The sequence below is a fragment of the Actinoplanes sp. DH11 genome (assembly GCF_020873875.1).
In the GTDB taxonomy this organism is placed as follows: Bacteria; Actinomycetota; Actinomycetes; order Mycobacteriales; family Micromonosporaceae; genus Actinoplanes.
Genome location: NZ_JAHWGU010000027.1, coordinates 1 through 114,582, shown reverse-complemented (window position 1 = coordinate 114,582; position 114,582 = coordinate 1). Strand labels below are relative to the sequence as shown.

Genomic DNA, 114,582 nt, shown 5'->3' with positions numbered 1-114,582 from the left:
ACCAGCCCGCCCGCACCACCGGGGTCCGGCACGTGTTTGCCGGTGAAGTCGACGATGCAGACGTCCTCGTCGCGCATCTTGTCGTAGTCGTAGTTGCTCGGCGTGACCGCGTACAGCTCGTGGCCCGGGATGCGCACCGAGACGTTGCCCTCGGTCGCCTTGAGGTATCCGCGTTTGAGCATCGTCCGGCACATGTCGACCACGTGGCGGCGGGACAGCTGATGTTTCACGGCGGGTCCGATCGGAGGTGGGCGGTGTGACTGCTGTCATCGTCGTCGCGACCGGGGCGCACTTCACCGTTCCCGCACCAGCAAGAAGCGGCCGGACCTTTATCACCGGGTGACAAGATTGCACTGTGGACACCCCCTGGCAGCGCCTGCCCACCGACCTGGCGGCCGCGATGCGTCCCCGGCTGCCCCGCACGGTGGACGCGATCGCGGGTGCGGTGGGGCGGGCGGCGCACGAGTACACCGAGACCGGCGGGGCGAAGTTCGAGCGCGACGTGCGTACCGCGGTGCGGGTCGCGCTGGACCGGTTCCTCGACCTCGCCGGCACCGGCGAACCGGCGTTGCCGCCACCGATCCGGGAGGTGTTCGTGGCGCTCGGCGCCGCCGAGGCCCGGGAGAACCGGGGGCCGGAGATGTTGCTGGCCGCGCTGCGCACCGCGGCCCGGCAGATGCTGCGGACCGCCTCCGAGTCGCTGGCGGCGCAGCGGCCCGTCACTGTCGACGAGCTGATCGACCTGGCCGACGCGACAAGCGCGTACGCCGACGAACTCGCCGCGGCCTGCACCGACGGCCTGGCCCGGCAGCTGCGTGAACAGGCCGGCGAAGGCGACCGCCGGCGCCGGCAGGTGGCCGACCTGCTGCTGCGCGGCGGCGCGTCCCCGGACGTGGTGCGCGACGCGGTGGCCGGGATCGGCTGGCCGCGTCTGGACGTGGTGGTCCCGGTGCTGCTGCCGCCGGACCAGGCCCGGGACGCGCGGTTCCGGTTCGGCCCGGACGGGGTGGTCGCCGAACGCGGCCGGGACGCCGTCCTGCTGCTGCGGGCCGGGCCGCGCGCCGAGCGGGCCGCGCTCACCGAGGCCCTGCACGGCCGGGGCGCGGTGGTCGGACCGGCGCTGGGCTGGGCCGAGGTTCCGGAAGCGGTCCGCCTCGCCGAACGGACCGCCGACCTGCTCCGGTCCGGCAGCGACGCGCCGGCGGGGGCCGGCGCCGGGCGGGCGGCAGGTCCGGCGGGGGCAGGCGGTGCGGGGCCGGTCTTCGCCGCCGATCACTTGCCGGCGCTCGCGCTGCGCGGTGAGACGGGTGCGCTGGCGGTGCTGGCCGCGCACCGCCTGGCACCGCTGGCGAACCTGCGCAGCGGCCAGCGCGAGCAGCTGCTGGGCACTTTGGAGAGCTGGCTGCGGCACTGGGGTTCGCGGACGGCGGTGGCGGCCGAGCTGTTCGTGCACCCGCAAACGGTCAGTTACCGCCTGAACCGGCTCCGTGACCTGCTCGGTGACGACCTGGACGACCCGGCGGCCCGCTTCGAGCTGCTGCTGGTCCTCGCCCACCGCCGCTTGCCCTAGAATCTCCGAAATGGACGAATCTGTTCTCGTGGTGGGCGCCGGGATCGCCGGGCTGGCGCTGGCCCGGGCGTTGCGGGACCGCGGCGTGCCGGTGGAGATCGCCGAGCGCGGTGGCAGCGGCACCGGTGGGCTCGCGGTCAACCTGCCCGGCAACGCGATCACCGCGCTCACCGCCCTCGGCGTCGGTGACGGGCTGCGGCGCCTGGGGCGGCCCACGCGCCGCCGGGAGTACCGGTCGGTGCGGGACCGGCTGCTCTTCGAGGTGGACGAGGACGAGTTCTGGGGTGCGGGGGCGCAGCCGCGATGCGTACGCCGCAAAGATCTTCTGGCCCTCCTCGGCGACGGCCTGGACGTGCCGCTGCGCTCGCCCGCCGCCGTGCGCGAAGTGCGCCCGGCACCGGCGGGCGCGGAGGTGATCTTCGATTCCGGCGAGCGGCGGGAGTACGGGTTCGTCGTCGGCGCCGACGGCGTCCGGTCCGTCGTCCGGGCGAGCCTGCCCGGCGCCGCGAGCACCCGGCAGTCGCTGCTCAGCGCGGCGAGCTGGCGGTTCATGGCACCGAACCCGGGCGTCGCCTGCTGGACGGTGTGGTCCGGCGCGGGCGGCGCGTTCCTGCTGATCCCGGTGGACGAGCACGAGGTGTACGGGTACGCGTCCGGCCTCGGCGGCGGCACCGTCGGCGCGGATCCGGGCTGGCTGCACGCCACGTTCCGCGACTACCCGGCGCCGGTCCGGGCCGTCCTGGACAGCGTCGCCAAGGATCCCGCGTCGCTGCACCATTCGCCGATCGAGGAGGTGCGTGCCGGTTCCTGGGCGTCCGGCCGCCGCGTCCTGATCGGCGACGCCGCGCACGCGACCGCCCCGGTCTGGGCGCAGGGCGCGGCCCTCGCCGTCGAGGACGCGCTGGTGCTGGCGAACCTGCTGGCCGGCGGCGACCGGGATGCCGCCGGTGCCCGGTTCGAGGCGAAGCGGCGGGCCCGGGTCGCCCACGTGCAGACGGCCACCGACCGCTTCTCCCGGGCCGCCGGTCTGCCCACCTGGCTGCGCGACCCGCTGATGCCGATGATCGGGCCGCGCACCTACCACGGCGCCTACGCCTCGCTGCGCACCCTCGACCTGAGCTGACGCGCCCGGCCGGCGCGTGTCCTGGACCGCGCGTGTCCCGGACGGCGCGGGCACCCGCGGATTTCCGGCCCGGCGACGGCGGAACCTGACGTCGGGGATCAGTTTCGCCGGATAATGACCGACATGCGTTGAGGCGACGGAAGGGACTGCCTTGAGCGCCGGTCAGCGGGGGGAGCGCGGCGGTGTGCACCGCCTGTTCGGCGCGCCCGCCGACGACCGTGCCCGATCCGGCGACCGGGCCGCGATCCGCTGGATGCGGGGCGCGTTCGCGATGTTCTACGTGCTGGTCGGCATCACCAACTTCGTGACCCTCGACGGGTACGCCCGGGACGCCACCACCCTGCTCGCCCTGATCACCGCCGGCCTGCTCGGACTGGCCGCGCTCCCGTGGTGGGTCCGGGCCGACCGCGGTGATCACCTCGGGTACGTCCCGGTGCTGGTCAGCCTGGCCCAGATCACCCTCACCGAACAGATCCACTACACCAGCACGCTGATGCTCACGCTCGTCGGCATCGGGGCGGCGGTGCGTTTGCGGCGTACCCTCGTCGTGTCCTTGGTCCTGGGCTGCGCGGGCTGGGCCGCCGCCGTGGTCTGGTTGCCCGCGCTCCGCACCGGCGAGCTCGGTCATTACGCGGTGCAGCTCGCCATCTCGGCGATGGTCGCCGGGATCCTGCACGAGTCGCTGCGCCGGCGGCAACGGCAGCTGCGGATCGCCCGGGACCGGGTCGCCGAGGTCGCCGACCGGTTCGGCAGCCTCTTCCACGCCTCCCCGTCCGGGGTCGCCATCGCCGGCGGCGACCATGTGCTCGTCGCCGTGAACCAGGCCTTCTGCGATCTGGTCGGCCGCGGCGAACCGGAGCTGATCGGTTCCGGCAGCGCGGAGCTGGAGGCGCTGGCCGGCATCGAGACCCGGTACGTGCGCCCGGACGGCACCGCCCGCTGGGTGTGGCCGACCGTCGGCCGCAGCTCCCAGTGGATCCTGATCCAGCTCCAGGACGTCACCGACCGGCACCTGGCGCAGGAGGCGGCCCGCGACTCGGACCGGCTGCTGGCCGCGGTCTCGGCCACCGCCCGCCGGATCCGGACCGGCGAGGACGCCCGCAGCACGATCATCGGGGCGGTCCGTGAGCTGGCCGAGGCGGACAGTGTCAGCCTGATGGAACCGCTCAACGCGCAGGCCCTGGTGGTCACCGGTGCGAACGGCGCGCAGGTGGTGGGCACCCGGATACCGCTGGACGGCAGCTCGATGTCGGCCCGGGTCTACGGCGACGGGCAGCCGATCTTCCTGCCCGACGCGACCCAGGACCCGCGCGTCTCCCCGGCCCTGCTGAAACTGGTCCAGGGCCGGTCGATGCTGTGGCAGCCGGTGATCGCCGGCGGCGTCGTGGTGGCCGTGCTGGTGGTCGGCTGGACCCGGCTCGTCGCCTCGGTCGGCGACCATCGGGCCCGTGCCGTCGCGATGCTCGCCGACGAGACCGCGCTCGCCCTGGAGCACGAGCGGCTGCTGCGCCGCCTCGAGCAGATGGCGTTCACCGACACGCTGACCGGGCTGCCCAACCGGCGGGCCTGGCAGGAGCGGCTGGCCGCGCTGTTCACCCAGGCCGGCCGATCTCCCGATCGGCCCGCGCCGGACCGGACCGGGGCGCTCACCGTGGCGAGGCCCGAGCCGGGCCGGGCCTGGCCGCTCACCGTGGCGATCGCCGACCTGGACCGGTTCAAGCGCTACAACGACACCCACGGTCACCCGGCCGGCGACGAGCTGCTGCAGCGGGCGGCCCTGGCCTTCGCCGCCGAGCTCGGCGGCGACGACGTGATCGCCCGCTGGGGCGGTGAGGAGTTCGTGATCGCGCTGCCCGGGCGGTCCGGGCCGGCGGCCCGGGAGGTGCTGGACCGGGTGCGCCGGGCCACGCCGGACGCGGAGACGTGCAGCATCGGGTACGCCGTCTGGGACGGCGTGGAATCCGCGGAACGGCTGCTGGAGCGGGCCGATGCCGCGCTCTACGCCGCGAAGGACGGCGGCCGGGACGCGGTGCACGGCGCGCCGGAGTGTGCCTCTCTGCGTCCGTGAGCGATCGATGCGTTGTGCACCGGAGCGGGCCGCCATAGATTGACGGAAATCACTGTCTTGCGAGGGGGCCGTCATGGACGCCGACCTACCGGAGTACCCGTTCACGCAGCCCACCGCCCTGGAACCGCCCCCGGAGTGGGAGGACCTGCGCGACCGCTGCCCGGTCGCCGACATCCGGCTGGCGAGCGGCGACCGGGCGCTGCTGCTGACCCGGCACGCGGACGTGCGCCAGGTCCTCGGCGACCCCCGGTTCACCCGGCAGCTCGACGCCGACGGCGCGGCCCGGGTCACCGCCCAGGAGTCCGGCGGGGTGTTCGGCTCCGAGCAGTCCGCGATGACACCGACCGGCGAGGCGCACCAGCAGTGGCGGCGCCTGGTCGGCCGGTACTTCACCGCGCGCCGGATGACCGCGATGCAGCCCCGGATGGCCGCGATGGCGGGGTCGCTGATCGACGGCCTGGTCGCCGGGGGACCGCCCGCGGACCTGGTGAAAGGCTTCGCGTTCCCGCTGCCGGTCTGGGTGATCTGCGACCTGCTCGGGGTGCCGGACAGCGACCGGGACCGGTTCTCCCACTGGTCTGACACGATGCTCAGCCTCACCCGGTACACCCAGGACGAGATCGACGCCGCGCAGCTCGAGTTCGGCGAATACCTCTGGGCGCACATCGAGGCCAAGCGGGCGGGCCCCGGCGACGACCTGATAAGTGATCTCACCGCGGGTGGCGAACTCTCCCCGATCGAACTGATCGGCACCGCGCAGGGCCTGCTGATCGCCGGGCACGAGACCACCGCCAACATGATCGGCAAGATGGTGGCGATGCTGCTCGCCGACCGGTCCCGCTGGGAGCGGCTGCTCGCCGAACCGGCCCTGGTGCGTACCGCCGTGGAAGAGGTTCTGCGGTTCGACGCCAACCCGGGGTTCGGGATGCCGCGCTACATCACCGAGGACACCGTGGTCGGCGACGTGAAACTGACCGCCGGCAGCACCGTGATCAGCAGCATGGCGGCGGCTAACCGGGATGCCACCGCGTTCGAGCGGCCCGCCGAGATGGACCTGACCCGGACACCGAACCCGCACCTCGCGTTCGGTGCCGGACCGCACTCCTGCATCGGGCAGGCGCTGGCGCGCACCGAGCTGCAGACCGCGCTCACCGTCCTGCTGGACCGGCTGCCCGGCCTGCGCCTCGCCGGTCCCGCCGCGGACCTGCCGCGCCGCGAAGGACTGATCATCGGCGGCCTGGAGCGGGTCGTGGTGACCTGGTGAAGGTTGGCGTGGACCGGGAGAAGTGCTGCGGGGCCGGTCAGTGCGTGCTGCTCGCGCCGGCCGTCTTCGACCAGGGCGAGGACGACGGCATCGTGCTCCTGCTCCGGCCGGAACCCGGCGAACCCGACCGGGCGGCGGTGGCGGAGGCGGCCGCCGTCTGCCCGACCGGGGCCATCTCGATATCGCGTTGAGCGTCCCTCGCCCGTGAACCTGATCGCCGGGGCCGGTGGGCCGGGTGACAGACTTCCGGGCATGGGCTTGTTCACGGTGGCGCAGGCGCGGGTCGAGGTGGAGCGGCTGCGCCCGGTGCTCGACGAGATCGTGGTCGTCCGTGCCGACCTGGTCGAGCTCACCGCCGCGCTGACCCCCGGCGGTGCGCCGACCGGCCTGGGCGGGCTGCCGGAGCGCAAGGCCGCCGAGGCCCGCCTCAACGAGTTGATGACCGAGGTGCAGCAGACCGGCGCGGAGCTCAAGGGCGTCGCGCCGCTGCTCGTCGACTTCCCCGCCGACCTGGACGGCGTGCCGGTGCTGCTCTGCTGGCTGGAGGGCGACGCCGCGCTGACCTGGTACCACCGGGCCGACCTGGGCTTCGCCGGTCGCCGCCGGCTACCGGACTGACCCGCCCCAGCCCGGCCTCACCCACCCGGCCGCCTCACCCCGCCAGGCGCGCGATTTCCCGGGCCACCGCGTCCGGGTCGACCAGCTGGTGCAGGTGCCGGCCCGGCAGGTGCGAGACCTGCCAGCCGCGCTCGCGCGCGTCCTCGGCGACCCGGTCGTACGGTGCCCCGAACAGCAGATAGCCCAGGCGGATCCCGTCGTCCCACCCCGGCGGCACCGCGACCACCTGCTCGTAGTAGCTGAGCGGCAGCTCCGGCTCCTCCCCGGTGACGGCCTGCCGCGTCCGGGCGTCCGGGAACATCGGCGCCACCTCGCTCTCGTCGAACCACGTGGTCCACGGCGGGAGCCGCCCCGCGGTGGCCAGCCCCCGCAGGAACGCCAGCCGCTCGGGGGTGGCGACCGCGGTGGGCCCGTCGCGCGCCTCCGGCGCGAACGGGGGACCGGCGTCACCGATTCCCCGCAGCGACGGCGTGCTCGACCGGTCGAGGCGTTCCGCGACGGGCGCCCACGTGGCGGGGCCGGCGGCGGGGCTGTGCACGAGAACGTGGACGGTCACCCGCCGATCCTCCCAGCCCGGCCGCGCGTGACGTGTACAAGGCATTGACAGTCATCTTGTTATCGTTAACATGAACGAAACACGAGATCGAAGGGACCCCCCGATGCCCTGGAAACTCGTACGATTCGTTGCCGTGTTGGCGCTCGCCACCTTCGCCGGTCTGGTCGCCATGCACGCCCATCCCGCCTCGGCGGCCACCACCCTGGTCTACACCACCTTCAAGGGCGACGCCGCCGCCGACCAAGAACTCTGGGTCTACCAGTCGACCAACGGCGGCACCAGCTACAACGTCCTGTCCGACACCAATTTCCGCGGTCCGACAGGTGTGCTGCGCGACCCGAGCATCCTCAAGCACAACGGGCGCTACTACATCGCGTACACCGTGCGCTCCTGGACCACGAACTCCACCTACTTCAACATCGCGACGAGCACCAACCTGACCTCCTGGTCGAACGTCGCGAGCGTGAACGCCGGCATCGCGGGCGCCAACTACACCTGGGCGCCGGAGTTCTACGTCGAGAACGGTGTCGTCCGGATCATCGCGAGCGTCGCGTCCACGGCCTGCGCGTGGTGCTTCCGGCCGTACGTCTACACCGCCCAGAACAGCGCGCTGACCAGCTGGTCCGCCCCGGCGCAGATGTGGGGCCTGGGCACCAACCACATCGACACCTACGTGGTGAGGTCGGGCGGCACGTGGCACGCGTTCACCAAGAACGAGACCACGAAGTACATCGAGCACTGGACCACCACGGCCAACCTGTACGAGGGCTGGGTGAACCGGGGCACGCTCTGGGCCAGCGGGTACGAGGGCCCGTCGCTGGTCCGGCTCGACGACGGCCGCTGGCGGATCTACGTCGACAAGTACACCAACGGCGGCGTATGGACCGCGACCAGCTCCGACCTCAACACCTGGACCGGCCTCAGCGCCGTCGGCTGCGCCGGCTGCCGGCACGGCACCGCGATCATCCGCTGACCGCCGATCCCCTGACGGGCCTGCAGGGTGGCGCGGGTGCGTCACCCTGTAGAGGTGATCCGCTTGATCCTCAACGTGCTCTGGTTCATCTTCTTCGGGTGGGCGCTCGCCCTGGCGTACGCGCTGGCCGCCCTGATCAGCTTCCTGCTCGTCGTCACCATCCCGTTCGGCGTGGCCGCGCTGCGCCTGGCCGTCTACTCCGCCTGGCCGTTCGGCCGCACGATCGTCGACGACCCGCACGCCGGTGTCGCCTCCGGCCTCGCGAACATTCTCTGGCTGGTCCTGTTCGGCTGGTGGATCGCGCTCGGCCACATCGCGGCGGGCATCGCCCAGTGCGTGACGATCATCGGGATCCCGTTCGGCATCGCCAACTTCAAGCTGGTGCCGGCGGCGCTCTGGCCGCTCGGGCGGGACATCGTCACCCTGGACTGAGCTCACCCTGGACTGAGCGAGGTTGATCCGGAGCGGCGCTGCCGCTCCGGACAACTACCGCGAGGCCGGTTGCCCGGGCCGGCCGGCCGGCTCCGCGGCGCGGGCGGCCGGGGGCAGGTCGGCGGGGTCGCCCGCCGGCCACCGGGCGGGGTCGGCGCCGAGCCCGGTGAGCTCCTCGATCTGCAGCCGGCACCACGGGGAGAACGTGATGCCGTCGCCCGAGGCGGAGCCGACGAACTCGACCCACGGCACCCACCGGACGGCCTCGACCTCGTCCGGGTTGGGCGCGGGCTCGGAGCCGGCCGTCGCATAGAAGACCGGGCACATCTCGTTCTCCACGACGTCGTCCAGTTCGGCGCGGTAGCGGAACGCCGGCCGGACCAGTCGCACCTCGTCCAGCGTCATCCCGAGCTCGTGGGCGGCGCGCCGGCGGACCGCGTCGGCGATGGCCTCGCCCTGCGCCGGGTGGCCGCACACGCTGTTGGTCCAGATCCCCGGCCAGGTCTTCTTGCTCAGCGCCCGCTGCGAGACGAGAAAACGGCCTGCGGAATCGAATATGTAACAGGAGAACGCTAGGTGAAGCGGCGTGGAATCGGTGTGGACCGTTCCTTTGTCCGCCAGCCCGGTGGCGTTGCCGGATTCGTCGAGCAGAATGACATGTTCCACGGTGCTACCTGTTCCGGGCTCGCAGTTGCAGGAAAGGGTCGATGCCCAGAAACGCTCGGCCAGGAAAGGTTACCGAGCCGGCACAAGATCCGCCAGCAACGCAGAGTAATAGTCGGACACAGTAGAGCGTGACCGGTTCTGACCGTTGCGTCCCAACGCGTCACGGAACACCGGGCGCCTCTTCGAAGATCATCTATCGCGTACTCTCCGTGCATTCCGGCCCTTTATCGGGGCTGCCCCGGAAAGGCGACCTGACCATTGCGGACAGTGACGCAGGTCCATTGTGATCTTTGTCGCACTCGACTAAACGAGTTGATCCAAATAACTATTGGCGACAGAAAACAGGATGGTCGGCCGCGGGGGGGGGTCGGGCGACCGGGCGGCCGGCGGCTGCCGGAAAACAGGGGTCGTGATGCAGGGCTTGACCGTTTTAGATCGCCTTGGCAGCCAGTTGCGCCGTCTCTGTGACGTCGTCGGGATGGACCCCGAGGCACCGTTGCGACTGCTCACCGAACTGCTCGGGGAACACGGCTCGCGGCCGTTGACCGAGCCACCGGTCTGGCCCTCGGACGTCGCCGACGACCACACCCCGGTCGAGTTCTCGATCGCCTGGAACGAGGGCGAACCGCCGGCGCTGCGCATTCTCGCCGAGGCCTTCGCTCCGGTTCCGTCGGTGCGCGCGAACGCCCTCGCCACCGACGAGTTCCTGCGCGCCCAGGCCGCCCGGTACGGCCTGTCCACCCGGCGGCTCGACGCGATCCGGGACCTGTTCGACACCGCGACGCCGCACGGCGACTTCGTGCTCTGGATCTCCCTGGTCTTCCGCAACGGCCGGCCGCCGGAGTTCAAGGTGTACTTCAACCCCGAGGTGCACGGGCCGGAGCACTCACCCGCCGTGGTGGAACAGGCGCTCGACCGGCTCGGCCTCGCTGAGGCGTACACGAGGATGGTGAGCCACGCCGTCCGCCCGGGTGAGCTCGCCCGCGCGGACCGGCTGACGTTCTTCGCCCTCGACCTGCACGACGGGCCGCAGGCCCGGGTGAAGCTCTACCTCTCGCACCACGACGCGCAGGCCGGCGACGTGGCCCGGGCCGCCGCCGTCGTCGACGGCGTGGACCCGGAGCTGGTCACCGAGTTCTGTGAGCTGGCCGGCCGTGCCGAACGGTTCACCGGCCGCCCGCTGATCGGCAGCTACACCATCACGCAGGGCGCCGAGCGGCCCAACGGCTACAGCGTCTACGTGCCGATCCGCAGCTACGTCGGCGACGACCGGGAAGCCCGCGAACGGGTCCTGCCGATGCTCGCCCGCTACCGCTTCGACCCGGCCGTGCTGGACCGCGCGATCGACGCGGTGACCGACCGGCCGCTGGACGACGGCGTCGGACTGATCGCGCACGTGTCCCTGCGGCTCGGACCGCCCCGGCCCGGTATGACCGTCTATCTCTCCGCCGAGGCGTACCAGGTCCAGCCGCCGCGCCCCCTTCCGATGCTCGCTTAAGGAGCCCCGTTGTCCACCATCCCGCTGCCGCCGCCGTACCGGATCAAGGTGGTCGAGCCGATCCCGTTCCTCACTCCGGTTCAGCGCCGGGAAGCCATCGAGGCGGCCGGGTACAACCCGTTCAACCTGCGGTCCGACCAGATCACCGTGGATCTGCTCTCCGACTCCGGCACCGGTGCCACCTCGTCGGCGCAGGAGGCGGCGGCCGCGCAGGGCGACGAGTCGTACGCCGGGGCACGCTCCTGGTTCCGGTTCCGCGACGAGGCCGCCGACCTGACCGGGTACCCGCACCTGCTGCCGGTGCACCAGGGCCGTGCGGGTGAGCGGATCCTCTTCTCCAGCCTGCTGCAGCCCGGCCAGATCTGCGTCAGCAACACCCACTTCGACACCACCCACGCCAACGTCGAGATCGTCGGTGCCGAGCCCCGTGACCTGCCCTGCGCCGAGGCGCTGGACCTGGACAGCCAGGAGCCGTTCAAGGGCAACATCGACCTGGTGGCGCTGGCGGAGACGCTGGCCGGCCCGGACGGCGCGCGCGTCGGCCTGGTCCTCATGACGATCACCAACAACGGGCTCGGCGCGCAGCCGGTCTCGATGGCCAACCTGGAGGCCGTACAGGCCCTCTGCCGGCGCTACCGGGTCCCGTTCTTCCTGGACGCCGCCCGGTTCGCGGAGAACGCGTGGCTGGTCCAGCAGCGCGAGGCGGGGTACCAGGACTGGACGCCGCGGCAGATCGCGACCCGGGCCTTCCAGCTGGCCGACGGCTGCCTGATCAGCCTGAAGAAGGACGGGCTCACCGGGATCGGCGGGTTGATCGGCCTGCGCGACGACGCGCTGTTCGCCCGCTGCGAGGCCAACCTGATCGCCACCGAGGGCTTCTCCACCTACGGCGGGCTCTCCGGCCGGGACCTGGAACGGCTCGCCGTCGGCCTGCGCGAGGTCGTCGACCCCCTGTACCTGGCCGGCCGGGCCGCGCAGACCGCCCGGTTCGCCCAGATGATCAAGGATGGCGGGGTGGACGTCGTCGAACCCGCCGGCGTGCACGCCCTCTACCTGAACGCCGGCCGCCTGCTGCCGCACCTCACCCCGGCCGAGTTCCCCGGGCACTCACTGGGCTGCCAGATGTACCTCGACGGCGGCATCCGATCGGCCGAGCTGGGCTCGCTGTACCTCGGCACGCTCGACGAGTCGCACCGGCTGACCAGCCCGGCGCCGTTCGAGCTGGTGCGGCTGGCGATCCCGCGGCGGGTCTACACCGAGGAGCATTTCGCGTACGTGGCCGCGGTGCTCGCCGGCATCGCCAAGGACCCGGAGCGGATCCGCGGGTACCGGATCGTGTCCGCCCCGGCGTTGTTGCGGCACTTCAAGGTCCGGCTGGCGCCGCTCGGTTGAACGAAGGTCCGGCCGTCGCCGCTCGATTGAAGGAGGCGGTGAACGCTGCCGCCGGCCGGGCCGTCGAGGGGAGCAACCCCCTGACGCCCCGGCCCGGGGCCGTCAGGCCGCCTGTGGCAGCCGGGACATCGCGTGCCGGACCAGGGCGATCAGCGCGAGCTTGCTCGACAGCCGATCGCGGGCGTCCAGCCAGACCAGGGGGACGTCGGTGCCGAGTTCGAGGGCGGAGCGGATCTCGTCGTCGGTGTAGGCGCACTCGCCGAAGAAGCGGTTCACGGCGGCGACGAAGGGCAGGCCCCGGCGTTCGAAGTAGTCGATCGCCGGGAAGCTGCTGTCGAGGCGCCGGGTGTCGACGAGGACGATCGCGCCGACCGCGCCCTGGGCGAGTTCGTCCCACATGAACCAGAAGCGGTCCTGGCCGGGGGTGCCGAACAGGTACAGCACCACGTCCGGGCTTATCGTGATGCGGCCGAAGTCCAGCGCGACCGTCGTGTGGGTCTTGGATTCGACCCCGGTCACGTCGTCGATGCCCACGCTGGCCTCGGTGAGGAGTTCCTCGGTGGTCAGCGGCGGTATCTCGCTGACCGAGCTGACCAAGGTCGTCTTGCCGGTGCCGAAGCCACCCGCGACGACGATCTTGACCGATGTGCGATTCACGGTGAACCCCTATTTCACGAAAAGTCCGAAAATTTTAAGAAGCTCACAACCGCTCCAGCCCGGTCAGCACCGCGTTCAGCAACCGCATGTCCACGACCCGGTCCTGCGCCGGCGAGCCACTGTCCAGGTAGCCCTGCTCCAGCAGCACGTCCACCATCACCTTCACGATGGTCAGCGGGATGTGCAGGTAGGCGCCGAGCTCGGCGATCGAGATCCAGGTCTCGCACCGGCCGAGGATCTGCAGATATTCCGGCTCCAGCCGGCTCGTGTCGACCGGGACCGCGACGACCTGGGTGGCCAGGTCCAGCTTGCTGTCACGCGGGCTGGTCCGTCCGTTGACGAGGATGTACAACGGGACGAACCGGCCGGCCGCCGTCTCGTCGTCGCCGTCCCAGGCCTCACCCGTCATTACTGCGGGCCGGCGCGCTCAGGTAGTCGCCGATGCGGGTGACCAGGCGGCTCACCTCGTACGCGACCATTCCCATGTCGACGTCCTGCTCGCAGAGGACGGCGAGGCGCGCGTTCTGGCCGGCGGCCGCGATGAACAGCGTCTGCTCCTGGAACTCGATCACCACCTGCTGCACCGGCCCGCTCTTGAAGTGGCGGCCGGTGCCGGCGGCGACGCTGTACATCGAGGACGCGCCCGCCGCGAGGATCTCCGCGAGGTCCTGATGCATCGAGGTCGATTTCTGCACGATCAGGCCGTCGGTGGAGAGCACGACCACGGAGACGACCTGCGGCACCTCGACGAGGTCGTCCAGCATCCAGGGGAGGTCGATGGAAGAGGTCGGGTTCGTCATGCGTCCCTGCCTTGCTCGGAGCTGTTGTCGGTTTCGGTGGGGTGGGCCGGTGCCGGCGCGGTCTGCCCCTCGGCCCAGCCGCGCTGGTAACGCGCGAACCGGTTGCGGACCTCGTCGGGGGAGCGGGGCGCGGGCGCCGGGTCGTTCGTCTCGGCCGGGCCGGGCGGAGTCTCCCGCAGACCGGGCGCGAGATGCTGCTGCGGGCGGCGCTGCGGCAGCGGCGGCTTCCCGCCGGCTTGCGGCTTGCCACCGGCTTGCGGCTTGCCACCGGCCTGCGGCTTGCCGCCGGCTTGCGGCTTTGCCGGAGCAGAAGAAGCAGAGGTACGCGTTTCGGTGCTCGCCACCGGCGCGGAGGTTTCCGGGGCGGGCGTGGCGGCGGGCATCGCTGATACCGCCCGTGCCGGTGCGGCCGGGGCGGGCGCCACCGGCCCGGGCTCCGGGTCGAGGACCGCGACGGCGGCCCGTGCCGCCGCCAGCGGGTTCTTCTCCTCACGGGCCGGCGGGACCGCCGCGGTGACGTTCGCCTTGCCGACCGAGGCGCCCAGACCCGCGCTGGTGTCCTCCTCGTTGGCGACCAGCAGCCGGTCCGGCAGCAGCACGATGGCGAGCAGCCCGCCGTAGGCGGAGCGCCGCAGACTGACCTGCAGGCCCTCCCGCTTGGCCAGCTCGGCGACCACGTAGAGGCCGACCTGCGCGCCGTCCTTCAGCTCGGTCACCTCGGGCGTCGGCGCGGTGGCGAGCAGGGCGTTGGCCCGTTCGATGGTCTCGGCGCTCATGCCCACGCCGGCGTCCTCGATCTCCACGGCCACGCCGTGCTGGGCCCGGCTGGACGTCACCCAGACCGTGGTGCCGGGCGGCGAGAAGGCGAGGGCGTTGTCGAGCAGCTCCGCCATCAGGTGGATGACCTCGGCCACGGCGTAGCCGACCAGGGCCACGTCGGTGGCACCGCGCAGGTTGATCCGCTGGTAGTCGCGGGCCTCGGCGAACGAGGCCAGCAGCACCCGGCGCAGCGGCACCGGCTTGGAGAACCGGCGGCCGATCTGCCCACCGGCGAGGATGACCAGGTTCTCCAGGAAGCGGCGGGTCTGGTTGAGCTGGTGATGGATGTCGAAGAGCTGGGTGAGCAGCTTCTCGTCACCGGTCTGGCCCTGCAGGTCCTCGATCACCTTGAGGCCGCGCTGCAGCGGCCGCTGCGGCCGGCGGGCGACACCCATCAGCATCGCGGTACCGGCGGCGCGGGCCTTCGCCTCGTCGACGGCGGCCTCGGCGGCGACCGTCAGCGAGCGGTGGATGACGTCGGCGACCTGGCCGATCTCGTCGCTGCCGTAGTCGGTGGCGGCGAACTCGGTCTCCAGGTCCACGTTCTCGCGCCGGCGCAGCCGTTCCATGACGGCCGGCAGCCGCGTGTCGACGAGCGAGCCGGCGTCCGAGCCGAGGCGGGCCAGGCGGGTGGAGAGCGCGCGGTCGACCAGGACGGCGGAGGAGCGCAGCGCCCAGAAGATGACGCCGATCGCGATGGCGAGCGCCACCAGGCTGCCGACCAGCGCGGTGAGCAGCTGGTTGTTGCCGGTCCGCAGGGTACGGGCGGAGACCTGGTCGGCCTCGTCGATGGTGAGGTCGACAAGGCTCTGCGAGACCGTGCCGGTGACCATCGCCCAGCGGTCCCGGCTCATCGTCACCGACGCCGGTACGCCCTTCTTCCACGCACCGGCCGCGACGATCGAGTTCTCCGCGGCCGAGAGGTTCTGCCAGGCGCTGCTCGCCTCCATGGTCTGCAGCCGCTCGCGGACGGTCGGCTCCAGGTGCGTGCGGATGTTGCTCAGCTCGAACCGGTACGCGCCGACCAGGCGGACGAACTCCAGGTGGTCGGCGCGGCCGAGGCTGCGGGCCGCGAACGCGCCGTCCATCGTGGAGGCGGCCCGCGACATCAGGTCACTGGCCCGGAACATCTCGGTGGCGGTGATGCCGCCCATCGCCGCGGTCGCGTCCGGGGTGATCCGGGCCTGGATGTCGAACATCGTGGTGGCCGCGTCGAGCAGCTCGTTGTAGAAGTCGTACGCACGGGTCGCGGTGGTGGCCCGGGAGTCGATCGCGCTGCGGGTGGCGGGCATCTGGTCGAGGTACCCGGTGAGCGTCTGCCACTGCGCCTTGATCGAGTTCGGCGCGTTGCCGAGCGCGCTGTCGGCGACCCCGCGCAGCTCGGCCAGCTTCTGGTCGGTCAGCTGCCGCTGTTCGAGCAGCGCGTTCTGGTTCGTCGACGGCCTGGCCAGGTAGGCGACGCTGAGCCGCCGTTCCTGCTGGATGTAGGAGAGCGCGGACACGGCCGGGATCGACACGTCACGCACCGAGATGGCCACGGCACGGTTGTAGAAACCCTGGAAGATCAGGTAGCCGGAGGCGGCGAACCAGATCAGCAGGGCCACGACACTGGGGACTAGGACCAGGCGTACGACGCGTCGCTTGATCGACTGCTGACCTCGGGGGCGCCGGGGGGTTGCGGTCGACTGGTCGGCCGGTGTTGGCGCCAACGTTCATCCAATCTGGGCAGCAAGAAGCACCGACCGGCGGGCGTTCTGCTCCACTCCGCCGACGTGCGTGCAAACCCTAGCGGTGACACTTGATCTTCACCAGCGAGAGAACCTCCACTTTCGTACCATTGACCGCCCGTTTCGCCTGGTCAGGTTGGTTCCGGCGACACGTAAATTCTTCATGTACCGCCGGTCACTCCGATGTGGACCGACAGCTCCGGGCGCGGGCCGGGTGAACTGCCGATTGGCCCGCGCTTCCCGGGAGTAGGCTCAGGCCGGAAAATCGCATCTCGGGCAGGGGGCACAATGATCGAGACGGACGCACTCGACCGCCTGTGCCTGGGTGACCACGCCTGCGTCGTGATCGAGGACGACGAGACGCGCCGGCGCAGTCTGCTCACCTTCATCCGGGGTGGCCTGCGCGACGGGCAGCGCATCCTCTACTACGGTCCGGCCGAGCCGGCGCTCACCGCCGAACTGGCGCCCGCCCTGGCCGACGACCGGTTGCGGATGGCGACCCCGCAGGAGAGTTACCTCGCGGCCGGCCGGTTCGATCCGGAGGCCATGATGCGGGGTTGGCGGGACGCGGCCGCCGAGGCCCGCGCCGACGGGTTCCGCGGCCTGCGGGCCATCGGGGACATGTCCTGGGCGAGCCGCCCGGTGCCGGGCAGTGAGCGCCTCGCGTGGTACGAGGCGAACGTCAACCGGGTCTTCGCCGAGGGCGACGCGATGGCGATGTGTCTCTACGACAGGCGGCTCTTCAGCGACGTCGACCTGCGCCGCGTCACCTGGTCGCATCCGGCCACCCTGGACGCCGGCACCGACCCCCGCTCGGTGCCGCTGCTGCGGGCGATCCGCACGACCGACCCGCCCGGCGTGATCCTGCGCGGCGAGGCCGACCTTTCCAACCGGCACGCGCTCACCGCGATCATGGAGAACCTGGTGGCCGACACCCCGTCCGGCGGCGAACCGCTCGTCGTCGACATCTCCGGGCTGACCTTCCTGGACGCCGCCTCGGTCCGGATCCTGACCCGGGTCGCGGCGGCCGAGGTCACCCGGCTGCGCGTGACCGGGTGCAGCCCGGCCGCGCAGCGCCTGCTCGCGTTCACCGGGGCGCCCGCCGTCACCAACCTGTCCGTGGAGCCCGCCGCATGATCGGGACCGCGGAGTTCGACCATCCCGGTTTGCTCTACCAGACGCGCGACGAATATCTGCGTGGCACCACCGCGTTCGTCCGCGACGCGGTGGGCGCCGGTGACGCGGTCCTGGTCGCGGTGCCCGGCCCCAACCTGCTCCTGCTGCGCGAGGCGTTCGCCGGCCTCGGCCTCGGCGCCGAGATCACCTTCGCCGACATGGCCGTCGACGGCCGCAACCCCGGCCGCATCATCCCCGACGTGCTCCTGCGGTTCGCCGCCCGGCACTCCGGCCGCCGAGTGTCGATCATCGGGGAGCCGATCTGGCCGGGCCGCTCCGACGTGGAGTACCCCGCGTGCGCCGCCCACGAGGCCATGATCAACGCGGTGTTCGCCGGCCGGGACGCGGCGATCCTCTGCCCGTACGACGCCTCCGGCCTGGACCAGCCCCGCCTGCACGACGCGTGGCGCACCCACCCCGTGATGATCGTCGGCGGCGGCCGCCGGCCCAGCCCCTGGTTCGCCGACCCCTACCTCACCGCCGAGGCCTTCAACCGCCCGCTGCCGCCCGTGCCGCCCCGCGCCGGGGTGCTGACCTACACCCTGCCCTCCGAACTCTCCACGATCCGCCGATTCGTCGCGTCCCGCGCCCTGGCCGCCGGCATGCCCGCCGACCGCGCCGACGACCTGGTGACAGCCGTCAACGAACTCGCCGAGAACACCATCGCCCACACCACCGGCGGCGGCTCGGTGAGCGTCTGGCTGGAACCGGGCGTCCTGGTCTGCCAGGTCGACGACTCCGGCCACCTCGCCGACCCGCTGGCCGGCCGCATCCCGCCACCGCCACGGGTGGAGGGCGGCCGCGGGCTGCTGCTCGCCCACCAACTCTGCGACCTGGTGCGGATACACTCGCGGCCGGCGGGCACGAGCATCCGCGTACACGTCCGTCGCTGAAAGCGGTTTCAGGTTCCGATCATCCGGGTACCCTGCGAGCCGCCCGCCGATCAATGGAGGATGGCGTCGATGGAATGGACGATCGAGCGTGAAGGCGAGACCCTCGTTCTCGCCCCCGAGGGGGACCTGGACGTGGCGAACGCCGCGGTGCTGCGCGAAGCACTGCAGCAGATCGTCGAACGGCGCGACTGCTCCCGGCTCGACGTCGACATGAGCGCCGTGACCTTCCTCGACTCCTCAGCCCTCGGCGTCCTGGTGGCCGCCCGCCGCGCCGCCGAAGCCCACGGCATCACGCTGCGGATGCGCAATCCGGGCCCGATGGTCCGGATGGTCCTCGAGGTGACGAACCTGTACGACACGCTCGTCGCCCACTGACCGTCCAGACCCGAGCCCCGCTCAGGAGACCCCGAAAGCCGGGGCCGGCTGCGACCTCGTGAGCGGGGTGTCGGCTGCGACATCGTGCGCCGGCTGCCGGCTGCCGGCTGCCGGCTGCGACATCGTGCGCCGGGTGCTGGGCAGCGACCTCGCAATCCGGGGCCGGGCAGCGACCTCGAGAGCCGGGGGTCGGCTGCGACCTCGTCCGAGGCGTTGCCCTCGATCGGGCGTGCCGGGCTTGCGCTTGCGGCCGCGACGGGTGTGTTGGTCAAGCAGCGGTGCGAGCTTTTCTGCCGGTTTGTGCTGGTAGGGACTCCGGCGCGGAGCATGGGATGCGGAGCGACGGCGAGGCAGGGTCCGGCGTGGCGTTTCGTGCCCTCGACCTACTTCGGCCGAGTCGACGAGCGTCCGCGACGGGCCGCGCTGCGTCCGCGATCGGCTGCGCTGCGTCCGCGTGGCGTAGTGGATCTGCTAGCGATGCGAAATCGCGGTGAAGACCACATGATCACAGCGATTTCGTAGCGCTAGCAGATCCACTACGCCGGCTGGACCCACTGCAGCGGGCCGCGGCCGGGCATCTCCGCTGACCGCAGGGAACCGCGGGAGGAAAACCACACCGCGCCCACCTGCCTCGCACGCCGGAAATCAGACGGACAAAAAGGGCCGAAGGGGCGAAGGGCGCGCGGTTGAACACGGGGTAGAACTTGCCCGGAGCGCAGTGGCCCGTCGGGCTGAGCCACCCGCCGTCGGGCTGAGCCACCCGCCGTCGGGGCCGAGTCGCCCGCCACGCGGGATGCCGCCCGGCTCGGCGGGCGGGGGTCAGGGGCGGCGGTTCTGGTTTTCCTTGTCCTTGTCGCGGTCGCGGCGGGCCAGTACCTTGCGCCCGCGGATCGAGGCGTGGCGGAGCGCGGTGATGACTTCGTCGGCGGCGTCGGCCGGGACCTCGACCAGGGAGAAGCGGTCGGCGATCTCGATGGCGCCGATGTCGCGGCCGCTGAGGCGGGTCTCGCCGGTGATCGCGCCGACCAGGTCCTGGGGGCGGATCCGGTTGCTGCGGCCGGAGTTGATGAACAGCCGGGTGGTGTGGCCGCCGCGGCCGCCGTGGCCGCCGGGCCGGGTGTTGTCGCGGCGTTCCCGTTCGGGGCGCAGGACGGACTCCGGGATGTCCTGTTCGTCGTCGAGGTCGCCGCCGTTGAGTTCGTGGGCCAGCTTCACCGCGGCCAGCGCCACCTCCATCACGTCGAACTCGTCGGTGAGCGTCTCCACCACGACGCGGAAGCGGTCCAGGTCGTCGGTGAGCAGGCTTTCCTGGAGGGCGGCCCGGGTCAGTTCGAGGCGGCGGGCGCGCAGGTCGGCCACGGTCGGCACCTTCTGCAGGCCGATGCGCTGGCCGGTGGTCCGTTCGACGGCCTTGAGCATCCGGTGCTCGCGGGGCTCGGCCAGGGTGATCGCGGTGCCTTCGCGGCCGGCCCGGCCGACGCGGCCGATGCGGTGCACGTAGGTTTCCGGCGCCGCCGGCAGGCTGTAGTTGACGACGTGGCTGAGCCGGTCGATGTCGAGGCCGCGGGCCGCCACGTCGGTGGCGACGAGCAGGTCGGCCCGGCCGTCGCGGAGCCGGTTGACGACCCGGTCGCGCTGTTCCTGGCTCATCCCGCCGTGCAGCGCCTCGGCCCGCTGGCCGCGGCCGTTCAGGGTCTCGGTGAGCTGGTCGACCTCTTCGCGGGTGCGGCAGAAGACGATCGCCGCGGTGGGCGCCTCCACGTCGAGGACCCGGCCCAGCGCGGCCGGCTTGTGTGCGCGGGCCACCACGTAGGCACTCTGCCGCACCAGCGGGGCGGCGCCGGGTTCGGGTTCGGCGCGGCCCATCTGGATGCGGACGGGTTCCCGCAGGTGGCGGCGCGCGATGGCGTCGATGCGGCCCGGCATGGTCGCGGAGAAGAGCACGGTCTGGCGTTCCTCGGCGGTCTCCTCGAGGATCGCTTCGATGTCCTCGGCGAAGCCCATGTCGAGCATCTCGTCGGCTTCGTCGAGGATGACCGTCTGCACGGCTTTCAGGTCGAGGGTGCCCCGGGAGATGTGGTCGAGAGCGCGGCCCGGTGTGGCGACCACCACGTCGACGCCGCGGTCCAGGGCCTGCAACTGCCGGCCGATGGGCTGCCCGCCGTAGATCGGGACGACCCGGGCGCCCAGGTCCCGCGCATAGCGGTGGAAGGCCTGCGAGACCTGCATGGCCAGCTCACGGGTCGGCACCAGGACCAGGGCGGCGGGCCGGCCGTCGGTGCGTTCCCCGGCGAGCCGCTGCAGCACCGGCAGCGCGAACGCGGCCGTCTTGCCGGTGCCGGTCGCCGCCTGTCCGAGCAGGTCACGGCCTTCGAGCAGCGGCGGGATGGCTTCCGCCTGGATCGGGGTTGGCTCCTCGTACCCCAGGTCGGTGAGTGCCCGCAGAAGCTCGGGGCGCAGTTGCAGATCGGCGAAGCCGGACGAGGTCATGCAATCTCCTGGCGTGGTCGGCGCGCACGCCGTCGTAGTTCGGTGCTGTTCCAGTATGTCGGCCCGGTGCGAGCGGCTTGCGGTCAGGCGCTCATCGCCCGGGCCAGTCGCCCGAGGGCGGCGGGGAGGCTGCCGGCGCGGCGCACCGCTTCGCGCTGGCGCCGCGCCCCGGTTCCTTCGGCGCGGAGCCGGTCCAGCTGATCTGTGGTGTACGGGAGATCGCCGTGCCGCTCCAGCGCCGGTCGCACCGTCGTGACGAGGTCGCCGACCAGCTCCCAGGCCGGGCGCGGCCGGTTCTCCCGCAGGTCGGTGAGCGTGCCGTCGAGCCCGGCGTGCGCCGCGTTCCAGTGTGCCGCCTCGACCGCCAGGCCGGGCACCCGGGGTGCGTCCCGGCCGTCGGCGAGGTCGTCGAGGGCGGTCGCCACGAGCCCCCGGACGAGCGCGGTCAGCAGCACGGTGTCGTCGACGGTCAGCGGGACGTCGGCCACCCGTACCTCGATCGTGGGGTAGGTGGCGGAGGGCCGGGCATGCCAGAGCACCAGTTTCTCGTCGAGCATCATGCCGGAGCCGACGAGCAACGCGACCGTCCGGTCGAAGTCGGCCGCGGAGGCGAACCAGGGTGCCGGGCCCAGAGCGGGCCAGCGGTCCAGCTGCATGGCCCGCCAGCTCGCGTGGCCGGTGTCGGTGCCCGCGTGGAACGGCGAGTTCACCGTCATCGCCTGGATCACCGGCAGCCAGACCCGCAGGTGGTTGCCGACTCGCACGGCGGTCTCCCGGTCGGGGACCCCGACGTGCACGTGGACGCCGCACACCGCCGGGTCGTCCACGATCGGCCCGTAGTAGTCGGCGATGGCCCGGTAGCGCGGGTTGTCGGTGACCCCGAGCTTGGGTTCGCCGACCGGGGTGGCCCCGATCGGCACCAGCATCGCGCCGGTCGCCTCGGCGGCGGCCGCCGCCGCACGCCGTGCCGTGGTGAGTTCGTGCGCCAGCCCCGGCAGGTCGCCGCAGACCGGCGTGACCATCTCAATCATGCTGTGCCGGAACTCGGCGTGGCTGCGGGCGCTGACCTCCGGCGGCAGCGCGGCCCGGACCGCGTCGGCGACCGGCACGTTCTGCCCGGTGCCGGGGTCGAGCAGGAGGAACTCCTCCTCGACCCCGATCGTGAGCGGCGGCGTCGCCATTTACCGGCCGTCGCGGGTGGCGGTCAGGACGACGACGGCGATCCGCTCGGCGTGCTCGTAGGCCGGGCCGTCCAGCTCCTCGCCGTAGACGTCGGGGTCCACCTCGCGATACTCCCAGTTCAGCCCGGTGCCGTCGAGGCGTTCGGCGGCCGCGTCGCGGAACGGGTCCCGGCCGTCGACGATGCCGGTGCCGGTGAACAGCACCAGCTGCCCGCCGGGCGCGAGCCGTTCCGCCGCCTGGTCGATGATCTTCAGGGAGAGTTCGTAGCCGTGTTCGCCGCCGTCCCGGTACGCCCGGCCGGCCGGGTCGATCATGAACGGCGGGTTGGTAAGGATCAGGTCGAACTCGCCGTCCACGCCGCTGAGCAGGTCGCTGTGCACGGGCCGGACGTTGCCGAGCCCGGCCAGGGAGGTGTTGACGGCCGCGTACCGCAGGGCCTTGTCGTTGATGTCGACGGCCACCACCTCCGCGCCGGGGGCCCGTTTCGCCACCGCGATGGCGCCGGCGCCGGTGCCGCAGCCGATGTCCACGGCCCGGGTGACCTGCCGGCCGGCGGCGACCGCCGTGGCGGCGTCGGCCATCCGGTAGGTATCCGGCCCGAAGAAGACCGAGTCCGGCGCGTCCGTCGGGAACGCCGAGTGCGCGAACAGCTCGCCGTCGTAGCACGAGAACCGGACCAGGCTGCGCCACTCGTCGCCGTCGCGCGCCAGGACACCGGCGGCGTCCATCAGGTCGACGATCCGGTCCGGCAGCACGCCGGGCCCGAACGGGCGGCTCCAGCCGAAGACGCCGCGCAGGTCGGTGGCGCGGGCGGCGGCCGGGCGGCGGTTGACCCGTTCGTGCGTGGCCGGGGTGATCGTGGTGAACCGGTAGCCGGCGGCCTTGAGTTCCTTGCCGAGCAGAAGCAGGGCGTCGTCGGCGGTGGTAGTGGTCATTCCTCTGCTTTCTGTGAGCGTCATGCGGCGAGTGCCGCCGGAGCGTGATCGATGGTCCCGGTGTGCAGCGACGACCCGCCGGCCTCCCAGGCCTGCAGGATGCCGGCAGCCCAGACGCCGTCCAGCATGAGCGCGCACCGGGCGCCGTACAGCACGTCGCCGGCACGGTCCGGTTCGGCGCGGGCGAACGACCCGGCCAGGTCGTACGCCGCGATCTGCTCGTGTACGGCGTCGGCCTCCACGTGCTCGTCGTAGAAGGCCGTCGCGTCCGGGTCGCCGCCGAGCCGGCGCAGGCCGTTGCCGTACGCCCGGTTCGGCTGGGTGGAGGTCATCTCGTACGCGGCCAGGTGGCCGATGATCATGCCGCGGTTCTTGCGGTGCAGGCCGAACAGCGACATCACGTTGTTGTTGGCCAGGGTCGCGGTGCTCGCCAGATCGACGTACCCGCCGTACGTGGTGTCCAGGCCGAACCACCGCATGGTCCGCTTGAACAGCTCCTGGTGCATCTTCGGGGTCTGCCCGCCGCCGTACTCGTCCAGCTGGATCTCGATCAGGGCCGCCTTCGCGTCGCCGCCCAGCCGGGGGATCGCCCAGGTGTGCGGGTCGGCCTCGCGCAGGTGATAGACCGAGCGCTGCATGACGAACTCGCGGAACTGGTCGTACGTCGCCCGGCCGCGCAGATAGCCGGAGAGCGACGGGCCGAAGTCGGCGTCGGCCAGCTCGCGCAGCCGTGCCGGCACCGTCGCCGGGTCGGCCGGTTCCGGTGGCCCGGCCAGGTCGTGCAGCAGGGCGGTGAAGCGTTCCTCGGCGCGCGCCCGCAACCGCAGCACGCCCGGATCCCACTCCCACGCGTCGTCCACGCCGTCCCACCCGCGGTAGGCCAGCTCGTAACAGATGAAGAGCGTCAGGTGCAGATCGTCCTCGTCGTCCAGGACCGGACGGACCGGCAGGGAGGTGGCCTTCCCGGTGAGGACGTCGATCAGTGCGGCCGACACGGGCCCGCGTGCGGACGGAAGTTTCATGGGCCACAGCCTTCCCCGCCAAGGCCGGAACAAACGATCGGTTTCGGTCCGGCCCAGCGGGGAACTGGCAACCCGTGACCGCCTCCATCGTTCCTTACGAAGACGGCCCGCTGATCGTGCGCGGGGACTTCGAATTGCGTACGCCGGACGGGCAGCCCATCGAGCCCGGCCGGGGCACGATCGCCCTGTGCCGCTGCGGGCGATCCGCCATCAAGCCGTTCTGTGACGGCACCCACAAGGCGGTCCGCTTCCGGGCCGGCACCGGCCGGGACACCCCGGCCCCGCGCTGAACCCGCCGTTGCCGAACCGGCCCCTTCGGGTCGGCCCAAATGTTTCAGCCGGCGCCCGCACTGCCGATGGAGATCTCGTGCAGGACATCCATGAGGTTCTCGACCGGCGTGCCGTGACCCCGGTCTTCCAGCCGCTCGTCGACATCGCCACCGGTCGGATCCTGGGGTATGAGGCGCTGAGCCGTGGCCCGGCCGGCACCCCCTGGGAAAGTCCGGCCACCCTCTTCGCGGCCGCCCGGGTCGCCGGCCGCGAGTCCGAACTGGACTGGATCTGCCGCGCCGTCGCCTACCGGGCCGCCCTCGACGCCGGCTTCCCGCCCGACCTGATGCTTTTCGTCAACATGGAACCCACCGCGTGGCGGGCCGGCTGCCCGGCCGACCTGGCACCGATCGTGGAACGGGCCCGCCGCCGGCTGCGGGTGGTCACCGAGATGACCGAGCGTGCCATCGCCCAGGACCCGGCCGGCCTGCTGGCCGCCGTGGAGAGCTGCCGGACCGCCGGCTGGGGGGTGGCCCTGGACGACGTGGGCGCCGACCCGATGTCGCTGGCGATGCTGCCGTTCGTGCACTCGGACGTGGTGAAGCTCGACATGGGGCTGCTGCGCGCCCCCGACGACCCGAACACCGCGCGGGTGGTCGCCGCCGTCTACGCGTACGCCGAGAGCAGCGGCGCCACCGTGCTTGCCGAAGGCATCGAAACCCCGCGTCACCTGGCCGCCGCCCGGACCATGGGCGCGACCGTGGGGCAGGGCTGGCACTACGGCCGTCCCGGGCCGCTGCCGGAGTTCACCGCGCCGTTCACGACCGGTCGCACGCCGGCGCTGCCCATGCTGAGCGAGGCCCGAATCGGCTCGACGAGCGGCGGGTTGCGGCTGCCGGGGCGGCCGGTGGACGGCGACCGGACGCCGTTCGAGGTGATTTCGGCGGTGCGTCCGGTCACCCGTACGACAAAATCGCAGTTGATGCCGTTGAGCCGGCACCTGGAAGCGCTCGCCGGGGACGCCGAGCCGCCGGTCCTGCTCGCCTGCTTCCAGGAGGCGCGGCACTTCACCCCCGCCACCATGGCCCGGTTCCGCCGGATCGCGGCACACAGCCCGCTCGTCGCGGCCCTCGGCGCCGGCCTGCCCGTCGAACCGGTGCCCGGCGTCCGCGGCGCCTGCCTCGGCGACGACCGGCTGCGCGGCGAATGGAACGTCATCCTGGTCGGCCCGCACCGTGCCGCCGCCCTGGTGGCCCGCGACCTCGGCGACGACGGCCCGGACACCGAGCGCCGGTTCGACTTCGCCATCACCCACGACCGGGCGCTGGTGATCGAGGCGGCCCGCTCGGTGCTGCGGCACCTGGCCCCGGTGGACACCCCGATCCTGGAGGCGCTGGCGGTCTGACTCCGGCCCCGTGTCAGCCCTTTCCGGCCTTTCCCGTCCGTGTCATCCTGTCCGGTCGGCGTCGTTCTGTTCGCGTCCGCGTCGTTCTGTTCGCGCCGCGTCGTTCTGTTCGCGCCGCGTCGTTCTGTCCTGGCTCGCGTCGTCCTGTCCGGCCGTCCAGCCCTGTCCGTTTCGGCCTGTCCCTTTCGGCCTGTCCGTTTCAGCCTGTCCGTTTCGGCGTGTCCCGGTCTGCCTCAGTCGCGGATCTGCAGGCCCAGGGCGGCCGCCACGGTCACCGCCTGAGCCACCGTGATCACCGCGTTGCGGATCTCGGTGGTGCTCGGGTCCAGGGCGGACAGGTCGGAACCGCGCAGGTCACAGCCGGTCAGATCGGCGCCGGTGAGTGTGGCGCCGGAGAGGTCGACGTCCCGGAGCGTGCCGTTGCGGCAGCGCGCGCCGGTGAGGTCGGCCTCGCGCATCCGGACCCCGGTCAAGGTGGCGCTGGACAGATCGGCACGGATCAGGCTGGTGAATGACCAGTCGCCGCCGTCGACCGTGGTGATGTCGAAGGCGCAGCGCTCGAAGTGGCTGCCGACCGTCTTGCAGTTCGTGAACGTGGCATCGAAGAAGTTGCAGTTGACGAACGTGCAGTTGAGGTAGGCGACATCGGACTGCTCGGAACAGTTGAACCGGGCGTCACGGAACGTGCAGCCGTCGAACTCGACGCTCCGCAGATCCGTCTCGCACAGGTCCAGGCCGACGAACTCGACCTGCTCGTGCCGGGCGGCCCGGCCGGCGCCGGCATCCCAGTCGCGGGTGGTGACGATGCTGCGGGCGGCCATGCCCGCAGCTTAGGCCACCCGAGCGCAGACCCGCCGACCCCCGCACACCGACTCGCGCCGATCCCCGCGCCGATCCACCGGTCCCCGCGCTGACCCACGCCGGTTCCGCGGCGGGGTGCTGCTTGCCCTCGGCTCTGTCGCGGTCCTACTGAACGAGTAATCGCGATCGGCTGCGTTGCGTCCGCGCGGCGGTGTTGATCTGCTAGCGATGCGAAATCGCGGTTTCGACCCCTTGATCACCGCGATTTCGTAGCGCTAGCAGATCAACATCTCGCCCTGGGCGGCGCGCACGGCGCCACCGGGCCCGACCGGGGGCGCGGGTTCGCTGTGCGTGGGCGGCCCGACCAGCTGGGCGGCGATTCGGGGTGCGACGGGCTGCGGGTTGGTGTGCGGGCGGTTGTCCGGGTTGCTGTGGCCGGGGCGTAGATGATGAACGAGACGAGCAGGAACTTCGGCCCGGCCGCGAACAGCAGGAAGATGGTGTACGCGACCGCGAGTCCCGCCACGATCATGTCCCGGCCGGGCTGCCGTACGACACGACGGTCACCGACGCGAACACGGCGAACACACTGACGAAGCCGAGGACGGTGGCCCGCCCGACGTCCTGCCGGCGCTGCGCGTGCCGGGAGTAGACGCTCGCGCCCTCGACGCCGAGGAACACGAAGACGGTCACCAGCATCGTGCCTTTGACCTGCTCGAACAGCGAGCCGTAGTCGGTGCCGCCGCGCAGGTTCCCGGCGAACACCGCCGGGTCCAGGAGGAAGAGCGCGATGAGGACGAAGACGATGATGGGTACGACCTTGGCGATCGTCACGACCCGGTTCACGACCGCCGCGTCCTTGACCCCGCGCTGCACCAGGTAGAAGAAGAGCCACACGCCGACCGTCGAGCACAGCACGGACAGGACCGTGTCGCCGTCACCCAGTCCCGGGATGACGGCACCCGCGGTGGACATGATGAGCACCCAGTAGGTGACGTTGCCGACGCAGGCGCTCGCCCAGTACCCGAAGGCGGAGAAGAACCCGAGATACTCGCCGAAACCCGCTTTCGCGTACGCGTAGACGCCGGCGTCCAGTTCGGGCCGGCGCATCGCCAGGCTCTGGAAGACGAACGCCAGCATCAGCATGCCGGTGCCCGCGATCGTCCACGCGATGAGCGCGCCGACGACACCCGTCTCCTCGGCGAAGCGCCGGGGCAGCGAGAACACCCCGGCGCCGACCATGCCGCCGACGACCATCGAGGTCATCGTCAGCAGGGTCAGTTTCTGGGTGGTCGAGGTCTGGGTCGTCGTCACAGATCTGGACGCTATGTACCGCCGCCCGGCGACGGCTCATCCCTCCCGGATGATTCCGCCGCCCGCCACCCCGCATCGGCGCGGATCGGACGGCGCTACCAGCTGTGCATGGTGCCGTCCTCCAGGCGGTTGACCGGCAGCGACGCCGGGCGGTACGGGTAACGTGCCGCCAGCTCCTCGTCGATGTCGACGCCCAGGCCGGGTTCCTCGGAGGGGTGCAGGTAGCCGTCGGCGAAGTGGTAGCCGTGCGGGAAGACCTCGTCCGTCTCCGGGGTGTGGCGCATGTACTCCTGGAGGCCGAAGTTCGGGATCGCGATGTCGACGTGCAGGGCCGCCGCCATGCAGACCGGGGACAGGTCGGTGGCGCCGTGCGAGCCGCTGCGGACGTGGTAGAGCGCGGCCAGGTCGAAGATCCGGCGCAGGTGGGTGATGCCGCCGGCGTGGACCACGGTGGTACGGATGTAGTCGATCAGCTGGGACGTGATCAGTTCCTGGCAGTCCCAGATGGAGTTGAAGACCTCGCCCACCGCGATCGGGGTCGTCGTGTGCTGCCGGATCAGCCGGAAACCCTCCTGGAGTTCGGCCGGGACCGGGTCCTCGATCCAGGTCAGCGCGTACGGCTCCAGTGACTTCCCGAGCCGGGCCGCCTCCAGCGGGGTCAGCCGGTGGTGCACGTCGTGCAGCAGCCGCAGCGTCGGGCCGAACTCCTTGCGGACCTCGGCGAACACTTTCGGCACGTAGTCCAGGTAGTGCGCGGTGGACCAGACGTTCTCGGTGGGCAGGGCGGCGTCGGCCGGCTCGTAGAACATCTTGTCGCCGCTCACCCCGTAGGTGCTGGCCAGCCCGGGGACGCCGGTCTGTACCCGGACCGCCCGGTAGCCGAGGGTGACGTACGACGAGATCTCGGACAGCACCGACTCGACGTCCACCGCGTTGGCGTGCCCGTAGACCGTCACCCCGGACCGGGACCGCCCGCCGAGCAGCTGGTAGACGGGCAGGCCGGCGGCTTTGCCCTTGATGTCCCAGAGCGCGGTGTCGACGGCCGCGATCGCGGTCATCGTGACGGGTCCGCGCCGCCAGTAGGCGCCTTTGTAGAGGTACTGCCAGGTGTCCTCGATGCGGGAGGCGTCCCGGCCGATCAGGGCCGGCACGACGTGTTCGGTCAGGTAGGCGGCGACGGCCAGTTCCCGCCCGTTGAGTGTGGCGTCACCGACCCCGGTCAGCCCGTCGTCAGTGACGATCTTGAGGGTGACGAAGTTGCGGCCGGGGCACGTCACGATGACCCGTGCGTCGACGATTTTCACTCGGGATCCTCCTTGACCCGTGCGACGAGTTGCGTGGGGTTGACGAACCGCAGGGCGAGGACCAGCAGCACGAGCATCATCACGCAGTAGATGACCGCCATCGCGTCGACGGACTGCTGTGCGCGGATGCCCGCGGCCGACATGGAGTAGAAGAGCGCCACCACCAGGGTCTGCGAGTCCGGGCCGGCGGTCAGGAACGTCAGCTCGAACATGCCGACGGTGCGGACCACCACGAGGATCGTCGACGCGAGGATGCCGGGGATGAGCAGCGGCGCCAGGATGCGGCCGAAGACGTGCCGGGTCCGGGCGCCGCACATCCGTGCCGCCCGCTCCACGGTGGGGTCGATCTGTTCGATGAACGGCGTCATGGTGAGGATGACGAACGGGATGGACGGCACCAGGTTGGCGAGCACCACGCCGGAGAGGTGCCCGGCCAGGCCGTACTTGTAGAGGACCGTGGCCAGCGGGATGCCGTAGGTGATCGGCGGCATCAGGATCGGCAGCAGGAACAGCAGGTAGAGCAGCCGGCCGCCGGGGAAGGAGCGGCGGGCCAGCACGTACGCCGCGGGCACCCCGACCAGCACCGAGATGCCGGCGACGAGCAGGCAGACGAGGATCGTCACGGTGAGCACGGGCAGCAGGTCGAACTCGTCCCAGGCCTGGCCGTACCACTGGGTGGTCCACGCCTCCGGAAGCCAGGAGTCGAACCAGCGCAGGCCGAACGAGTTGACCACGACCGAGCCGATCACGCCGGCCAGCCCGACGAAGAAGATGGTCACGGCGCCCCACACCAGCCAGGCGGCGGGGGAGGCCACGATCGCGCGTCTCATCCTTTGCCTCCGGCCGTCGATCCGGTGTAGAGCAGCCCGCGCAGCCCGAGCACGATGCTGATCACGAGCAGCTCGACGACGCCCATGATGATCGCCGCGGCCGCTCCACCGGCGTAGTCGTAGCGGACGTACGCGGCCTCGTACGCCGCGATGGAGATGACCCGGGTGCTGCCGGACGGGTCGCCGACCAGGATCGCCGACGGGAACACGCTGAACGCCAGCACGAACGTCAGGCAGAACGTCGTGGCGAGCCCGGGGGCGAGCAGCGGCAGGGTGATCCGGAGGAACCGCTGGCGCCAGCCGGCACCGAGGGTCGCCGCGGCGCGTTCGAGGGACGGGTCGATGCCGGAGAGGTACGACAGGACGAGCAGGAAGGCGAACGGGAAACCCGTGATGACCAGGGAGAAAAACACGCCCCAGTAGTTGTTGGTGAGCCGCACCGGCGCGTCGGCCAGCCCCGTCGTCGTCAGGAACCGGTTGAACCAGCCGGCCGGGCCGAGAAAGTTGAGCAGGCCCTCGGCGGTCAGCACGGTGCCGAGCGTGATCGGCACGACGAGTGCCGTGGTGAGCACCCGTTTGCCGCGGAACCGGCCGCGCATCCGGTAGGCGATCGGCACCGACGCGAGCACGTTGAGCAGCGCCGCCGGCAGGGCGATGACGAGCGTCGTCATGATCGTGTCGCGCTGGTAGGCGTCGGTGAAGAACGACCGGTAGGCGGCGAGCATGCCACCCTCGGCCGGTTGCAGGGACACCGCGATCCCGTAGGCGAACGGGTAGATGAACAGTGCCACCACGAACACGGTGGCGGGCACGAGCAGCAGCAGTTGCCGGTCGATCCCGCGTTCGGCGAGCCGGTGCCGGACCGCGACGGTCGCGGTGCTCATGCCGGGTCCGCCGGTGCCGACGGGAAGATCAGCAGGCGGTCCGGCGGGAAACCGGCCTTGATCTGGTCGCCGGGCGTCAGCCGCTGACCGGTGCGCAGGTGCAGGACCAGGCCACCGGGGGTACGGGCCTCGACCGTGAACTCGCGGCCCTGGTACTCCACGACCTCCACGACGGCTTCGAGGTCACCGTCCAGGCTGATGTCCTCGGGACGGATCGCCGCGACGGCCGGGGTGCCGTCCGGCACCGGTTCCACGGGGGTGCCGGTCACCCGTACGCCCGAGGGGTCGAGCGTGAGACGCGCGCCGTCGGCGTGCCCCGCCAGCAGGTTGCGGTAGCCCATGAAGTCGGCGACGTGCCGGTTGGCGGGACGCGTGTGCACCTGTTCCGGCGTGCCGATCTGCTGCACCCGCCCGTCCCGGAGCACGACCAGGCGGTCGGCGAGCGACAGCGCCTCCTCCTGGTCGTGCGTGACGTAGACGGTGGTGAGACCGAGGGTCTGGTGCAGCCGCCGGATCTCGGTGCGCATCTCCAGGCGCAGCTTGGCGTCCAGATTGGAGAGCGGTTCGTCCATCAGCACCAGCGACGGCTCGATCACCACCGCGCGGGCGATCGCGACGCGCTGCTGCTGGCCGCCGGAGAGCTGGCCGGGCAGCTTGGTGGCGTGCTCCTCCAGGTGCACCAGGCGGATCGCCTCGGCGGTCCGGCGGCGTGCCTCGGCGCGAGCCACGCCCTGCATCTGCAGACCGAAGGAGACATTCTTCTGTACGGACATGTGCGGGAACAGCGCGTAGTTCTGGAAGACCATGCCGAAGCCGCGGCGTTCCGGTGGCAGGGTGTCGAGGCGGGTGTCGTCGCGCCAGATGCTGCCCTCGGTGAGCGGCAGCAGGCCGGCGAGGCAGTTCAGTGCGGTGGACTTGCCGCAGCCGGAGGGGCCCAGCAGGGCGATGAACTCGCCCCGCCGGATCTCCATGCTCAGGCCGGTGAGCGCGTCGGCGCCACCGAACCTGCGGGTGACCCCGTCCAGCCGCAGCCGGTCGAAGCGTGTCACTTCTTCACCTTCGAGCCGCCGATCTCGCGGTCCCATCGGTCGAACGCGGCGACCAGGGCTTTCGCGTCGAGCGGCACCTCGAGCGGGTTGTCGGCGATGAGCTTCTCGTACTCCGGCCGCCCGTACTCGTTGATGGCCGCCTGGCTGTCCGCCGGTGCCATCGACAGGGGGACGTCCTTGACCGCCGGGCCGGGGTAGAAGTACCCCTTGTCGTACGCCTTGGCCTGCTGTTCCGGGGTGAGCATCCAGGCGAGCAGGGAGAGGACGGCTGCCTGCTTGTCGGTGGACACCCCCTTGGGTACGACGGCGTAGTGCGCGTCGGTGACCCAGTGGAAGCCCTCCAGGGTGCCGACCTGTGCCTGCTTCGGCACGGTGCCCAGCACGCGCGGGTTGATGTCCCAGCCGGTCGTCGAGAGAATGATCTTGGCGGAGCCGTTGGCCAGGTTCTTCATCGTCTCGCTGGTGCTCGACGGGTAGAGGGTGATCTGCTGGTCCAGCTCCTTGAGGAAGGCCCAGGTTTTGTCCCAGCCCTTCTCCGGGTCCTTCGGGTCGGCGTCGTCGAGCAGGTAGGGCAGACCCATCAGGAAGGTGCGGCCCGGACCGGAGTTGGACGGGCGGGCGTACTGCACGGCGCCGGGGTTGGCCTTCGCGTAGGCGAGCAGTTCCGCCGCGGTCGTCGGCGGGTCCGGCACCCGGTCCGGGAGGTACTCGATGAGCGGCCCGGAGGGGTAGTAGGTGACCGTCACGCCGTGGTCGCCGGCCAGCCGCTGCATCGAGGCGGCGCCGGGCAGGTAGTCGGCCATGCCGGTGAGGCGGCCCGCGTGCGTGGGCAGCAGGGGCAGCCAGAGTTCCTGGTCGATGCCGGCGGCCAGGCCGTCCACACCGGTCAGCACCACGTCGATGTCGACGCGGTTCGCGTCCTGCTGGGCCTTGACCTTGCCGACCAGCTCCGGCGCCGTGGCCTTGGTGTAGGTGACCTTCTCGACGACCTCCGGGTTGTTCGCGACGAAGTCGTCGATCATGCCCTGGGTCAGCTGCAGGTTGCCGGCCACGTCGAGGACGTTGAGGGTGACCGGGTTCGCGGGTTTGTCCGGGACCGGGCCGTCCGGGGTGGTGCCGCCGCCGGAGTCCGGCGGACTGCAGGCGGCGAGAGTGAGTGTTATCGCAGCGATACTGAGAGTTACCTTTCCTCGCATGGCCGTCTTCCTTGTCTGGAGTGTTCGGCTGGAACGGCTTATCGGATCTGATCCGTCAGGGGACCGGTGGAGTCCCGCACGATGAGCTGGGTCGGTGTCCGGCGGTTCACCGGGTCGCGGTCGGCGAGCAGGTCGAGCAGGAGTTCGACGCCGGTGCGGCCGATCTGTTCCTTCGCGATCGCCACCGTGGTCAGCGCCGGGCTGACCAGGCCGGCGAGCAGGATGTCGTCGAAGCCGACGACGCTGATCCGGCCGGGTACCGCGATGCCGCGCGCCCGGAACCGGTTGAGCAGCCCGAGCGCGACCAGGTCGTTGTAGGCGATCACGGCGGTGGCCGGCGACGCCGCGACCGTGTCGGCGACGGCCGCGCCGCCGTCGACCGTGGGCGCGACGTTGCCGGCCTCGATCAGTTCCATGTCGTAGGCGCCGGTGGCCGAGCGCAGGCCGCGCAGCCGGTCCCGGTTCGACCAGGACGCGCGCGGCCCGGCCACGTACGCCACCCGGCGGTGTCCCAGCGCGTGCAGGTGCCCGATCGCCTGCCGCATCCCGTCGGCGCTGTCCGCGGTGACCGACGGGAACGGGGTGATCCGCCGGTTGAGCACCACGATCGGGATCTGGCCGGCGAAGGCGCGCAACTCCTCCTCGCCGGACCGGGGCGAACAGAGCAGGAACCCGTCGACCTGCTTGGCGAGGGCCCGGATCAGCGGGACCTCGATCGCCGGGTCCTCGTCGGTGTCGCTGAGGAAGACGGCGTAGTCGAACCGCCGGGCCTGGGTCTGTATCGCCTTCACCACGCTGGGGAAGAACGGGTTCGCCAGGTCCGGCAGCACCACGCCGATGTTGGCCGTGCGGCCGGTGATCAGGCCGCGGGCCGCCCGGTTCGGGTAGTAGCCGAGGTCGCGGGCGGCGCGCTCGACCCGTTCCCGGGTGTCCGGCCGGACCTGGTCGGGACGGGCCAGCGCCCGGCACACCGAGGACTGCGAGACCCCGGCCAGCCGAGCCACATCCTTGATGGTCGCCGCCACGCGGCCCCCTGATCATTCGATGACGATCGATCGGTGGGGCCAGTCTGGAATCGTTTCCAGAATATTGTCAAGGCGTGTTCAGTTGGCGTCGCTTCGCCATCCGTCCGGCGTCAGCCGGTGTGGCTTCGCAGCCCGTTCAGCAGGGCCGCCGGGGTGCGCGGGTCGGGCATCGTCACCGCGAACCGGCGGCCGTCCCGCAGGTCGAGCACCAGACCCGGCCCGCCGCGCAGCACCAGCGCGCTGCGCCCCGGCGTGACCCGGTAGCCCCAGCCGCCCCACGCCGCCGGGTTGATGTCCGCGGCCTCGGCGCGCACGATCCGCTCCAGCGGGATGTGCTTCACGGTGATCCCGGCGAACCCGGCCACCAGGCGCAGGCCGCGCCGGTCGGCGGTCACCCGGACCTGGCCGGACACCAGCGCGGCGATCAGCGGGACCGGGCACGCGAGCCAGAGGACCGGCTGGACCGTGGCGGCCAGCGCCAGCATCACGGCCGTGGCGGCCAGCAGGACGCCGAGCAGCAGCGGTGACCGCAGCGTGGTGCTGAACGCGGCCCGCTCGGTCGGCCCCAGGTCGAGCGCGTCGACCGGCGGCGCGGCGGGCACGTCGATCCGCGGTGGCGGGCCGGCGATCAGGCGGATCACGCCGCCCCAGGCCAGCCCGAGCAGGAACAGACCGAATCGCCAGCCGAGGCGGGGATCGGCCGGATCCGTCAGGGTCGCGTGCGCGGTGGCCACCCACATGCCCGCGGCGGCACCGGCGACCGAGCCGCCGAGGATCAGCGTCGCGCGGGTGGTGGCCGTGCGGCGCACCCGGGCCGCCGGGTCCTCGATCCGCCGGTCGTCGATCGCCGCGGCGACCACGGCGGCGATGCCGGCGACCAGGCCGGCGATCAGGGCGCCGAGCCAGAAGCCGGTCGCCGGGCTGAACCCGTCGGCCGGACCGGAGCCGCTCCAGTGGGTGGCGATCCGGCTCGGCAGCCGGTCCGACCACAGCACCCAGCTCCCGGCGGTCACTCCGGTCGGCAGCCACACCGCCGCCGCCGCGATCCACAGTCGTCTCATGGTGTCGCCCCCTTCACGATCTCCAGCATCTCCGTCTCGCCGAGCCCCTGCCGCCGGGCCTCCCGCACGAACTCCCGGGCCAGCTCGGTGAGCCGCAACCGGGCCGCGTCGGCGTCACCGCGCACCACGGCGCCGCGGCCCCGGCGCAGCTCGATCAGGTCCTCGTCACGCAGCCGCCCGTAGGCCCGCAGCACCGTGTGCAGGTTGACGTCGAGCACCTCGGCCAGCTCCCGGGCGGCCGGCAGCCGCTCGCCGGCGGTCACCTCGCCGCGCATGATCCCGCCGCGCACCTGAGCGGCGATCTGGTCGGCCAGCGGCTCGGCGGCCGCCACGTCCACGCGGAACAACATGTTTGCATTCTACTATAACAAGTAGCTACTCATCCGGTCGGGGGACCGCGGGGTGTCGGGGCCCGCCGCCCGCCGGCGCGCACTACCCTGTTGAAAATGAAAATCGCCTTCACTGGTAAGGGTGGCAGCGGCAAAAGCACCCTCGCCGCCCTCTTCGTCCAGCACCTGCGGTCCACCGGCCGGCGCGTCCTCGCCGTCGACGCCGACGTCAACGTGCACCTGGCACCGCTGCTCGGGGTGACCGCCGGAGCCGCCACCGCGCTGTCGCACCCGGACAACGTCCGCCGCGTGCGCACCCACCTGCTCGGCGCCAACCCGCGGGTGGCCGGCGTCGAGCATTTCGTCGCGACCACCCCGCCCGGCCCCGGATCGAACCTGGTCACGCTCGGCGCCGACGACCCGGTGCTGGCCGCGCACGCGGCCCGGCTCGACGACCGGGCGCACGTGCTGCACGTCGGCACCTACGAGGCGAAGGACATCGGGGCCGGCTGCTACCACGGGCACCTGGCGATCCTGGAGAACCTGCTCTCCCACCTGAGCCTCGGCGCCGACGACTGGGTGGTGTGCGACATGGTGGCCGGCACCGACGCGTTCGCCAACTCGCTGCACGCGCAGTTCGACGTCATCGTGGTGGTCGCCGAGCCGACGCCCGAGTCGGTGTCGGTGGCGAAGCGGTACCGGGAACTGGCCGCCGCGGCCGGCGTCGCGGACGTGCTCGCCGTGGTCGGCAACAAGGTCACCGACCGGGCGGACCGCGACTACCTGGCCCGGGAACTGGGCGGCGCACCGCTGACCGCGCTGACCAGCCAGGCGGGTCTGCGGCGGGCCCGGCAGGCGGGCGTGCCACCCCGGCCGGCCGACCTGGACGACGTCACGCCGCTCACCGTGCTCCTCGACCACGCGCGCGGCCGGGAGATGTCCGCGGAGCGGCGGGCGGATCTGATGCGTACGCTCCACCTGCGCCTGGCCGGGAAGGGCTGGGTCCGCAGCGCCCACGGCGACGTCAGCACCCAGCTCGCGGAGGTCTGAGCGCCGCACCCGGGCGGACGGCCGGGCGGGTGCGGGTCTGACACGATCGGCGCGTGCGATCCGTGACGGTCTGGCCGGTGGCCCGGGTGCTGATCCTGCTGCTCTGGGCGGCGGGCGCCGGCATGGCCTGGTGGGTGGCGCCGGGTGTACTGGACGGACACCTCGCTGGCCGAGACCGATCAGACGACGGTGGACGTCGGCGGGGTCCGGTTCACCGGCGGGGCGGCGGTCCTGGCGCGCGAACTGGACCGGCCGCCGTCCGACGAGGTGATCTCCTGGCGCGGCCGGCTCCAGGGCATCAGCGTGCTGCTCGCGCTCACCACGCTGCTCGTCGTGGCCGGTGGACCGGCGCCCGTGCGGGGCACCCGGTGGTACTGGTTCTGGGTGACACTGTTCGTCCCGTACGGCCTGGGCCTGATCCTCTGGCTCTTCCGCGACCGCCCGTGGGTGCGCGCCGCGGAGCAGGGTGAGCGGGACAGCGGCTGGTTCGGGGCGGTGACCGCGGTCCTGGCCAACTTCATGATCCCGATCGTGGTGTTCGGCCTGAGCCGCCTGCTCGGCGACCGATGGATCCCGGGCTGACCGAGTGCGGCGCTCTGGCCGCCGGACTGCTTGAGGCCGGGGGTGTTGTCACCGGGCCGGGTGGCGCCGAACGCGCCGCCGATGGCGAGATGTTGATCAGCTAGCGCTACGAAATCGCTGTGATCAAGGGGTCAAGACCGCGATTTCGCACCGCTAGCAGATCAACACGGCCCTGCGGACCCGACGCAATCGACCGCGGCCACTTGTCCAGGGACCGCACCAGAGCCGAGGGCAAGCAGTACCACGCCGCACCCCGCCGCACCCCGCGCCTCGCCCGCCGCCGCGGGTCCTCGCCGCTCGAGGGCCCGGGCACGCCGGGTGCCCGCGTCCCGGCCGGCGGCGACTGGTCCGATCTTGGAGGTTTCGTGGCAGGATACCGACCAGTAACCAGGAAGGCCGGTGGACCGCCATGCGTACCGCGTACCGCACCTGTCCGCTCTGCGAGGCCGCCTGCGGCCTGGAACTGACCATTCGCGACGATCACGTCGTCGCCGCCCGCGGCGACCGGGAGCACGTCTTCAGCCAGGGCTTCGTCTGCCCGAAAGGCGCCACCTTCGGGCAGCTGACCGACGACCCCGATCGGTTGCGGCGCCCGCTCGTACGCCGCGACGGCCGGCACGTCGAGGTCAGCTGGGACGAGGCTTTCGCCGCGGTGGAGGCCGGCCTGCGACCGATCCTGGACGAGTACGGGCGGGACGCGCTCGCGATCTACCTCGGCAACCCGAACGCGCACACCATGGCCGGCGGTCTCTACGTGACCCCGCTGGTCAAGGCCGCGGGGAGCCGCAACGTCTTCTCCGCCTCCACCGTCGACCAGATGCCGAAACACGTCTCCAGCGGCTACCTGTTCGGCCACCCGCTGACGATCCCGGTGCCCGATCTGGATCGCACCGACTTCCTGCTGATCCTCGGCGCCAACCCGTGGGAGTCCAACGGCAGCCTCGCCACCGCCGCCGACTTCCCGGGCCGGCTCAAGGCGATCCAGGCGCGCGGCGGCCGCTTCGTGGTCGTCGACCCGCGCCGGACCCGGACCGCGGAGCACGCCGACGAGCACCTGTTCATCCGGCCCGGCACCGACGCCTACCTGCTCTTCGGCATCGTCCACACCCTCTTCGCCGAGGAACTCACCGACCTGCGCGACCTGACCGGGCACGTCACAGGTGTCGAGACGGTGCGCGAACTGGCCCGGGCCTTCGCGCCGGAGACGGTGACGGCCGCCTGCGGCGTGCCGGCGGGGCGGATCCGCGAGCTGGCACGGCAGCTGGCGGCCGCGGACCGGGCGGCGGTGTACGGGCGGATCGGCACCTGCACCGTCGAATTCGGCACCCTGACCAGCTGGCTCGTCGACGTGATAAACGTGCTGACCGGAAACCTGGACCGGCCGGGCGGCGCGATGTTCCCGCTCGCGGCGCACCTGCGGCCGTCGTCCGGCTCCGGCACCGGCCGGGGGTTCACGGTCGGCCGGTGGCGCAGCCGGGTCCGCGGTTTCCCCGAGGTCAAGGGGGAGTTCCCGGTCGCGACGCTGGCCGACGAGATCGAGACGGCCGGGGACGGCCAGGTCCGCGCCGTGCTCACCGTCGCCGGCAACCCGGTGCTCTCCACGCCGAACAGCGGGCGGCTGGACCGGGCGCTGGGCGGGCTCGGGTTCATGGTGAGCGTCGATCCGTACCTGAACGAGACGACCCGGCACGCCGACGTCGTCCTGCCGCCGCTGGAGTCCACCCGCAAGGGGCACTACGACTTCTCATTCCTCGGGTTCGCGGTGCGCAACTTCGCGGCGTACTCCCCGCCGGTCCTGCCACCCGACCCGGGCGGCCTGGACGAGTGTGACGTCCTGGCCCGGCTGACCCTGATCCTTTCCGGTCAGGGAGCGCAGACCGAGGCGGCGGTCCTGCACGCGCGCCTGCTGTCCGCGGCGCTGGCCAAGGCCGGCTGCTCCGACAAGGCCGGCCTGGTGCGGGGGGACGGACCGGCCGAACGCCTCCTCGACGTGGCGGTGCGCACCGGGGCGTACGGTGACGGCTTCGGCGACCGCCCCGGCGGCCTCTCGCTGGAACGCCTCCTGGAGAACCCGCACGGCATCGACCTGGGCCCGTTGCAGCCGCGCATCCCGGCCGTCCTGAAAACGCCGAGCGGCACCGTCGAACTGTGCGTGCCGGCCCTCGCCGACGAATCCGCCCGGCTCCTGGACGCCCTCGACCGGGACCGCGACCAGATGGTCCTGATCGGTCGCCGGCACCTGCGCTCCAACAACAGTTGGATGCACAACGTGCCCGCCCTGGTGAAGGGCCGGGACCGCTGCACCCTGCAGGTCCACCCCGCCGACGCGGCCAAGCTCGACCTGTCCGACGGCGAACCCGCCCAGCTGACGTCCCGGGCCGGTGCGCTGGCGGCGACCGTCGAGGTCACCGACCGGGTCATGCCGGGCGTGGTGAGCCTGCCGCACGGCTGGGGCCACGACCTGCCGGGGGTACGGCTGTCGGTGGCCGCCGCGCACCCCGGCGTGAACTCCAACGTCCTGACCGACGAACTGGTGGTGGACCCGCTCTCCGGCAACGGCGTGCTGAACGGCATCCCGGTCGAGATCAAGCCCCTCTGACCCGCCGGTCCGTCGCCGTCAGGCGTGCCCCGCAGTACCTGGCCGAGCCGCTCAGGGCGTGCCCACGCGCAGCACCTCGCTGAGCCGCTGCCGGCGGCGCACCGCCGACTCCAGCGGCGCCACCACGAGCGTGGACAGCAAAAACACGCCGGCGACCCCGGCTGCGGTGAGCCACGGCAGCGCCGGCAGCGGGTCGGCGGACTGGCCGGTCAGCAACCGCAGCGCGAGCGGACCCAGCGTGACCCCTGCCAGCAGCACGCCCAGTGCCGGCCCGGCGACCGCGGCCACCGCGGCGAGGGGGAGCAGTTCGGCGGCGGCGACCGTACGCGTGTCGCGTGGCCGCAACCCGATCGTCCGCAACCGGGTCAGGGTCTGCCAGCGTTCCGGGGCGCTCGCCGCCGCGCTCAGTGCGAACCCGGCCAGGCCGAGCGCGAGCATCACCGCCGCCGACGCCCAGGCCAGCACGCGCAGGCCGGTGACCAGGGGTGCGTCGCGGCGTTCCCGCAGCACCCCGGTGCGCGGCACGACGTCGGCGCCGATGCCGCTGTTCGCGGCGGCCCGCGCGGCACCGGGGCCGGTCGCCCAGATCGTGTTCGGCTCGGCCGGTGCACCCGCCGCGGCGAGCGCACTCGCGTCGACCAGGACCACGTCGGGGGCGCCGCCGATGGCGGGCGCGGTGCCGACCGCGGTCAGTGGCACCGCGGCGCCCTCGTCGCGGAGCAGCCGCAGACTCATGCCGGGCCGCAGGCTGCCGTCACCGGAGAGCACCAGCACGGGCACGGCTTCCGGCCTGCCCCGCGCGGGCTCCGTGCCGGCGGTGGGCCCGGCCTGAGAGGTGGGACCGCTTCCGGCGGTTTGCCCGGTTTCGGCGGTGGACCCGGTCCCCAACGGCGCGGGGCTGCTGCCCGGCGGGGCGGGGCTGCTGCCCGGCAGGGCGGCCAGCGCGGGCGCGTCCGGCAGCGGCGTGTCCGCCAGCAGCGCGCGGAACGCCGCCACGTCCACGACCACCAGCCGGGGCGCGACGGTCACCTCCTCGGTGACGATCCGCGCCGCGTCGACAACCCGTCCGGCGACGGCGTGCCGTACCCCTGGTTGCCCCGCGATCGCCGCGGTGGCCTCCGCTGCCGACGCGCCCGCGGACTCCGCCAGGTCGAGGCGGACGTCGGCGCCGGTGGAGCGCCAGGCCCCGTCGCGCAGACCGGTCTCGACGGTGGCCGCGACGGTGCCCGCGAACACCGACAGCCCGGCCGCGGCGACCACGGTGAGCAGCGGCAGGGCCCGCCCGCCCGACTCGGCCGCCCGGGCCGCGCCGAACACGGCGAGCGGCCGCCGGGACCGCAGCGCCCGCCGCAGCACCAGGCCGGTGCCGAGCGGCAGCAGCCGGAGCAGCAGCAGCGCGCCGGCCAGCAGACCCAGGGTGGGTGCGGCCGCCGGGAGCGCGACGGCCGCGCCGGGTTCGACGCCCCGCTGGTGCAGGGCGGTGAAGGCGCCGGCGGCGACCAGGACGACGGCGCCTTCGGCGGCGAGACGGCGCAGCTGGGCGGTGCGCCGGAGCCGGGTGCGGGCGCTGCGGTTGGCCGGTACGCGGCGGTCCCGGGTGGCGCGCGCGGCGGCGAGCACGCCGAGGACAGGGGCGGCGGCGATGCCGGTGAGGACCACCGGTGCGGTCCAGCCGAGACCTCCGCCGGCCCAGCCGGGACTTGCGCCGGGGGCGGACGCGACGACGGTACGGGCCAGCGCCACCCCCGCCGCCGCGGCCACCAGCGTCACCGTCAGCGACTCCAGGAGCAGCTCACCGGCGAGCGCCGGCAACCCGGCACCGCGCTGCCGTGCCACGGTCAGTGTCGCCGCCCGGCGCCGGACCAGCAGTTCCGCGGCGAGCAGCAGGACCAGCACGGCAACCGTGAGCACCGCGATCAGCAGCACGGCGGCCTGGGCGGAGGCGGCGGCGATCTGCTCGCGGACGTCGCGCAGCACCGCGTCGAGCTGAGTGTTCCAGCTGGAGGTGGTGTCGAACGTGCTCGACGACGCGGACGTGGCCTTGAGCGACACCGCGGTCGCCGTGATGCGTTCGGCCGTGTCCCAGGTCAGCACGTCCGGGTCGGGGCTGAACCAGACGGTGCGCGGCATCGCGTCCGGTGCGAACGCGAGCCGGGCGTCGGGCAGCGACGCGTCGGAGAGCAGGCCGCCGAACCGGGTGGTGCCGAAGCCGTCGGCGCCGGGTGCCGGTTCCAGCAGCCACGGTGCCTGCCGCCAGGCCGGGTCGGCCGGGTCGGTGGGCCGGAAGATGCCGCTGACCACGACGTTCTTGTCGTTGCCGTTCTCGTCGGCGGCCGGGATGCGGTCGCCCGGCCGGAACCCGAGGACGTCGGCGGCGGTCTCGGACAGGCCGATCGACACCTGCCAGGGCGGCCCGGCCGGCGGCACGTCGACGCTGCCCTCGACGGTGGCGCCGGGAGCGCCGCCGGCGGTCCAGGTGACGGCCGGCCCGCCGGCGGTGGAGAGGTAGCCGAGCCGCAGGGTCCGCAGCACGCTGCCGTCGGTGACCTTGAGGCTGGGGGAGAGGGCGCCGGCGACCGGTGGCAGCAGCACCCGGCGCAGGTCGCCACCGAGTTCGTCGAGGGCCCGGTCGCGCAGCGCGGTGACGTCCTCGGCGAGACGGGGGAACCGTTTCCGGCCGATCTCGCCGTCGTCCGGCTCCCAGCGCGCCGTGACGGTGACGTCGGCGGCGGTGCCGGCCCGGCGTACCGCGTCCCGGACCGCGTCGTCGGCGGTGGAGCGCAGCAGCACCGGGACGGCGGCGGTCAGCGCGGCGACGATCGCGACGACGACGGCGGTGAGCAGCAGCGGGCCGGCGTCGGCGCGGGCCCGTCCGGCGACGCTGGGCCAGTGCGGCACGGGAAAACGCACACGGCGACCCGCACGCGGGGCCGCACCGGCGGGGCGGGACCGGGAGCTCATGAGGCGACTCGCAGGTGGGCGGCGTCGGCGGGGCGGGGCCGGGGGCTCATGAGGCGACTCGCAGGTGGGCGGCGTCGGCGCGGCGGGACTGGACGGCGACCACGGCGGTCACCGCGACCAGGCAACCGGCCAGCAGGGCGAGGAGCAGGGCGGCCTCGGCCGGCCACGGCCAGACCGGAACGACGTCCGGCACGGGGGCGGCGCCGGTCTCCGAGCGTACGAGCAGCGGCGCCACGATCCAGGTCGCGAACCCGCCGACGGCCGCGCCGGCCGCCCAGAGCGGCAACAGGACCACCGCGTGCTGGCCGAGCAGCGTGCGCCGGATCTCCCGGCGGGTCATGCCGAGCCCCCGCAGCCGGGCCACCTCCAGCGACCGGGCCTGCAGGTCGCAGGTCACGTGCAGCACCACACCGGCGAGCAGCAGCAGGGCGGCGGCCGGTACGAGCACCCGCAGCACCGCGGGCAGCCCCGCCGGCACCGGCCCGGCCGCGAGCCGGTCCACCTCGCCGGCCCGGGTGACGGCCTGCCCCAGGTGCAGGTGGTGAACGTCGGTGCGGTCCGGGTCGCCGACCCACCAGGCGTCCACCGGCGAGGCGAAGTCACCGCGCACGGCCAGGGCCCGGCTGAGCGTGTCCAGGTCGGCGAGGAGGCCGGCGGCGCCGGGTGCGGACGGCACCGCGGGCACCACGCCGGCGACGGTCACCGGCACGGCGGTCAGCCCCAGGGTGATGTCGAGCCGGTCGCCGTCGCGTACCCCCAGATCTGCGGCGAACCCGGCCGAGACCGCCACCGGGACCGCGCCGGGGTCGGGGAACGCGGTGGCGACGATCGTCCGGGCGGCCTCCGGCGGGCCGCCGAGCAGGACCGCGCCGGCCATCCGCAGCCCGGTGCCGGTGGCCGTGGCGGTGGCGCCGGTGAGCTGCTCGGGTGTCGGCGCCGCCGAGGTGGCGGTCCAGTCGCCGGTCGCGCCGCCCGGCCCGGGCACGGCCAGGTCGACGGTCACGTCGCTGGTGCCCGTCGCGTCCCACGAGATCGTGTCACCGGTGATCGGCAGGGCGACCGCGATCAGGCGTACGCCCGGCGGCGGCTCGCACGCGCCCAGCCGGTGCGGCCGCCCGTCCAGTGGCACCGGCGCGTTCGCGCAGGTCGTCCGCAGACCCGTCGCGTCCTCCAGCAGCAGCCGCGGTGCCACCGAGAGCCCGCCGCCGCCCGCCGTACCGGTCGCCGGGGGTCCGCCGCCTGCCGTGCCGGTCGCCGGGAGCCCGGCGCCGCCTGCCGTGCCGGTCAGCGTGGCCGCTCCGGTGATCGGCAGCCCGGCGGCCGGCGCCGGCGCGGCCAGCCCGGCACCGACCTGCGCCCAGGTCCGCCCGTCGTCGAGGCGGCCGCGCAGCAGCGCGCCGGCCCGGTCGGTGTCCACCGCGACCAGCCGCGGCGCGGCGCCGTTCCCGCCCAGCCACTGCCCGACCGCGACACCCCGGTCGATGGCCGGACCGACCGTCCCGCCGGTGGCGGCGGCGACGGCGGCGCCTTCACCGGCGGCCGGCGGGCGGGTCAGGGTCAGCGCCAGGTCGGTGCCGACCGACAGGGCGGCCTGGTCGCGCTGCGAGCGTTCCCAGGTGGCGTCAAGTGCGACACCGAAGGCGCCGGCCGCGCAGGCCAGGGTGACGAGCAGCCCGGCGGCGGTGGCCTGCGGCCGGCGGGCCGCCTCGAACGCGGCGAGCGGCAGGGTGAGGCCCCGCGCCCGGCGGGCGGCCCGGTCGGCCAGGGCCAGGGCGGGCGGCGCGAGCCGCAGCGCGACGGCGGCGCCGGCCACCAGCAGCAGGGCCGGCGCGAGCACCCGGACCACGTCCGGGCCGCCGGAACCGCCACCGGGCTGGGCGCGCAGCTGCCACCAGCCGACGGCGGCCAGCGCCACCAGCAGCACGTCCGCGCCGGACCGGGCGAGGAGGTCCCGCCGGGTGCGTCCGGCGTCCGCGGGCGGGGTACGCAGACCGGCGACCACCAGCATCACCGCCAGCACCAGCGCGCCGGCCAGCACCACGAGCACCTGGACGCCGGCCACCACCGGCGCGGTGGTCAGCCCGGCGCCGCGCATCGGCGGCAGCCGGCTCAGGCCGGCGTGCAGCAGCGTGGAGGCGGGCAGCGCGAGGGCGGCCGCGAGCAGCGCCAGCACGGCCGCCTCGGCGGCTGCCACCCCGGCCAGCCGGCCGCGGCCGGCACCGAACGAGGAGAGCAGCGCCGTCTCGCCGGCGCGCAGGTCGGCGGTGAGCCGGCCGGCGAGCGCCAGAGCGGTGGCGGTGAGCACGCCGCCGAGCACGGCCACGGCCAGCACCGCGGCGTCGGTGACCTGCTGTTGCTGCCGGGCCGCCGCCAGGGCACCGGGCAACCGGGAGGCGATCCGTTCGATCCGCACCCGGTCGCCGAGGAGCCGGGCCAGGCGCCGGTCCGCGCCGAGCACCGCGGTGGTCACCGCGTCGAGGTCGCGCAGCGCCGGCCCGGACAGGTCCGGACGCGCCGTGATCTCGAGGCGGTCCAGCTGGGAGCCGCCGGCGAGCAGCTCGTCCCAGCCGATGAGGAACGGGCCGAACGCCCGGGCGGGCCGCATGGCGCTGCCGTCGCGGTAGGCGAGGTCGAACCCGGCACCGGCGAGCGGGTCGCGGTCCCAGCCCGCGCCAGCCCGGGTCCGCGCCACCCCGACCACCGTCACGCCGAGCGCCGGTGCCGGGTTCCGGACCAGTTCGGTACCGAGGCGTACCCGGGTGCCGGGCCGCAGGCCCAGCTGCCGCGCGGTGCTCTCCAGCACGACGGCCTCGCCCGGCCCGGACGGCCAGCGCCCGGCGCTCAGGTCGGCGGCCGACGGCAGGTCCTCGACGGCGGAGAGGTAGCCGACGTTGCCGCCGGCGAGTTGTCGCATCACCCCGGAGGCCCGGCCCGACGTCCGGGCCGGGAACGGTGCGAGGGAACCGGTGAGCAGGTCCCGGGTGTCGGCGGCGACCCCGGCCGCGTCGTCGCGGCCGATCGTGACGGTGTAGGCGGTGACGTCGGTCTCCGCCCCCGGCAGCCGGGCGGCCGCGACCTCGAGGGCCCGGTCGGCGGTCCACGTCACGAGCAGCGCGCACGTCCCGAGCAGGGTGGCGCCGAGCGTCACCACGGCGACCAGGGAGGCGAGCAGCCGCCACTGCGCACCGGCCCGGGCGGCCAGCAGCCTCAGCACGGCGGGTCCCGCTCCTCGACGCTTCGCGCGCCTGGTGCGTTCTGCTGCTCGGCGCGTGGCGCGTCCTGGTCCTCGACGCGTCCGTCGCTGATCCGGATCACCCGATCGGCCAGCGCCATCATCACCGGGTCGTGCGTGGAGATCAGCGCGGTGACGCCTTCGGACTCGACCACGCCCCGCAGCAGCGCCATCACCGACCGCCCGGTCTCGGCGTCCAGCTGGCCGGTCGGCTCGTCGGCGATCAGCAGCCGCGGCGAGGCGGCCAGGGCGCGGGCGATCGCGACGCGCTGCTGCTGGCCGCCGGAGAGTTCACCCGGCCGCTGTCCGGCGTGGTCACCGAGGCCGACCAGGTCGAGCAGCAGGGCGACGCGGCGTTCGCGCTCGGCGGCCGGGGTGCGGGCCAGCCGCAGCGGGGCGCCCACGTTCTCGGCGGCGGAGAGCACCGGGATGAGGCCGAAGGTCTGGAAGACGTACGCGACCTTCTCCCGCCGCAGCATCGAGAGGCCGTCCTCGTCGAGCGCGGTGACCTCGGTGCCGTCCACGTGCACCGTGCCGGCGTCCGGCCGGTCCAGGCCGCCGATCACGTTGAGCAGGGTGGTCTTGCCGGAACCGGAGCGGCCGACGAGGGCGACCATGGTGCCGGGCTCGACGTCGAAGCTGACGTCGGTCAACGCGTGCACGGCGGCCGGACCGGCGCCGAACGTGCGCGTGACACCTCGTACGCGAAGAAGGCTCATCGGTTTTCCTCGCCTGCCCGGTCCGCGGCCTGCACGGTGATGTGGTCGGCCTCCAGGGCGAGGCGGACCCGGCGGGTCAGGTCCAGGGCCTCGCGGTACTCCCGGGGGATCTGCACCCGCCCGGCCCGGTCCATCACGGCGTACTCCTCGGCGATCATGTGGGTGTCGCCGTTCGCCGCGGTCGCGGTGCGGCGCAGTACCTCACTGCTGGTGCGTCCGTCCCGGATCGCCACGGTGCGCTCCACCTGCCCGCTCACCGCCGGGTCGTGGGTGACCACCACGACGGTGACCCCGAACTCCCGGTTGACGTGCCGCAGCGCGCCGAACACCTCGGCCGACGTGGCGGTGTCCAGTTCGCCGGTCGGCTCGTCGGCGAGCAGGATCCGCGGCCGGTTGGCGAGCGCGACCGCGATGGCGACCCGCTGCTGCTGCCCGCCGGACATCTGCGCGGGACGGCGGTCGGCGCAATCGGTGACGCCCAGGGTCTCCAGGAGCTCCGCGGTGCGTTCCCGCCGGGCCCGCCCCGGCACGCCGGCGGCGGCCATCGGCAGGTCGATCACCTGACGGGCGGAGAGGTACGGCACCAGGTTGCTCGCGGTCTGCTGCCGGACGAAGCCGACCGTCTGCCGCCGGTAGCGGACCCGGTCGGCGCGGGACATCGCCAGCAGGTCCCACCGGTCGATGTGGGCCCGCCCGGCGGTGGGCGCGTCGATGCCGGCCAGAATGGACAGCAGGGTGGACTTGCCGGAACCCGACGCGCCGACCACGGCGACCATCTCGCCGGCGTCCACGGCCAGATCGAGGCCCTGCAAGGCCTGCACCTCGATCGAACCGGTCTGGTAGATCCGGACCAGGCTCTCACAAAGGATCAACGACATCTTTCCCCCGTACCGATCTTGAGCCTGCTCTTCCTACTCCGACCGGCGGCTCCTGTAAACATGTCCGGCCGCCCGACTCGTCTTTCATGGTGAGGGGGTTTCCATGCGAAGCGGTTTCGAGGAATACGTGAGAGCCCGTGGCGACGGGTTGCGCCGTTTCGCCTATCTACTCTGTGGCGACCGGCACCTCGGCGAGGATCTCGTGCAGGAGGTGCTCGTCAAGGCCTACCGGCGGTGGAATCGCATCGAGGCCGACGAGCCCGATCACTATCTGCGCACCGCGCTGGTGCGCTCGCACATCTCCTGGCTGCGCCTGCGCTCGAGCCGGGAGAAACCCGGCGCGGTCGCCGAGGACCGGCCCGGTGCCGGTGACCTCGCCGCCGAGCAGGCCACCCGGGACGACCTGTGGCGGCGGCTCGGGCTGCTGTCCCGGACGCAGCGGGCCGTTCTGGTGCTGCGCTACTACGAGGACCTCGACGACCGGCAGATCGCCGAGATCCTGCGGTGCTCGCCGCCCACCGTTCGCGTGCACGCCTCGCGGGGTCTGTCGAGACTGCGGGCCGAGTTGATCCCTGAGACGTCGGGAGCGTCGTGATGAACCTGGAAGACGACCTGCGGGTCACCCTGCACGACCGCGCTGCCGAGGCGGAGCCCCAGCCGGATCTGTGGCACGAGGTGCGCACCGGTGTCCACCGGGCTCGTCGCCGCCGTGTCGTGCTGGCCGCCGGCACGACCGCCGTGGCGATCGCCGCGGCCGTGTCCGTGCCGATGGTCCTCGCCGACCGGTCCGGGGGCAGCCCGCCGATCCCGGCCGACTCGGCCCCGGCCGCCTCCGCACCGGCGATCGACTGGGTCTGGCCGTCCTGGCCGGAGCCGGTGTTCCCGCTCCGGCCGGGCTGGGTGCCCGGTGGGGTGGGGGAGCCGGAGGTGCTGGTGATGGGCGCCAACACGCTGTTGCACTACGAGAATGACGCCTCGATCGTCGAGGTCGAGACCGGTCCGCTGGCGCCGTCGTGGGAGACCGAGGGCACGGAGGAGCACACCGCCGACGTCGGCGGACGGGAGGCCACCGTGCGGACCGCGCCCGTCGCCCCGGGCGGCCCGGCGGGGCAGGAGTTCGTCGGGGTCCGGTGGCGGTCGGCCGCCGGTGCCTGGGTGCAGGTTCTCAGCTGGGGGCCGCGCGACGAGGCCGAGGTGCTGAAGTTCGCCCGGTTCCTGGGCGCCGGCAGTGTGCCGGCGGGCCCGGCGTCGATCGAGGTCACGGCGGTCCCGGCCGGGCTGACGCTGCAGCACCGCTCCAAGGACAACCTGTGCGTGGCCGCACCGGAGGTGGTGGCGGCCGAGCGGGAACCGGAAGGGCTCTGCGCGACGGTGGTCGACGAGGACTACGCGCCCGAGGCCGAGGCCGAGCCGGTCGCGGTGACGGTCGGCGACCGCGAGGCGTCGTTCTACGCCGACTCGGGCCGGATCGACGTGAACCTGGGCGCCGGCCGCACGCTGAACGTGATGTGGGACCCGGAGACGATGCCGCTCAGCCGGACCGACGCCCTTCGCTTCGCCGAGGGGGTGACGATCCGGCCCTGACCGCGCGGAGCTCGGTCGGGCGGCGGGTGCTCGCCGCCGCCCGGCCGCCGGCGTCCGTGCGAACCGGCCTGCGCCGGGTGGCGGGTGCTCGCGGCCGCCCGGCCGCCGGTTGGCAGGTGCTCGCCGGTTCACGGCGGCGGCGCGGAGGAGTGCTGGCCGCCCGGGCGCCGGGATCCGGGCGAACCGGCTCGTGCCGGGTGGCCCCCGGAAGCCCGTAGCGGGCCAGCACGAGGATAGGTGTCATGCGAACTTTTGATGTGGTGGTCGTCGGCGCCGGACCGGGCGGCGAGGTTGCGGCCGGATACCTGGCCGAGGCCGGCCTCAGCGTGGCGATCGTGGAGGCGGACAAGGTCGGCGGTGAGTGCTCGTTCTACGCGTGCATCCCGTCCAAGGCGCTGCTGCGGCCCGGCGAACTGCTCGCGCAGGCCCGCCGGGTGCCCGGTGCGGCCGGCGCGGTCACCGGGCCGCTCGACGTGGCGGCGGTCCTGGCCCGCCGCGACGAGCTGATCGGGCACCTGGACGACGCGGGCCAGGTGCCGTGGCTGACCGAGCGCGGCATCGAGCTGGTCCGGGGCTGGGGCCGGCTGATCGGGGAACGCCGGCTCGCGGTGACCGCCGGCGGCAGCGAGGAGATCCTGGAGGCCCGTAAGGCGATCATCCTGGCCGGTGGCACCCGGGCCGCCCTGCCGCCGATCCCCGGGCTGGCCGAGGCCCGGCCGTGGACGAACCGGGAGGCGGTCACCGCCCACGACATCCCGGAGTCGCTCGTCGTCATCGGCGCCGGTGTGGTCGGCGCCGAGATGAGCCAGGCCTACACGATGCTCGGCTCGCGGGTCAAGCTGATCGGCAACGTGCTGCCGAAGGAGGAGGACTTCGTCGCGGAACAGGTCACCGCGTCCCTGCGGGACCAGGGCGTCGACGTGCGCACCGGGGTGCGGGCCGTCGCGGTGAGCCGCACCGGCACGGAGGTGCGGGTGACGCTCGGCGACGGCACCACGGTGACCGCGAGCGAGGTGCTCGTCGCGGCGGGCCGGGTCCCGCAGACCACCGGGCTGGGTCTGGACGTCGCCGGCCTGACCGAGGGCGACTTCGTCGCGGTGGACGAGCGGATGCGGGTGCCGTCGAACGACTGGCTCTATGTGATCGGTGACCTCAACGGGCGGGCGCTCTTCACGCACATGGCGAAATACCAGGCGCGGCTGGCGGCGTCGGACATCCTCGGTGACCCGCTGACCACCGAGCACCTGGCGGACGGCCCCGGCTCCCCACGGGTGATCTTCACGGAGCCGCAGGTGGCATCCGTGGGGCACCGGACGGCGAGCGCGGCGGCGGCCGGCCTGCGGGTCCGCGCGATCGACGTGCCGACCGACGGCAACGCCGGTGGGGCGTTCGCCGGTGGGAGCGGCGGTTTCGCGCGGTTCCTCGTCGACGAGGACCGTGACGTGCTCGTCGGCGTGACGATCACCGGCACCGACATCGCCGACTTCCTGCAGGCCGCCACGATCGCGGTCGTCGGCGAGATCCCGGTCCGGCGCCTGCGGCACGCGGTCCCGGCGTTCCCCACCCGCAGCGAACTCTGGCTCAAGTTCTTCGACGCCCTCGGCTCCACCCGGTGACCGCCCGGCCACCGGCCCGGCGCGGCGGCAGCGGGTAGCCGTCGGCAAGCGTGCGCGGGGGCACGGTGCCGGTGGCCGGGGTGGGCGGCGGCACCGTGCCGGTGGCCGGGGTGGGCGGCGGCACCGTGCCGGTGGCCGGGGTGGGCGGGGAGGCTCAGCCGATCGATCCGGCTCGGGCCGCGGCGGGCTGTCTCTCGGGTAGCCCGCCGCGTTGCCGGAGCGGTCCACGCCATGGTGGGCGGGGTCGTGCCCGGCCGGCAGGGGCGACAGCCCCCGGCGTCGCCCGTGCGGGGCCTTGTCGCGTCGCCCGGCCACGCTACGTTGGGCCGGTGGCATGGAGCACGGCGAACCTGCGCCGGGAAAGTCCGGAAAGCGATAAATTCTCCGGAGTGGGCGAGGACGGTCAGATAGTACGGCGTGGCGAGGGCCCGCCCCCTGAGGTGCTTCACGAGCACGTGACCGATCTGAATCGCTTCCTGATGGTCTACAAATTCGGCCTCGCCGAGATCAACACGAAGCTGGAGATCCTCGCCGAGGAGTTGGCGCACCGGGGGACCGGCAACCCGATCGAGCACATCCGGCCCCGGCTCAAGACGCCGGCCAGCATCTCCGCGAAGGCCCGCCGGATCGGCTGCCCGCTCACCTACTCCGATCTGCGGCTTCGGATCCGTGACATCGCCGGCATCCGGGTGGTGTGCGGGTTCGTCTCGGATGTCTACACGGTCGCCGAGATGCTCACCCGGCAGCCCGACGTGGAGCTGGTGCTGACCAAGGACTACATCGCGGCGCCGAAGCCGAACGGGTACCGCAGCCTGCACCTGCTCGTCGAGATCCCGGTCTTCATGTCGGACCGCGTGGTCCCGGTCCCGGTGGAGGTGCAGTTGCGGACCGTGGCCATGGACTTCTGGGCCAGCCTGGAACACAAGATCTACTACAAGCACAGCCCGCAGGTGCCGTCCCGGCTGCGTGACGAGCTCACCGCGGCGGCCGAGGACGCGGCGCGGCTCGACGAGCGGATGGAACGCCTGCACCACGAGATCAACGGTTCGCCCGCCGGTCAGCGTACTGCAAGTTGATTCATTGCTTGCAAGGACTTGCAATCCGGTCGATCTCTCCTAGGCTGAGCGTGCCTCCCTCCACTGGGGAGGATCCGGGCCGTGATCGACGGATATAACCGGATCCGAGGAGATTCCAGGAGTGCTATGCGTTCCGTCAGCAAGTTCCTGCTGGCCCTGCTCGTCGGTGTGGCCGGTGTGCTCGCCGCGGTCGGCCCGGCCGCCGCCTCACCACCCCCGCCCACGCAGCTCGGCGGGCTCGACCTGGGCGCGTACTGCCGCTCCCTGGGCCAAGCCGACGCCGCCCTGACCGGCGCCACCGCCTACGACTGGCACTGCGTCGCCGGCGACGGCCGACAGAGTGATCTGGCGTTCGACGAGGCGTGCCAGTGGGCCTACGGCAACGAGTACGCCGTCGACCGGATCGACGACTTCTACGACGCCACCTCGGTCACCTGCTGGGCCGTCCAGCGCGACGTGGTGACACCCGACTTCGAGGCGTACTGCACCGGCCAGGGCTACAGCGCCGTCGCCCTGCTGGGGGCGACCGTCTACGACTGGCACTGCGTGCGGTACAGCCGGGCCGGCCCCACGTACTACGACATCGACGTGCCGGCCGCCTGCGCCACCCTCACCCACGGTTACGCCCGCCTCGACCGTTTCGCCGACTTCTACGACGCGAACTCCTGGCAGTGCCGGGTCTGACCCGTCCGTCCCGCATCTTTTGACGCGCCGATGCCGGAATGGGTGCACCCGCCCTCCGGCATCGGCGCGCGCCCCTACCCGGCTGGCCGCCGCACCTGGCTGGCCGCCGCACCTGGCTGGCCGCCGTACCTGGCTGGCCGCCGTACCTGGCTGGCCGCCGCGCCTGCTGGCCGTCGCACCCTGCTGGCCCGTCGCACCCTGCTGGCCCGTCGCACCCTGCTGGCCCGTCGCACCCTGCTGGCCCGTCGCACCCTGCTGGCCCGTCGCACCCAGTCTGGCCGCCGCACCCCGGGACCGCCGACCAGCCGATGTACCTCGCACATCAACCGGGCCGTCTTCCCGACCCTGGTCGCATCGTCCCCTCTGGCGCTGCCGCGCCGAAAACGCGATCCGTGTCGAGATGTTGATCTGCTAGCGCTACGAAATCGCTGTTGAAAGCCCATGATCACCGCGATTTCGTAGCGCTAGCAGATCAACATCGCTTCGCAGCTCGAAGCGCTCGCACGCACTGCTCGACAACACCATGCAAGGCATCCCGGCCCAGACCCTTCAACCTAGCCTCCTAGGATGCCCGAACGGCATGCGCTCACAGGCACACGATCGACCGTCAGCCCGTCAGCCCGTCAGCCCGTCAGCCCGTCAGCCCGTCAGCCCGTCAGCCCGTCAGCCCGTCAACCCGACGGCCCAGTGCCCCGGCGGCCCGGTGCCGGGCAGCCCGCCAAGCCGGCAGCCCGCCAAGCCGGCAGCCCAGCAGCCCACCATCGACCCGGGCATAAACCCGCACCCGCGATAGTTGACACGTCCAGCATACTGATTGACACGTCAACAACACCCGGGAGCAGCCATGATCCTCGGCCTGGACACCTTCGGCGACGTCCCCTTGGACGACTCCGGGGTGCTCACCACGCACGCCGCCGCCATCCGCCACGTAATCGACGAGGCCGTCCTCGCCGACCAGCTGGGCGTGGACGCGATCGCCCTGGGCGAGCACCATCGCCCGGAGTACTCCATCTCCACCCCGGAAACCGTCCTCGCCGGCATCGCCGCCCGGACCGAGCGCATCGCCCTGGCCTCCGGCGTGACGGTGCTGAGCTCCGACGACCCGGTACGCGTCTTCCAGCGCTTCGCCACCGTCGACGCGATCTCCCAGGGCCGCGCCGAGGTGATCCTGGGCCGGGGTTCGTTCACCGAGTCGTTCCCGCTGTTCGGGTACGACATGAGTGACTACGACGTGCTGTTCGAGGAGAAGCTCGACCTGTTCGTGAAGCTGCTCGACGAGAAACCGGTGACGTGGTCCGGCAGCACCCGGCCGGCGCTCACCGACGCCGACGTGTTCCCGAAGACCGAGTCGGGCCGGCTGACGACGTGGGTGGGTGTCGGCGGTTCACCGCAGTCGGTGGTCCGCACCGCGCAGCACGGCCTCCCGCTGATGCTGGCGATCATCGGCGGGCAGCCGGAGCGGTTCGCGCCCTACATCGACCTGTACCGGCGGGCGGCGGAGCAGCTCGGCACGGTGGCCCACCCGGTCGGCATGCACTCGCCGGGTTTCGTCGCGGACACCGATGAGCAGGCCAAGGAGTTGTTCTACCCGCACTACAAGGTGCAGCGGGACCGGATCGGCGCGCTGCGCGGCTGGCCGCCGTTGCGCCGGGCCGAGTTCGACGCCGAGGTGGCGCACGGTTCGCTGTACGTCGGCTCACCGGATACCGTCGCCCGCAAGATCGCGCGAGCGATCCAGGCGCTCGGCGTGGGACGGTTCGACTTGATCTACACGGTGGGCGCCCAGCCGGTCAGCGCCCGGATGCGCGCGGTGGAGCTGTTCGGCGCGAAGGTCGCGCCGCTGGTGCGGGACATGGTGGCGTGATGACGACGATCGGCATTCTGGGTGCGGGCAAGCTGGGCACGGTTCTCGGGCGGCTCGGTGTCGCCGCCGGATACGACGTGCTGGTGGCGGGCTCCGGCGACCCGGCGAAGATCAGGCTGATCGTGGAGGTGCTCACCCCGGGGGTGGTGGCGGTGACCGCCGAGGAGGCGGCCCGCCGGGCGGACGTGGTGATCCTCGCGTTGCCGCTCGGCAAGTACCCGTCGCTTCCGGTGGAGGCGTTGCGCGGCAAAGTGGTGATCGACGCGATGAACTACTGGTGGGAGGTCGACGGCGTCCGTGACGACCTGGGCAACTCCAGCAAGCTCGTGCAGGCGTTCCTGCCGGAGTCGCACGTGGTGAAGGGTTTCAACCACATGGGCTATCACGATCTCGAGGCGGAGGGCCGTCCGGCGGGGGCGCCGGGGCGCAAGGCCATCGCGATCGCGGGCGACGACCCGGCCGGCCTCGCCGCTGCCGCGGCCTTGGTGGAGGCGTTCGGGTTCGACGCGGTGCGGGCCGGGTCCCTGTCCGAGGGTGTACGCATGGAGCCCGGCACCCCGATCTTCGGGGCGAACACGGACGCACCGTCGGTCCGGGCCTTGCTCGACAGCTTCGACAACCCGGCGGCGGCGCCCGCCTGAGCAGCGGCGCCCGTGCGCGGCAACCGGACCGCTCAGCGGCGCCCCCGGCCGGCGACCGCTCCGGCGACGGTCTGGACCAGGGCGAACCCGGCGGCCAGGACAAGTGACGCGGTCCAGCCGCCGGTTCGCTCGGCCAGCACCCCGGTCAGGAACGGCCCGCACGCGGCGAGCAGGTAGCCCAGCGAGGCCATCCCGGACAGCCGGGTTGTCTCCGCGTGGTCGCGCCCGCCCATGCTGACCAGGGTGAGCGCGGCCACCAGGGCGGCGCCCTGCCCGAGCCCGCCGACGATCGCCCAGAGAACGGCGAGACCGGGCGCGGCGAGCAGGCCGACGACGGCGACGAGCACCGGCAGGCTGGCGACGACCGCGCCGGTGCTGCGGTGCCGCGGGTCGCGCAGCAGCGACGGGATGGCGAGCCCGCCGACGATGCCCAGCGCCTGGAAGAGGAAGAGGTGCAGGCCGGCGGCACGGTCGGAGACGCCGGCGTCGATCTCGATGGTCGGCAGCCAGGTGACGAGGACGTAGAAGGTGGTCGACTGAAGACCCATGAAAGCGGTGAGCACCCAGGCGTACGGCTGCCGCCAGACGCTGACCTGGACCCTCGTCCCGGGTGCCGGTGCCGCCAGGGGTTGCGGGGTGACCTGGCTCCGGGGCAGCCAGGCCGTCGCCACGAGCAGGGCCAGCACCGACCAGACGCTGAGGGCGAGCCGCCAGTCGGCCAGGCCGGCGATCGGCACGGCCAGCGCGGAGGCGGTGCCGGCGGCCAGCGTCATGCACGCCGTGTAGACACCGGTGGCCCGCGAGACGTTCGCCGCGTAGTCCCGTTTGACGATCACCGGCGCCAGGACGTTGCCGACCGCGATGGCACACCCGATCACGACGGTTCCGGCCCAGAGACCCACGATCCCGGTGTACGAGCGGAGCACCCCACCGGCGGCCAGCACCACCAGTGCCACCAGCACCGCCCGGTCCGTCCCGAGCCGCCGGGCCAGCCGATGCACCTGCGGTGACACGGCCGCGAACGCCAGCAACGGCAAGGCGCCGAGCAGCCCCTGCGCGGTCTCCCCGAGCCGCTCGTCGGCGCTGATCTGCGGCAGCAGCGGCCCGACCGTGGTGATCGCCGGACGCAGGCACATCGCGACGAGGAAGACGAGCGCAGTCATCCGGTCAGTCTCGCCGAAAACCGGGCGAGTTGGATCACGGGGATGCGGATCGATGGCGTTGCCGGGAGGATGGCCGGAATGAACGGACAGCCCATCGCCGGCGGCGACTACGAGAGGGCGCACGCCGGCCTCCTGCTCGGCGGCCGCTACCGGCTCCTGATGCCGGTCGGTGCGGGCGGCATGGCGGTGGTCTGGAAAGCCCACGACCATGTGCTGGGCCGGACCGTCGCGGTGAAGATGCTGGCGTCCGAACAGGCCGGCGACGACCGGGCCCGCGACCGGATCCGGCAGGAGGCGCGTGCCGCCGCGACACTGTCGCACCCGAACATCGCCCAGGTGCACGACTACGGCGAGGTGGCGGCCGGTGGGCGTACCGTGCCGTACGTCGTGATGGAACTGGTGCCCGGTGGGACGCTCGCCCGGCGGCTCGCCGCCGGGCCGATGGCACCGGAGTTCGCGCTGCGGGTGGGCGCGGAGGTGGCCGCCGCCCTGACCGCCGCACACGACGAGGGCCTGGTGCATCGCGACATCAAGCCGGGCAACGTGATGCTGGCCGACACGGGCGCGAAAGTGGTCGACTTCGGCATCGCCGCGGCGGTGGCGCCCGGCGGCACCGGCCTGGAGACGGAGGTGCTGGGCACGCCGGCCTACCTGGCACCGGAACGCCTGGTCGGGGACGCGGTCGTGCCGGCCTCCGACGTGTACGCGCTGGGCGTCGTGCTGTACCGCATGCTCACCGGCCGTTCACCGTGGACCAGCGAGGACACCCGGCAGATGTTCGACGCGCACCTCTACCTGCCGCCCGCGCCGCTGCCACCCCTGCCGGGGATCTCCGACTACGTCGCCGGCCTCTGCGACCGCTGCCTGGCGAAGGACCCGGCAGCCCGGCCCACCGCCCGCGAGGTCGCCGCGGTGCTGGCCCGGGGCGCCGGCCTGCGCGTGGTGACCGACGATCTGCTCCCGTCCCGGGCCGGCGCCGCCGCGGGCGCTGAACCGACCGTGCTGGTCCGCTCCCTGCAACGCACCCAGCGCGTCCCTGCGGGCGAGCTCCGGTCCGGGGCCCCACCCGCCGCGCTCCCGGTTTCCGGCGCCGCTGCGTTGCCTGCCTCGGGTGCGGCTGCGTTGCCGGTCCCCGGTGCCGCGGCGCTGCCGGCTTCCGACTCCGCGCTGCCGGCTTCCGACGCCGCGGGGGAGCGCGGGGTGGGTGAAGCGCCCGGCCTCGGAGTGCACGCCGACCTCGGCGGCGAGCCGGTGGCGGCTCTGGCCCCTTCCTCGCCCGGCGAGCCGGTGGCGGATCCGCCTTCTCCCGCGCCCGGCAGACCGGTGCGAGCCGGATCGGTGCGTCGCTGGCTGGCCGGCGCGGGCGTGCTGCTGGCCGCCGGCCTCGGAGGCTGGTTGCTGGTGACCGATCCTGATCAGCAAGACCCGATCAGCGCGGCTCCGGCGGAGGGTGTTGGCCCCGCCGACAGTTCCGGTCCGGTGCTCAGCCGTGGGCCCGCGCAGGCGTCGGCAGAACCCTCCGGCCGGGTCGCCCCGGCCGATCCGGGGCTGCCGGCGCAGGTCATCGACACGCCGGGGCGCGTAAGCGGCTCGACGGGTGCTGCGGCCTCCAGCGCCCCGGCTTCCGGATCGGCGACGCCCGGCCCGGCAACGACCGGTCCCGCGGCGACCGAACCCACGGCGACCGGCACCGCCGCCCCGAGCCGCAGCGTGACGACCACCCCGGCCGGGACCGCCCCGGCGACTACGGCGCCCCGGCTCGTCCGGCGCACGCTCACATCGGACGGGGGCGTGGTCGACGCGACGTGCTCGGCCCCGGGGACCGCGGAGATCCTGGCGTGGACGGCGACGAAGCCCTACAAGGTGGAGTCGGCCGACCCGGGTCCGGCGTCGCGTACCGCGGTGACCTACAAGCGCGGCAGCTCCCGACTGACGATGACGGTGACCTGCGAATCCGGCGTCCCGTCCGCCGCCACGACCCGCTCCTGACCCGCGGAACCCCGCGCCTCCGACCCGCCCCTGACCTGCCGGACCCGGCGCCTCCGACCTGCCCGTGTCCTGCCGGACCCGGCGCTTCAAACCTGCCCGTGACCTGCGGAATCCGGCGCCCCCGACCCGTTCCTGACCTGCGGCGACCGGACTCGGCAGCGCGAACCGCATCCACAGTGCCCGGACCCGCGGTCCGGCGCGCATGATCCAGTAGGCTCTCGCTGCTCGGCAAGGGGACAGGGTGAGGACGCAGATGAACGACGACGGCGAATTCCGCGCGGACCAGACGCAGGAGATCTTTCTGCCTGCGGTCGTTCCGGCCGTGCCGCCGCAGCACGGTGGCGCCGAGGTCGTGGAGGTGGCGGCGCACCGCGGGCGTACCCATTTCGAGCGCGAAGTGGTCGAGAAGCTCGCCGCGGCGGCCGCACGCTCGGTGCCGGGTGTGGCCGAACTCGGCGGCGACGTGGCACGCTTCTTCAACGCGGTACTCGACAAGATCGGCCTGGACAAGGTCGGCGACGCCACCCGCGGCGTGTCGGCGAGGGTCGACGGCATGGACGTGGACATCACCGTGGTCCTGGTGCTGGCCGCCGGCGAGGTAGCGTCGGCGATCACGGCCGAGGTGCGTACCCGGGTGATCGAAGCAGTGGAAAACTACGGCCTGCATGTCAGCAACGTCGACGTCAAGGTCGACGACATCCACATCCAGGAGTCCTGACCCGCGCGCACGAGGTCCGTCCCGCACCCGCGAACGCTGATTCGAGCTCACGAGGTCCGACGGCGGCGCCGAACGATCACCAGCCCGAGCTCACGAGGTCCGACGGCGGCGCCGAACGATCACCAGCCCGAGCTCACGAGGTCCGGCGGCGGCGCCGAACGATCACCAGCCCGAGCGCCGCACCAGCGATGATCATGAGCCCGGCGGCGGCGAGACCCCCGAGCGGCAACCCGGACCGGCCGGCGACGGTCACGGCGGCGGGCGGTTCCTCGGACGCCTCCTTGGGCGTCGTCCCTTCCTCGGCCGCCGGCGCCTCCGTGGGCGCGAGTGGTTCCGTGGTTGCGCGTGGTTCCGGGGTCTCCTTCGGTTGCTCGGGCGCGGCCGGGGCAGCCAACGGGTAACGCAGCAGCGCGGCCCCCGCCCCCTCGGACACGGTGAGCAGCGCGGATCCGTCCGGCTGATAGGCGATGGACTCGCCCTGCGGCTCGTCGGGCAGGGCCACCGTCCGGGCACTGCCCTCGGTCAGGGCGGCCACCACGTCACCCTGGGCGACGTCGAATTCGAAGGCATCGGCGTACGATCGGAGCACCACCCGCCCCCCGTCGGAACTGACCGCCGCCCCGGTGATGACCAGCCGCCCGGCGAATCCGAACGGATTACTGGTGCCGGTCACCGGAACCGCCACGTCACCGGCCCGCCGCAGCGGCGTGGTCCGTCCGGCCCGCAGTTCACCGGCCGGCACGTAGATCCCGGCCGTCACCGGATCCTTGGTGATCACCACAGGCGTACCGTCGCCCGAGACGACCAGCGCCTCCGCATCCCGCGCGCCGTCCGGATAGGAAACCCGGAACAGCGTCGGCTTCCGAGCACCAGGCGCAAGCCGCCACAACGCGATCGTCTCCCGGCTGCCACCGTTGTCACCGATGTCGCCAACCCAGATCGTGCCGTCCGCCCCCCGAGCCAGATCCTCGGTGTCGCGCGGCCGGGACGGATAGGCAACGGTACGCACCACTTTGCACCGCCGATCCAAGAAGAAGATCCGCCGTCCGTCCGGGTCGTCCGCCCCATCGTTGACCACAACATATCCGTCACCGTCAGCAAGCAGCCCAGAAATCTCGGTAAGCCGACCATCCCGAATCCGGCACACGGTCGCCGCCGCCCCCACCAGCCGAACAGCCCGCACGGACGCAGCCCCCACAGGCGCGCCGCCAACCGACCCGGCGTTCACAGACGCGACGCGCACCGGCCCGCCGCCCACAAATGCGGCGCCCCCAGGCGTGACGCTCACCGCTGCGGCGTGTCCAGGCGCGGCCCTTACGGGTGCGGCCCCCACAGGTGCGGCTTGCGCAGGTGCGGCGTCTATAGGTGCGGCTTGCGCAGGTGCGGCGTCTATAGGTGCGGCGCCCGCAGGTGCGACGCTGATAGGTGCGGCACTCAGCAGCGCGGCTCCCAGTGCGGCAACGAGCGAGGCCGGAAACAGCATGCGTGCACAGTATCCGTAGCGCCCCAGCTGCGCCGCGACAAGAACACACGGCCCCCGAACCGGGCCGGCTGAACACAGCAGGCAGAGGCCCCCACGTCCGGCCTCCGCCGAGCAGGCCCCGCGACGGTCGGCTGTCACTCATGGCTGTTGGACCCGCTTTCGAGCAGCCGTGGCTGACAGCTGGTGGGCTGGCTGTCGCTCACGGCTGTTGGGAGTGCTTGGGAGCAGCCGTGGGTGACAGCTGGGTCGGCGTGGCTGTCATCCATGGTTGTTGGGCGTACTCGGAGGCAGCCGTGGGCGACAGCTGGCTCGGGCTGGCTGTCACCCACGGCTGTCAGGAGTGCTCGGGGGCAGCCGTGGCCGACAGCCGGTGGGCTGGCTGTCGCTCCCGGCTGTTGAATCCGCTCTGGAGCAGCCCTGAGTGACAGCTGACGGGCTGGCTGTCATCCACGGCTGTCATGAGTGCTCGGGAGCAGCCGTGGATGACAGCTGGGTCGGGGTGGCTGTCATCCATGGCTGGTGGGACTGCTTCGGATGGTCATGAGGGGCAGGCCGGCGCAGACCGCGCCCGGTGGACGGGCCGGCCAGCGAAGCGTCCCGCCCGCCCGAGCTGGACGAACCCAGCTCGGGCGGACGGGACGCGGACGGGACGGACGCAAACGGGACGGACGCAGACGGACGGACGCAGGCGGGACGGGACCGGGACGAGGACGGGACCGGGAACGATCGGTGGCGCGTACGGGATGGGTCAGTTGCGCCAGGTGTCGCTCAGAGTGACTCGCCCGCTGGCCGGGACCGTTGCGGTGCGGTTGGTGCCGGATTCCCAGGTGACGCTGCCGTCGGCGTTCTTGCGGAGGTACTTGTACTGGAACGCTGTCCCGGCGGGCAGGTTCACCGTGCCGGTCCAGACCGGGTAGGTCGCGGAGGAGAGCGGTACCGCGCCGGCCGGCGTCCAGTTGCCGAGGGCGGGGTGGTTGCCGGTGACGAAGAGGTTCTGACCGGGAGTGGTCGTCGCGTTGACGCCGAAGGACGCGCCGGCGGCGGAGGGCGGCGGCGAGCTGGTCGGTGTGCTGCCGGAGGCGCCGACGTAGATGGCCACGGCTTCACCGGGTGCGATGGTGGCGGTGAACTGACCTGCGGCGTTCACCGTGTACGTGGGGCCGCTGCACCCGCCGCCGGTCGGGTCGCCGTGCTGGACGTCGCAGTAGGTGCCGGCCGGCAGCGAGGTCTGGAAGGTGCGGGTGAGTGTGCTGCCCTCGTGGTTGATGGCGACGTAGCCTCGGTTGCCGCGTCCGAAAGCGATCTGGTCACCGCCGTTAGTCCACCAGTTGGTCACGGCGGTTCCGGAGACGGCGTTGCGGAAGCCGACCATGTTGCCGATCTGCCGCCACGCGTGCTGACATTTCCAGCCGTCGCTGTAGCAGGCGTTGACGGTGCCACCGTTCGGCGGTCCGGCGTCGTGGTTGCTGAATTCGTAGCCGGAGTTGACGTCCGGCGCACCGTAGGGCCAGGCCAGCGTGAAGACCTGGGCGAGGGTGTACGCGGAGCCGTTCTTGTAACTGAGCGTGTCGCCGCCGCGTTCGGTGTCGTGGTTGTCGACGAAGACGCCGGCCTGGTTGCTGGGCAGGTAGCCCCAGGCCGTACCGAAATTGTTCAGGTAGGCGAGGTTCTCACTGAGGAAGATCCGCTTGAGGTCGCGGGCGAAGCGGAACTCCTGGACGTCGCCGGTGCCGGTGTACTCGCCCGGCTGGACGGCTTCGCCGGCGCCGAAGATGACCTCTTGCTTCCAGTACGCGTTGCGGTTGCTCAGCTTGGATTTGATGCCGGCGAGGTCGGCGGCGGACATGTGTTTGGCCGCGTCGATCCGGAACCCGTCGACACCCATCGACGTGAGGTCGTTGAGGTACCCGGCGATCTTGCCGCGGACGTAGTCGCTGCCGGTGTTCAGGTCGGAGAGGTTGACGAGTTCGCAGTCCTGCACGTTGGACCGGTTGGTGTAGTCGTTGATCGCGCTCCGGCAGGAGTGGAAGTCCTGGTCGGAGTAGATGCCGGGGTAGTTGTACTTGGTGTAGCCGGTGCCGCCGGTGCCCGTGCCGGACCCCGCGCTCATGTGGTTGATCACGGTGTCCGCGATGACCTTCACGCCGGCGGCGTGACAGCTATTGATCATGGAGGCGAAGGCGTTCCGGTCACCCAGACGGCTTGCGATCTTGTACGAGACCGGCTGGTACGACGTCCACCACTGACTGCCCTGGATGTGTTCCTGCGGGGGTGAGACCTGCACGTACCCGTACCCGAGGGGGCCGAGCCGGTTGGTGCACTCCTTGGCGATCGAGGCGAACGACCACTCGAACATGACGGCCGTGACGTCCTTGGTGCCGGGCGGTGCGGCGTGGGCGTCGGGTCCGGTGACGAGCGAGGCGACACCGAAGCCGCCGAGTCCGAGGGCGAGGGTGGTGGCGGCCAGGGCGGTCGCCAGACGACTGCGATGACGGGGCATCAAATCTCCTGCGGGGGATGAGGGGGATTTCTTGCTGCAACAGGAGTGAAACTTTCTGTAAATATTTGCGACCGAAGATAGGTGCCCGTCAGTTGGTCGTCAAGAGCGGCTGTCCTTGCGAGCCTGCTTGCGTTTGCCCGAGGCGCGGCTGGAGGCGGCCCGTTTGCGCAGCTCAGGTGAGCTCGGACGGCGGTCGGTGCGCTGCGGTGCCGGTTTCTGCGCCTTCTGCTTCGGGGCCTTCTGCCGCGGCGGGGCCGGTGCGTCGGTCTTGAGTCGCTCGGCGGCGTACAGTTCCGCGCTCGCCTGCGCCACCTGCGACAACTGCCCGCTCACCGCGGCCAGAGCGGTCTCGAACACCTCGGCTTTCGCCCGCCGCCGCGCACCCTGCGCGTACGCCTTGCCCCGGCCGCCCGCCTCCGCCACCCGGTCCGCGGCCCGGCGCCGGTACGCCTTCACATACTTGTTGCGCGCCCGCCGCACCCGGGTGTGCAATTCGATAAGCGCCTCCTCGTCAAGAGTGGCCAGCCGCTCCGGGCGGTCTCCCGGACCAGCACGAGTTCCGATTCGGTCAATGAGCTCATCAGTGCGTCCATGCCGCGACGCTAGGAGCGTTTTAGCGCGCCTGACTTCACCCCCGCGGGGTGAGATCGCCGACGTGGCCGGCCCGACGTGGTCGGTTCGACGTGGCCGGCCCGGACGTGGCCGGCCCGGACGTGGCCGGCCCGTCGGCGTGGTCGGCCGGCCGGCGTGGAAAATCGCTTGGCCGGGCCGGATACCGTTCCCCCGATGATCGATACCGAGCGCCTGGACCTGGCCCTCACCGGTGCGGCCCGGGTGGTCGGCCTGGTCGGCCCAGCCGGAACGGCGCGCACCGCCCTGGTCCGCGAGCACTGCACCCGCCCCGATGTCGCCCGCCGATTCCGCGACATCGGCTGGATCACGCTCGGCCCACCACCGCCCGCACCGGCGTGGATGCTGTGGCCGGACACCCCGGCCGCCGCGGAACTCACCCTCCGGATCGGCCGCACGCTGCGACAATGGGACGGCGACGCCGCGCCCGAACCGGTGGCGCCGGACCGCGCCGCCGCCGCCTTGGCCGCCGCAGGCGAGGGCCGGCTGCTCGTCGTCGACGGCGTGCGGACGGCCGAGCAGGCCGCGATGTTCGACGAGTACGCGGAACGCGGCCGTCTGCTTCTGATCACCGAACACGTGTCCCTGCTGCCCCGCGGCGCCATCGTGGTCTGGGCCTCGACGGACCCGGCGCCCGCGTCGCCGCCGGCGGGGTCGGCGGCTGCTGTGGCGGGGCCGCCGGTCACCGATCCCGCGTGGGTGTGCCGGCGGCTCGCGGAGGAGGGCGCGCCCGGCCTCGCCGTCGACCTTGCGCACGCCCGGGCGGCCGGTGCGGACCCCGCGGTGGGCGCGCTGGCACGGAGGCTGCTGGCCGAAGAGGATCACTTCTCTGGCGTACGCGATGCGCGTACCCTCGCTGCCCTTGTCGCCGATCGTCTCGGCATGCCGACGCAGGCGCTCCATCCCGGACCGCCCTTCCTGTCGAACCGCTGGCCGGCACCCGGCCGTTTCGGTGCCGCCCTGCTTCGCCGGCTGACCGCCCCGTCCGCGGATCATGGGCTCAGTGACCTGGTCGTCACCGGCGGCGGGTTGTGGACCGCCACCACCGGCGGCGTGGACGGTGGCACCGACATCACGCTGTGGGACCCGCTCGCCGGGCGCCGCCGGTCGGAGTTCCGGCTGCCGTACGCGAAAAGTGTCGACCTGCTCCCGGCACCGGACGACTCCTGGCTGGCGGTGACCGTCCGATCCGACCGGATGACCCGGGTCAGCGTGATCGACCCGGTGGCGCGCGAGGTGCGCGCCGAGATCCCCGGCAGCGTCGCCGTGGCCGCGCCCGACGGGAGCTGGGTCGCGGTCGGTGACCATCGCGGCGAGGTACGCGTGCACGACACCACCGGCGGCGCCGCCCAGCTGCAGCTGATCGCCGCGCACTGGGCCGCGATCACCGCGCTCGCCGTCGCACCGGACGGTTCCTGGCTGGCGAGTGCGAGCGAGGACGGTACGGTCCGGATCGTCGATGCTCGCACCGGCCGCCCCCGCCGCGCCCTGCCCCTCCCCAGGATCACCCGGCTGACCGTCACCCCCGATGGCGATCGGCTGGTGGCCGCCGGCCCGTACGGCGTGCACGTGATCGACCCGAGGCGCGGCACCGACCGGCGTCTCCACCCCGGCGGCACCCATCTGCACGCGCTGACCGTTTCCGATCGGTGGGTGGCCGCCGCCTACGACGATCGGGGGGTGTCCGTGCTCGACATCGCCGACGGCAGCGTGCGGCAGGTGCTGCCGGTGGACGCGACGTACGGCGTACGCCTCGTCGCCGCGCCCGACGGCTCCTGGCTGGCCGCCGGGTACCCGATGCGGATCTGGGACCCGCTCACCGGCACCCGGCGCCACGGGTTCCCGGCCGGTGCCTGGTCCGGGCGAACAGTCGCACCCGACGGTTCGTGGATGGCCGCTCACGTGGGCAGCGACATCGTGGTCCTCGACCTGACGTGCCCGGCGGAGCCCGGCGCAGACCCGGCCCACGCCGACCCGGTGGCTGAGGTGGCGATCGACGCGGACGGTAGGTGGTTCGCCACCCGGGCCATCGCGGGATCCTCGCCGGGCAGCGATGGTGATGTCCGCTTCTGGTCATTGGCTGACGGAGGACGTCTTCCTGAGCCCGCCGCCGGCGATCAGATGAAATGCGCCGGCGAGCTCGATCCCGGGGCCGCTGCGGTATCGGCGGACGGGCGATGGCTGGCTGTGCTTGACGGCCGCGACGACCGCGACGACCGCGACGACCGCGACGGCCGCGACGGGCGCGACGACCGCGACGAGGAGAGCGGCGGCGCCGGCGATGGTGGCGGCGTGCCGGGTGGTCGCGGGGGATTCCGTGGGGTCTCGTGGCGGCGCGGGCCGTGGCTGGGGGTGCTCGAACGCGCGACCGGGCGCGAGGTCGCTGCGACGCCGGTGGTGGACGGTCCGGAGGGCTGCCGCTGGAGTCCGGACGGTTCCGCCCTGGTCGTCTGGGGGCGCGGCGGCGTGCAGGGCCTGACCTGGGTGACCGAGGCGTGTAAAGGCTGACCTGGGCGACCGAGGCGACGAGGCGTGTAAAGGCTGACCTGGGTGACCGAGGCGTGCGGGGAGTGGCCCTATGGTTTTGTCGAGTAGTGAGTGCGGGCTTCCGCCTTTTTGTGCTGGTATGGGCGCGGTGCCGAGTATGGCGTGCAGGATGTCGGCGCGGTGGCGTGGTGTTGCTTGCTCCGGCATTGTTGCGGTCACCGGGTGAGTACGTGCGGTCGGCTGTGGTGGGTCCGCGTGGCGTTGTGGATCTGCTAGCGATGCGAAATCGTGGTTTCGACCCCATGATCACAGCGATTTCGTAGCGCTAGCAGATCGACATCTCGCCATGGGCGGTGTGTCCGGCGCTATCGGGGCACAATCGGGGGACGCGGCGCTGAGGCGGGCGCCGGTCCCGGGTGCGGCGCTCGCCGGGTAACGGAGCTGACCTGGGTGACGGGCTGATCTGGGTGATGGGCTGACCTGGGTGATGGGCTGACCTGGGTGACGGGCTGAGCGGGGCGACGGGCTGCCGGAGCCGGATGGTCCGGTGTGTTCCCGGGGTGCGGATCCGGCGGGTGTCGGTACGGTCGGAGCCGTGGGGGTGGAAACCGGCGACGACCGCGAGCTCGGCCGTGCCCGGCAGCGCTTCCTCGGTGGGATGCGGGTCGGTGCCGGGCTTGCCACGGCCGGGTTCGTCCTGGCCATCACGTTCGGGGCGACCGCGCGGGAACAGGGCTGGAGCCCGCTCGCTGCGATCGTCGCCTCGGTTCTGATCTTTTCCGGTTCGGCGCAGTTCGCGCTGCTGACCGCCCTGGCCGGTGGGGGAGCGGCACCGGCGGTCGGTGCGGCGCTGCTGATCAACGGGCGGTTCCTGCCGATGGGGCTGGCGGTGGGGCCGAGCCTGTCCGGCGGCCGGGTGCGCCGGGCGTTGCAGGGACAGGCCGTGGTGGACGGGTCGTGGGTGGCGGCGCACCTGGGTGGCGGCCGGTTCGACCGCTGGCGGATGTTCGGCGCCACGATCCTGCAGTGGCCGGCGTGGGTGGCCGGCACCGCGGTCGGTGTCCTCGGCGCCCCCTCGTCCGATCTGGTCGAACGGTTCGGGCTGGACATCGTCTTTCCGGCGTTCTTCCTGGTCCTGCTTCTGGACGAGCTGAAACCGGCCCGCGGCGACCCGGCCGGCGCAGGACGGAACGGCCGCGGGCGCAGCGATGAGCCCAGACACGGCGATGAGCCCAGACGCGGCGGGCCGAGCGGCGAAGGTCGCAGTGGGCCGGGTAGCGAAGGGCCCGGCGGGGAAGGGCGCGGCGGGCGCCGGGAGCGGGTTGCCCGGAGCACTCTGCTCGCCGTGCTGATCGGCGGGGCGGTGGCGGCGGGGCTGCTCTGGTGGGTGCCGGCGGGGGTGGCGCTGATCGGCGCCACCGTGGGTGCGTTCGTCGGTCTGCGCTGCCGGGTGCCGGCCTCGCGGGCACCGGTCGAGGAGGCGCGGCCGTGACGTTGTGGATCGCGATCGTGGCGGTGGCCGCCGGCAGTTTCGCGCTGAAGGCGGCCGGTCCGGCGCTGCTGGGTGACCGGGAGCTGCCGGCGTGGAGTACCGGCGTGATCGCACTGCTGGCACCGGCCCTGCTGGCCGGGCTGATCGTGGTGGAGGTGCTGGGGCGGCGCTGGGCGGATCTGGACTGGACCGTGCCGGCGGCTCTGCTCGCGGTGGTCGTGGCTCGGCTGCTGCGGGTCCCGATGCTGCTGGCGGTGCTGATCGGGGTGCTGACGGCGGCCGGGTTGCGGGCACTGACCGGGTGAATCGTGCATGGGGGCGCGACCGCCCGGGTACACATCGGACGTCAACGATGTCAGTCCGGGGAGGAGCCCACGATGTCCTACTCAACGCGTACCCGCGGCAGCGTCACCCCCGCCCGCGTCTGCACGATCCTGGCGTTCGTCTTCGCCGTGCTGGCCTTCCTGGTCTCGCCGCTGCTGTTCGGCCTCGCCGCGCTGGCGCTGGGCCTGGTCGGCGGTTTCCTCGGTGACCGCCCGCTCGGGTGGTACGCGGCGGCGGCGGGTGTCGCCGGCGCTGTACTGGGCGTCCTGCTGACCTCCCTGCTCCTCAACAGCTGACCCCGGGCGCCGAAAGCGCCGCCCCCTGAGGCACTGAAAAGCGCCGCCCGGAAAGCGCCGCCCGGAAAGCGCCCCCGAAAGCGCCGCCCGAAAGCGCCGGCAAAGCGCCCCACGAACCCGCCGACGGCCGTCACCCCCACGGCCGTCGGCGCATCATATATCCTATCTAAGCGATAGGCTATGTGTGCTTGGACATTGACACCGATGACCGCGCCGATCGACCATCGCGATCATGTTGCGAAGACTCGCCGCCTCCACCGCGGCAGCCGTCCTCGTCGTCACCGGCTGGAACGTTCCCGCCCATGCCGACGCCCTGCCCCCCGTTCCACCGCAGGCCGTCCCGATCGGCGACGTCACCGGGTACCCCCGCCAGAACACGCTTCCGGTCTGGCCGGACAACCCGGACGACGCGTCGATCCCGATCGGTGTCATCCCGTACGACGAGATCGCGCCCAAGCTCAACGCACTCCAGAGGACCAGCAAGCGGGTCTCCGCCCGGCTGGCCGGCCGCTCCGCCGTTGGGCACGACCTCTATGTGGTCACCGTGACCGCCCCCGAGTCGCGCGCCGAGGCGCAGCGGCAGGAGCGCTGGAAGCGGCTGATCGAGGACGAGCCGGTGCGGGCCCGGACCGACCGGCAGTTGCTGCGTGACTACAAGACGCCGCTGTTCGTCAACGCCAACATCCACGGCAACGAGTGGGAGGGCACCGACGCCGCGCTGCGGGTCATCGAGGAGTACGCGACCAGCTCCGACCCGGCCGTCGAACGACTGCTGCGCCGCAACCGGCTCGTCTTCAACGTCACGGCCAACCCGGACGGCCGGATCGCCGGGACGCGGGCCAACGGCAACGGGTACGACCTGAACCGCGACCTGACCATCGTGAGTCAGCCGGAGACGAACCTGATCCGCGAGCTCGCGGTCGGCGTGAAACCGATCATCACGCTGGACCTGCACGGTTACGTCAGTCCGACGCTGCTGCACCCGAGCACGCCGCCGCACAACGTGAACAACGAGTACGACCTGTTCATCAAGCACGCGCTGCCGAACGCGCTCGGCATCGAGCAGGGGCTCAAGGACCTGGGGTACGCGGAGACGCAGAGCGCCCGGATCCCGTTCCGCGACGACGAACCGGGGGTCTGGGACGACTTCCCGCCGATCTACGTGCCGTCGTTCTCGCTGTTGCAGAGCAGCATCCCGTACACGATCGAGGCGCCGCTGAATCCGCGCGGCAACCTCACGCCCGAGGAGCGGGTGCGCCGCTCGGGGATCAACACCGACGTGCACGAGGTGGCGATCAAGAAGTCGCTCGACTACATCCAGGAGCACCGCAACCAGCTGATCTTCGACCAGGCCGAGGTGTACCGCCGGGGCTGGGCCGGTGAGCCGCTGCGCGACGTGCCGGACGGTTACGTGCCCGGCTGGGGGCCGGAGGACGACTACCGCACGGAGTTCCCGCGCTCCTACGTGATCCCGGCCGGCGACCGCCAGCACTCGGCGGTGGCCGCGGCGCGACTGGTGGACCTGCTGATCGGCAGCGGTGGCCGGGTCCGGCAGGCGGAGCGCCCGTTCCGTGCCGGTGGCCGCTCGTACCCGGCGGGCTCGTACATCGTCGATCTGCACCAGCCCAAGCGCGGCATCGTGAACTCGCTGCTGGAACCGGGCGCCGACATCACCGACCGGGTGTCCGACCTCTACGCCGGTCCGGCCGGCTGGAGTCAGGGCCTGACCTGGGGCGCGACAGTGGACACGCTTTGGAAGGAACTGCCCCGGGTGCGCTCGGAGCAGGTTCGTGACGGGGTGGTGCGCGGTGGCTACCCGGCCGGGCGGGTGGACTACCGGCTCGACGTGCAGGACGCCGCGGATCTGCGGGCGGTCAACGACCTGCTGGACGCGGGCGCCCGGGTGCACCGGCTGGCCGACGGTTCGGTGGTGGTGCCGTGGTCGGCCGGCGCCGAGCGCCTGGTGCGTGCCGCGGTCAAGGAGCACCGGGTCAGCTTCGAGCGGGCACCGCGGCGCTGGTCGGGCACGCTGCTCGACGAGGTCGTGGTGGGTTACGTGGGTGGGGTGGAGGCCCGGGACACCCTGGCGGACACCGGTTTCGAGGCGCGCGCGGTCACGCCGGCGACGCTGGCCGGCACGCTGACCGGCGACGTCGACGTGCTGCTGGTGGCGGGCACGCTCAACCCGGCCACGCTGACCGCGGAGAACCGGGCGGCGCTCGACGCGTTCCTGGCCCGCGGTGGCGGGGTGGTCGGCCTGGACACGGCGGGTCCGGCGTTCAGCAACGCGGCCGGGCTGCTCGGTGTCACCGCGCACGCCGGGCCGGGCCTGGCCAGTGGTGTGGTGAACGTGGTGAACCGGGGTGGCCCGGTGACCGCCGGCGCGATCCCGCACTCGTTCGTCGCGCAGCCGGTCTGGTTCACCGGTCTGGGTGCGGGCGTGACGGTGGAGCAGTCGTACGCGGCCGATCCGCTGCTGGCCGGCTGGTGGGCACCGGCGCCGGACGGCACCGGCGGTCAGGCCCAGGCGGCCGGGCAGGCCGCGATCGTGCGCGGCACCACGGCCGCCGGCAACGACGTGGTGCTGATCGGCACCGATCCGGTCTGGCGGCTGCACGCCAAGGGTCTGCAGTCGCAGCTGGGCCGGGCGCTGTTCTGGGCGTCCTGAGGTGACGGCCGCAGGGGCACCGACGGGTTCTTGAGGTGACGGCCGCAGGGGGACGCCGATCGGGCGTCCCCCTGCGGCCGGATGCCGAACGCGTTGTTTGCTGGTAGACAAATACCGTGCCGGACGACTACTTCACGATCACCCGGGCGCCGGCCGTGGACGGCGCGGCGCCCGACCGGGTGCTGCTCGCCGGCGACCTCGACATGGGCGCGCGCGACGAGCTGCGCGACACGCTCGTCGCCGCCGCCGGGGAGACGACCGGCCCGCGCCTGGTGGTCGATCTCCGGCAGGTGCGGTTCATCGACTCCGAGGCGATAAGCGCGATCCTCGAGGGCTACCTGGCAGCCGAGCGCGCCGGCCTGGACTTCAGGCTGACGGGCGCGCTCGGCATCGTACGACGGGTCTTCGACGTGATCGGCCTGGACCATCTGTTCCTGGAATGAGCCGCGCAGCTGCGGTCCGGCGCGGTCAGATCACCGCGGTCAGCCGCTCGATCATCGCCTGGATGTCCTCGCGCAGCAGCGTGATCGTCGCGATCAGGGCGCCCGCGATGAGCGCCGCGAGCAGCGAGTACTCGACCGCTGTCGCGCCTTCGTCGGAACGGCTGACGTTGCGCAGGTACGCGGCGAGAAGCTGGTGCTGCTCCATGGGGTGTGTCGTCCCTTCCGTGGGGCGGCTGCTGACGCCGTTCCGTATCGGGTGCCGCCCACCGCGCTTGAGGACTCCCGGTCGGAACTTTTCGCCGGCGTCCTGCGCAGGATCGCGTCCAGGTTGCGCTCGGCGAGGGCGCCGTGAAGTCCCCTCGAACGGATGTTTAGTACTTCAGGTGCTTGCGGGTCAGCTTCGCCACTTTCTCCACCAGCGTGATGCCGCTCTCCATCGACGCGTTGTCGTGCGAGAGGACCGCCATCGACACGTCCACGCCGTCGGCGCTGACCCGGCCGATCGAGTTGACCACCCACGTGCCGCCGTCCGCGGTCCGGGTGTCCCAGCCGTTCTTCACGGTCGCCGTCTCGCCCGGCTGCGCCACCGCCGGCACACCCCAGTCCTGCGCCTCGTCGACCGTGGTCATCAGCTCGAACGCGGTCTGGCGGGACGCGTCGTCCAGCGGGCCGTCGGTGTCGTCGAACCCGGCCAGCAACCGCACCTGGTCCGCGGCCGTGGTCCGGGTCAGCCCCCAGTGCACGTCGATCTCGGTGTCGGTCAGCCCGAGCCGTTTGTTGCAGCCGGTGACCGCCGCCTTGCCGCCGATCTTGCGGAACAGTTTGGTGGTGGCGTTGTTGTCGCTCAGCCGGATCATCGGTTTCGCCAGCGACATCTCGGCCGAGGCCGGCGTCCTGGGCCTTGAGCAGCATGCAGGCCAGGATGTCGGCCTTCACGATGCTGGCGGTGTCGTAGGCGGTGCCGCCGCGGTAGGCGTACGTCTGCCCGGTTGTCGCGTCCAGCACCGCCACCGAGAACTCGGCGCCGCCGGTGCTCACCTTCTTCAGCGCCGCGTCGAGCCGCTTGGCGCGTGCCGCCCGCTCGGCCGCGGCGAGTTCCTCGGGGCTGGGCCCGGTCGGGGTCGGTGACGCCTGGAACAGCGCGCCCGCCGATTCGGACGAGGAACCCAGGCCGCTGTAGATCAGGCCACCGCCCGCGAGCACCACGGTGGCCGCCATCGCCGGAATCAGGAATCGCCGCACGTGACAATCCTGCCGCCTTCAGCAAACTGCCAGTTTCCGGGGGCTGGAGCGTGGTAATTGCACAGGTCATGACCAGCGCTGGCCTCCCCGCATGATCAACGAAGAGATCTGCCCGACCGAGCCGTGGCAGGTACGCGAGACCCGGCTGGAGACCGAGCTGCTCGCCCAGATGGAGTCGGTGTTCGCGCTCGCCAACGGGTACCTCGGGCTGCGCGGCAACCTGGACGAGGGTGAGCCGCACGAGATCTCCGGCACCTACCTCAACTCGTTCTACGAGGAGCGGCCGCTGCCCTACCCGGAGGGCGGCTACGGCTACCCCGAGCAGGGCCAGACCGTGGTCAACGTGACCGACGGCAAGATCATCCGGCTGATGGTCGACGACGAGCAGTTCACCGTCGAACGTGGCGTGCTGCACTCCCACGAACGGGTCCTCGACCTGCGCGCCGGGGTGCTGCGCCGCGACGTCGACTGGGAGTCACCGGCCGGGCGGCGGGTCCGCATCCGCAGCCGGCGGCTGGTGTCGTTCACGCAGCGGGCGGTCGCCGCGGTCTGCTACGAGGTCGAGGCCACCGATCACCCGGTGCGGATCACCGTGCAGTCCGGGCTGGCCGCCAACGAGGAGCAGGTGAAGGTCTCCGACGACCCGCGGGTGGCGGCCGCGCTGAAGGATCCGCTGCTCGCGGTGGAGCAGGACAAGGAGCAGCACGGCGCGGTGCTGCTGCACCGGGCGCGCACCAGCGGCCTGCTGATGGCCGCCGGCGTGGACCATGTCATCGAGACGCCCGGCGCCTACGAGGAGGAGACCGACGTGCGGCCGGACTGGGCGCGCACGACGGTGGTCACCGAGCTGCCGCCGGGCGGGCGGCTGCGCATCATCAAGTTCATGGGGTACGGGTGGAGCACCTCCCGGTCCACCGAGGCGCTGCGCGACCAGGTCGCCGCGGACCTCAACGGCGCCCGGTACGCCGGGTGGGACGGTCTCGTGGCAGCGCAGCGGGCCTACCTCGACGACTTCTGGGACGCCGCCGACGTGGAGATCGAGGGTGACCCGGCCCTGCAGCAGGCGGTCCGGTTCGGGCTGTTCCACGTGCTGCAGGCCGGCGCCCGCGCCGAGGGCCGGCCCATTCCGGGCAAGGGCCTGACCGGGCCGGGGTACGACGGCCACGCGTTCTGGGACACCGAGGGCTACGTGCTGCCGCTGCTGATGTACACCGCGCCGCGGGCCGCCGCGGACGCTCTGCGCTGGCGGCACTCGATCCTGCCGCACGCCCGGGACCGGGCCCGCACGCTGGGACTGTCCGGTGCCGCGTACCCATGGCGCACCATCGCCGGCGGCGAGTGCTCGGCGTACTGGCCGGCCGGCACCGCGGCGCTGCACCTGAACGCGGTGGTGGCCCGGGCCGTCGACCGGTACCGCCGGATCACCGGCACCGAACTGGACTTCGGGGTGGAGATCCTGGTGGAGACGGCCCGGCTCTGGGTGTCGCACGGCCACCACGACGCCGACGGTGTCTGGCACATCGACGGCGTCACCGGCCCCGACGAGTACAGCGCGGTCGCCGACGACAACGTCTTCACCAACCTGATGGCCGCCCGGAACCTGCGCGCCGCCGCCGAGGCCTGCGCCCGCAACCCCGAGCTGGCCGAACGGCTCGGGGTGGGCGCCGACGAACCGGACGTCTGGCGGGCGTGCGCGAAGGCCGTGCACGTGCCCTACGACGAACGGCTCGGCGTGCACCCGCAGTCGGAGGGCTTCACCCGGTACGCGCCCTGGCACTTCTCGGACGAGAAACACGGCGAACCGCTGATGAAGCACGCGCCGTACTTCCAGCTCTACCGCCGGCAGGTCTGCAAGCAGGCCGACCTGGTGCTGGCCATGCACTGGTGCGGCGAGCACTTCACGCCCGAGCAGAAGGCGCGCAACGTCGACTACTACGAGCGGATCACCGTACGGGACTCGTCGCTGTCCGCCTGCACCCAGGCGGTCATGTGCGCCGAGGTCGGCCACCTCGAGCTGGCCCGCGAGTACGCCTGGGAGGCCGCCATGGTCGACCTGCGCGACCTGCACGGCAACACCCGGGACGGCCTGCACATCGCGTCACTGGCCGGCGCGTGGTCGGCGATCGTCGAAGGCTTCGGCGGCCTCCGGGAGGACGAGAACCTGCTGCACCTGGCGCCGCGGCTGCCCTCGAGCATCAGCCGGCTGCGGTTCAACCTGCGGCACAGCGGGTTCCGCCTGCTGATCGAGGCCGACCACGAGAACACCACGGTGACACTGCGCGACGGGCCGGAGGGCCGGTTGCGGGTGCTGCTCTACGGCGAGGAGACCGAGGTGTCCGCGGCCGAGCCGGTGACGCGTCCGGTCATACCCGTGGAGCCGCTGCTGCCGCCGCCGCAGCAGGCGCCCGGCTACGCGCCCGGCCAGGACAGCGTCAACTAAGCCTTGGCGTAACGCAGCACCACCACGCCGCTGGGCAGGGGCGTCGCGTCGATCAGGGTGAACCGGTGCGGGTCGAAGCCGCGCGTCACGAGCGGGATGCCGGAGCCGGCGACGATCGGGTTCAGCTTGATCACCAGTTCGTCGACCTCCGGCAGCAGCTGGCCGGCGAGAGAGCCCCCGCCGGCCAGCCAGATGTCGGCGCCGGGCTCCTGCCGCAGCTTGCCGACGAACTCCACGGGGTCGCCGGCGACCACCTCGACCGCCGGATCGGTGCTGGTCAGGGTGCGTGAGAAGACCACCTGGCGCAGGTGACCGTACGGGCTGGTGACGCCCTCACGCAGCGCCGGTTCGTAGGTGAGCCGGCCCATCAGCACGGTGTCGATGGTCCGGTTCGGCGCGTCGACGCCGAGCATCGCCCGGGCATGGGTGGGCACGGTCTCCGGGTACCGCTCGGTCATGAACGCGGTGACGTCGTCGGAGATGACCAAGAAGTCCCACGACCCGTCCGGTGCGGCGATGAAGCCGTCGATGGTGCTGGCGACGAAGTACACGAGCTTGCGCATGCGGGTTCCCCTCGATCAACCACTACTGCTGTCGTGGTCAGAAACTACAGCACCTGTAGTGGTTACTGCTACCGTGTTTTCATGCCCAGCAACCCGGAGCGCCGCCGCGTGCTCGCCGACGCCGGTCTGCGGGTCCTCGCCGCTGCCGGCGCCCGCGGCCTCACCCACCGCGCGGTGGACGCCGAGGCAGGCGTGCCCGCCGGCACCGCGTCGAACTACTTCCGCTCCCGCGACGCACTGCTCGGCGCCCTCGGCGAACGGATCCTCGAACGGTTCGCCCCGGACGAGACGGTCGTCGCCGCGCTGGCCACCCGCGAACCCGGCCGCGAACTGTTCGTCGACTACCTGCGCTACATCGTCGAACGCACCACCCGGCAGCCCGACCTGACCCGCGCCCTGATCGAACTGCGCCTCGAAGCGGCCCGCCGCCCCGGCCTGGCCACCATCCTCGGCGACACGCTGCGCCGCGGCTACCACGACGACGTAGCCTTCCACGCCACCACCGGCCTACCCGGCGGCCGCTTCGAGATCGCGTTGCTGCACTACGCCCTGGACGGCCTGCTCCTGGACATGCTCACCACACCCATCGACCCCGACATACCCCCCGACGACGCCGTAACCGCCTTCGCAACCCGCCTCATCACCTGAGCAGCGTCCCCGCCTCACCCCCCGGCGCGCGGCGCCCAGCCAGCTCCCCGCACGCCTCCGCCCCGCCGTGTTCCCGTGCGCGGTGTCCGGCCGGCTCTGCGCGCGCCTTTGCCTGGCTGCGTTCCCGTGCGCGGTGTCCGGCCGGCTCCCCGCGCGCCTTTGCCTGGCTGCGTTCCCGTGGGCGGTGTCCGGCCGGCCCCCGCGCGCCTTTGCCTCGCCGCGTTGCCCGCCGATCCCGCCGCGTCTCCATCGCCTGCCCGCCTGCCCGCCTGCTTGCCCGGCCCTGCGGCCTGCGCCCGGTGGAGAGCCCAGGTCCCGGGGCGTCCGTCCGCGTCGGCAGGGGCAAGATCGACGGCTGGCAGAGGAAGCTGTCTACCTACGATCCGCCCGAGCGCGTGATTGGGAGTCTTGTACCGTTTTGTACCCAGGGCCGTCAGTGAGTGCCCGCACGCTCGTCCGCCGTGATCCGCCGTGCCGACCTCCGGGCGCAGAAGTTGATCTGCTAGCGCTACGAAATCGCTGTGATCAAGGGGTCGAAACCGCGATTTCGCATCGCTAGCAGATCAACATCTCGGTTCTCACGTGTCTGGCGCAGGAGAGGCGCGGCTCGCCTCGTCGCCAAGCCGTCCGGCGGCCCGAACCCGGCTCACGCTCCCCACGGTTTACCGGTCAACGAGGCTTCCCGCGAGGTTTACCGGTAAACCTAGGCAGTCAAGGAGGCGACGCGTGAAGTTTGCCGCTGAACGTCACCAGTCAACGAGGCCGCCCGCGAGGTGTTTACCGGTAAACGTCACCAGTCAACGAGGCGACGCGCGAAGTTTGCCGGTGAACGTCACCGGTCAGCGCAGGCGGCCCGCGCGGTTTGCCGCTGAACGTCACAGGTCAACGCAGGCGGCCCGCGCGGTTTACCGGCAAACGCACAGCCGCGCATGTGTGTCCGACCCCGGCACCGGACGCAGGTCGCGCGGCTGGCGCGGTGTGCTGTCGGGGCGGCGGTGTGCGCGAGCGGGCGGGTCCGGAGAAGCGTGGCATCATGCGCGGCATGGAGATTCTGCCGGGTGAGGGTGTGGCGCTGGTGCGCATCGGGGAGAGCCGCGAGGTCGTGGAGTGCAGGCTCGGCACGCCGGTGCACCCGGGACGGCTGGACCGGGCGATCTACGAGACGCATCCGATGCTGGTGCTCTCCTACGGTGATTTGGACACGGTGGAGCTGGTGGAGCTGGCGTACTCCGGTGACGGCGGCGAGGAGGCCTGGTTCGACGGGGTGCAGCTGACGTACCGGTTCATGGACGACGTCCTGGCCGACCTGGCGGCTCGGGGGTACCGGTACGAGGAGACCGGTGTCGGCTACCGCTTCGAACCGGGGTTCGCGCTGTTCTCGATGGGGTCGCGCAGCGCCCGCGACCTGGACCCGGGCGCCGGTGCCGACGATCAGCGGACGATCTGTGAGGGTGTGTCGGTGGCACCCTACGAATACTTCGCCGGCTGAAACGAGTGCGTAAAAGGGTGCGGGGGATTGCCGGCCGGCGGGAACGCTCAACCCGGGCCTGCGGACGTCGAGTCCAACGCTGCACGGACACGCACCTGACGCCCCGGAAGGTCCACCATGAGAAGCAGATCGCACGGTGGGTTGCGCCGCAGGATCGTCACCGTGGCGGCGGTCGTGGCCGGTGCCGCGTCCGGGCTCGGCGCCATGGGTGCGTTCGCCGTCGACAGGTACCACACCGACCGGGTCTGCACCGACATGCTGCAGCTGGCGACCGGTGAGATCACGCCGGAGACCACCGGCGGCGACGACCGGCCCGCCGGCCCGCAGCAGATGGCCGAGCTGCGCGCGGAACTGGACCGCACCCAGTCGCGGCTGCTCTTCAACCGGGATCTTCGCACGGCGGTGCGGGGTTTCTCCACCGACACGGTACGGGCGGAGCAGGTGCTCGCCGACATGGCCCACTTCTCGGCCGCGAACCTGTCGGGGCGCAGCAGCACCGAGCGGGCCGCCGCGCAGGTCGCCTGTGGCCAGGTGCCGGTCGGCATCCCCGCAGTGCAGGACCGCCTGGACCAGCTCAGCGCCTGACCGGAAGCGCCCGGCAGCCGGAAGCGCCCGGCAGCCGGAAGCGCCCGGCAGCCGGAAGCGCCCGGCAGCCGGAAGCGCCCGGCAGCCGGAAGCGCCCGGCAGCCGGAAGCGGGACGGGCCGGTGCGACCGGAGAGGGCGGGACGCCACGGCGCCCGCCCTCTCGTGCGGCCGGTCAGCAGCGGCCGAGATCCTGCCACTGCTCGGTCCAGCCGGGCTCGGAGCCCTGTGTCCACCAGCGCGCCTTCCACAGGTGCGCGCCCTGACCGGAGCCCGGCCCGGACGGGTTGCCGCTGGCGCTCTTCTCGTGCTTGACCACGCTGCCGCCCTGGTAGGCGGCACCGAACTGCCACTGCGGGGCGGTCGCGCAGTCACCGGCGGGCGGCTGGGACGGCGGCGGTGTCGACGGCGTGGGTGACGGCGGGGTCGGGTTCACGCATGGCCCGGAGGTCGCGACGGTGTCGGCGAATCTGGTGCCGGCCGACCGGTACGACCCGGTCCGCGCGTTCACCTGGGCCGGTGAGAGCACCTGGTTCTTGGCGAACAGTACCCAGTCCACCTGCTCGATGTAGGTGGACCGCCCGCCGGTGTGCGCGGCCAGGTCGATGAACCACAGGTTCCAGTTGATGGTCATGGTCTGGCGGGGGAAGAACTTGCCGCCGTGGTCGCCGACCTGCACGCCGTCGATCCAGTAGACGACGTGTCCGCCGGACACCTGTGCCACCAGGTCGTGCCACCCGTCCAGGCTGGAGCGTTGTGACGAGTGCAGGTTGTCGGCGTACCACGGGTCGGCGCGGTAGGTGTACCAGCTGGTCTGGTAGTTGATCGGCCCGGTTTCGCCCCAGCCGCCGTTCGGCAGGTACTCGGAGATGTCCAGTTCGCTGTAGGTGGGGTCGAGGTCACCGTTCAGCGGGCTGATGGTGAAGAAGGTCTGGTTGATGTGGTCGCCGTCGGGGCCGCTGACCGGTGCGTCGGTGAACCGGACCCGGCTGGCGTAGGTGCCCTCCAGGTAGCGCTTCTCGGTGGAGTAGAGCTCCGCGTGACTGGTGCCGGCCGCGGTGCCGTCGGTGGAGGCGGTCAGCTGCATGACCTGCTGGCCGCCGTCGGTGGGGAAGGTGACGGCGGACGGTGCCCAGGTGGCGCCGGGCACGCCGGGTCCGCCCTGGTAGCTGCGCGGCGTCCAGCCGTTGGCGGTCAGTGCCGGGTCGGCCGCCGAGGCGTAGTGGAAGTCGTCGAAGAGGTAGCCGCAGTCGGCGGCCGTGGCGCTGCCGGCGTTCGCTACGACAATGCCGAAAGCCGACAAAACGGACGCTAACAGGCCTGCGAAGAGGCGTCTTCCTACAGACATGGGGACTCCTGGTGGTAGCGGGGGTTACCGGACCGCGCCGGCGGTCATCCCGGCGCGGATGTGCCTCTGAAACGCGACGTAGGCGACGAGAACCGGCAGCATCGCGATGGTCATGCCGGCGAACAGGCCGCTCCAGTCGCTGCGGTACCCCTGACTGACCGACAGGGCGGCCAGACCCTGCGCCAGGACGTACCGGTCCGGGTCGGGGTTGAGAACCAGCGGGAGCAGGTACTGGTTCCAGAGCCCGAGGAAATTGAAGATGCCGACCGCGACCAGGCCGGGCCGGGCGAGCGGGAGCATGACGCGGGTGAACACCGCGCCGTGCGAGCAGCCGTCCAGGACCGCCGCCTCGGCGACCTCGGCGGGCAGGGTGCGGAAGAACGCGTGCAGGAAGAAGACGGTGAACGGTACGGCGTACGCGGTGTAGACCAGGATCAGTCCCGGGTACGTCCCGAGCAGTCCCAGCCGCTGCACCACGAAGAAGAGTGGCACCAGGGCCAGGAACACCGGGAAGAACATCGCCGCGACGAATGTGTAGTAGACGAGCCGGTTGCCGCGGAACGGATACCGCGCCAGGGCGTAGGCGACGAGCGAACCCAGCAACATGGTCAGCACCAGCGCGCCGCCCACGACGATCAGGCTGTTCCAGAAGTACCTGCCGATGCTCGCCGCCGTCCAGGCCCGCGCCCAATTCTCGAAGTGCGGGGTGTCCGGCGGCGCCCACGGCCGGTTCAGGATCTCGTCGTCGGTCTTCAGGGAACTGAGCACCGCCCAGATCAGCGGCAGCGCCGTCACCACCGCCCAGGCGAACATGGCCAGCTGCGGCAGCGGGTTGCGCCGGGGTCGTGGCGCCGCGACCTCGGCTGTCGGGGTGGCCGGCCGATCGAGCAGCGTCGTCATGCCATCTCCACAATCTCGTCCCGGCCCCGGCGCAGGGCCAGCACCGCGAAGGTCAGGGCCGCGAAGAAGAGCGCCACCCCCATCGCCGTGGCGTAACCGAACTTGCCGTAGGTGAACGCGGTCCGGTAGAGCGTCAGCCCGACCACCTCGGTCGCGCCGTCCGGGCCACCCGGGCCCACCGTCATGATCTGGACGAGCACGAACCCGTCGAGCGCCACGATTCCCAGGTAGACGAACGCGACCTGCACGCTCTCCCGGACCAGCGGCAGCGTGACACCGCGGAACGTCGCCCACCGGCCGGCGCCGTCCAGCACCGCCGCCTCGAACAGCTCCCGCGGGATCGCGTCGATGGCGGCCCGGAACAGCACCACGTAGAACCCGACCGACGACCACACCACCACCGCCATCACCGACGGCAGCGCCAGCGACGGCTCGGCGAGCCAGCTGCGGGCCAGGGCGTCCAGGCCGACCCCGCGCAACCCGGCGTTGAGCAGCCCGGTGTTCGGGTTGAGGACGAAACCCCAGAGCACCGCGATGATCACCAGGGAGAGCATCTGCGGGAAAAACCAGACGATCTGGTACGCGGCCGCGCCGCGCACCGGCCGCCGCCCGTGCAACAGGCTCGCCAGCAGCAGCGCGAGCCCGATCGTGACGGCCGGCACGACCAGCAGCATCACGGCGTTGTTGCGGACCGCGTCCAGGAACAGGCCGTCACCGCCGAGCCGGGCGAAGTTGTCCAGGCCCACGAAGTGCGCCTCGCCGGCCACCCCGGTCCAGTCGGTGAAGGCGAGGTAGAACGCCTGGGCGTACGGCGAGAGCACGAACACGACGTGCAGGACCAGCGCCGGCACGAGCGCGGCGAGCAGGAACCGCCACCGGCCGTGCCGCATCAGCGGGTGTACTTGACGACGGTGGAGTCCTTGGCCAGCGCGTCCGCCGCCTTCTGGATCCGGCTCGACCAGCCGGCCGCACTGATCCGGCGGTTCACCAGCTCACCCGTGGCGTCGTCGACGGCCTTGGCGAGCGGGGCGTACCACGTACGGAATCGGTAGTTGAAGGCGTTCGCCCCGGCGGCCTCGACCGCGTCCCGCACCGATCCCAGCCCGCTGGAGAGCGTCAGCCCGTCGGTGGCGCCGGCCACCGCCGGCAGCGTCGAGTTGGCCTGCGCGAACGCCGACGCCGAGGCCTTGCCGAACAGGATCCGCAGGTACTCCAGGCCGCCCGCCACGTTCTGCGCCTTCGCCGGCACCAGGAAGGACTCGCTGCTGGCAGCCTGCACGGCGGTCGCCGGCAGGGCGTCGCCGGCGGTGCCCGGCACGGTGCCCATCACCATGTCGAAACCGGCCGGCGTGACCGATTTCTGCTCCGCCTCCAGCCAGGACCCGCACGGGATGAAGGCGGCCTGCCGGCGGCACCAGACGGCCTGGGCCTCGGTGTGCGACAGCGCCTCCGAGCCGGACATCAGGTAGCCCTTGCCGCTGAGCTCGGCGAACGCCTCCGCCGCCCGCAGCAGACCCGGCTGGTTCCAGGCGCCCGGCTCCAGATTGTCGACGGCCCGGACCAGATCCAGCCCGCCGGCCTTGGCGGCCATCGTGAGCAGCGGGTCATTGATGTACTCCGGGTACTTGCCCTGGTAGGTCCAGGGTGCGATGCCGGCCTTCTTGATCTGGTCGCAGAGCGTCAGCATGTCGGCCCAGGTCGCCGGATAGGTCCAGCCGCGCTCGGCGAACAGCGACTTCGAGTACCAGACGCCCCAAACCGTGTAGGTGAAGTTCAGCGACACCGTGCTGCCGGCGAACGTGCCGTCCTCGACCACCCCGGGCAGCAGGGTGTCGCGGACCTTCGTGCCGGGCTGATCGAAAGCGGGCGCGTCGAGCAGTTCCGACAGGTCCGTGACCTGCTTCGCCGACACCAGGGTGGCGATGTCCAGGCGACCGGCGCCGGTGTTGTCGACGACGTCCGGCGGGTTGCCCGCCACGAAACGGGGCTGCATCGCCTCGCCGACCTTCTGCAGGCCCTTGTGGTCGATCTCGGCTCCGGGGTAACGGGACCGGTAGACCTCCTCAGCCTTGACGGCGTACTCGTCGCCGTACCCTCCCTTGAAGACCACCACCTCGAGCGGTGCGTCGGCCTTGACCCCCAGCGGGTTGTCCGCGCTCTTCGCGCCCCCGCTGCCCGCGGCGGGTTTGTCGTCGCCACCGCCGGAAGAGGTCACGCAGGCGGAGAGCAGGGGCACACCGAGGGCGGCGGCTCCGGCCGTTGTCAGGAGGCTGCGTCTGCTGGGGTACCTTCGGTCAGGGGAAACAGGGTTCATCGCTGGGCTCTCTTCTCTATGCGGTGCGCCGGATGCGCCCGGCGTACCGCGCCTCGAGTTCCGCGTTGTGTTCCTTGCCGCCGGGCACGTTGTCCGACAGGTAGACCGGCGGCGTGATCCCGGCCGCGGTCAGGCGGGCCACCACCTCGACGACGAGCTGTTGCGCCAGCAGCGCCGCGGTGATCGACGAGACCGCGCCCACCGCGCCGCCACCGGGCAGGGTCAGCGTCGCGTCGCCGTACGGCGCTCCGTTGTCGAGCGTCACGTCCGCGATGTCGCCGAGCTTGCGCCCGCTCGGGTGCCGCGACGCCACGCCGGCCGAGTGCGCCGCCGACGTGATCGCGACGAGCGGGTGCCCGTGCTCCTTGACCAGCAGCGCCATCTCCACGACGGCGCCGTTGATGCCGGAGTTGGAGGCGATCACGAACGCGTCGTCGGGCTTGACGGGGGCGAGCTGGTAGAGGCGGTGCGCGATCCCGGTGTCCCGCTCCACGGCCGGGTCGGCGAGCGTCGCCAGCGGCTCACCGCCGTAGAGGACGATGTCGCGCAACGCGATCCGGTTCGTCGGGACCAGGCCACCGGCCCGCCCGGCGATCTCCATGGCGAGGGCCTCCGAGTGCCCGCACCCGAACGCCTGGATCACGCCGCCGGTGCTTATCGACGTGGTCAGCAGTTCCGCGGCCCGCTGCTTCTCGGCCCGCTGGCCGCGGCCGATCCGGCCCACCACCTCTTCGATCCTGGACAGGTAGTCCGCGCTGTTCACGCTCACGTTGTTCCTCTCTCCGGCCGCCGTCTGCGGGTCGGCGTCTTCTCCGGCAGCCGGTGCGCGTCCACGGCGCGGACCGTCAGCTCCAGGGCGTCCGCGGTGCGCTCGTAGGTCCGCTGCGCCACCGCCACGTAGATCAGGTCCAGGACCAGCAGCTGCGAGTGCAGGGCGGAGAGCGCGGCCAGCCGGAACGTCGTCTCCAGCACGCTCGTGGTGAACACGACGTCGGCGACCTCGGCCAGCGGCGACCTGTTGAAACTGGTCACCGCGACGGTGAGCGCGCCGTGATCGGCCGCCTCGGCGAGCGTCTCGATCACCTCGCGGGTGCGGCCCGAGTGCGACAGGCCGATCGCGACGTCGCCGGGCAGCAGCAGTGCCGCGTTGGTGAGCGCCGTGTGGCTGTCCTGCCGATGCCAGACCGGCACCCGGATCCGCTCCAGGCGGAACGCCATCTCCCGGGCCGCGGTGCCGCTGCTGCCCAATCCGAACAACTCGACCCGCTGCGCACCGGCGATGGCCGCGGCCACCCGCTCGACGTCCGGGATCCGCAGACCCGCCGCGGTGTCCTGGATGGCCCGGGTGTCCGCCGCGGCCACCACGTTGAGCACCTCGTCCAGCGGATCACCGGGGGAGATGTCGCCGCTGATGTCGGTCTCCCAGCGCGCCTGCTCGGCACGCCCGGTCTCGGTGGCCACAGCGACGCGCAGACTCGCATAGCCCTTGAAGCCCAGCGTGCGGCTGAACCGGGTGACCGTCGCCGTCGACGTCCCGGACCGCTCGGCCAGATCGACGATGCTGGCGTGGGCCGCCGTCTCCGGGTCGGCCAGGATCGTCTCCGCGATCCGGCTCAGCGCCTCTGGCAGGCGGGGCCCCTCGATACGCAGCCGGCCCAGTAGTCCGCCGCTCTCACCCGTCATCTGTGTGGACCTCATTTTCATCAGTTGCTGTTGTCGATGAAAATTACGACCGTCGACGTCTCTAGTCAACAACGAATTTCTGTGTTTCGATCTCTCGCATGGAGCTGGTGGTGGGTGTCGACGCAGGTGGCACCGCCTCGCACGCGGTCGTGGCAACGGTGGACGGCGAGATTGTGGGCCGCGGCCGGGCGGGCCCGGGCAACCCGCTGTCGGCGGGTCCGGCGGCGGTTCCGGCGCTGAGCGCGGCACTGCGATCGGCGGTGGCGACCGTCGATCCGGCGGCGGTCATCGGCGGGGTGCTCGGCTTGGCCGGTTCCTCGGCCTGTGACGGCGCTTTCGCGTCCGTGCTGGACGATGCTTGGTCCGCGGTGGGCCTGAGCTGCCCCTGGCGGGTCGTGGGTGACGCGGTCACCGCCTTCGCCGCCGGCACCTGTGCGCCGGACGGCGCGGTGCTCATCGCCGGAACGGGCGCGGTCGCGGCCCAACTTCACGATCGTGAGATCGTCCGGGTGAACGACGGCCGGGGCTGGCTGCTCGGCGACGAGGGATCGGGTCACTGGCTGGGGGTCAGTGCGCTGCGAGCCGCCGTCCGCGGCTGGCCTTCCCCGTTCGCCACGGCGGTCGCCGCGCAGACCGGCGCCACCGGCCGGGATCGGCTGATCGGCTGGGCGCAGGAGCTGCATCATGCCGAGATCGCGAGTCTGGCCCCACTCGTCTGCGCGATGGCCCGGGCCGGGGACCCGCACGCGACGGCGATCGTCGCCGACGCGGTCCGCCGCCTGACCGCCACCCTGGACGAACTCCGCCCGGACGGCCCCGTGGTGCTGGCCGGCAGCCTGCTCACCGCCGCCACCCCGGTACGCGACGGCCTGCTCGCCGGGCTCGGCGCCCGGAGCGTCCCCACACTGATCAGCCGCGATCCGGCCGCAGCCGCGGCCTGGTTGGCCCTGCCCACCCGGTCGCCGGTCACGCACGCCGCGTTGCTGGGGACCCCGGCTCCTCATGGGCGTTCATTCCCGCGCCGGCGGCACGGTGTCGATTATCATCGATGATGCGCGGGGCCTCCGCCGTGCTTCGGGGATGAGGGCTACCTTGGTGACGCGGTTTGAGGTGGGTGTCGGCGACCGGGTTCTCGCGGTCCAGGTGTCCGGCGCCGCGGACGGGAGACCGGTCTTCCTCCTGCACGGCACCCCCGGCTCGGGCTCCGGTCCGCGCCCCCGCAGCAGCGTGCTCTACCGGCAGGGCATCCGGTTGATCAGCTACGACCGCCCCGGTTACGGCGGCTCCACCCGCCTGCCCAACCGGCGCGTCGTCGATGCCGCCGCCGACGTCCGGGCCATCGCCGACGGGATGGACATCAAACGGTTCGCCCTGGTGGGCCGTTCCGGTGGTGGCCCGCACGCGCTCGCCTGCGCCGCCGTGCTGCCGCACCGCGTCGACCGGGCCGCAGTCCTGGTCGGGCTGGCGCCGTGGGACGCCGCCGACCTGAACTGGTACGAGGGCATGGCCGACCAGAACGCCAGCAAACACATCGCGGCCGACCAGGGCACCGTGGAGATGATGCACGACCTGCGGGCCCTGGCCGAGCAGACCGCCGCCGACCCGAAGAGCCTCCTCGAGGAGCTGCGGACCCAGATGTCCGCGCCGGACCTGCGGTTCATGCAGAGCGTGCTTTACCGCCGCCTGCTGGTGAAGAGCTACGCCGAGGCGCTGCGCGACGGGCCGTACGGATGGCTCGACGACATCCTGGCCTTCCGCCGCGACTGGGGGTTCGCGCTGGACACGATCGTGCCGCCGGTCCGGCTCTGGCACGGCGCGCATGACACGTTCTCGCCGGCCAGCCACAGTCGGTGGCTGGCTCAGCGGATTCCCCGCTCCGAGGTGCACGTGCAGCACGACGCGGCCCACTTCGGCGCCATGGAGGTGCTGCCGAGGATTCTCACCTGGCTGGCGGCCTGAGCCCGGTCACGGCTGGTCCGGGCGGCCGGGCAGGAGCCGTGCCGACGTGGCGAAGGCCTCGAGTTCGCCGCAGAGCTGCAGCAGGTGGTCGACGCTGTGCAGGTGGACGATGGCGGCGTCACGCAGGCGAGCCGCCCGGTTCGGGGTGGGCGCGCCCCGGCTCAGCTCCTGGTGCCCGATCGTCATGAGCTGCCGCTGATGCCGGAGCGCCGACTCCAGCTCGTTCCAGACCCGCTCGAACCGGGCCGACTCGGCGGTCGGCTCGCCATTGCGGACCCGCTCGCCGAGTAGTGCGCGCAGGTGGTTGCCGTCGATCCGCAGCGGTGTCACCACCCGCTCGTAGAACAGCCACTGCTGACTGTCCATGTGCGCCTGCAGGAGCTTGGCTGACTCCATGGCCCGGTCCGGGTCGGCCAGCCGGCCGTTCACCACCCGGGTCGCCTCCACGAAGCTGTTCGTCGAGGCGGTCACCTCCTGGACCAGCTCCTCGACGTAGTCGCTGGTGAGCCGGACGGAAGCGGTCAGCTGCTCCAGTGCGGTGTCGTACCGGGCCTCCAGCCGTGCTCGTTCCAGCTCTTTGACCTGGTAGTCGGCCAGCCTCGTGATGATCACCAGGGCGAGTGGCAGCGCGAACAGCCCGCAGATCAGCTCGGCGATGATGTTGGTCACGAATTGCAGGCCCGCCCACCGGTCCTGCAGGTCAGCGGTGACCGCCAGGACGACCGCGACAGTGCCGAGGCCCCACACCCAGTACGTGAACCGGCGCAGCACCGGCGGCGCGGTTCGCCAGGCCGAGGAGATCAGCCCCGGGATGGTGTTCTCCGTGTTGTTGTAGCTGTTTCGCATGAGCACCCGGTCCTAGAACTGATGCGGGTCGATGATCCGGTACAGGTACCGGCGCCGGTCCAGGCCACTCACGATCGGATGCGTGTCGCCGAGACGGAGGACCACCCGCTCCCGGAGGGCGGCGAGCCGCTCGTCCGCTGCCTCCAGGCCGAGCGCCTCCTCGATGAGGGCGAGATTGGCCTCGTGCCGGAAGGTGTTGGGATGGTCCGGCCCGAACACCCGGCGGATGTCGGCGGCCATGTCCAGCAGCATCGCGCGTGCCGCCTCCGGCCCCGCGCCGCCCTCGGCCGGCTCGGCCTCGCAGATCGCCAGGTTCATCCGCGCGGAAAGCGTGTACGGATGGTCCGGCCGCAGCACCTCGATCAGCTCCGGCACCGTCGGCCGGATCCACTCACGGGCCTTCGGCAGGTTGCCGAGCCGCCGTTCGGCGATGGCCAGGTCGTTGCGGCAGACCAGGGTGTACGGGTGCCGGTCGCCGAGTTCGCGGGTCCAGAAGGCGTGGATCTCCAGGAGTTCGGCCACCGCCTTGCTGCCCTCGTTGGCGCTGTGCAGGGTGAGCGCGCGGCTGAACCGGCAGCTCACCGTCTCCGGGTTCTCGTCACCGAAGAGCAGCAGCAGCCGGTCGTACGCCTCGTTGTGCAGTTGCAGGGCCTCCGGGATCCGCCCGATGCTGCGCAGCGACACGGCGTAGTTGGACTTGGTGGTGAGCGTGGATCGCGAGTCCGGGCCGCGAGTCTCCAGCAGGTCGTCGAGGGTCTGCTTGAGCAGGGCGGCGGAGCGGTCGAAGTCGCCGGCGTCGCGCCAGTCCCGGGCCAGGCAGGCAGCGGTGCCGAGGGTCCACAGGTTGGTCTCACCGTTCACCTCCCGGCGCCGTAGCCAGGCCTCCTCGTCGTGCTGCGCGGCCAGCTCGAACTGGCCCATCAGCCGGTACGAGACGGCGAGGTTGTTCTGCGCCGCCAGGGTGCGCGGGAAGTTGTCGCCGTACTGGTCCTGCCAGGCCCGGTAGGTGTTGACGTCGATGTCCAGTGCCTCCGGGTAACGCCCGAGGCCGCGCAGGTCGGCCGCGTAGCCGCCGCGGGTCATCAAGGTGTGCGGGTGGTCCCGGCCGAGCAGGCTCTCCTGATCGGCCAGCACCTGCTCGTCCACCTCCAGTGAGGCCTTGAACTCGCCGAGGTCTCGCAGCAGGTTCGCCAGGTTGAACCGCAGCTGCAGCAACTGCTGGCGCAGCACGCCCGCCTGCACCGGGTCGTCGATCCCGTCGAGTTGCTCCTGCCAGATCCGGGCGATCCGCTCGGCACGGACGCGGCCGGTGACCAGGTCGGCCTGCACGTAGTAGTACCGGATCCGGTCGATCAGCAGCTGGCGCACCGCCTCGTCGGTGCTGTTCACCGCGTCGGACGCGTCCAGGTGTGGCCAGATCATCCGGAACCGCGGCCAGTGCTCCGCGTCCTCCACCTCGCCCTCCGGTCGCGCCTTGGCGAGCACCTGATGCACCTGCCGCCGGGCCTCGGCCCGCTCCTCCTCGGTCATCCGGTCCCGGACCGCGTCCTGCACCACCTGGTGGATCAGGATCTGCCCGCTGCGGTCGCTGCTCCCCGGCGAGGTGGGCCGCTGGTCCAGCCGCAGCAGCGCCAGCCGGTTGATCTGCTGGACCAGCGAGCCGCGCAGCATCCGTTCGGAGACCGCCGGGTTGTGCGGCTTGAGGAACTCCGCCATCTGGTCGCTGTAGACCAGGTCGAGCGAGATCTCCGGCGCCAGCATGCTGCAGAGCTGGAAGAGCCGGTACGCCGCCCGGTCGCGCTCCTGCAGCCGTTTCAGCGACAGATCCCAGGTCCGCGCGATCGGCCGGCCCGCGGTGTCGACGAGCGCGACGCTCGGGCCCTCCGCCCGGATCTGCTCGAGGTACTGCTCGACCGGGATGTTCGACTCGTCGAGCAGCGCGGCTGCGGCGGCGATCGCGATCGGGAGGTCGTCGAGTTCCTCCGCGACCAGCCCGGCGTCGTGCTCCTCGATCCCGCGGACCCGCTGCATCAGGTGGTCGATGCTCTCCGCCCGGGTGAAGACGTCGACCTGCACCGGCTGGGTCTGGTCGCCCCAGGACATGTTCCGCGACGTGATGAGGACGTGCGCGGAACCGTGTGGCAGGTATTCGACGATCGCGTCCGGTTCCTCGGCGTTGTCGAGGATCAGCAGGTATCGCCGCTTGTCCCGGCCGAGCTCGTGCACCACCGCGCGGGCGAACTCCCGGCCGGACTGCTCGGACTGCAGATGCATCCGCCCGCCGAGCTCACGCAGGGCGTTCTGCAGGTTCTCCTCGCTGTCGGCCTTCAGCCACGCGACCACGTCGTACGCGGTGCGGTACCGGTGCGCGTACTCCAGGGCCATCTGGGTCTTGCCGACGCCGCCCATGCCCTGCAGGGCGACCGCCTGGGTGCCGAACAGCACCACCGCCGCCCCGGAGCGCAGCCGCCCGCGCAGGTCGCGTAGCCCGGTCTCGCGACCGGTGAATCGGGCGTTGCGGGCCGGCAGGTTGACCACCAGGTCCGGTTCCTCGCCGGGGTAGCGCGGCGCGCCGGCCAGCACGACGTCCAGGTCGCCGGCGGGCCGGCCGATCAGCTTCAGGATCTCCTCGGCCGCCGCGCCGCCACCGAGGCCGGCGATGAAGGCCGAGCTGGCGGTGGGGATGCTGCGCCACGGCGTGATGTCGGCCGTGTAGATCGCCCGCAGGCCCGGGTCCGGGGTGAACGGGCCCGGGGTACCGGTGAAGTAGTCGGTGCCCTCCGCCCTGGAGATGATCTTCAAGTGCTGGGCGCTGGGCAGCGGATCCTTCTCGCCGCCGGTGCCGTCCGGGGCGTATACCACCCGCATCCCGGCGGCGAGCAGCACGTGCTCCACCCACTCCAGCCAGACCTGGTCGGACCCGGACGCGGAGAGCTGCACGGCGTCGGCCTCGGAGAACGGCTTGCGCTCGAACCGCGTGATGATCTGCTGGCGGAGGCTCGCGTTCATCGACGGCAGGGCGGTGACCAGGCCTTCGGTGATGTGCGAGGCCAGGGACTCGTACGCGCTGAGCAGCGTGCCGCCGGCGCCCGGAGCATCGCCGAAGGTGGCCAGGGTCTCCTCGTACGCGTAGTACGCCTGGTACGGCACCTCGACGCCGTGCCAGTACGCCCGCCGCCGTGCCTCGTCCAGGCCGCGCGGCAGGTCGGCGAACTCCCGCTTCGCGACCGTCCGCCCGGTTTCCGCCTTGCGCTTCTCGGCCGGGTCGACCCGCATCGGCACCGGCAGCACCCGGATGTCGCGCGGGCTGGACAGCTGCCGCGCCATCCGGGCCGCGCCCTCGATGCCCTGGTCGCTGAAGGTGAAACAGTCGACCAGCACGTCCGGCAGGTGACCCGTGCAGATGCCGGCGATGTCGCTGTGCCCGGTCCGGCTGTCGATGAGGGTGAAGTCGTACCGGTCCTTCATATCGGCGCGCATCGCGTCGAAGAACAGACCACCGCCGCGTTCCTCGTAGAACTCGTCCCACTTGATCTGGCTGAGGCCGCCGTCGTACGCCGGGTTCTGCTGACCGGCAGAGAGGAAGTCGAGGGTGCCGCCGTCCGGGAAGTGGTCCCACTCCAGCGAGAAGGAGTGCTGCTGGACGCTGGCGTAACCGCCGAGCCGGGACGCGTCCCAGTCTTCCTCGGACGCGTCCCACTCGTACCGGTTGATCATGTCGACCACGCCGCCGGTGCTGGCCAGGAAACGCGGGTCCATGAACGGCGCGAAGTAGCGGTGCAGGCCGGGCGACTCCAGGTCCCAGTCGACGGCGAGGACTCGGTAGCCGTTCGCCGCCAGGATCCAGGCGACGTTGGCGAGCGCCATGGTCCGGCCGGTGCCGCCCTTGTACGAGTAGAACGTGACGACCCGTCCGTTGCGTCCCTTGCTCATGGCAAGTCCCCCCATGGTCCTCGAGAACGCCTGCTGCGAAGGAAGTTGCGGCGGGCCTTGGTGACCGCCTCGTCGATGGCCCGCTGGAACTCCCGGGCGTCCCGGGCGATCTGCACGCCGTTGCGCGTCATCGCCCGTGCCTGCGCGACCAGCTCGTGCGACCGGTCGTCGCAGTCCGGCCGGATCACCATCACCACCGTCATCCAGGACGGCATGTTGTGCAGCGTCCGCTCGGCGACCAGGCGGGCTGCCGGGTCGTCGAGCACCGCCGCGTCGAGCAGCAGCACGCCGGCCGAGTCGTGGAAGCCGTTGGCCGTCCCCGGCGCGGCCGGGCCGAGCACGATCTCGGGCAGCAGCGACAGCCGCTGGGCGGCGTCCCGGACCCGGTCGGTCACCCAGCCGGCGTCGGTGCCGAACGGCGACCAGTCGACGCCGTGCCCGTGCGGCCGGACCACGGTGATCAGGAACCGGGCGGTCGGCGACTGCCGGGCGGGCATCGGCAGCTCGGGCCGGGTCCGCAGCCAGTGCGGCACCTGGTCGGGATCCTCGGCGGCGGACACCAGGCGGTCGGCGAGCTCCTCGATTATCTGGCGCAGCTCCTCGGTGTACGCGCTGAGGCGGCAGATCGAGACCATGCCGTACTGGCTGTACTCCCGCACGGCCGTGCCCAGCGAGGTGGCCTGGGCGAGGCCGTTCACCCGGCGGGCCGGCAGGTGCGGCTCCCAGAGCACCGGATGCACGAACGGCGGCTCGGCCGGATCGCCGACGCGGTACAGCCGGTCGCCGAAGTCGGGTGGCGGTTCGTGCAGGAACTCGCGGCTGTAGAGCGGGATGAGCACGCGTACCCGGGGAAGGCCGACGTCCAGGGCCCGGCGGGCGTCGGCGGTGGTGGCGAAGTAGAGGGAGCCGCGGCGCAGGCCGTGCGGCGGGTCGGCGCGGCGCTGCACCTCCAGATCAAGCCGGTGGTAGAACCCTTCGACCCACTGGTTCGGGGTCGACGTGCGCGCATGGACCAGCGCGAAGTACAGGTCGGGCGCCGGCACGGTCGAGATCCGATCAAGTTGCCCGGCGGGCGGGCATGGTTCCCTCATCGCGCACGTCTGCTCCGATCCCCTGATCTCGTTGCGACCCGGAGTTCAGCGTAATCCCCCCACTCCACTGTGTCACCGACGAGCGTCGATACGCGCAACGACGGGGAAGAGTGGATCAACGTCGGTTCGCGGCGAACCAATCCCGCGCGGCGTCCACGGCCGGCGCCAGCGGAAGCAGGTGGGCCTCGGCGCCGCCCACCTGTCCGGTGCTCGCCCAGGGGCGCAGCAGGAGTTCGTCCCCGGCCGCGCCGAAGTCGCTGTCGTCCAACCTGAGCGCCTCGAACTGCCGCAGCTCCCGCCGGCCGTTCTCGCTCACGAAGCAGGAGTACTGCATGAGCGGGCCGGGCCGCGGAAGGCGGTACTCGGCGAGGTGCAGCGCCGTACACTTCGCCACCCCGACGCCCAGCAGCAGAATCGTGGCGCCGCACCGGTAGAGCGCGCCCAGGGGGGACCGCTCACCCAGGTGGCAGTCCAGACCGTGCTCGCCGACGATCCGCGCGGCGGCCGGCCCGAGCGCGGCGAAGGACGTCTGCGGATGCCGGCTGCGCAGCGCGCCCGGATGCGAGCGGACGTGCTCGGCGAAGGCGCCGACACCGTACGACGGGGTGGTGTCCGGGTCGAAACCCGGCATGGCGGCCACGTACTCCCGGCGCGCGGCGTCGCTCAAGCCGGCCGTGGCGGTGCGGTACACCGGGCTGGTCAGCGAGTTGTCCGGGGTCTGGGCCGGCACCACGATCGTCGCCGCCGGGCCGCACACCTCACGCAGCGCGGTGAGCAGGGTGGCCGGGCCGCCCTCGATCCGGCCGATCCGGCGCATCGAGCAGTGCACCAGCAGCACGCCGCCTGCGTCTTTGCCGACGCCCAGCGCGATCAGGTCGGCGGCCAGGGCGGCGCGGCGGACGACCGGGCCGGTCATGAGTCCCAGGACGCTACGGTCGCGGCCATCCGGCCGACGAAGTCGTCGCCCAGTGGGGTCAGCGCACCGGTCTCGCGCAGGGCGGCGATGGCGTCGACGGTCCAGCGGTGATACATCGCGTACAGCTCGGGGGCGCGCGGGTCGTCGCGGGCGGCCCGGCGGCGCCAGACGTCGGCCACCGCGGCGTGCGCGTAGACGCCCTGCAGCGCCGCCTCCACGGGCCGGCTCTCGGTCTTCCAGCCCACCGTGATCCGGGCGTCCGAGTCGGGGTCGTGCAGGTCGTAGAGGTCGAGCAGGGCGCCGAGCTTGGCGTGCTGGAACTCGTGGACCAGCAGGACGGCGAGCTCGGCCGGTCCGACCGGCGCGGCGGAGAGCGAGCCGAACGCGTCCATCGCGGTCGAGGCCCGCTGCCGCCCCGCCGGATCGGGTTCCAGCGGCATGATCACTTTCAGTCCGGCGCGCAGGGCCGGGGCGTACTCCGGCAGTTCCGTGTCGATCAGGCGCCAGGCGGCGGCCAGGGAGTCCCGCCAGTGCCCGACGGCGTGGTCGTCCAGGCGCTGAGCAGGTGTCCAACCGTGGCAGTCCCGGGCCGGGTCCCCGTCCTCGATCCGGACGCTCCAGCCGTCGCGGGCGATGTGCCGGGCCGGTTGCCAGTGCGCCGCGGCGCCCGGCTGGGACAGATCGACGGTGAGCACCACACCGTCCGGGCCGGTGAGCCGCAGTTCGCCGGGCTCGGCGGCGATCCGGGCGGCCGCCGTGATCGGTTCCGGCCAGTACAGCGTGCCGACCGTGGGCAGCGTGACCACGCCGCGCTCGATCCGCACGTCGGTCTCCACCGGCACGCTCGCGTGCACGGCCGCCGCGGCGGCGAGCCCGCCCAGGTATGGCATCCCCTCGTGGTCGCCGGTGCGCAGCATGCCGACCGCCCACGCCCGCACGTACGGATGGGCGAGCACGTGCCGGACCGCGCCGGCGTGCCCTTGCTCCAGGGCGGTGAGCGTCAGCCAGCCGGTCGTCTCGCCGTGCTGCTCGACCGTCGCGGCGACCAGCGCGCGGGTTACCGACCGCTCCTGCTCGGTCAGCCAGCCGATCGTCGCCTCGTCGCCGAAGCCCGAGGCGATCTGATCGATCACGTCGGCCGGGCCGGTCTCCTCCGGTTTGGCGTCAGCCTCGTGCATCCGGGTCTCCTCGTTGGTCCGGTCGATCAGGACCCGCAGGTCAGCGCAGTACACCGAAGGGCTGTCGAAGCCGTGCCCGCTGCGGAAGCGGTGGGCGTAGAGGCCGCCGGCGCACTGCTGGACGACCGGGCAGGACCGGCAGACGGCGCTGAGGCCGGCGACGCCGCGCTGCCGGACCGCGATCGGCCGCAGCCGGGAGACCTCGTCGACGGAGTGGGTGAGCACGCTGAGGCCGGTCGCGGGAGCGCCGTCGTAGGCCGTCTTCACCGAGTCGGCCTGCTCGTACTCGCCGCCGGTCTCGATCACGACCATGTCGACGGTGTCCGCCCCGAGTTGCTCGCTGCCACTCGGCCCGCCTCGCGCGGTGGAGTGCAGGCCGTCGAAGAGCCGGATCCGCATCGGGCGGCCGTCGGCGAGCCAGCGGCGGTGGATCACGGAGAGCCAGGACGCGTACGGCGTGGCGTCGCCGTCCGGGCGCAGCGGCGGGTTATCCCAGGTCGCGTGGGGGAGGAGGAAGTCGACGGCCGGCGGCTGCTCGGCCAGCAGCGCCTCGTAGACCCGTTCCGGGGAGTTGCGGACGTCGATCGTGCAGAGCAGCCCGGCGTAGAGATCGCGGTAGGCGGGGGTCCGTAGCAGGGCGAGCGCGGCCCGGACTTGATCGAAGCTGCCGGAGCCGTTCGCGAACCGCCGGTGCCGGTCGTTCGCCTCCCGGTCGCCGTCGAGCGAGACCCCGACGCGCACCCGGTGTCGCTTGAGCACGTCGCCGAAGGCGGGGCTGAATCGGACACCGTTTGTCTGCATGGTCAGCGAGAGCCGGGTGACCGCCTCGATCGGCGTGCGGATCTCGGTGATCAGCTCATCCAGTCCGGCGGGCCGGAGGAGCAGCGGCTCGCCGCCGTGGACGACGACCCGGACGAGGGGAAGACGCCAGCGGGCCGCGTGCTCGGCCACCCGGCGGGCAGCGGCCCGGGCGACGTCCTTCGACATCGCCCGGGCTTTGATCATCCAGCTCTGGTCGGCGTGCTCGTAGACGTAGCAATGGTCGCATTTCAGGTCGCACCGCCCGTGCACCTTCATCACGAACTGGCTCAGCGGATGCGCTCCGCCGGCCTCATCGCCCGCCGGGCCGGGCATCAGTGTGCTGACTGGAAGGCGGCCACATCCAGCCGCTTGAGAAGGGACTCCTTGTCGACGATCCGGCGGACCACGCGGCTGGCGTGCTCGGCCCGGATCTCCCGCAGCGGAGTCTCATTGATGACGGCCAGCGGCCCGACCAGGTTGTCCGGGGTCGCGACTTCGGTGTTCACGATATCTCCAGGTCATATCAGGTTCAGGGTCTCGCGACCAGCCTGCGCAGCGTTAACTGATTTTGCGCCGGATTGGTTTCGGTTGGGTTTTGTGACGGTGACCGTACTCAGCGCCACCACTCATATTCCCACAGCCGATCCAGCGTGGTTCGGGCTTTGCTCACTTCGAGAATCGCGCTGATGATAGTGATTCCGTGGGCCGTGCGACACCGGTGGTTCTCATTTGGAGGATGACGACTGTCGAGAGCACGAGCAGGCCGCCGGTGAGCTGGTTGATCGTCAAGGTTTCGCCGAGCAGCGCGGCGGCCAGCGCGGTGGTCACCACCGGCTCGGAGGCCGACAGGATCGCCGCCGCCGACGGTCCCGTCCGGCGTAGACCCGCGAAGAAAGCCAGGATCGGCAGCACTGTGGAGACCACCACGATGCAGGTCAGCCAGAGCCAGCCGTCCGCGCCGAAGGTGAGGCTGATCCCGCCGCCGGCCACCGCGCGGACGCCGAGGGCGGCCGCCGCCCCGGTGAGCACCAGCGTCGTGAGCAGCACCGGCGGCACCTGCCGGACCACCCGATCGGAGATCAGGATGTAAGCGGCGTAGGTGATCGCCGAGCCGAAGGCCAGGGCGACGCCGACCGGGTTCATCCGCCCGCCGCCCGCGTCGAGCAGTACCAGCAGCACCCCGGCGGAGGCGGCCAGCAGAGCGCCGATCCGGCCGGCCGTGAGCCGATCCCGGCCCAGCGTCGCGGCCACTATGGTCACCAGCAGCGGATAGGAGTAGAAGACCAGCGAGAGCAGCGACGCGTCCATCCGATGCAACGCCTCGAAATAGAGGGTCGCCTGCGTCGCGTACCCCAGCGCGCCGAGCCCGAGGGCGACGGCCAGCACCTTTCCCGGGGTTCTGATCCCCGGCCGCGGACGGAGAGCGAGAAACAGGCCGAGCAGCACTGCGGCCATGCCGAATCGGATCAGCAGCAGCGCGCTCGGCGGGACGCCCGCCTGGAACGCGAGTTTGCCGAAGATCCCGAGCGCGCCGAAGCACGCGGCGGAGAGCAGACAGAGAAGCGGGCCCATGCCTTCGAGCGTTGCGCCGGCCAGTGTTCAGGTCCAGTGATGATTCATGGAGCTAACTCTTTAGGATTTGTGCATGGACCTGCGGCGGCTGCGTTTCCTGCGGGAGTTCGAGCTGCGTGGCACGCTGGGTGCGGTCGCGGCGGCGCTGGATTACAGCCCGTCGGCGATCTCACAGCAGCTCGCGCTCCTGGAGAGGGAGGTGGGCGCCACTCTCCTGGAGAAGGCCGGTCGCGGCGTGCGCCTCACCGACGCCGGGCGGCTCCTGGCGAGCCATGCGGGTGTCATCCTGGCTGCCGCCGATGCGGCAACGGCGGATCTTGCGGCCCAGACCGATTTCGTACGGGGTACCGTCCGCGCCAGTGGCCTCCAGTCGGCCGCCCGCCGCCTGCTGGTGCCCGCGGTGGCCCGTCTCGGGGCGGCCTTCCCGGCGGTCCGTGCGGAGATCCGGGAGCTCGAGTTCGAGCAGGCGCTGCCCGAGCTGCGTCTCGGCGCGGTCGACCTGCTGATCAGCGACGAGTACGACGGCCACCCCCGCCCCCGCCCATCCGGCCTGATCTTCGCCCAGCTGCACGCCGAACCGCTGCGGGTGGCGTTGCCGGCCGCGCACCCGCTGGCGGCCTCCGGTGACCCGGTGCCGATGGCCGCGCTGCGCGACGAGGTCTGGACCGCGACGACCCCCGGCACGGGCCACCACGCCATGGTCGTCGGCACGTGCCGCTCGCTGGGCGGCTTCGACCCTGACCTGCGTCACCTCTGCTACGACGCGGAGGTGCAGCTGGAGCTGGTCCGGCAGGCCGGTGCGGTGGCACTGCTGCCGGCACTGACGACGCCGCCGGCCGACCCGGCGGTGGTGTTCCGCGACGTCGCCGAGCGGCGGGTGGGCCGCCGGTTGTTCGTGGTCACCCGGGAGGGTCCGCGGGCGCCGGCCCTGACCGCCTTCCTGACGTTGCTGGGCGACGTGGCATCTTCTCTGGGTGATTCCCAGCGAGCGGGAGATCCGCGAGATGCACCGGCAGGCCGCGCCGACCCGTGAGGCGTTCGACCTCGTCTGGACGCACTGCCGCATCGTCTGGTCGGTCGCGTCGCAGCTCATCACCGCGAGCGAGGCCGGCGTCGACACCGATCTGGTACGGGCGGGGTGCCTGCTGCACGACATCGGGGTGTACCGGCTGGCGCCGTCGGACGCGTACGTCAGGCATGGTGTGCTCGGTGCGGAACTTCTCGCCGAGCTGGGGTTGCCGGAGGTGCTCTGCCGGTTCTGCTCGCACCACACCGGGGTGGGCATCACCGCCGCCGACGTGACGCAGCAGGGGCTGCCGATGCCGGTGGCGGATTACCTCGCGGAGACACCTGAAGAACGAATCGTGATGTACGCGGACAAATTTCACAGTAAATCGACGCCGCCGTCGTTCGTGACCAGCGACACATTCGTCACGTCGGTCGCCCGCTTCGGTCCGGACAAGCCAGCCCGTTTCAGCGCTCTGGCCAGCGAGTTCGGTCAGCCTAACCTTACTCCGCTGGTGCGCGAGTTCGGCCATTCTGTCCGGTAATGGGCAGGTTCGGCCGCGTGAGATCGACTTGATCTCAACCTAGGTTCAAGTTTTAGAGTCTTTGCGGTTTCCTGTCGATCATTCGGCGAGGCCGGACTCAAAGCGCGAGTGAGGGATATTCATGGATCGCCCCCTGCGGGTTGCTGTCATCGGTGCCGGCCCGGCCGGCATCTACGCCGCCGACCACCTGATCAAGTCCTCGGAAACGGTCACCGTCGACCTCTTCGACAAGCTGCCCACCCCGTACGGCCTGATCCGGTACGGCGTTGCGCCTGACCACCCGCGGATCAAGGAGATCGTCAACGCGCTCACGCGCATCCTGAACAACCCGCGGATCCGCTTCCTCGGCAACGTCGCGTACGGCACCGACGTCAAGCCCGAGGAGCTCAGCCGCTTCTACGACGCCACGGTCATCGCGACCGGCGCCGAGAAGGACCGCTCGCTCGACATCCCCGGCATCGACCTGCAGGGCAGCTACGGCGCCGCCGACTTCGCGTCCTGGTACAACGGCCACCCCGACGTGCCGCGCGAGTGGCCGCTGGAGGCCAAGGAGGTCGCCGTCATCGGCGCCGGAAACGTCGCCGTCGACGTGGCCCGGATCCTCGCCAAGACCGCCGACGAGCTGCTGGTCACCGAGATCCCGGACAACGTCTACCAGGGCCTGAAGGCCAGCCCCGTCACCGACGTGCACGTCTTCTCCCGCCGCGGCCCGGCCCAGGTCAAGTTCACCCCGCAGGAGCTGCGCGAACTCGACCACTCGCCGAACGTCGAGGTGATCGTCCACCCCGAGGGCATCGAGTTCGACGAGGGCAGCCTCGAGGCGATGCGCCAGACCCGGCACGTCAAGATGTGCGTCGACATCCTGCAGAACTGGGCCGTCCGTGACCCGCGGGACCGGCCCCGCCGCCTGCACCTGTACTTCCTGCAGGCCCCCGTCGAGGTGCTCGGCGAGGACGGCAAGGTCGTCGGCCTGCGCACCGAGACCCAGGAACTGACCGGCGACGGCTGGGTGCGCGGCACCGGCGAGTTCACCGACTGGCCGGTCCAGGCCGTCTACCGGGCCGTCGGCTACCTCAGCACGGCGCTGCCCGACCTGCCGTTCGACACCAAGACCGGCACCATCCCGCACGACGCCGGCCGGATCCTCGACCTCGACGGCGAGCACATGCCCGGCATGTACGTCACCGGCTGGATCAAGCGCGGCCCGGTCGGCCTGATCGGCCACACCAAGGGTGACGCCAACGAGACGATCCAGAGCCTGATGGCCGACGCCGACAAGCTTCCCTCCCCGGCCGAGCCGGACGCCGAGGCCGTCCTGGAGTACCTGCGGGCGCGCGGCCTGAAGGTCACCGACTGGGCGGGCTGGCAGAAGCTGGACGCCCACGAGATCACCCTGGGTGAGCCGCACGGCCGCAAGCGCGTCAAGGTCGTACCCCGTGACGAGATGACCAACATCTGCCACGGCAGCTGATCGCCCGAGCAGGCACTACCGGAGGGCCGGCGCGGTTGCGCCGGCCCTCCGGTGCTGTTCCGGGCCGTCTGCTGGTTCTTTCGCGCGGGCCGGTTCCTCCGCGTCGGCCGGGGTATGGGACTTCGTGTCGAGAGGAGCCACGATGGCCAGCCATGGAGAGGCCCGCGACCGCGACGGCAGCCGGGTCGAGGGCAGCAGCACCGAGCAGCACGTCACCGGGGCGCCGGAGACGGGTGAGTTCCCGGTGGACGAGGAGCCGGCCGCCACGACGCCGGCGCACGGCAGCAGCAACGCCGGCATCAACGCCACCGGCGGCAACCGGCCCGAACGCGCCGCGGATGACGTCTGACAAGCGCCGGGTCACCCCGGACGACCTGGGCGCGTGGCTGCTCAAGGGCAACGCCGACCACGGCGGCCTGCGGGAGCGCTTCGCCGAGCAGCCGGGCGTCGAACAGTGGTGCGTGCAGCGCAGCTACCGGCTGGAGTTGATGGCGGCCGGGCAGCCGGTGCTGTTCTGGGGGAGTGGTAGCAGGAGCCGCGACATCGCGTACGGGATCTGGGGCCTGGGCCGGCTCCGCGGACCGGCCCGGCAGCAGGCCGACGGGGGCGGCTGGGAGGTGCCCCTGGACCTGACGATCGCGCCGCCGGAAGAGTGGATCTCGCGCGAGGAGCTGCGCGCCCACGCGGAGCTCGCCGATCTGGAGGTGCTGCGGCAGCCTCAGGCCGCGAACCCGTCGTACGTCACCAAGCGCCAGTTCGCGGTGATCAGCAAGCTGTTCTGTGGCGACGGTTATATTTACGAACGGTCGGTCGCCTTGTAGACCTGTCGCTTTGTAGGGTCGGGGCATGACCCAGGACGGCCGGCTCATCCGCGGTGAACGGACCCGCGCCGCGGTGCTCGACCAGGCGCTGCTGCTCGCCACCGTCTCCGGGCTCGACGGCCTGACCCTGAGTCAGGTCGCCGACGCCCTCCGGGTCAGCAAGTCCGGCCTGTTCGCGCACTGGCGCTCCAAGGAAGCCCTTCAGCTCGCCGTGATCGACCACGCCCGGGCGCAGTGGACGGAGCTGGTCGTCCGGCCCGCCCGCGACGCACCGGCCGGCCTGCGGCGGCTGTGGGCCGTGCACGACAGCCGGCTCGCGTTCTACGAATCCGGCGTGCTGCCCGGCGGCTGCTTCTTCGCGAACGCCCACTTCGAGTTCAACGCCCGCCCCGGCACCGTCCGCGACCGCCTCGCCGCCGAACTGCGCGACTGGATGGCGTTCCTGACCAGAACCGCGGCCGAGGCGATAGCGCTCGGCGAGGTACGCGCCGACGTCACCGCCGCCGGCCTGGCCTACCACACCGAGTCGCTGGGCGTGTGCGCCGTGATGCAGGCACCCGTGCTCGGCACCGAACCCACCTTCCGGCAGGCCCGCCAGGCCCACCTGGACCATCTGCGCTCGATCGCGATCCACCCCTTTCCGCCCGTTCCGCCCTCCTCGCCCTCCTTGCCCTTCTCGCCCTCCTTGCCGTTCTCGCCCTCCTCGCCCTTCTCGCCTTCCTCGCCCTTCTCGCCCACGGAGCTGACATGACCACCGCACTCACCCACGGAGATGTCGTGCACATCCCGGTCCACTTCGACGACCTGGACGCCATGGGCATGCTGCACAACTCCCGGTACGCGGTCCTCGTCGAACGCGCCGTCTCCCTCTGGTGGGCCGAGCGCGGCGTCTCCTTCTCCGGCGGCCGGCCCACCACGCCCGACGCTTTCAACGTGGTCCGGGAGTACGGCATCACCTTCCACCGCCCGGTCCTCGGCACCGGCGACATCATCGTGCACTTCTGGCTGGCGAAGCTGGGAACGACAAGCGCGGAGTACCGGTTCCGGGTCACCTCCACCGACGGCGCCACCGTCCACGCCGAGGGCCGCCGCGTCAACGTGCGCCTGAACCCGGCCACCATGCGCCCCGAGCCGTGGACCGACCACGCCCGGACCATCGCCGCCACCATCCTCGGCGGCCCGGCCCCGACCGACCACCAGAGCTGAGCCAGCAAAGCCACACGTCCGAGCCGACACGTCCGAGCCAGCCCCTCCGAGCCGACGCGTCCGAGCCGGCACGTCCGAGCCGCGGGGCTGAGTCAGTCCGTCCGAGCTGGCGCATCCGGGGCGGCAGGTCCGCAGGAGGCCGCAGCGTTGACCGCGATCGATCACTAGGCGGCTCGCTCAGTGCATCGTGCTTACGATCCCAGCGCGTTCCATCCGGGTTCAACCGCTCGGCGCGCCGGCTCGCGGCCCGTCCGACGGCCAGACCGACGCGTCAGCGACGCCCCCGGCGCGTGGTCGCGGTAAGCCCTTTCCGGCGACCGCAAGCGCGAGCCCGAGTCGGCCGGCTGTCGCTGATGGTTGTGCGGGAGCGCTCCCCGGCAGCCACCAGTGACAGCCGGATGAGGCTAGCTGTCACTGGTGGTCGTGGGGAGCGCTCTCCAACAGCCCTGGGTGACAGCCGGATGGGTTGCTGTCACCGGTGGGTCGTGGGGGCGGTCTGTGGCGCCGTGGGTGACAGCCAGGGCCGGTCGGCTGTCACTGGTGGTTGTGTGGGAGCGCTCTCCGACAGCCACCAGTGACAGCCGGGGCCGGTCGGCTGTCACTGGTGGTTGTGTGGGAGCGCTCTCTGGCAGCCCTGGGTGACAGCCGGATGGGGTGGCGTTGCTGGTGGTTGGGCGGGGGGTTTTCTGGCAGCCGTGGGTGACAGCTGGACCGGGGGCGGCTGGTGCTGGTGGGCGCGTGGGGAGCCGCGGCGCGGCGGGCGTGACGCTGGGGCGGTTGGGTTAGTCGGCGAAGCGGTATGTTGCGTAACTGTCCGCTGTCACGCAACCCAGCAACGTTGTGGTCCAGGCGCAGGTCTCGGTGCGTACGTCGTAGATCGCCCCCAGCTCGACCGGCTGATCGCCGACGTGCTGGCCGGAGAGGGACTCGTCGATCGGGGCGCCGGTGAAGACGTGACCGAAGCGGAGCATGTTGCCGGAGTCCAGGCGCGCCACCGTGCCGGGATGGGTCCACGCGGTGGTGCCGGCGGCGTCCAGCAGGGTTGTCGCGTCCGGGCCTTGCACCACCACCGAGTCGCCGACCGGGACGAGGCGCACCACGTCGGTGAGCGGGCCGGACTCCCAGTTCTCGGTGTCGCCGGTCAGCGAGAGCCGCAGTACGGTCTGTTCCCGGGCGCCGGGCCGGCCCTTCGTGAAACAGACCGAGTCGTTGCCGCACGCCGTCAGCCTGGTCAGCCGCGCGCCCTGCTCGGCGGTGTGCAGCAGGGTCGGTGCGCCGGTGGTCAGGTCGTACGCGACGACCCGCTCGACGCTTCCCGACTCCCGGACCACGAGCCGGCCGTTGTGCGCGAACACCTCGTCGTCGACGGCGGCGCCGGTCTGCCAGGACTTGCCGACGGTGCCGCTGTTCATGTCGACGACGCGGACCGAGTGGTCGGCGTTGATCTGGACGAGCCGGGCGTCGCTGAGTGCCGGCGTGAACGGGCGGCCGCGGGCACTCGCCGGTCCGGAGAGGTCGCCGGGGGCGGTGACGGCAAGGGTACGGGTGCCGGTCTCCGACACGTCCGCCAGCCGCCACCGTTCGGTGCCGGTGGTGGCGTCCAGCCCGATCAGCCGGTGCCCGGCCCGGTCCACGTGGATCGCCACGGATTTGCCGAAGATGGTCTGGTCGCGGCCGCCGAGTTCGAGGTCCCAGAGCAGGTCGCCCCGGTCCGCGCCGAGCACCGCGACCCGGATCGGCCGGTCGGCGGACTCCGTGCGGCCGGTGATCACCAGCCCGTAGGGCAGGCCTGACATGTTGTCCCAGCGTGCCGCGGTGCCGGCCGCCGTGCTGTTCCAGGCCGGCTGTTCGGCGGTGCCGTCGACGGCCGTCACACCGATCGTGCCGGCGGCGTCGGAACTGGCGAAGTAGAACCGCTCACCGACCACCGTGGTATCGGCGAACGCCGAGCTCACCGGCACCGCCGGGCCGAACCGTGCGGTCTCGGTGAGCCGCTGGAAGTCGAGCGCCGGGTATTGCGGCCAGTAGTAGACGACGGCCGCCGTGGTCACCGCGAGCACCCCGGTCACCCCCGCGGCGAGCAGCCCCAGCAGCCAGGTGCGGCGGCGACGGCGGGGCGGCGGGGCAGGTGTTTCCGGAGAGTACGCGTAATGGCCGTGCACCGGCGTCGGGAACACCGTCTCGTGGCCGGCCCACGGGTCGACCGGCTCGGTGTTGCGCAGGTTCCCGAGTGTGGTGGGGGTGGGTTCGGGGTCGGCCGCGGGGGCGACACCGGAAGTGAAGACGACGGGCCCCGGCTCAAGCGCGAACCCCGGCGAGGGCGCCGGTTCCGGGTCCGGCTCGGGCAACGGTCTCGGCGAGGACTCCGGCTCGGGCGACGGCGACGGCTCGGGCGACGGCTCGGGCGACGGCGACGGCGACGGCGAGGGTGCGGGATCCGGGGTGGTGGGTGGCGACGGCGGGTCCTGGTCCGCTTCCGCCTCCGACGCCGGGGCCTCTGCGGCGTCGGGGGACTTCTCCGGATCAGTCATGCCGTGCCTTTCACGTTTCACGTTACCGGCCTGCATGCTACCGATCGTTCAGTCACAGACCAGCCCGTCCGACGTCGTCCCAGCGGCCGGAAGCGCCGAGAAACACGGACTTGAGCGATCGCTCAAAAGCGGCTACCGTCGTCCCCGATTGAGCGAGCGCTCAAAGCGAGCGCTCAAACGGGGGAGGTCGAAGGTGGAACAGAGCCGGATCCGGACGGCGAACCTTGTGCTGGCCGGACTCATCGTCGCTTTCGGCCTGGTGTGCTTCGTGGCCACCGTGGCGTCGGGGCGGGTGAACAGCGCGCTGTTGTTCGTCGTGCTCCCGGTCGCGCTGGCCGCCGCCCTGGCGCTGACGCCCGGCCGTACCACGCACGGCTCGGTGTTCCGGCTCACCACCATCGGCCTGTTGCTGGCGGCCGTGGCGTTGCACGAGGGAGCGATCTGCGTCGTGCTCGCCGCGCCGCTGGTCTATGCGGTCGCGCACGGGATCACCGCCGTCATCCGGCGGGTCAGTTACTCGCGGACGCTCCCGGTGCTGCTGCCCCTGCCGCTGCTGCTGGTGGGTGTGGAGGGCGTGCAGCCGGAGTGGCGGGTGCAGCCCGACCAGTCCGTACAGGTCACCCGCGCGATCGGCACCGAACCGGCCGCACTGCCCGCGCTGCTCGCCGCCGGCCCGCGACCGGCGGCGGCCGGCCCGCTGGCGCTGCGGGTGCTCGGTGTGCCGACGCCGGAACACGTGCACGGCGCCGGGCTGGAGCCGGGGGACCGCTGGATGTTCGGGTACCACGGCAGCTCGCACGGACCGGGCGGGGAGATCGTCACCGAGGTGCGCGCGGCCGGACCGCGAGCGATCAGTTTTGTGGTGCTGTCGGACAGCTCGATCACCGGCCGCTGGGTCGGTCTGCGCGACGCCACCCTGAGTTGGGCACCCGGCGACGGCGGGGGGACCGAGCTGACGTTGCGCATCGACTACCGGCGCGGGCTCGACCCCTCCTGGTACTTCGGGCCGCTCCAGGACCGGCTCATGCACGCCGGCGCCGAACACTTCCTCGACATGCTGAACCTGCCATGACCGCGGCCCGCTACCTCTGCCTGCTGATCCCGGTCGCTGCCCTGCTGGCGGCCGCCCGGGTGGAGCGGGAACGAGCGGCCGCCGGGGTGGAGCGGGAACGAGCGGCCGCCCGGGCGGAGCGGGACCGGGTGGGGTGCGACCGGGCCGGGGCGCTCCTCGCGTTCATCGCCGCCGCTACCGGCCTCGCGGCGTTGCACGAGACGGCCACCGCGGCCGGGTGGTGGAGCTATGCGGAGGTCGACGGCGCCTTCCGGGGATTCCCGGTGGACCTCTGGCTGGGCTGGGCGGTCCTGTGGGGGCCGGTCCCCGTACTCCTGCGCCGTTTCCTGCCGTTGCCCGTGGTTCTCGGTCTGCTCCTCTGGGTGGACGCGCTCGCGATGCCGGCGCTGCACCCGCTCGTCGAACTCGGGCCGCACTGGCTCGCCGGTGAGGCGATCGGCCTGGTCGTGGTGGCGTTGCCCGCGCAGCTGCTCGGTCGCTGGACCGGCCGTCCGGACCGGCTCATCCCGCGGGTGCTGCTCCAGGCCGGACTCTTCGCGGTGCTGCTGCTGTGGCTCATCCCGACCGTGGCGTTCACCGTCGGCGACGGCGGCTGGGAGCCGGTGCTGGCGCTGTCCGGCACCGGGTGGTTGCTGCTCGGGCAGGCGGTGCTGCTGCTGTCGGTGCCGGCGCTCGCCGCGGTCCGTGAGTTCGCCGTGCGCGGTGCCGGGACGCCGTTCCCCTGGGATCCGCCGCGGCGGCTGGTCACCAGCGGCGTCTACGCCTACCTCGCCAACCCGATGCAGGTCAGCGCCGTACTCCTGCTGCTGTTGCTGGCGGCGGTGACGCGCAGCGCGACGCTGGCGGCGGGGGCGCTGAGCGCGGCGGCGTTCGCCACCGGGGTGGCCGCGCCGCACGAGCGGGAAGACCTTTTGAGACGGTACGGCCACCACTGGCAGGACTACCGGAGGGAGATCCGGGACTGGTGGCCACGAACCCGTCCCGCCTCCATGACCCCGGCGGCGCGCCTCTGGCTCGACGACGACTGCGGGCCGTGCGCCGGCGTCCGTGACAGGCTGCTCGACGGCTCGCCGCGGTGGCTCACGATCGAGCCGGCGTCCCGGTTCCCCGGCGCGACGCTGTGGCGGGCCCGGTACGAGGCGGCCGACGGGTACACCGCGTCCGGCGTCGCGGCCGTGGCTCGCGCGCTGGAACATGGTGGGCTGCTCCGGGCGTACGCCGGCTGGGTTCTGCTCCTCCCCGGCCTGGACCGCTTCGCCCAGCTCGTCACCGACGCCCTGATCGCGCCGCCGCACCCGGCGGTGGGGAAGAATGGCGGCCGATGAGTGACACGAAGCAGCGACTGGTCGACGGCGCGCTCGCCGCGATGCGTGAACACGGCGTCGCCGGCGCCTCGGCCCGGACCATCGCCGCGGCCGCCGGGGTCAACCAGGCGCTGGTCTTCTACCACTACGGTTCGGTGGACGAACTGCTCGGCGTGGCCTGCCGGCAGGCCACCCGGCAGCGGGTCGACGCGTTCGCCGGCCGGTTCGCGGCCGTCACCTCCCTGCGCGAACTGCTGCAGGTCGGCCGCGAGCTGCACACCGAGGAGCTGGCCCAGGGCAACGTGTCAGTGCTCGCCCAGCTCCTCGCGGCGGCACAGAGCGGCGACCGCCTGGCCGAACCGACCGGCGCGGCGTTCCAGCTCTGGACCGACGAGATCGAGGCCGTGCTGAACCGGCTGCTGACAGGTTCACCGGTCGCCGAGGTGGCCGACATCCCGGGCCTGGCGCGGGCGGTGGCGGCGGCGTTCGTCGGGATCGAACTCTACGAGGGCGTCGACCCGGCGGGGGCGCAGCGGGCGCTGGAGGCCCTGGACCAGCTGGCGGTCCTGGTGGAGGTGGTGGACGAGCTGGGTCCGCTGGCCCGGCGGGCCCTGAAGTCCCGGATCAAGAAGGCCCGCACCTGACCCGTCAGTCCATCATCGCGTGCAGCTTCACCACGGTGTTCCAGTTGCGCATCGTGGACGGCGGCGGGTTCTTGATGCGCCCCAGAGCCTTCATCAGCGGGCTGTCGCGCATGCCGTCCGGGCACCAGAGGTAGGTCTCCAGGCCGTCGGTCACGTACCGGTCGGCGGAGTCCACCGTGACGTCCAGCGGCGTCGCCACCTCGGCGAACGAGACGAAGTAGCGGGAGCCGTCGGTCGCGATGCCGCCGAGCGGGTTGTGCGCGACGATCCGGGCCAGGTCGTCGCGGCTGCGCAGCATCACCGGGACGTCGAAGCCGTACCGGTCGGCCAGCAGCCGCTCGAGTTCCGGTCGCAACTCGGCGGCGGGCCGGTCGCTGTCGAGGACCACATTGCCGCTCTGCAGCAGGGTGGCGACGTTGCCGTACCCCGCGTCGGTGAGCGCCGCCCGCAGATCTGCCATGGCGATGCGGTGGTTGTGGCCGACGTTGATGCCGCGCAGCAGGACGGCGTATCGAGTCATGCGCCCATTCAACAGGCACTGGCCGCCGGCCTGCTGCTGCCCACGTTCCGGGCCGCGGGCGTGGCCGGCTCAAGCGACTCAGTGATGCGGTCCGGTTGCCGATGGGTTGTTTGTGGCGACCCTGTTGTATCGGCTGGGCAGGTTCTCGTTCCGCCGGCGCAGGCTGACGCTCGCCGGCTGGGTGCTGCTGCTCGCACTCTTCGGGGTCGGCGCGGTGACCCTGTCCGGACCCACCACCGGGGCCTTCTCGATCCCGGGCACGGAGTCGTCCCGGGCCGGTGAGGTGCTGGCCGAGAAGTTCGGCGCGGCCTCCGACAACGCCGCGGCGAGGGCCGTCTTCACCGGGCCGGACCTGTCCGGTGACGCCCTGGCCGGTGCCGTGGCGGCGCTGCGGAAGGCGCCCGGCGTCGCGGACGTGACCGAGCCGGTTCTCGCGCCGGACAAGCAGACCGCCTACGTGACGGTGAACTACCCGGTCCCGGTGGCCGACGTGAGCATCGCCGACCGGGAGGCGATGATGGCGGCCGGCCGGTCCGCTGCCGCACCCGGCACCGGTGTCGAGTTCTCCGGCGAGGTTACCCGGACCGTCCAGGAGAGCCACGCCGCCGAGGCGATCGGCATCGCCGTCGCCGCGCTGGTCCTGGTGATCACGTTCGGATCGCTCGTCGCGGCCGGCCTGCCGCTGGTGACCGCGCTGGTCGGGGTGGGTGTCGGCATGCTCGGCATCCAGATCGCCACCGGCTTCTTCGACCTCTCCAGCTCGACGTCCGCGCTGGCCACCATGCTCGGCCTCGCGGTCGGCATCGACTACGCGCTGTTCGTGGTCTCCCGCTACCGGCACGAGATCGCCGTCGGTCACGACGGCGAGGAGGCCGCCGGGCGGGCGGCCGGCACGGCCGGGTCCGCGGTCGTCTTCGCCGGACTCACCGTGATCATCGCGCTGGTGGCGCTGAGCGTCACCGGCATCCCGTTCCTCACCGCGATGGGCGTGGCCGCCGCCGGCACGGTCGCCGTCGCCGTCGTCGTCACGCTCAGCCTGGTGCCGGCGGTGCTCGGCTTCGCGGGGATGAAGATCCTGCCCCGCAAGCACCGGGCCAACCCGCGGGCGGTCGAGCACCACGGGAACGTCCCGTTCGGCGAACGGTACGCCCGCAACGTGGTCCGGCACCGCTGGCTCGCCCTGACCGGGTCGCTGGTGTTGCTCGCCGCGATCGCGATACCGGCACTGGACCTGCGCCTCGCCCTGCCGGACGACAGCACCGCCGCCGAGGACTCCACCCAGCGCAAGGCGTACGACCAGCTCGCCGAGGGGTTCGGCGCCGGCTTCAACGGCCCGCTGATCATCGTGGTGGAGGCCGCCACCGGTGCCGCGGCACGGTCCGCCGTGCAGGCCGAGGAAATCATCCGCGGCCTGGACGACGTGGTGCTGGTCAGCGACGCCACGACGAACGCCCCCGGGGACACCGCGCTGCTCACCGTGATCCCGGGCAGTGGCGCGACGAGCGAGGCCACCAAGGACCTGGTGCACGACATCCGGGCGCACACCCTGGCCGGGGCGACCCTGTCGGTGACGGGTACGACGGCGGTGAACATCGATGTCTCGGAGAGGCTGACGGGCGCGCTGATCCCGTACCTCTCGATCGTCGTGGGGTTGGCCTTCATCCTGCTCATGCTGGTTTTCCGGAGCCTGCTGGTGCCGCTCAAGGCGACCGCCGGGTTCCTGCTGTCGGTGGCCGCCGCGTTCGGCGCGCTTGTCGCCGTCTTCCAGAACGGGCACCTGGCCGGGCTGATCGGCCTGCAGTCCACCGGCCCGATCGTCAGCATCATGCCGATCTTCCTGATCGGGATCCTGTTCGGCCTGGCGATGGACTACGAGGTCTTCCTGGTCACCCGGACCCGGGAGGACTTCGTGCACGGCGCCGGCCCGGACGAAGCCGTGATCAGCGGGATGCGGCACGGCGCCCGGGTGGTCACCGCCGCCGCGCTGATCATGATGAGCGTGTTCGCCGGCTTCATCCTGGCCACCGACACGATCATCAAGTCGCTCGGGTTCGCGCTCGCGTTCGGCGTGGCGGTCGACGCGTTCGTGGTCCGGATGACGATCGTGCCCGCGGTGCTGTCGCTGTTCGGCCGGGCCGCGTGGTGGCTGCCGCGCTGGCTGGACCGGCTGCTGCCGGACGTCGACGTCGAGGGCGAGAAGCTGACCCGGCAGCTCGCCGAACAGCACGCGCGGGAACACGAGACCGAGATCCCGGCCGCTGCGGCCTGACGCCGTCCGTGACACCGTGCCCTGGTGATCGACGCACTCGCCGGGTTCCTGCTGCTCGCCGTGATCGTGGCGATCGGGTGGGCGCTGCGCCGCTGGGCGGGCCTGCCGGAGAACGCCGAAGCGGTGCTGGGCCGGGTCGCGTACACCGCGCTGGCGCCCTGCCTGCTCTTCGAAGGCACCGCCGAGGCCGACCTGGGCCTGCTGGTCAGCGGCCCGCTGCTGGTCTCCACGCTGGCGGCGGTCGTCTGCTTCACGATCGTCGGCCTGCTGCTGTTGCGGCGCGACCGGGGCACCCGCATCCTGGGCGCGCTCAGCGGTGGCTATACCAACGCCAACTACATCGGGATCCCGGTCGCCACCTACGTGCTCGGTGACGCCTCGCTCGTCGTACCCATCGTGTTCCTCCAGCTCCTGGTGATCACCCCGCTCGCGCTGGTCCTGCTGGAGACCACGGCCGGGCGCCCCACCCTGCGGTCGGTCCTGCTCGGCCCGGCGGCGAACCCGCTGGTCGTGGCGGTCACGCTTGGTGCGTTTGTCAACCTCAGCGGCGTACGGCCACCCGCCGCGCTGATGGACCCGATCAGCACCGTCGCCCAGGCCGCCGTGCCGGTCGTCCTGATCGCGTTCGGCATGTCACTGTCCGGCCGCCGCGTGCTCGCGCCCGGCCCGGAGCGGCTGCCCACGATCGCCGCCGTGACGTGCAAGCTGCTCGTCATGCCGGTCGTCGCGTTCCTGCTGGCCCTGGCGTTCGGGTTGTCCCGTGAGGCCGCGTACACCGTCACGATCCTGGCCGCGCTGCCGGCGGCGCAGAACCTGTACCTCTACGCGCAGCGCGCCGGGGCGGCCCAGGTCCTGGTCCGGGACGCGATCTTCCTGTCCACGGTGGGCTGCCTGCCGGTGATGCTGGCCGTCACCCTGCTGTTCGGCCGGTGACGCCGCCGGTTGTCGCCCTGTTTTTCAGCCGGTGAGCTGGCGGTGGCCCGCCCCGGCGCGGTGCCGGGGCGGGATCCGTCCGGTCCGCGGGTCAGCCTTCGGGAGCGGCTGTCGTGTCCTGCGAAGTCAGGGTCCAGTAGCGGATGTCCTGCTTCGAGATCCGTTCGCCGGTGGCGCCGGTGAAACCCGCCCAGGCGGTGTCGCTGCCCAGGTGCTCCGCCAGGTTCACCCGCTGGTCGAGCAGCTGCCGATGGCCGAGGTGGACCGTCAACCGGCCGGCGGCGGCGTCGTAGGCCACGTGCGCCTCGAACGGCCGGCCGAACAACGGCGTGCCCGCCGGCGCCTGCGCGGCGTGGTAGTCCGGGTTGCCGTTCAGGACCAGCGCCACGTGATCGGCGTCCGGGTCGCGCTCGTTGCGGTGATCGTCGAACTCGACCGCGAGGCTGCCGTGCAGGCCCCGGTACCCCAGGCCGCCGCCCCAGCCGCCCAGCGCCCGCGGGCCGGCTGTCTGCAGGACGAACGCGATGCCGTCGGCCCCGGAGGCGCCGTGATGCAGGTGTGCCTCGAACGTCGTGTGGAAGGACCGCGTGACATCGATCGGATCGGCTGCCCACGCGGATCCGGCCTGCCGGAAACCACCGCCGGTCAGGCGCAGGACGCGGTTGCCGGACGGGTGAACCGTCGCGACCTTGGCGGTGCCGTTGAGATGCAGGGCGGCGAAATCCGGTACGTCGGCCGGTGTCCGCGCGACGGCCGCGGCGGCCGGGGTGAGTGCCACCGCCAGGCAGGAGGCGGCGAGGGTTTTCCAGACGTGCACGACTGCGAGCTCCTTGTCCGTGCGAAGGGTTGTGAGCCTCCGACGGGTACCCATGTTGCAGCCGCATTACCGGAATTTCGGAAATTTCGTCATGAGTGCTGTGGTCGACAGCCGGCCTGCTCGCCGCAGCCGGGTGGCTGCGGCGAGCGGGGACGGACCTCGGGTCAGGAGGCGTAGGTTTCGAACTCGGCCACGCGAGGCGTACCCGAGGCGCTGGTGATCTTAAAGGTGATCTTGGTGGTGGACGTGGCCGGGAAGCTGATCACGCCGGTTCCGCTGCCGCTGGCCAGGACCGCGCCGTTGCTGCCGTTCAGCACCTGATAGGCGCCGATCGTGCCGCCACCGGTCGCCGGGCGGATGTTGATCCGGGAGACCGTGGTGGCCGAGCCCCACTTGATCGAGATGTCGCCGGTGGTGCCGTTCGGCGACCAGTAGGTGGTGAGGTTGCCGTCGCGGACATTGCCGTAACTGGTGCCGCTCGCCTTGCTGGAGCCGTCAGCTCCGGCGCCGATGCTCAGGTTCGTGCCACTGGGCTGGCTGGGCGCCGGTGACGAGGGCGCGGGCGATGAGGGTGCCGGTGACGAGGGTGCCGGCGAGGAGGGCGGCGGTGAGGACGGCGGGTTGCTTGTCGAGCAGCTGCCGTTCGACGTGCGGATGCCGGTGTTCGCGCCGGCGGTCTGTGCCACGATCGACGGGACGCAGGAGGCGTTGTCCAGGCTGTACGAGTACGGCACCGACACGCTCGTGTTGGACGTGACGTTCGGCCCGGCCGGGTTGTTGTCCTCGCCCGGCGCCGACCAGGTCACGTTGTCGAAGATGTTGCCGCTGACCTGCCAGGTGCCGGCCTGATCGGTGTAGAACGTGCCGAGGACGTCCTTGGAGTCCTCGAAGTAGTTGTTGTCCACCTTCGCCCGGGCGCCGGCGCGCGAGTTGATACCCGACTCCACCAGGTTCAGGTAGTGGTTGTTGTAGATGTGGGCGACCCCGCCGCGCAGCAACGGCGTACGGGAATCGATGTTCTGGTACTTGTTGTGGTGGAACGTGATGTTGCCGCTGCCGGTGTCGGTCTCGCTGGAGCCGATCAGGCCGCCACGCCCCGAGTTGCGCAGGATGCTGTAGGACAGGGTCACGTACTCGACGTCGTTCTTCATGTCGAACAGCCCGTCGTAACCTTCGGACTCGCCACCCGAGGCCTCCAGGGTGACGTGGTCAACCCAGACGTTGCGCACAGTGCTCTCCATGCCGATGGCATCGCCGCCGTTGGAGGTCGGCGAGCCCGACTTCTTGACGTTCCGCACCGTCACGTTCTGGATGATGATGTTGCTGGAGTCCCGGATGTGGATGCCGAGCTGGTCGAAGACCGCCCCGCTGCCCACACCGATGATCGTGACGTTGCTGATCTGCTTGAGCTCGATCACGCCGGCCGCGGTGTTGCAGCTGTTCCCGGACACCTTCGCGGTGTTCCCATGGTTGATCGTCCCCTCCACCTGGATGGTGATCGGGGTGCTGCTGCTCGCCCGGGTGCAGAGGGCGGTGTGGATCGCGGTGCCGGTGGTGGCCCGGACCGTCGTGCCGCCCGCGCCGCCGGTGGTGCCGCCGTTGGCGGCCGCGAACCCGGTGGCGCTGCCGACGGCCGCGTTCGCCTGGTGCAGGGGGAGCGCCAAGGCGATGGCGGCCGCCAGGCCCGCCCCGGTGCTTACGGCGATTGCTCGTCTCATTCGTTCCTCGCTCGTCCTAGATCGACAAGCATCTATGCGCTAGGGCGCGCGGGATGCTTGTGATGATGGGGATTAGATGCAGGAAAGCGCTTTCCTGCGACGATAGAGACGCGTCGATTAACCCGCAAGAAACAACAGTGCCGAATTAGTTGCAGGTTTGTTGCCGTCGATGCGGGCGGTGGTGGTCGGGGCGGCGGTGGTGGTGTGCGGCCGGGCAATGGTGGTGGTGCGCGGCCGGGTGGTGGTGTGCGGCCGGGTGGTGCTGGTGTGCGGCCGGGTCGTGGTGGTGCGCGGCCGCAGCGGTGGCGGTGGCGTGCGGACTGAGTGGCGGCGGCTTGCGGCCTGAGCGGTGGCAGTGGTGTGCGGACTGAGTGGCGGCGGCTTGCGGCCTGAGCGGTGGCAGTGGTGTGCGGCCTGGGCGGCGGCTTGCGGCCTGAGCGGTGGCGGCGCGCGTCCGAGCGGTGGCGGCGCGGGCGGCCGAGCGAGGGGTGCGTGTGAGAGCGCGTCGCGGCGTGCGTGCGTGGTGTTCTGTTGCTACGCCAAGCAGCTTGTGGGGGCTTCCTCCCGTTTGTGCCGATAAGACATGCGGGTGCGTGGCGGCGAGGTGCCTTGCCCGCGGCTGCCTACGGCCAGTGGCCCGCTGCGCTGGGTCCGCGCGGCGTTGTTGATCTGCTGGCGTAGCGAAATCGCGGTTATAGCCCCATGATCACAGCAATTTCGCTACGCCAGCAGATCAACATCTCGACTGGTCGGGGTGCTCGGCGTCACCGGGGCCGGCGGCGTGCGGGTGGGGCGTGCGGGTTGGGGCGACATGCGCGGCGGCGTGCGGATGGAGGG

The 114,582-nt window shown here is 72.1% G+C and carries 100 protein-coding genes and 1 pseudogene (1 of these 101 only partly in view); 52 read left to right on the top strand and 49 right to left on the bottom strand.

The features are described 5' to 3' along the window. Positions 1-230 carry the 5' end (the start) of an aminotransferase class III-fold pyridoxal phosphate-dependent enzyme gene (locus tag LPA41_RS31645; RefSeq protein ID WP_229074729.1) on the bottom strand. 1,993 nt of this gene lie to the left of the window's left edge, so 230 of the gene's 2,223 nt are visible here — the first part of the coding sequence; its start codon is at positions 228-230; its stop codon lies off the left edge, out of view. Between the two features lie 125 nt (positions 231-355). Between LPA41_RS31645 and LPA41_RS31640 the strand changes: the two genes are divergently transcribed. The 6 genes from LPA41_RS31640 to LPA41_RS31615 all read left to right on the top strand — a co-directional run bounded on the left by LPA41_RS31640 (position 356) and on the right by LPA41_RS31615 (position 6,643). After that, positions 356-1,570, top strand: a complete 1,215-nt coding sequence (locus LPA41_RS31640) for a helix-turn-helix domain-containing protein (RefSeq protein ID WP_229074728.1) — start codon at positions 356-358, stop codon at positions 1,568-1,570. Between the two features lie 10 nt (positions 1,571-1,580). Next, positions 1,581-2,693, top strand: coding sequence for an FAD-dependent monooxygenase (locus LPA41_RS31635; protein WP_229074726.1), 1,113 nt, complete (start codon positions 1,581-1,583; stop codon positions 2,691-2,693). A 151-nt stretch (positions 2,694-2,844) separates the two neighbouring features. After that, positions 2,845-4,761, top strand: a complete 1,917-nt coding sequence (locus LPA41_RS31630; protein ID WP_229074725.1) for a sensor domain-containing diguanylate cyclase — start codon at positions 2,845-2,847, stop codon at positions 4,759-4,761. A 73-nt stretch (positions 4,762-4,834) separates the two neighbouring features. Then, complete coding sequence (locus LPA41_RS31625; RefSeq protein WP_229074723.1) at positions 4,835-6,025, top strand: cytochrome P450; 1,191 nt, start codon at positions 4,835-4,837, stop codon at positions 6,023-6,025. After that, positions 6,022-6,216 carry a ferredoxin gene (locus LPA41_RS31620; RefSeq protein ID WP_374238232.1) on the top strand — a complete coding sequence of 65 codons (195 nt, stop codon included), beginning with the start codon at positions 6,022-6,024 and terminating at the stop codon, positions 6,214-6,216. The genes LPA41_RS31625 and LPA41_RS31620 overlap by 4 nt, the downstream gene beginning before the upstream one ends. A 61-nt stretch (positions 6,217-6,277) precedes the next feature. Continuing rightward, a complete protein-coding gene (locus LPA41_RS31615) occupies positions 6,278-6,643 on the top strand; it encodes a DUF2203 domain-containing protein (RefSeq protein WP_229074722.1) in 366 nt (121 codons plus the stop codon). 34 nt (positions 6,644-6,677) lie between these two features. Here the strand turns inward: LPA41_RS31615 and LPA41_RS31610 are convergent, their stop codons facing one another. Further along, positions 6,678-7,199: an alpha/beta hydrolase gene (locus tag LPA41_RS31610; protein WP_229074719.1), complete on the bottom strand. Its 522-nt coding sequence runs from the start codon at positions 7,197-7,199 to the stop codon at positions 6,678-6,680. A 103-nt stretch (positions 7,200-7,302) separates the two neighbouring features. Here LPA41_RS31610 and LPA41_RS31605 point away from each other — a divergent pair, with 103 nt between their 5' ends. Both LPA41_RS31605 and LPA41_RS31600 read left to right on the top strand, forming a co-directional pair. Beyond that, positions 7,303-8,172 (top strand): family 43 glycosylhydrolase, encoded by an 870-nt coding sequence (locus LPA41_RS31605; protein ID WP_229074718.1) that lies wholly within the window; start codon positions 7,303-7,305, stop codon positions 8,170-8,172. A 54-nt stretch (positions 8,173-8,226) separates the two neighbouring features. Next, a complete protein-coding gene (locus tag LPA41_RS31600; RefSeq protein WP_229074717.1) occupies positions 8,227-8,604 on the top strand; it encodes a YccF domain-containing protein in 378 nt (125 codons plus the stop codon). Positions 8,605-8,658: 54 nt separating this feature from the next. Here LPA41_RS31600 and idi read toward each other — a convergent pair whose 3' ends face one another. After that, positions 8,659-9,270, bottom strand: coding sequence for an isopentenyl-diphosphate Delta-isomerase (idi, locus tag LPA41_RS31595; protein ID WP_229074716.1), 612 nt, complete (start codon positions 9,268-9,270; stop codon positions 8,659-8,661). A gap of 478 nt (positions 9,271-9,748) precedes the next feature. Here idi and LPA41_RS31590 point away from each other — a divergent pair, with 478 nt between their 5' ends. Together LPA41_RS31590 and LPA41_RS31585 are read left to right on the top strand one after the other, a co-directional pair. After that, positions 9,749-10,768, top strand: coding sequence for a tryptophan dimethylallyltransferase family protein (locus tag LPA41_RS31590; protein WP_229074712.1), 1,020 nt, complete (start codon positions 9,749-9,751; stop codon positions 10,766-10,768). A 9-nt stretch (positions 10,769-10,777) separates the two neighbouring features. Then, a complete protein-coding gene (locus tag LPA41_RS31585; protein ID WP_229074711.1) occupies positions 10,778-12,160 on the top strand; it encodes a tryptophanase in 1,383 nt (460 codons plus the stop codon). A 102-nt stretch (positions 12,161-12,262) separates the two neighbouring features. Here LPA41_RS31585 and LPA41_RS31580 read toward each other — a convergent pair whose 3' ends face one another. Genes LPA41_RS31580 through LPA41_RS31565 form a run of 4 tightly spaced genes read right to left on the bottom strand, consistent with a single transcriptional unit; the run spans position 12,263 to position 16,040 of the window. Then, the gene (locus LPA41_RS31580) at positions 12,263-12,817 is read right to left on the bottom strand and encodes an ATP/GTP-binding protein (RefSeq protein ID WP_229074709.1); all 555 of its coding nucleotides are present in this window, start codon (positions 12,815-12,817) and stop codon (positions 12,263-12,265) included. Positions 12,818-12,860: 43 nt separating this feature from the next. Further along, positions 12,861-13,226: a DUF742 domain-containing protein gene (locus LPA41_RS31575; protein WP_229074707.1), complete on the bottom strand. Its 366-nt coding sequence runs from the start codon at positions 13,224-13,226 to the stop codon at positions 12,861-12,863. Continuing rightward, positions 13,216-13,617: a roadblock/LC7 domain-containing protein gene (locus LPA41_RS31570; RefSeq protein WP_229074705.1), complete on the bottom strand. Its 402-nt coding sequence runs from the start codon at positions 13,615-13,617 to the stop codon at positions 13,216-13,218. The genes LPA41_RS31575 and LPA41_RS31570 overlap by 11 nt, the downstream gene beginning before the upstream one ends. After that, complete coding sequence (locus LPA41_RS31565; protein WP_229074703.1) at positions 13,614-16,040, bottom strand: nitrate- and nitrite sensing domain-containing protein; 2,427 nt, start codon at positions 16,038-16,040, stop codon at positions 13,614-13,616. Before LPA41_RS31565 ends, LPA41_RS31570 begins: the two co-directional genes overlap by 4 nt. Before the next feature lie 411 nt (positions 16,041-16,451). Here LPA41_RS31565 and LPA41_RS31560 point away from each other — a divergent pair, with 411 nt between their 5' ends. From LPA41_RS31560 to LPA41_RS31550, 3 genes are all read left to right on the top strand, one after another. Continuing rightward, entirely contained in the window at positions 16,452-17,300 is an 849-nt protein-coding gene (locus LPA41_RS31560; RefSeq protein WP_229074702.1) for an MEDS domain-containing protein, read from the top strand. Then, complete coding sequence (locus tag LPA41_RS31555; protein ID WP_229074701.1) at positions 17,297-18,232, top strand: sensor histidine kinase; 936 nt, start codon at positions 17,297-17,299, stop codon at positions 18,230-18,232. The genes LPA41_RS31560 and LPA41_RS31555 overlap by 4 nt, the downstream gene beginning before the upstream one ends. Before the next feature lie 69 nt (positions 18,233-18,301). Next, on the top strand, positions 18,302-18,607 hold the full coding sequence (locus tag LPA41_RS31550; protein ID WP_229074699.1) for an STAS domain-containing protein: 306 nt from the start codon (positions 18,302-18,304) through the stop codon (positions 18,605-18,607). Positions 18,608-19,426: 819 nt separating this feature from the next. Here LPA41_RS31550 and LPA41_RS31545 read toward each other — a convergent pair. The 4 genes from LPA41_RS31545 to LPA41_RS31530 form a co-directional block, all read right to left on the bottom strand. After that, positions 19,427-21,097 carry a DEAD/DEAH box helicase gene (locus LPA41_RS31545; protein WP_229074697.1) on the bottom strand — a complete coding sequence of 557 codons (1,671 nt, stop codon included), beginning with the start codon at positions 21,095-21,097 and terminating at the stop codon, positions 19,427-19,429. Between the two features lie 83 nt (positions 21,098-21,180). Beyond that, positions 21,181-22,278: a glutamate--cysteine ligase gene (locus tag LPA41_RS31540; protein ID WP_229074696.1), complete on the bottom strand. Its 1,098-nt coding sequence runs from the start codon at positions 22,276-22,278 to the stop codon at positions 21,181-21,183. Continuing rightward, positions 22,279-23,214, bottom strand: a complete 936-nt coding sequence (locus LPA41_RS31535) for a class I SAM-dependent methyltransferase (RefSeq protein ID WP_229074694.1) — start codon at positions 23,212-23,214, stop codon at positions 22,279-22,281. Between the two features lie 20 nt (positions 23,215-23,234). After that, positions 23,235-24,236, bottom strand: coding sequence for an iron-containing redox enzyme family protein (locus LPA41_RS31530; protein ID WP_229074693.1), 1,002 nt, complete (start codon positions 24,234-24,236; stop codon positions 23,235-23,237). 74 nt (positions 24,237-24,310) lie between these two features. On the opposite strand from LPA41_RS31530, the gene LPA41_RS31525 reads away from it, so the two are divergent. Further along, positions 24,311-24,526, top strand: coding sequence for a CDGSH iron-sulfur domain-containing protein (locus LPA41_RS31525; RefSeq protein ID WP_229074692.1), 216 nt, complete (start codon positions 24,311-24,313; stop codon positions 24,524-24,526). A gap of 77 nt (positions 24,527-24,603) precedes the next feature. Continuing rightward, positions 24,604-25,911 (top strand): EAL domain-containing protein, encoded by a 1,308-nt coding sequence (locus tag LPA41_RS31520; protein ID WP_229074691.1) that lies wholly within the window; start codon positions 24,604-24,606, stop codon positions 25,909-25,911. Between the two features lie 233 nt (positions 25,912-26,144). Here the strand turns inward: LPA41_RS31520 and LPA41_RS31515 are convergent, their stop codons facing one another. The 10 genes from LPA41_RS31515 to LPA41_RS31470 form a co-directional block, all read right to left on the bottom strand. Then, positions 26,145-26,732: a pentapeptide repeat-containing protein gene (locus LPA41_RS31515; RefSeq protein ID WP_229074690.1), complete on the bottom strand. Its 588-nt coding sequence runs from the start codon at positions 26,730-26,732 to the stop codon at positions 26,145-26,147. Between the two features lie 508 nt (positions 26,733-27,240). Further along, positions 27,241-28,026, bottom strand: coding sequence for an amino acid permease (locus tag LPA41_RS31510; RefSeq protein ID WP_229074688.1), 786 nt, complete (start codon positions 28,024-28,026; stop codon positions 27,241-27,243). 95 nt (positions 28,027-28,121) lie between these two features. Then, on the bottom strand, positions 28,122-29,330 hold the full coding sequence (gene manD, locus LPA41_RS31505; protein ID WP_229074687.1) for a D-mannonate dehydratase ManD: 1,209 nt from the start codon (positions 29,328-29,330) through the stop codon (positions 28,122-28,124). Further along, positions 29,327-30,160, bottom strand: coding sequence for an ABC transporter permease (locus tag LPA41_RS31500; RefSeq protein ID WP_229074685.1), 834 nt, complete (start codon positions 30,158-30,160; stop codon positions 29,327-29,329). Before LPA41_RS31500 ends, manD begins: the two co-directional genes overlap by 4 nt. Beyond that, complete coding sequence (locus tag LPA41_RS31495; RefSeq protein ID WP_229074683.1) at positions 30,157-31,044, bottom strand: ABC transporter permease; 888 nt, start codon at positions 31,042-31,044, stop codon at positions 30,157-30,159. The genes LPA41_RS31500 and LPA41_RS31495 overlap by 4 nt, the downstream gene beginning before the upstream one ends. Further along, positions 31,041-32,093: an ABC transporter ATP-binding protein gene (locus LPA41_RS31490; protein ID WP_229074682.1), complete on the bottom strand. Its 1,053-nt coding sequence runs from the start codon at positions 32,091-32,093 to the stop codon at positions 31,041-31,043. The genes LPA41_RS31495 and LPA41_RS31490 overlap by 4 nt, the downstream gene beginning before the upstream one ends. Beyond that, positions 32,090-33,289, bottom strand: coding sequence for an ABC transporter substrate-binding protein (locus tag LPA41_RS31485; protein ID WP_229074680.1), 1,200 nt, complete (start codon positions 33,287-33,289; stop codon positions 32,090-32,092). Before LPA41_RS31485 ends, LPA41_RS31490 begins: the two co-directional genes overlap by 4 nt. A gap of 38 nt (positions 33,290-33,327) precedes the next feature. Continuing rightward, positions 33,328-34,314: a LacI family DNA-binding transcriptional regulator gene (locus LPA41_RS31480; protein WP_229074679.1), complete on the bottom strand. Its 987-nt coding sequence runs from the start codon at positions 34,312-34,314 to the stop codon at positions 33,328-33,330. A gap of 110 nt (positions 34,315-34,424) precedes the next feature. Continuing rightward, positions 34,425-35,375 carry a DUF1648 domain-containing protein gene (locus tag LPA41_RS31475; protein WP_229074678.1) on the bottom strand — a complete coding sequence of 317 codons (951 nt, stop codon included), beginning with the start codon at positions 35,373-35,375 and terminating at the stop codon, positions 34,425-34,427. Further along, on the bottom strand, positions 35,372-35,725 hold the full coding sequence (locus tag LPA41_RS31470) for a GntR family transcriptional regulator (protein WP_229074676.1): 354 nt from the start codon (positions 35,723-35,725) through the stop codon (positions 35,372-35,374). Before LPA41_RS31470 ends, LPA41_RS31475 begins: the two co-directional genes overlap by 4 nt. Positions 35,726-35,821: 96 nt before the next feature. On the opposite strand from LPA41_RS31470, the gene LPA41_RS31465 reads away from it, so the two are divergent. The 3 genes from LPA41_RS31465 (at position 35,822) to LPA41_RS31455 (ending at position 39,935) form a co-directional block, all read left to right on the top strand. Continuing rightward, on the top strand, positions 35,822-36,754 hold the full coding sequence (locus tag LPA41_RS31465; RefSeq protein ID WP_229074673.1) for an ATP-binding protein: 933 nt from the start codon (positions 35,822-35,824) through the stop codon (positions 36,752-36,754). Positions 36,755-36,898: 144 nt separating this feature from the next. Then, positions 36,899-37,336: a hypothetical protein gene (locus LPA41_RS31460; protein WP_229074672.1), complete on the top strand. Its 438-nt coding sequence runs from the start codon at positions 36,899-36,901 to the stop codon at positions 37,334-37,336. A gap of 409 nt (positions 37,337-37,745) precedes the next feature. Continuing rightward, positions 37,746-39,935: a molybdopterin oxidoreductase family protein gene (locus tag LPA41_RS31455; RefSeq protein WP_229074671.1), complete on the top strand. Its 2,190-nt coding sequence runs from the start codon at positions 37,746-37,748 to the stop codon at positions 39,933-39,935. Between the two features lie 51 nt (positions 39,936-39,986). On the opposite strand, the gene LPA41_RS31450 is transcribed toward LPA41_RS31455, so the two are convergent. The 4 genes from LPA41_RS31450 to LPA41_RS31435 all read right to left on the bottom strand — a co-directional run bounded on the left by LPA41_RS31450 (position 39,987) and on the right by LPA41_RS31435 (position 47,725). Continuing rightward, entirely contained in the window at positions 39,987-42,845 is a 2,859-nt protein-coding gene (locus LPA41_RS31450; protein WP_229074669.1) for an FtsX-like permease family protein, read from the bottom strand. A 97-nt stretch (positions 42,846-42,942) separates the two neighbouring features. Continuing rightward, positions 42,943-46,110, bottom strand: a complete 3,168-nt coding sequence (locus tag LPA41_RS31445) for an FtsX-like permease family protein (RefSeq protein ID WP_229074668.1) — start codon at positions 46,108-46,110, stop codon at positions 42,943-42,945. Continuing rightward, the gene (locus tag LPA41_RS31440; protein ID WP_229074667.1) at positions 46,104-46,847 is read right to left on the bottom strand and encodes an ABC transporter ATP-binding protein; all 744 of its coding nucleotides are present in this window, start codon (positions 46,845-46,847) and stop codon (positions 46,104-46,106) included. The genes LPA41_RS31445 and LPA41_RS31440 overlap by 7 nt, the downstream gene beginning before the upstream one ends. After that, entirely contained in the window at positions 46,844-47,725 is an 882-nt protein-coding gene (locus tag LPA41_RS31435) for an ATP-binding cassette domain-containing protein (RefSeq protein WP_229074666.1), read from the bottom strand. The genes LPA41_RS31440 and LPA41_RS31435 overlap by 4 nt, the downstream gene beginning before the upstream one ends. Before the next feature lie 103 nt (positions 47,726-47,828). Between LPA41_RS31435 and LPA41_RS31430 the strand changes: the two genes are divergently transcribed. The 7 genes from LPA41_RS31430 (at position 47,829) to LPA41_RS31400 (ending at position 55,190) form a co-directional block, all read left to right on the top strand. Beyond that, on the top strand, positions 47,829-48,320 hold the full coding sequence (locus LPA41_RS31430; RefSeq protein WP_229074665.1) for a SigE family RNA polymerase sigma factor: 492 nt from the start codon (positions 47,829-47,831) through the stop codon (positions 48,318-48,320). Beyond that, on the top strand, positions 48,320-49,309 hold the full coding sequence (locus LPA41_RS31425) for a hypothetical protein (RefSeq protein WP_229074664.1): 990 nt from the start codon (positions 48,320-48,322) through the stop codon (positions 49,307-49,309). Before LPA41_RS31430 ends, LPA41_RS31425 begins: the two co-directional genes overlap by 1 nt. A 242-nt stretch (positions 49,310-49,551) precedes the next feature. Next, a complete protein-coding gene (locus tag LPA41_RS31420) occupies positions 49,552-50,925 on the top strand; it encodes an NAD(P)/FAD-dependent oxidoreductase (RefSeq protein WP_229074663.1) in 1,374 nt (457 codons plus the stop codon). A gap of 455 nt (positions 50,926-51,380) precedes the next feature. Continuing rightward, entirely contained in the window at positions 51,381-52,001 is a 621-nt protein-coding gene (locus tag LPA41_RS31415) for a GTP pyrophosphokinase family protein (RefSeq protein ID WP_229074662.1), read from the top strand. A gap of 126 nt (positions 52,002-52,127) precedes the next feature. Further along, positions 52,128-52,685, top strand: coding sequence for a hypothetical protein (locus LPA41_RS31410; RefSeq protein WP_229074661.1), 558 nt, complete (start codon positions 52,128-52,130; stop codon positions 52,683-52,685). An 844-nt stretch (positions 52,686-53,529) separates the two neighbouring features. Next, positions 53,530-54,549: an LLM class flavin-dependent oxidoreductase gene (locus tag LPA41_RS31405; RefSeq protein ID WP_229074660.1), complete on the top strand. Its 1,020-nt coding sequence runs from the start codon at positions 53,530-53,532 to the stop codon at positions 54,547-54,549. Next, positions 54,549-55,190, top strand: coding sequence for an NADPH-dependent F420 reductase (locus tag LPA41_RS31400; RefSeq protein WP_229074659.1), 642 nt, complete (start codon positions 54,549-54,551; stop codon positions 55,188-55,190). The genes LPA41_RS31405 and LPA41_RS31400 overlap by 1 nt, the downstream gene beginning before the upstream one ends. A gap of 32 nt (positions 55,191-55,222) precedes the next feature. Here LPA41_RS31400 and LPA41_RS31395 read toward each other — a convergent pair whose 3' ends face one another. Beyond that, a complete protein-coding gene (locus LPA41_RS31395) occupies positions 55,223-56,353 on the bottom strand; it encodes an MFS transporter (RefSeq protein ID WP_229074658.1) in 1,131 nt (376 codons plus the stop codon). 78 nt (positions 56,354-56,431) lie between these two features. On the opposite strand from LPA41_RS31395, the gene LPA41_RS31390 reads away from it, so the two are divergent. Together LPA41_RS31390 and LPA41_RS31385 are read left to right on the top strand one after the other, a co-directional pair. Beyond that, on the top strand, positions 56,432-58,342 hold the full coding sequence (locus LPA41_RS31390) for a serine/threonine-protein kinase (RefSeq protein ID WP_229074657.1): 1,911 nt from the start codon (positions 56,432-56,434) through the stop codon (positions 58,340-58,342). Between the two features lie 253 nt (positions 58,343-58,595). Then, the gene (locus LPA41_RS31385) at positions 58,596-59,060 is read left to right on the top strand and encodes an Asp23/Gls24 family envelope stress response protein (protein ID WP_229074758.1); all 465 of its coding nucleotides are present in this window, start codon (positions 58,596-58,598) and stop codon (positions 59,058-59,060) included. A 133-nt stretch (positions 59,061-59,193) separates the two neighbouring features. Here LPA41_RS31385 and LPA41_RS31380 read toward each other — a convergent pair whose 3' ends face one another. From LPA41_RS31380 to LPA41_RS31370, 3 genes are all read right to left on the bottom strand, one after another. Next, positions 59,194-60,138, bottom strand: coding sequence for a hypothetical protein (locus LPA41_RS31380; RefSeq protein WP_229074656.1), 945 nt, complete (start codon positions 60,136-60,138; stop codon positions 59,194-59,196). Positions 60,139-61,291: 1,153 nt separating this feature from the next. Beyond that, complete coding sequence (locus tag LPA41_RS31375) at positions 61,292-63,043, bottom strand: carbohydrate-binding module family 20 domain-containing protein (protein WP_229074655.1); 1,752 nt, start codon at positions 63,041-63,043, stop codon at positions 61,292-61,294. A 99-nt stretch (positions 63,044-63,142) separates the two neighbouring features. Continuing rightward, entirely contained in the window at positions 63,143-63,535 is a 393-nt protein-coding gene (locus LPA41_RS31370; RefSeq protein WP_229074654.1) for a hypothetical protein, read from the bottom strand. Positions 63,536-63,829: 294 nt separating this feature from the next. Between LPA41_RS31370 and LPA41_RS31365 the strand changes: the two genes are divergently transcribed. The 6 genes from LPA41_RS31365 (at position 63,830) to LPA41_RS31340 (ending at position 71,383) form a co-directional block, all read left to right on the top strand. Next, on the top strand, positions 63,830-66,181 hold the full coding sequence (locus LPA41_RS31365) for a WD40 repeat domain-containing protein (RefSeq protein ID WP_229074653.1): 2,352 nt from the start codon (positions 63,830-63,832) through the stop codon (positions 66,179-66,181). Between the two features lie 574 nt (positions 66,182-66,755). Continuing rightward, positions 66,756-67,652: an AzlC family ABC transporter permease gene (locus tag LPA41_RS31360; RefSeq protein ID WP_229074652.1), complete on the top strand. Its 897-nt coding sequence runs from the start codon at positions 66,756-66,758 to the stop codon at positions 67,650-67,652. Then, positions 67,649-67,957, top strand: a complete 309-nt coding sequence (locus LPA41_RS31355; protein WP_229074651.1) for an AzlD domain-containing protein — start codon at positions 67,649-67,651, stop codon at positions 67,955-67,957. The genes LPA41_RS31360 and LPA41_RS31355 overlap by 4 nt, the downstream gene beginning before the upstream one ends. Before the next feature lie 72 nt (positions 67,958-68,029). Continuing rightward, positions 68,030-68,272 carry a hypothetical protein gene (locus LPA41_RS31350; RefSeq protein ID WP_229074650.1) on the top strand — a complete coding sequence of 81 codons (243 nt, stop codon included), beginning with the start codon at positions 68,030-68,032 and terminating at the stop codon, positions 68,270-68,272. A gap of 232 nt (positions 68,273-68,504) precedes the next feature. Beyond that, positions 68,505-70,940, top strand: coding sequence for a M14 family zinc carboxypeptidase (locus LPA41_RS31345; protein ID WP_229074649.1), 2,436 nt, complete (start codon positions 68,505-68,507; stop codon positions 70,938-70,940). A gap of 116 nt (positions 70,941-71,056) precedes the next feature. Beyond that, positions 71,057-71,383 carry an STAS domain-containing protein gene (locus LPA41_RS31340; RefSeq protein ID WP_229074648.1) on the top strand — a complete coding sequence of 109 codons (327 nt, stop codon included), beginning with the start codon at positions 71,057-71,059 and terminating at the stop codon, positions 71,381-71,383. A 25-nt stretch (positions 71,384-71,408) separates the two neighbouring features. Here LPA41_RS31340 and LPA41_RS31335 read toward each other — a convergent pair whose 3' ends face one another. Continuing rightward, positions 71,409-71,588 (bottom strand): Flp family type IVb pilin, encoded by a 180-nt coding sequence (locus tag LPA41_RS31335; RefSeq protein ID WP_229074647.1) that lies wholly within the window; start codon positions 71,586-71,588, stop codon positions 71,409-71,411. A 166-nt stretch (positions 71,589-71,754) separates the two neighbouring features. Then, positions 71,755-72,258, bottom strand: coding sequence for a serine hydrolase (locus LPA41_RS42790; protein ID WP_306469724.1), 504 nt, complete (start codon positions 72,256-72,258; stop codon positions 71,755-71,757). Between the two features lie 458 nt (positions 72,259-72,716). On the opposite strand from LPA41_RS42790, the gene LPA41_RS31325 reads away from it, so the two are divergent. Further along, entirely contained in the window at positions 72,717-75,065 is a 2,349-nt protein-coding gene (locus LPA41_RS31325; protein WP_229074646.1) for a glycoside hydrolase family 65 protein, read from the top strand. On the opposite strand, the gene LPA41_RS31320 is transcribed toward LPA41_RS31325, so the two are convergent. After that, positions 75,062-75,628 (bottom strand): dihydrofolate reductase family protein, encoded by a 567-nt coding sequence (locus LPA41_RS31320; protein ID WP_229074645.1) that lies wholly within the window; start codon positions 75,626-75,628, stop codon positions 75,062-75,064. The two genes, LPA41_RS31325 and LPA41_RS31320, sit on opposite strands and share 4 nt — an antisense overlap. 81 nt (positions 75,629-75,709) lie before the next feature. On the opposite strand from LPA41_RS31320, the gene LPA41_RS31315 reads away from it, so the two are divergent. The 3 genes from LPA41_RS31315 to LPA41_RS31305 all read left to right on the top strand — a co-directional run bounded on the left by LPA41_RS31315 (position 75,710) and on the right by LPA41_RS31305 (position 78,350). After that, the gene (locus LPA41_RS31315; RefSeq protein ID WP_229074644.1) at positions 75,710-76,276 is read left to right on the top strand and encodes a TetR/AcrR family transcriptional regulator; all 567 of its coding nucleotides are present in this window, start codon (positions 75,710-75,712) and stop codon (positions 76,274-76,276) included. Between the two features lie 1,042 nt (positions 76,277-77,318). Then, positions 77,319-77,765: a hypothetical protein gene (locus LPA41_RS31310; RefSeq protein ID WP_229074643.1), complete on the top strand. Its 447-nt coding sequence runs from the start codon at positions 77,319-77,321 to the stop codon at positions 77,763-77,765. 117 nt (positions 77,766-77,882) lie between these two features. Then, the gene (locus LPA41_RS31305) at positions 77,883-78,350 is read left to right on the top strand and encodes a hypothetical protein (RefSeq protein WP_229074642.1); all 468 of its coding nucleotides are present in this window, start codon (positions 77,883-77,885) and stop codon (positions 78,348-78,350) included. Positions 78,351-78,523: 173 nt separating this feature from the next. On the opposite strand, the gene LPA41_RS31300 is transcribed toward LPA41_RS31305, so the two are convergent. The 6 genes from LPA41_RS31300 to LPA41_RS31275 are packed head-to-tail and all read right to left on the bottom strand — an operon-like array spanning position 78,524 to position 84,593. Beyond that, the gene (locus tag LPA41_RS31300; protein WP_229074641.1) at positions 78,524-79,696 is read right to left on the bottom strand and encodes a glycosyl hydrolase; all 1,173 of its coding nucleotides are present in this window, start codon (positions 79,694-79,696) and stop codon (positions 78,524-78,526) included. Between the two features lie 24 nt (positions 79,697-79,720). Next, positions 79,721-80,596, bottom strand: coding sequence for a carbohydrate ABC transporter permease (locus LPA41_RS31295; RefSeq protein ID WP_229074640.1), 876 nt, complete (start codon positions 80,594-80,596; stop codon positions 79,721-79,723). Beyond that, on the bottom strand, positions 80,593-81,486 hold the full coding sequence (locus LPA41_RS31290; RefSeq protein ID WP_229074639.1) for a carbohydrate ABC transporter permease: 894 nt from the start codon (positions 81,484-81,486) through the stop codon (positions 80,593-80,595). The genes LPA41_RS31295 and LPA41_RS31290 overlap by 4 nt, the downstream gene beginning before the upstream one ends. Then, a complete protein-coding gene (ngcE, locus tag LPA41_RS31285; protein WP_255690749.1) occupies positions 81,486-82,910 on the bottom strand; it encodes an N-acetylglucosamine/diacetylchitobiose ABC transporter substrate-binding protein in 1,425 nt (474 codons plus the stop codon). Before ngcE ends, LPA41_RS31290 begins: the two co-directional genes overlap by 1 nt. Before the next feature lie 16 nt (positions 82,911-82,926). Continuing rightward, complete coding sequence (locus tag LPA41_RS31280) at positions 82,927-83,679, bottom strand: sugar isomerase domain-containing protein (protein WP_229074637.1); 753 nt, start codon at positions 83,677-83,679, stop codon at positions 82,927-82,929. Then, positions 83,676-84,593, bottom strand: a complete 918-nt coding sequence (locus tag LPA41_RS31275) for a MurR/RpiR family transcriptional regulator (protein ID WP_229074636.1) — start codon at positions 84,591-84,593, stop codon at positions 83,676-83,678. Before LPA41_RS31275 ends, LPA41_RS31280 begins: the two co-directional genes overlap by 4 nt. Positions 84,594-84,691: 98 nt before the next feature. Here LPA41_RS31275 and LPA41_RS31270 point away from each other — a divergent pair, with 98 nt between their 5' ends. Together LPA41_RS31270 and LPA41_RS31265 are read left to right on the top strand one after the other, a co-directional pair. Beyond that, positions 84,692-85,645, top strand: a complete 954-nt coding sequence (locus LPA41_RS31270) for an N-acetylglucosamine kinase (protein ID WP_229074635.1) — start codon at positions 84,692-84,694, stop codon at positions 85,643-85,645. 43 nt (positions 85,646-85,688) lie between these two features. After that, a complete protein-coding gene (locus LPA41_RS31265) occupies positions 85,689-86,552 on the top strand; it encodes an alpha/beta fold hydrolase (RefSeq protein ID WP_374238231.1) in 864 nt (287 codons plus the stop codon). Positions 86,553-86,558: 6 nt separating this feature from the next. On the opposite strand, the gene LPA41_RS31260 is transcribed toward LPA41_RS31265, so the two are convergent. The 7 genes from LPA41_RS31260 to LPA41_RS31230 all read right to left on the bottom strand — a co-directional run bounded on the left by LPA41_RS31260 (position 86,559) and on the right by LPA41_RS31230 (position 96,889). Next, positions 86,559-87,398: a hypothetical protein gene (locus LPA41_RS31260; RefSeq protein ID WP_229074633.1), complete on the bottom strand. Its 840-nt coding sequence runs from the start codon at positions 87,396-87,398 to the stop codon at positions 86,559-86,561. 12 nt (positions 87,399-87,410) lie between these two features. Further along, positions 87,411-91,331 carry an FxSxx-COOH system tetratricopeptide repeat protein gene (gene fxsT / locus LPA41_RS31255; protein ID WP_229074632.1) on the bottom strand — a complete coding sequence of 1,307 codons (3,921 nt, stop codon included), beginning with the start codon at positions 91,329-91,331 and terminating at the stop codon, positions 87,411-87,413. Then, positions 91,328-92,374, bottom strand: coding sequence for a hypothetical protein (locus LPA41_RS31250; protein ID WP_229074631.1), 1,047 nt, complete (start codon positions 92,372-92,374; stop codon positions 91,328-91,330). The genes fxsT and LPA41_RS31250 overlap by 4 nt, the downstream gene beginning before the upstream one ends. Positions 92,375-92,537: 163 nt before the next feature. Further along, complete coding sequence (locus LPA41_RS31245) at positions 92,538-93,338, bottom strand: AAC(3) family N-acetyltransferase (RefSeq protein ID WP_229074630.1); 801 nt, start codon at positions 93,336-93,338, stop codon at positions 92,538-92,540. Next, positions 93,335-95,650: an FxsB family cyclophane-forming radical SAM/SPASM peptide maturase gene (locus LPA41_RS31240; protein WP_229074629.1), complete on the bottom strand. Its 2,316-nt coding sequence runs from the start codon at positions 95,648-95,650 to the stop codon at positions 93,335-93,337. Before LPA41_RS31240 ends, LPA41_RS31245 begins: the two co-directional genes overlap by 4 nt. After that, on the bottom strand, positions 95,650-95,823 hold the full coding sequence (gene fxsA / locus LPA41_RS43110; protein ID WP_160165834.1) for an FxSxx-COOH cyclophane-containing RiPP peptide: 174 nt from the start codon (positions 95,821-95,823) through the stop codon (positions 95,650-95,652). The genes LPA41_RS31240 and fxsA overlap by 1 nt, the downstream gene beginning before the upstream one ends. A gap of 160 nt (positions 95,824-95,983) precedes the next feature. Beyond that, positions 95,984-96,889, bottom strand: a complete 906-nt coding sequence (locus tag LPA41_RS31230; protein WP_229074628.1) for a DMT family transporter — start codon at positions 96,887-96,889, stop codon at positions 95,984-95,986. A gap of 73 nt (positions 96,890-96,962) precedes the next feature. On the opposite strand from LPA41_RS31230, the gene LPA41_RS31225 reads away from it, so the two are divergent. From LPA41_RS31225 to LPA41_RS31195, 7 genes are all read left to right on the top strand, one after another. After that, positions 96,963-97,922, top strand: a complete 960-nt coding sequence (locus LPA41_RS31225) for a LysR family transcriptional regulator (protein ID WP_229074627.1) — start codon at positions 96,963-96,965, stop codon at positions 97,920-97,922. Further along, positions 97,894-98,439 carry an HD domain-containing protein gene (locus tag LPA41_RS31220; protein ID WP_229074626.1) on the top strand — a complete coding sequence of 182 codons (546 nt, stop codon included), beginning with the start codon at positions 97,894-97,896 and terminating at the stop codon, positions 98,437-98,439. Before LPA41_RS31225 ends, LPA41_RS31220 begins: the two co-directional genes overlap by 29 nt. Before the next feature lie 121 nt (positions 98,440-98,560). Next, positions 98,561-99,910, top strand: coding sequence for an FAD-dependent oxidoreductase (locus LPA41_RS31215; protein ID WP_229074625.1), 1,350 nt, complete (start codon positions 98,561-98,563; stop codon positions 99,908-99,910). A gap of 142 nt (positions 99,911-100,052) precedes the next feature. After that, entirely contained in the window at positions 100,053-100,259 is a 207-nt protein-coding gene (locus LPA41_RS31210) for a hypothetical protein (protein ID WP_229074624.1), read from the top strand. After that, the gene (locus LPA41_RS31205) at positions 100,249-100,731 is read left to right on the top strand and encodes an EVE domain-containing protein (RefSeq protein WP_229074623.1); all 483 of its coding nucleotides are present in this window, start codon (positions 100,249-100,251) and stop codon (positions 100,729-100,731) included. Before LPA41_RS31210 ends, LPA41_RS31205 begins: the two co-directional genes overlap by 11 nt. Before the next feature lie 25 nt (positions 100,732-100,756). Further along, on the top strand, positions 100,757-101,482 hold the full coding sequence (locus tag LPA41_RS31200; RefSeq protein ID WP_229074622.1) for a TetR/AcrR family transcriptional regulator: 726 nt from the start codon (positions 100,757-100,759) through the stop codon (positions 101,480-101,482). Then, the gene (locus tag LPA41_RS31195) at positions 101,479-101,937 is read left to right on the top strand and encodes a thioesterase family protein (RefSeq protein WP_229074621.1); all 459 of its coding nucleotides are present in this window, start codon (positions 101,479-101,481) and stop codon (positions 101,935-101,937) included. The genes LPA41_RS31200 and LPA41_RS31195 overlap by 4 nt, the downstream gene beginning before the upstream one ends. A 782-nt stretch (positions 101,938-102,719) precedes the next feature. Here LPA41_RS31195 and LPA41_RS31190 read toward each other — a convergent pair. Beyond that, positions 102,720-104,468, bottom strand: a complete 1,749-nt coding sequence (locus LPA41_RS31190) for a PQQ-like beta-propeller repeat protein (protein WP_229074620.1) — start codon at positions 104,466-104,468, stop codon at positions 102,720-102,722. Positions 104,469-104,661: 193 nt separating this feature from the next. On the opposite strand from LPA41_RS31190, the gene LPA41_RS31185 reads away from it, so the two are divergent. The 3 genes and pseudogenes from LPA41_RS31185 to LPA41_RS31175 all read left to right on the top strand — a co-directional run bounded on the left by LPA41_RS31185 (position 104,662) and on the right by LPA41_RS31175 (position 107,488). After that, positions 104,662-105,540 (top strand): hypothetical protein, encoded by an 879-nt coding sequence (locus LPA41_RS31185; RefSeq protein ID WP_229074619.1) that lies wholly within the window; start codon positions 104,662-104,664, stop codon positions 105,538-105,540. Further along, a pseudogene (locus LPA41_RS42210) lies at positions 105,537-106,961 on the top strand (hypothetical protein); the annotation flags it as partial. The gene LPA41_RS31185 and the pseudogene LPA41_RS42210, both read left to right, overlap by 4 nt. Next, positions 106,907-107,488 carry a TetR family transcriptional regulator gene (locus LPA41_RS31175; RefSeq protein WP_306469722.1) on the top strand — a complete coding sequence of 194 codons (582 nt, stop codon included), beginning with the start codon at positions 106,907-106,909 and terminating at the stop codon, positions 107,486-107,488. The pseudogene LPA41_RS42210 and the gene LPA41_RS31175, both read left to right, overlap by 55 nt. A 4-nt stretch (positions 107,489-107,492) precedes the next feature. Here the strand turns inward: LPA41_RS31175 and LPA41_RS31170 are convergent, their stop codons facing one another. Next, positions 107,493-108,008: a DUF1697 domain-containing protein gene (locus tag LPA41_RS31170; RefSeq protein WP_229074617.1), complete on the bottom strand. Its 516-nt coding sequence runs from the start codon at positions 108,006-108,008 to the stop codon at positions 107,493-107,495. Positions 108,009-108,120: 112 nt separating this feature from the next. On the opposite strand from LPA41_RS31170, the gene LPA41_RS31165 reads away from it, so the two are divergent. Next, complete coding sequence (locus LPA41_RS31165; RefSeq protein WP_229074616.1) at positions 108,121-110,277, top strand: MMPL family transporter; 2,157 nt, start codon at positions 108,121-108,123, stop codon at positions 110,275-110,277. A 24-nt stretch (positions 110,278-110,301) separates the two neighbouring features. Beyond that, complete coding sequence (locus LPA41_RS31160) at positions 110,302-111,210, top strand: AEC family transporter (protein WP_229074615.1); 909 nt, start codon at positions 110,302-110,304, stop codon at positions 111,208-111,210. 91 nt (positions 111,211-111,301) lie between these two features. On the opposite strand, the gene LPA41_RS31155 is transcribed toward LPA41_RS31160, so the two are convergent. Next, positions 111,302-112,027 carry an L-type lectin-domain containing protein gene (locus LPA41_RS31155; protein ID WP_229074614.1) on the bottom strand — a complete coding sequence of 242 codons (726 nt, stop codon included), beginning with the start codon at positions 112,025-112,027 and terminating at the stop codon, positions 111,302-111,304. 164 nt (positions 112,028-112,191) lie between these two features. Continuing rightward, positions 112,192-113,745 carry a polysaccharide lyase family 1 protein gene (locus LPA41_RS31150; RefSeq protein ID WP_229074613.1) on the bottom strand — a complete coding sequence of 518 codons (1,554 nt, stop codon included), beginning with the start codon at positions 113,743-113,745 and terminating at the stop codon, positions 112,192-112,194. Between the two features lie 169 nt (positions 113,746-113,914). Here LPA41_RS31150 and LPA41_RS31145 point away from each other — a divergent pair, with 169 nt between their 5' ends. After that, complete coding sequence (locus tag LPA41_RS31145) at positions 113,915-114,091, top strand: hypothetical protein (protein ID WP_229074612.1); 177 nt, start codon at positions 113,915-113,917, stop codon at positions 114,089-114,091. The last annotated feature ends 491 nt before the right edge of the window (positions 114,092-114,582 follow it).

Excerpts from the sequence above, each read along its gene's own strand:
- LPA41_RS31550 (WP_229074699.1), top strand. The coding sequence starts at position 18,302 with ATGGAATGGACGATCGAGCGTGAAGGCGAGACCCTCGTTCTCGCCCCC.
- LPA41_RS31195 (WP_229074621.1), top strand. The coding sequence starts at position 101,479 with ATGACCACCGCACTCACCCACGGAGATGTCGTGCACATCCCGGTCCAC.
- LPA41_RS31405 (WP_229074660.1), top strand. The coding sequence starts at position 53,530 with ATGATCCTCGGCCTGGACACCTTCGGCGACGTCCCCTTGGACGACTCC.
- LPA41_RS31435 (WP_229074666.1), bottom strand. The coding sequence starts at position 47,725 with ATGTCGTTGATCCTTTGTGAGAGCCTGGTCCGGATCTACCAGACCGGT.
- LPA41_RS31230 (WP_229074628.1), bottom strand. The coding sequence starts at position 96,889 with ATGGGCCCGCTTCTCTGTCTGCTCTCCGCCGCGTGCTTCGGCGCGCTC.
- LPA41_RS31560 (WP_229074702.1), top strand. The coding sequence starts at position 16,452 with ATGATCGAGACGGACGCACTCGACCGCCTGTGCCTGGGTGACCACGCC.
- LPA41_RS31260 (WP_229074633.1), bottom strand. The coding sequence starts at position 87,398 with ATGCGAAACAGCTACAACAACACGGAGAACACCATCCCGGGGCTGATC.
- LPA41_RS31590 (WP_229074712.1), top strand. The coding sequence starts at position 9,749 with ATGGACCCCGAGGCACCGTTGCGACTGCTCACCGAACTGCTCGGGGAA.
- LPA41_RS31215 (WP_229074625.1), top strand. The coding sequence starts at position 98,561 with ATGGATCGCCCCCTGCGGGTTGCTGTCATCGGTGCCGGCCCGGCCGGC.
- LPA41_RS31290 (WP_229074639.1), bottom strand. The coding sequence starts at position 81,486 with ATGCGGCACGGCCGGTGGCGGTTCCTGCTCGCCGCGCTCGTGCCGGCG.
- fxsT (WP_229074632.1), bottom strand. The coding sequence starts at position 91,331 with ATGAGCAAGGGACGCAACGGACGGGTCGTCACGTTCTACTCGTACAAG.
- LPA41_RS31225 (WP_229074627.1), top strand. The coding sequence starts at position 96,963 with ATGGACCTGCGGCGGCTGCGTTTCCTGCGGGAGTTCGAGCTGCGTGGC.
- LPA41_RS31395 (WP_229074658.1), bottom strand. The coding sequence starts at position 56,353 with ATGACTGCGCTCGTCTTCCTCGTCGCGATGTGCCTGCGTCCGGCGATC.
- LPA41_RS31535 (WP_229074694.1), bottom strand. The coding sequence starts at position 23,214 with ATGACCACTACCACCGCCGACGACGCCCTGCTTCTGCTCGGCAAGGAA.
- LPA41_RS31570 (WP_229074705.1), bottom strand. The coding sequence starts at position 13,617 with ATGACGAACCCGACCTCTTCCATCGACCTCCCCTGGATGCTGGACGAC.
- LPA41_RS31465 (WP_229074673.1), top strand. The coding sequence starts at position 35,822 with ATGAAAATCGCCTTCACTGGTAAGGGTGGCAGCGGCAAAAGCACCCTC.
- LPA41_RS31575 (WP_229074707.1), bottom strand. The coding sequence starts at position 13,226 with ATGACGGGTGAGGCCTGGGACGGCGACGACGAGACGGCGGCCGGCCGG.
- LPA41_RS31615 (WP_229074722.1), top strand. The coding sequence starts at position 6,278 with ATGGGCTTGTTCACGGTGGCGCAGGCGCGGGTCGAGGTGGAGCGGCTG.
- LPA41_RS31315 (WP_229074644.1), top strand. The coding sequence starts at position 75,710 with ATGCCCAGCAACCCGGAGCGCCGCCGCGTGCTCGCCGACGCCGGTCTG.
- LPA41_RS31220 (WP_229074626.1), top strand. The coding sequence starts at position 97,894 with ATGCACCGGCAGGCCGCGCCGACCCGTGAGGCGTTCGACCTCGTCTGG.
- LPA41_RS31390 (WP_229074657.1), top strand. The coding sequence starts at position 56,432 with ATGAACGGACAGCCCATCGCCGGCGGCGACTACGAGAGGGCGCACGCC.
- LPA41_RS31275 (WP_229074636.1), bottom strand. The coding sequence starts at position 84,593 with ATGACGGGTGAGAGCGGCGGACTACTGGGCCGGCTGCGTATCGAGGGG.
- LPA41_RS31240 (WP_229074629.1), bottom strand. The coding sequence starts at position 95,650 with ATGCCCGGCCCGGCGGGCGATGAGGCCGGCGGAGCGCATCCGCTGAGC.
- LPA41_RS31500 (WP_229074685.1), bottom strand. The coding sequence starts at position 30,160 with ATGAGACGCGCGATCGTGGCCTCCCCCGCCGCCTGGCTGGTGTGGGGC.
- LPA41_RS31530 (WP_229074693.1), bottom strand. The coding sequence starts at position 24,236 with ATGAAACTTCCGTCCGCACGCGGGCCCGTGTCGGCCGCACTGATCGAC.
- LPA41_RS31175 (WP_306469722.1), top strand. The coding sequence starts at position 106,907 with ATGCGTGAACACGGCGTCGCCGGCGCCTCGGCCCGGACCATCGCCGCG.
- ngcE (WP_255690749.1), bottom strand. The coding sequence starts at position 82,910 with ATGAACCCTGTTTCCCCTGACCGAAGGTACCCCAGCAGACGCAGCCTC.
- LPA41_RS31475 (WP_229074678.1), bottom strand. The coding sequence starts at position 35,375 with ATGAGACGACTGTGGATCGCGGCGGCGGCGGTGTGGCTGCCGACCGGA.
- LPA41_RS31410 (WP_229074661.1), top strand. The coding sequence starts at position 52,128 with ATGCGTTCCGTCAGCAAGTTCCTGCTGGCCCTGCTCGTCGGTGTGGCC.
- LPA41_RS31305 (WP_229074642.1), top strand. The coding sequence starts at position 77,883 with ATGAGAAGCAGATCGCACGGTGGGTTGCGCCGCAGGATCGTCACCGTG.
- LPA41_RS31420 (WP_229074663.1), top strand. The coding sequence starts at position 49,552 with ATGCGAACTTTTGATGTGGTGGTCGTCGGCGCCGGACCGGGCGGCGAG.
- LPA41_RS31555 (WP_229074701.1), top strand. The coding sequence starts at position 17,297 with ATGATCGGGACCGCGGAGTTCGACCATCCCGGTTTGCTCTACCAGACG.
- LPA41_RS31430 (WP_229074665.1), top strand. The coding sequence starts at position 47,829 with ATGCGAAGCGGTTTCGAGGAATACGTGAGAGCCCGTGGCGACGGGTTG.
- LPA41_RS31300 (WP_229074641.1), bottom strand. The coding sequence starts at position 79,696 with ATGTCTGTAGGAAGACGCCTCTTCGCAGGCCTGTTAGCGTCCGTTTTG.
- LPA41_RS31625 (WP_229074723.1), top strand. The coding sequence starts at position 4,835 with ATGGACGCCGACCTACCGGAGTACCCGTTCACGCAGCCCACCGCCCTG.
- LPA41_RS31345 (WP_229074649.1), top strand. The coding sequence starts at position 68,505 with ATGTTGCGAAGACTCGCCGCCTCCACCGCGGCAGCCGTCCTCGTCGTC.
- LPA41_RS31605 (WP_229074718.1), top strand. The coding sequence starts at position 7,303 with ATGCCCTGGAAACTCGTACGATTCGTTGCCGTGTTGGCGCTCGCCACC.
- LPA41_RS31495 (WP_229074683.1), bottom strand. The coding sequence starts at position 31,044 with ATGAGCACCGCGACCGTCGCGGTCCGGCACCGGCTCGCCGAACGCGGG.
- LPA41_RS31295 (WP_229074640.1), bottom strand. The coding sequence starts at position 80,596 with ATGACGACGCTGCTCGATCGGCCGGCCACCCCGACAGCCGAGGTCGCG.
- LPA41_RS31385 (WP_229074758.1), top strand. The coding sequence starts at position 58,596 with ATGAACGACGACGGCGAATTCCGCGCGGACCAGACGCAGGAGATCTTT.
- LPA41_RS31425 (WP_229074664.1), top strand. The coding sequence starts at position 48,320 with ATGAACCTGGAAGACGACCTGCGGGTCACCCTGCACGACCGCGCTGCC.
- LPA41_RS31210 (WP_229074624.1), top strand. The coding sequence starts at position 100,053 with ATGGCCAGCCATGGAGAGGCCCGCGACCGCGACGGCAGCCGGGTCGAG.
- LPA41_RS31485 (WP_229074680.1), bottom strand. The coding sequence starts at position 33,289 with ATGCGAGGAAAGGTAACTCTCAGTATCGCTGCGATAACACTCACTCTC.
- LPA41_RS31365 (WP_229074653.1), top strand. The coding sequence starts at position 63,830 with ATGATCGATACCGAGCGCCTGGACCTGGCCCTCACCGGTGCGGCCCGG.
- LPA41_RS31470 (WP_229074676.1), bottom strand. The coding sequence starts at position 35,725 with ATGTTGTTCCGCGTGGACGTGGCGGCCGCCGAGCCGCTGGCCGACCAG.
- LPA41_RS31200 (WP_229074622.1), top strand. The coding sequence starts at position 100,757 with ATGACCCAGGACGGCCGGCTCATCCGCGGTGAACGGACCCGCGCCGCG.
- LPA41_RS31335 (WP_229074647.1), bottom strand. The coding sequence starts at position 71,588 with ATGGAGCAGCACCAGCTTCTCGCCGCGTACCTGCGCAACGTCAGCCGT.
- LPA41_RS31325 (WP_229074646.1), top strand. The coding sequence starts at position 72,717 with ATGATCAACGAAGAGATCTGCCCGACCGAGCCGTGGCAGGTACGCGAG.
- LPA41_RS31540 (WP_229074696.1), bottom strand. The coding sequence starts at position 22,278 with ATGGCGACGCCGCCGCTCACGATCGGGGTCGAGGAGGAGTTCCTCCTG.
- LPA41_RS31545 (WP_229074697.1), bottom strand. The coding sequence starts at position 21,097 with ATGACCTCGTCCGGCTTCGCCGATCTGCAACTGCGCCCCGAGCTTCTG.
- LPA41_RS31205 (WP_229074623.1), top strand. The coding sequence starts at position 100,249 with ATGACGTCTGACAAGCGCCGGGTCACCCCGGACGACCTGGGCGCGTGG.
- LPA41_RS31515 (WP_229074690.1), bottom strand. The coding sequence starts at position 26,732 with ATGGCCGCCCGCAGCATCGTCACCACCCGCGACTGGGATGCCGGCGCC.
- LPA41_RS31150 (WP_229074613.1), bottom strand. The coding sequence starts at position 113,745 with ATGAGACGAGCAATCGCCGTAAGCACCGGGGCGGGCCTGGCGGCCGCC.
- LPA41_RS42790 (WP_306469724.1), bottom strand. The coding sequence starts at position 72,258 with ATGTCGCTGGCGAAACCGATGATCCGGCTGAGCGACAACAACGCCACC.
- LPA41_RS31190 (WP_229074620.1), bottom strand. The coding sequence starts at position 104,468 with ATGACTGATCCGGAGAAGTCCCCCGACGCCGCAGAGGCCCCGGCGTCG.
- LPA41_RS31375 (WP_229074655.1), bottom strand. The coding sequence starts at position 63,043 with ATGCCCCGTCATCGCAGTCGTCTGGCGACCGCCCTGGCCGCCACCACC.
- LPA41_RS31350 (WP_229074650.1), top strand. The coding sequence starts at position 68,030 with ATGTCCTACTCAACGCGTACCCGCGGCAGCGTCACCCCCGCCCGCGTC.
- LPA41_RS31270 (WP_229074635.1), top strand. The coding sequence starts at position 84,692 with ATGGAGCTGGTGGTGGGTGTCGACGCAGGTGGCACCGCCTCGCACGCG.
- LPA41_RS31455 (WP_229074671.1), top strand. The coding sequence starts at position 37,746 with ATGCGTACCGCGTACCGCACCTGTCCGCTCTGCGAGGCCGCCTGCGGC.
- LPA41_RS31145 (WP_229074612.1), top strand. The coding sequence starts at position 113,915 with ATGCGGGCGGTGGTGGTCGGGGCGGCGGTGGTGGTGTGCGGCCGGGCA.
- LPA41_RS31440 (WP_229074667.1), bottom strand. The coding sequence starts at position 46,847 with ATGAGCCTTCTTCGCGTACGAGGTGTCACGCGCACGTTCGGCGCCGGT.
- LPA41_RS31170 (WP_229074617.1), bottom strand. The coding sequence starts at position 108,008 with ATGACTCGATACGCCGTCCTGCTGCGCGGCATCAACGTCGGCCACAAC.
- LPA41_RS31320 (WP_229074645.1), bottom strand. The coding sequence starts at position 75,628 with ATGCGCAAGCTCGTGTACTTCGTCGCCAGCACCATCGACGGCTTCATC.
- LPA41_RS31245 (WP_229074630.1), bottom strand. The coding sequence starts at position 93,338 with ATGACCGGCCCGGTCGTCCGCCGCGCCGCCCTGGCCGCCGACCTGATC.
- LPA41_RS31400 (WP_229074659.1), top strand. The coding sequence starts at position 54,549 with ATGACGACGATCGGCATTCTGGGTGCGGGCAAGCTGGGCACGGTTCTC.
- LPA41_RS31635 (WP_229074726.1), top strand. The coding sequence starts at position 1,581 with ATGGACGAATCTGTTCTCGTGGTGGGCGCCGGGATCGCCGGGCTGGCG.
- LPA41_RS31310 (WP_229074643.1), top strand. The coding sequence starts at position 77,319 with ATGGAGATTCTGCCGGGTGAGGGTGTGGCGCTGGTGCGCATCGGGGAG.